This window comes from Haloarcula sp. H-hyl6, assembly GCF_056934455.1.
Genome location: NZ_JBRIIK010000004.1, coordinates 1 through 115,343, shown reverse-complemented (window position 1 = coordinate 115,343; position 115,343 = coordinate 1). Strand labels below are relative to the sequence as shown.

The 115,343-nt window shown below is 54.9% G+C and carries 94 protein-coding genes and 13 pseudogenes (1 of these 107 running past the window's edge); 59 read left to right on the top strand and 48 right to left on the bottom strand.

The annotated features are described in order from the left end of the window. On the top strand, positions 1 to 783 hold the 3' portion of the coding sequence (locus Hhyl6_RS21250; RefSeq protein WP_483741248.1) for a DUF3604 domain-containing protein. The gene continues 810 nt to the left of window position 1, outside the view; 783 of the gene's 1,593 nt are visible here — the last part of the coding sequence; the start codon falls outside the window, past its left edge; its stop codon occupies positions 781 to 783. 168 nt (positions 784 to 951) lie between these two features. Here Hhyl6_RS21250 and Hhyl6_RS21245 read toward each other — a convergent pair whose 3' ends face one another. After that, a complete protein-coding gene (locus Hhyl6_RS21245; protein ID WP_483741247.1) occupies positions 952 to 1,200 on the bottom strand; it encodes a hypothetical protein in 249 nt (82 codons plus the stop codon). A gap of 956 nt (positions 1,201 to 2,156) precedes the next feature. Continuing rightward, a complete protein-coding gene (locus Hhyl6_RS21240) occupies positions 2,157 to 2,402 on the bottom strand; it encodes a hypothetical protein (RefSeq protein ID WP_483741246.1) in 246 nt (81 codons plus the stop codon). Between the two features lie 853 nt (positions 2,403 to 3,255). Here Hhyl6_RS21240 and Hhyl6_RS21235 point away from each other — a divergent pair. Continuing rightward, positions 3,256 to 3,822 (top strand): sugar O-acetyltransferase, encoded by a 567-nt coding sequence (locus tag Hhyl6_RS21235; RefSeq protein WP_483741245.1) that lies wholly within the window; start codon positions 3,256 to 3,258, stop codon positions 3,820 to 3,822. 561 nt (positions 3,823 to 4,383) lie between these two features. On the opposite strand, the gene Hhyl6_RS21230 is transcribed toward Hhyl6_RS21235, so the two are convergent. From Hhyl6_RS21230 to Hhyl6_RS21215, 4 genes are all read right to left on the bottom strand, one after another. Then, positions 4,384 to 8,349 carry a DUF8128 domain-containing protein gene (locus Hhyl6_RS21230; RefSeq protein ID WP_483741244.1) on the bottom strand — a complete coding sequence of 1,322 codons (3,966 nt, stop codon included), beginning with the start codon at positions 8,347 to 8,349 and terminating at the stop codon, positions 4,384 to 4,386. Further along, positions 8,349 to 11,315, bottom strand: a complete 2,967-nt coding sequence (locus tag Hhyl6_RS21225; RefSeq protein WP_483741243.1) for a VirB4 family type IV secretion system protein — start codon at positions 11,313 to 11,315, stop codon at positions 8,349 to 8,351. Before Hhyl6_RS21225 ends, Hhyl6_RS21230 begins: the two co-directional genes overlap by 1 nt. Positions 11,316 to 11,402: 87 nt before the next feature. Then, on the bottom strand, positions 11,403 to 12,557 hold the full coding sequence (locus Hhyl6_RS21220) for a TrbL/VirB6 family protein (RefSeq protein WP_483741242.1): 1,155 nt from the start codon (positions 12,555 to 12,557) through the stop codon (positions 11,403 to 11,405). 117 nt (positions 12,558 to 12,674) lie between these two features. Then, on the bottom strand, positions 12,675 to 13,169 hold the full coding sequence (locus Hhyl6_RS21215) for a hypothetical protein (protein WP_483741241.1): 495 nt from the start codon (positions 13,167 to 13,169) through the stop codon (positions 12,675 to 12,677). A gap of 150 nt (positions 13,170 to 13,319) precedes the next feature. Between Hhyl6_RS21215 and Hhyl6_RS21210 the strand changes: the two genes are divergently transcribed. From Hhyl6_RS21210 to Hhyl6_RS21200, 3 genes are all read left to right on the top strand, one after another. Further along, entirely contained in the window at positions 13,320 to 13,559 is a 240-nt protein-coding gene (locus Hhyl6_RS21210) for a hypothetical protein (RefSeq protein ID WP_483741240.1), read from the top strand. Next, on the top strand, positions 13,560 to 13,751 hold the full coding sequence (locus Hhyl6_RS21205; RefSeq protein ID WP_483741239.1) for a hypothetical protein: 192 nt from the start codon (positions 13,560 to 13,562) through the stop codon (positions 13,749 to 13,751). It begins immediately after the preceding gene. 395 nt (positions 13,752 to 14,146) lie between these two features. Then, positions 14,147 to 14,401: a hypothetical protein gene (locus Hhyl6_RS21200; RefSeq protein ID WP_483741238.1), complete on the top strand. Its 255-nt coding sequence runs from the start codon at positions 14,147 to 14,149 to the stop codon at positions 14,399 to 14,401. Between the two features lie 210 nt (positions 14,402 to 14,611). Here the strand turns inward: Hhyl6_RS21200 and Hhyl6_RS21195 are convergent, their stop codons facing one another. Beyond that, on the bottom strand, positions 14,612 to 14,935 hold the full coding sequence (locus Hhyl6_RS21195; RefSeq protein WP_483741237.1) for a HalOD1 output domain-containing protein: 324 nt from the start codon (positions 14,933 to 14,935) through the stop codon (positions 14,612 to 14,614). A 134-nt stretch (positions 14,936 to 15,069) separates the two neighbouring features. On the opposite strand from Hhyl6_RS21195, the gene Hhyl6_RS21190 reads away from it, so the two are divergent. The 5 genes and pseudogenes from Hhyl6_RS21190 (at position 15,070) to Hhyl6_RS21170 (ending at position 18,912) form a co-directional block, all read left to right on the top strand. Next, positions 15,070 to 15,240 carry a hypothetical protein gene (locus Hhyl6_RS21190; RefSeq protein WP_483741236.1) on the top strand — a complete coding sequence of 57 codons (171 nt, stop codon included), beginning with the start codon at positions 15,070 to 15,072 and terminating at the stop codon, positions 15,238 to 15,240. A gap of 1,078 nt (positions 15,241 to 16,318) precedes the next feature. Next, positions 16,319 to 17,368: a single stranded DNA-binding domain-containing protein gene (locus Hhyl6_RS21185; protein WP_483741235.1), complete on the top strand. Its 1,050-nt coding sequence runs from the start codon at positions 16,319 to 16,321 to the stop codon at positions 17,366 to 17,368. 281 nt (positions 17,369 to 17,649) lie between these two features. Beyond that, positions 17,650 to 17,757 (top strand): annotated as a pseudogene (locus Hhyl6_RS21180) (DUF7558 family protein); the annotation flags it as partial. A gap of 49 nt (positions 17,758 to 17,806) precedes the next feature. After that, complete coding sequence (locus tag Hhyl6_RS21175) at positions 17,807 to 18,406, top strand: DUF7437 domain-containing protein (protein WP_483741234.1); 600 nt, start codon at positions 17,807 to 17,809, stop codon at positions 18,404 to 18,406. Further along, entirely contained in the window at positions 18,403 to 18,912 is a 510-nt protein-coding gene (locus tag Hhyl6_RS21170) for a PIN domain-containing protein (protein ID WP_483741233.1), read from the top strand. The genes Hhyl6_RS21175 and Hhyl6_RS21170 overlap by 4 nt, the downstream gene beginning before the upstream one ends. A gap of 2 nt (positions 18,913 to 18,914) precedes the next feature. On the opposite strand, the pseudogene Hhyl6_RS21165 reads toward Hhyl6_RS21170, so the two are convergent. Next, positions 18,915 to 18,995 (bottom strand): annotated as a pseudogene (locus Hhyl6_RS21165) (MarR family transcriptional regulator); the annotation flags it as partial. On the opposite strand from Hhyl6_RS21165, the pseudogene Hhyl6_RS21160 reads away from it, so the two are divergent. Both Hhyl6_RS21160 and Hhyl6_RS21155 read left to right on the top strand, forming a co-directional pair. Beyond that, positions 18,987 to 19,373, top strand: a pseudogene (locus Hhyl6_RS21160) (DUF6735 family protein); the annotation flags it as partial. The pseudogenes Hhyl6_RS21165 and Hhyl6_RS21160 sit on opposite strands and share 9 nt — an antisense overlap. Before the next feature lie 74 nt (positions 19,374 to 19,447). Continuing rightward, complete coding sequence (locus Hhyl6_RS21155; RefSeq protein ID WP_483741232.1) at positions 19,448 to 19,864, top strand: DUF8025 family protein; 417 nt, start codon at positions 19,448 to 19,450, stop codon at positions 19,862 to 19,864. Between the two features lie 86 nt (positions 19,865 to 19,950). Here the strand turns inward: Hhyl6_RS21155 and Hhyl6_RS21150 are convergent, their stop codons facing one another. From Hhyl6_RS21150 to Hhyl6_RS21135, 4 genes are all read right to left on the bottom strand, one after another. After that, a complete protein-coding gene (locus Hhyl6_RS21150) occupies positions 19,951 to 20,154 on the bottom strand; it encodes a hypothetical protein (protein ID WP_483741231.1) in 204 nt (67 codons plus the stop codon). Between the two features lie 266 nt (positions 20,155 to 20,420). Then, positions 20,421 to 22,382, bottom strand: coding sequence for an archaea-specific SMC-related protein (locus Hhyl6_RS21145; RefSeq protein ID WP_483741230.1), 1,962 nt, complete (start codon positions 22,380 to 22,382; stop codon positions 20,421 to 20,423). 100 nt (positions 22,383 to 22,482) lie between these two features. Then, positions 22,483 to 22,689 (bottom strand): putative PEP-binding protein, encoded by a 207-nt coding sequence (locus tag Hhyl6_RS21140; RefSeq protein WP_483741229.1) that lies wholly within the window; start codon positions 22,687 to 22,689, stop codon positions 22,483 to 22,485. A 262-nt stretch (positions 22,690 to 22,951) separates the two neighbouring features. Next, the gene (locus Hhyl6_RS21135; protein WP_483741228.1) at positions 22,952 to 24,115 is read right to left on the bottom strand and encodes an ABC transporter ATP-binding protein; all 1,164 of its coding nucleotides are present in this window, start codon (positions 24,113 to 24,115) and stop codon (positions 22,952 to 22,954) included. A gap of 529 nt (positions 24,116 to 24,644) precedes the next feature. On the opposite strand from Hhyl6_RS21135, the gene Hhyl6_RS21130 reads away from it, so the two are divergent. Beyond that, positions 24,645 to 25,466, top strand: a complete 822-nt coding sequence (locus Hhyl6_RS21130) for an IS5 family transposase (RefSeq protein ID WP_483741227.1) — start codon at positions 24,645 to 24,647, stop codon at positions 25,464 to 25,466. A 2-nt stretch (positions 25,467 to 25,468) separates the two neighbouring features. Here Hhyl6_RS21130 and Hhyl6_RS21125 read toward each other — a convergent pair. From Hhyl6_RS21125 to Hhyl6_RS21115, 3 genes and pseudogenes are all read right to left on the bottom strand, one after another. Continuing rightward, positions 25,469 to 25,828, bottom strand: a pseudogene (locus tag Hhyl6_RS21125) (IS5/IS1182 family transposase); the annotation flags it as partial. A gap of 45 nt (positions 25,829 to 25,873) precedes the next feature. Beyond that, positions 25,874 to 26,734, bottom strand: a complete 861-nt coding sequence (locus tag Hhyl6_RS21120; protein ID WP_483741226.1) for a carbohydrate ABC transporter permease — start codon at positions 26,732 to 26,734, stop codon at positions 25,874 to 25,876. After that, positions 26,731 to 27,723, bottom strand: coding sequence for a carbohydrate ABC transporter permease (locus Hhyl6_RS21115; protein WP_483741225.1), 993 nt, complete (start codon positions 27,721 to 27,723; stop codon positions 26,731 to 26,733). The genes Hhyl6_RS21120 and Hhyl6_RS21115 overlap by 4 nt, the downstream gene beginning before the upstream one ends. A gap of 338 nt (positions 27,724 to 28,061) precedes the next feature. Here Hhyl6_RS21115 and Hhyl6_RS21110 point away from each other — a divergent pair. Continuing rightward, positions 28,062 to 28,876 (top strand): annotated as a pseudogene (locus Hhyl6_RS21110) (IS5 family transposase). Between the two features lie 178 nt (positions 28,877 to 29,054). Here Hhyl6_RS21110 and Hhyl6_RS21105 read toward each other — a convergent pair. From Hhyl6_RS21105 to Hhyl6_RS21090, 4 genes are all read right to left on the bottom strand, one after another. Next, a complete protein-coding gene (locus Hhyl6_RS21105; protein WP_483741224.1) occupies positions 29,055 to 30,524 on the bottom strand; it encodes an ABC transporter substrate-binding protein in 1,470 nt (489 codons plus the stop codon). Positions 30,525 to 30,798: 274 nt separating this feature from the next. Further along, positions 30,799 to 31,857 (bottom strand): isocitrate/isopropylmalate dehydrogenase family protein, encoded by a 1,059-nt coding sequence (locus Hhyl6_RS21100; RefSeq protein ID WP_483741223.1) that lies wholly within the window; start codon positions 31,855 to 31,857, stop codon positions 30,799 to 30,801. A gap of 953 nt (positions 31,858 to 32,810) precedes the next feature. Continuing rightward, complete coding sequence (locus Hhyl6_RS21095) at positions 32,811 to 33,569, bottom strand: IclR family transcriptional regulator (RefSeq protein ID WP_483741222.1); 759 nt, start codon at positions 33,567 to 33,569, stop codon at positions 32,811 to 32,813. 418 nt (positions 33,570 to 33,987) lie between these two features. After that, positions 33,988 to 35,328, bottom strand: a complete 1,341-nt coding sequence (locus Hhyl6_RS21090) for a glycerate kinase type-2 family protein (RefSeq protein WP_483741221.1) — start codon at positions 35,326 to 35,328, stop codon at positions 33,988 to 33,990. A gap of 242 nt (positions 35,329 to 35,570) precedes the next feature. On the opposite strand from Hhyl6_RS21090, the pseudogene Hhyl6_RS21085 reads away from it, so the two are divergent. Beyond that, positions 35,571 to 36,382, top strand: a pseudogene (locus Hhyl6_RS21085) (transposase); the annotation flags it as partial. Positions 36,383 to 36,536: 154 nt separating this feature from the next. On the opposite strand, the gene Hhyl6_RS21080 reads toward Hhyl6_RS21085, so the two are convergent. Then, positions 36,537 to 38,354: a transposase gene (locus Hhyl6_RS21080; RefSeq protein ID WP_483741462.1), complete on the bottom strand. Its 1,818-nt coding sequence runs from the start codon at positions 38,352 to 38,354 to the stop codon at positions 36,537 to 36,539. A 178-nt stretch (positions 38,355 to 38,532) separates the two neighbouring features. Beyond that, positions 38,533 to 38,739: a hypothetical protein gene (locus tag Hhyl6_RS21075; RefSeq protein ID WP_483741220.1), complete on the bottom strand. Its 207-nt coding sequence runs from the start codon at positions 38,737 to 38,739 to the stop codon at positions 38,533 to 38,535. 553 nt (positions 38,740 to 39,292) lie between these two features. Between Hhyl6_RS21075 and Hhyl6_RS21070 the strand changes: the two genes are divergently transcribed. Further along, positions 39,293 to 40,588: a tyrosine-type recombinase/integrase gene (locus Hhyl6_RS21070; RefSeq protein ID WP_483741219.1), complete on the top strand. Its 1,296-nt coding sequence runs from the start codon at positions 39,293 to 39,295 to the stop codon at positions 40,586 to 40,588. A gap of 127 nt (positions 40,589 to 40,715) precedes the next feature. Here the strand turns inward: Hhyl6_RS21070 and Hhyl6_RS21065 are convergent, their stop codons facing one another. From Hhyl6_RS21065 to Hhyl6_RS21050, 4 genes are all read right to left on the bottom strand, one after another. Continuing rightward, positions 40,716 to 41,966: an RNA-guided endonuclease InsQ/TnpB family protein gene (locus Hhyl6_RS21065; protein ID WP_483741218.1), complete on the bottom strand. Its 1,251-nt coding sequence runs from the start codon at positions 41,964 to 41,966 to the stop codon at positions 40,716 to 40,718. Between the two features lie 268 nt (positions 41,967 to 42,234). Beyond that, positions 42,235 to 42,825: a DUF7342 family protein gene (locus Hhyl6_RS21060; protein WP_483741217.1), complete on the bottom strand. Its 591-nt coding sequence runs from the start codon at positions 42,823 to 42,825 to the stop codon at positions 42,235 to 42,237. 330 nt (positions 42,826 to 43,155) lie between these two features. After that, the gene (locus Hhyl6_RS21055; RefSeq protein WP_483741216.1) at positions 43,156 to 43,557 is read right to left on the bottom strand and encodes a DUF7970 domain-containing protein; all 402 of its coding nucleotides are present in this window, start codon (positions 43,555 to 43,557) and stop codon (positions 43,156 to 43,158) included. Further along, a complete protein-coding gene (locus Hhyl6_RS21050) occupies positions 43,554 to 44,393 on the bottom strand; it encodes a ParA family protein (protein ID WP_483741215.1) in 840 nt (279 codons plus the stop codon). The genes Hhyl6_RS21055 and Hhyl6_RS21050 overlap by 4 nt, the downstream gene beginning before the upstream one ends. A 1,141-nt stretch (positions 44,394 to 45,534) precedes the next feature. On the opposite strand from Hhyl6_RS21050, the pseudogene Hhyl6_RS21045 reads away from it, so the two are divergent. The 4 genes and pseudogenes from Hhyl6_RS21045 to Hhyl6_RS21030 form a co-directional block, all read left to right on the top strand. Beyond that, positions 45,535 to 45,696 (top strand): annotated as a pseudogene (locus Hhyl6_RS21045) (ATP-binding protein); the annotation flags it as partial. Positions 45,697 to 46,722: 1,026 nt separating this feature from the next. Beyond that, complete coding sequence (locus Hhyl6_RS21040) at positions 46,723 to 46,998, top strand: DUF8044 family membrane protein (RefSeq protein ID WP_483741214.1); 276 nt, start codon at positions 46,723 to 46,725, stop codon at positions 46,996 to 46,998. Then, positions 46,998 to 48,095, top strand: coding sequence for a DUF4350 domain-containing protein (locus Hhyl6_RS21035; RefSeq protein ID WP_483741213.1), 1,098 nt, complete (start codon positions 46,998 to 47,000; stop codon positions 48,093 to 48,095). The genes Hhyl6_RS21040 and Hhyl6_RS21035 overlap by 1 nt, the downstream gene beginning before the upstream one ends. After that, positions 48,088 to 49,095 (top strand): AAA family ATPase, encoded by a 1,008-nt coding sequence (locus Hhyl6_RS21030; RefSeq protein ID WP_483741212.1) that lies wholly within the window; start codon positions 48,088 to 48,090, stop codon positions 49,093 to 49,095. Before Hhyl6_RS21035 ends, Hhyl6_RS21030 begins: the two co-directional genes overlap by 8 nt. Positions 49,096 to 49,117: 22 nt before the next feature. Here Hhyl6_RS21030 and Hhyl6_RS21025 read toward each other — a convergent pair whose 3' ends face one another. From Hhyl6_RS21025 to Hhyl6_RS21015, 3 genes are read right to left on the bottom strand one after another with little or no spacing between them, the layout of a single operon-like run. Then, entirely contained in the window at positions 49,118 to 49,987 is an 870-nt protein-coding gene (locus tag Hhyl6_RS21025; protein ID WP_483741211.1) for a DUF7982 domain-containing protein, read from the bottom strand. Beyond that, positions 49,980 to 50,492 (bottom strand): DUF8163 family membrane protein, encoded by a 513-nt coding sequence (locus Hhyl6_RS21020; RefSeq protein WP_483741210.1) that lies wholly within the window; start codon positions 50,490 to 50,492, stop codon positions 49,980 to 49,982. The genes Hhyl6_RS21025 and Hhyl6_RS21020 overlap by 8 nt, the downstream gene beginning before the upstream one ends. Continuing rightward, positions 50,489 to 51,925, bottom strand: a complete 1,437-nt coding sequence (locus Hhyl6_RS21015) for a DUF58 domain-containing protein (protein WP_483741209.1) — start codon at positions 51,923 to 51,925, stop codon at positions 50,489 to 50,491. Before Hhyl6_RS21015 ends, Hhyl6_RS21020 begins: the two co-directional genes overlap by 4 nt. A gap of 308 nt (positions 51,926 to 52,233) precedes the next feature. Between Hhyl6_RS21015 and Hhyl6_RS21010 the strand changes: the two genes are divergently transcribed. From Hhyl6_RS21010 to Hhyl6_RS20995, 4 genes and pseudogenes are all read left to right on the top strand, one after another. Next, complete coding sequence (locus tag Hhyl6_RS21010) at positions 52,234 to 53,100, top strand: redoxin domain-containing protein (RefSeq protein ID WP_483741208.1); 867 nt, start codon at positions 52,234 to 52,236, stop codon at positions 53,098 to 53,100. Positions 53,101 to 53,374: 274 nt separating this feature from the next. Next, positions 53,375 to 53,557 (top strand): annotated as a pseudogene (locus tag Hhyl6_RS21005) (PAS domain S-box protein); the annotation flags it as partial. A 339-nt stretch (positions 53,558 to 53,896) separates the two neighbouring features. Then, on the top strand, positions 53,897 to 54,529 hold the full coding sequence (locus Hhyl6_RS21000) for a DUF7504 family protein (protein WP_483741207.1): 633 nt from the start codon (positions 53,897 to 53,899) through the stop codon (positions 54,527 to 54,529). Between the two features lie 65 nt (positions 54,530 to 54,594). After that, positions 54,595 to 54,958, top strand: a pseudogene (locus Hhyl6_RS20995) (transposase); the annotation flags it as partial. Between the two features lie 51 nt (positions 54,959 to 55,009). On the opposite strand, the gene Hhyl6_RS20990 reads toward Hhyl6_RS20995, so the two are convergent. Further along, on the bottom strand, positions 55,010 to 55,246 hold the full coding sequence (locus Hhyl6_RS20990) for a HalOD1 output domain-containing protein (RefSeq protein WP_483741461.1): 237 nt from the start codon (positions 55,244 to 55,246) through the stop codon (positions 55,010 to 55,012). A gap of 936 nt (positions 55,247 to 56,182) precedes the next feature. Here Hhyl6_RS20990 and Hhyl6_RS20985 point away from each other — a divergent pair. After that, positions 56,183 to 56,611 carry a DUF7522 family protein gene (locus Hhyl6_RS20985; protein ID WP_483741206.1) on the top strand — a complete coding sequence of 143 codons (429 nt, stop codon included), beginning with the start codon at positions 56,183 to 56,185 and terminating at the stop codon, positions 56,609 to 56,611. Positions 56,612 to 57,192: 581 nt separating this feature from the next. Beyond that, positions 57,193 to 57,438, top strand: a complete 246-nt coding sequence (locus Hhyl6_RS20980; protein WP_483741205.1) for a PRC-barrel domain-containing protein — start codon at positions 57,193 to 57,195, stop codon at positions 57,436 to 57,438. Positions 57,439 to 58,037: 599 nt separating this feature from the next. On the opposite strand, the gene Hhyl6_RS20975 is transcribed toward Hhyl6_RS20980, so the two are convergent. Continuing rightward, positions 58,038 to 58,271, bottom strand: coding sequence for a PGF-CTERM sorting domain-containing protein (locus Hhyl6_RS20975; protein WP_483741204.1), 234 nt, complete (start codon positions 58,269 to 58,271; stop codon positions 58,038 to 58,040). Next, positions 58,268 to 59,179 carry a hypothetical protein gene (locus tag Hhyl6_RS20970; protein WP_483741203.1) on the bottom strand — a complete coding sequence of 304 codons (912 nt, stop codon included), beginning with the start codon at positions 59,177 to 59,179 and terminating at the stop codon, positions 58,268 to 58,270. The genes Hhyl6_RS20975 and Hhyl6_RS20970 overlap by 4 nt, the downstream gene beginning before the upstream one ends. A 613-nt stretch (positions 59,180 to 59,792) precedes the next feature. Between Hhyl6_RS20970 and Hhyl6_RS20965 the strand changes: the two genes are divergently transcribed. From Hhyl6_RS20965 to Hhyl6_RS20900, 14 genes are all read left to right on the top strand, one after another. Beyond that, positions 59,793 to 60,677, top strand: coding sequence for an IS1595 family transposase (locus Hhyl6_RS20965; protein WP_483738666.1), 885 nt, complete (start codon positions 59,793 to 59,795; stop codon positions 60,675 to 60,677). Continuing rightward, positions 60,655 to 61,446: a hypothetical protein gene (locus Hhyl6_RS20960; protein ID WP_483741202.1), complete on the top strand. Its 792-nt coding sequence runs from the start codon at positions 60,655 to 60,657 to the stop codon at positions 61,444 to 61,446. The genes Hhyl6_RS20965 and Hhyl6_RS20960 overlap by 23 nt, the downstream gene beginning before the upstream one ends. Before the next feature lie 325 nt (positions 61,447 to 61,771). Further along, positions 61,772 to 63,622 (top strand): multicopper oxidase domain-containing protein, encoded by a 1,851-nt coding sequence (locus Hhyl6_RS20955; protein ID WP_483741201.1) that lies wholly within the window; start codon positions 61,772 to 61,774, stop codon positions 63,620 to 63,622. A gap of 41 nt (positions 63,623 to 63,663) precedes the next feature. Beyond that, positions 63,664 to 63,915, top strand: coding sequence for a MarR family transcriptional regulator (locus Hhyl6_RS20950; protein WP_483741200.1), 252 nt, complete (start codon positions 63,664 to 63,666; stop codon positions 63,913 to 63,915). A gap of 175 nt (positions 63,916 to 64,090) precedes the next feature. Next, positions 64,091 to 65,008, top strand: coding sequence for an NAD-dependent epimerase/dehydratase family protein (locus tag Hhyl6_RS20945; protein ID WP_483741199.1), 918 nt, complete (start codon positions 64,091 to 64,093; stop codon positions 65,006 to 65,008). A 390-nt stretch (positions 65,009 to 65,398) separates the two neighbouring features. Continuing rightward, the gene (locus Hhyl6_RS20940; protein ID WP_483741198.1) at positions 65,399 to 66,178 is read left to right on the top strand and encodes a hypothetical protein; all 780 of its coding nucleotides are present in this window, start codon (positions 65,399 to 65,401) and stop codon (positions 66,176 to 66,178) included. Positions 66,179 to 66,222: 44 nt separating this feature from the next. After that, positions 66,223 to 66,384: a hypothetical protein gene (locus tag Hhyl6_RS20935; protein WP_483741197.1), complete on the top strand. Its 162-nt coding sequence runs from the start codon at positions 66,223 to 66,225 to the stop codon at positions 66,382 to 66,384. 224 nt (positions 66,385 to 66,608) lie between these two features. Continuing rightward, entirely contained in the window at positions 66,609 to 68,927 is a 2,319-nt protein-coding gene (locus Hhyl6_RS20930; protein WP_483741196.1) for an MEDS domain-containing protein, read from the top strand. Positions 68,928 to 69,050: 123 nt separating this feature from the next. Continuing rightward, a complete protein-coding gene (locus Hhyl6_RS20925) occupies positions 69,051 to 69,638 on the top strand; it encodes a HalOD1 output domain-containing protein (protein WP_483741195.1) in 588 nt (195 codons plus the stop codon). Further along, positions 69,638 to 70,282 carry a response regulator gene (locus tag Hhyl6_RS20920; protein WP_483741194.1) on the top strand — a complete coding sequence of 215 codons (645 nt, stop codon included), beginning with the start codon at positions 69,638 to 69,640 and terminating at the stop codon, positions 70,280 to 70,282. The genes Hhyl6_RS20925 and Hhyl6_RS20920 overlap by 1 nt, the downstream gene beginning before the upstream one ends. Positions 70,283 to 70,291: 9 nt before the next feature. Beyond that, the gene (locus Hhyl6_RS20915) at positions 70,292 to 72,169 is read left to right on the top strand and encodes a PAS domain-containing protein (RefSeq protein ID WP_483741193.1); all 1,878 of its coding nucleotides are present in this window, start codon (positions 70,292 to 70,294) and stop codon (positions 72,167 to 72,169) included. Positions 72,170 to 72,247: 78 nt separating this feature from the next. Beyond that, complete coding sequence (locus Hhyl6_RS20910; RefSeq protein ID WP_483741192.1) at positions 72,248 to 72,760, top strand: HalX domain-containing protein; 513 nt, start codon at positions 72,248 to 72,250, stop codon at positions 72,758 to 72,760. Continuing rightward, a complete protein-coding gene (locus Hhyl6_RS20905) occupies positions 72,750 to 74,255 on the top strand; it encodes a PAS domain-containing protein (protein ID WP_483741191.1) in 1,506 nt (501 codons plus the stop codon). The genes Hhyl6_RS20910 and Hhyl6_RS20905 overlap by 11 nt, the downstream gene beginning before the upstream one ends. A 48-nt stretch (positions 74,256 to 74,303) precedes the next feature. Further along, the gene (locus Hhyl6_RS20900; RefSeq protein WP_483741190.1) at positions 74,304 to 76,142 is read left to right on the top strand and encodes a sensor histidine kinase; all 1,839 of its coding nucleotides are present in this window, start codon (positions 74,304 to 74,306) and stop codon (positions 76,140 to 76,142) included. Positions 76,143 to 76,204: 62 nt separating this feature from the next. On the opposite strand, the gene Hhyl6_RS20895 is transcribed toward Hhyl6_RS20900, so the two are convergent. Further along, positions 76,205 to 77,830, bottom strand: a complete 1,626-nt coding sequence (locus Hhyl6_RS20895) for a sensor histidine kinase (protein ID WP_483741189.1) — start codon at positions 77,828 to 77,830, stop codon at positions 76,205 to 76,207. A 493-nt stretch (positions 77,831 to 78,323) separates the two neighbouring features. Here Hhyl6_RS20895 and Hhyl6_RS20890 point away from each other — a divergent pair, with 493 nt between their 5' ends. From Hhyl6_RS20890 to Hhyl6_RS20880, 3 genes and pseudogenes are all read left to right on the top strand, one after another. Then, positions 78,324 to 78,734 carry a TRAM domain-containing protein gene (locus Hhyl6_RS20890; RefSeq protein WP_483741188.1) on the top strand — a complete coding sequence of 137 codons (411 nt, stop codon included), beginning with the start codon at positions 78,324 to 78,326 and terminating at the stop codon, positions 78,732 to 78,734. A gap of 272 nt (positions 78,735 to 79,006) precedes the next feature. Then, a pseudogene (locus Hhyl6_RS20885) lies at positions 79,007 to 79,511 on the top strand (DUF7342 family protein). After that, positions 79,511 to 80,020 carry a hypothetical protein gene (locus Hhyl6_RS20880; RefSeq protein WP_483741187.1) on the top strand — a complete coding sequence of 170 codons (510 nt, stop codon included), beginning with the start codon at positions 79,511 to 79,513 and terminating at the stop codon, positions 80,018 to 80,020. Before Hhyl6_RS20885 ends, Hhyl6_RS20880 begins: the two are co-directional and overlap by 1 nt. A gap of 576 nt (positions 80,021 to 80,596) precedes the next feature. On the opposite strand, the gene Hhyl6_RS20875 is transcribed toward Hhyl6_RS20880, so the two are convergent. Next, a complete protein-coding gene (locus tag Hhyl6_RS20875; protein WP_483741186.1) occupies positions 80,597 to 82,531 on the bottom strand; it encodes a PAS domain S-box protein in 1,935 nt (644 codons plus the stop codon). A 337-nt stretch (positions 82,532 to 82,868) separates the two neighbouring features. On the opposite strand from Hhyl6_RS20875, the gene Hhyl6_RS20870 reads away from it, so the two are divergent. Beyond that, the gene (locus Hhyl6_RS20870) at positions 82,869 to 83,036 is read left to right on the top strand and encodes a DUF1931 domain-containing protein (RefSeq protein ID WP_483741185.1); all 168 of its coding nucleotides are present in this window, start codon (positions 82,869 to 82,871) and stop codon (positions 83,034 to 83,036) included. Positions 83,037 to 83,752: 716 nt separating this feature from the next. Here the strand turns inward: Hhyl6_RS20870 and Hhyl6_RS20865 are convergent. Together Hhyl6_RS20865 and Hhyl6_RS20860 are read right to left on the bottom strand one after the other, a co-directional pair. Next, positions 83,753 to 85,006: an orc1/cdc6 family replication initiation protein gene (locus tag Hhyl6_RS20865; RefSeq protein ID WP_483741184.1), complete on the bottom strand. Its 1,254-nt coding sequence runs from the start codon at positions 85,004 to 85,006 to the stop codon at positions 83,753 to 83,755. Between the two features lie 722 nt (positions 85,007 to 85,728). Next, a pseudogene (locus tag Hhyl6_RS20860) lies at positions 85,729 to 86,085 on the bottom strand (zinc ribbon domain-containing protein); the annotation flags it as partial. 190 nt (positions 86,086 to 86,275) lie between these two features. On the opposite strand from Hhyl6_RS20860, the gene Hhyl6_RS20855 reads away from it, so the two are divergent. After that, the gene (locus Hhyl6_RS20855; protein ID WP_483741183.1) at positions 86,276 to 86,515 is read left to right on the top strand and encodes a hypothetical protein; all 240 of its coding nucleotides are present in this window, start codon (positions 86,276 to 86,278) and stop codon (positions 86,513 to 86,515) included. Between the two features lie 471 nt (positions 86,516 to 86,986). Here the strand turns inward: Hhyl6_RS20855 and Hhyl6_RS20850 are convergent, their stop codons facing one another. The 6 genes from Hhyl6_RS20850 to tnpA form a co-directional block, all read right to left on the bottom strand. Next, a complete protein-coding gene (locus Hhyl6_RS20850; protein ID WP_483741182.1) occupies positions 86,987 to 87,358 on the bottom strand; it encodes a hypothetical protein in 372 nt (123 codons plus the stop codon). 26 nt (positions 87,359 to 87,384) lie between these two features. Then, positions 87,385 to 87,660, bottom strand: a complete 276-nt coding sequence (locus tag Hhyl6_RS20845; protein WP_483741181.1) for an AbrB/MazE/SpoVT family DNA-binding domain-containing protein — start codon at positions 87,658 to 87,660, stop codon at positions 87,385 to 87,387. Between the two features lie 402 nt (positions 87,661 to 88,062). Beyond that, a complete protein-coding gene (locus tag Hhyl6_RS20840; RefSeq protein WP_483741180.1) occupies positions 88,063 to 88,587 on the bottom strand; it encodes an HVO_A0114 family putative DNA-binding protein in 525 nt (174 codons plus the stop codon). 6 nt (positions 88,588 to 88,593) lie between these two features. Then, positions 88,594 to 88,893 (bottom strand): toxin-antitoxin system TumE family protein, encoded by a 300-nt coding sequence (locus Hhyl6_RS20835; RefSeq protein ID WP_483741179.1) that lies wholly within the window; start codon positions 88,891 to 88,893, stop codon positions 88,594 to 88,596. Positions 88,894 to 89,683: 790 nt separating this feature from the next. Beyond that, entirely contained in the window at positions 89,684 to 90,940 is a 1,257-nt protein-coding gene (locus Hhyl6_RS20830; RefSeq protein ID WP_483741178.1) for an RNA-guided endonuclease InsQ/TnpB family protein, read from the bottom strand. Beyond that, positions 90,937 to 91,326 (bottom strand): IS200/IS605 family transposase, encoded by a 390-nt coding sequence (tnpA, locus tag Hhyl6_RS20825; protein ID WP_483741177.1) that lies wholly within the window; start codon positions 91,324 to 91,326, stop codon positions 90,937 to 90,939. The genes Hhyl6_RS20830 and tnpA overlap by 4 nt, the downstream gene beginning before the upstream one ends. 479 nt (positions 91,327 to 91,805) lie before the next feature. Here tnpA and Hhyl6_RS20820 point away from each other — a divergent pair, with 479 nt between their 5' ends. The 5 genes from Hhyl6_RS20820 (at position 91,806) to Hhyl6_RS20800 (ending at position 97,659) form a co-directional block, all read left to right on the top strand. Next, positions 91,806 to 92,018 carry a hypothetical protein gene (locus tag Hhyl6_RS20820; RefSeq protein ID WP_483741176.1) on the top strand — a complete coding sequence of 71 codons (213 nt, stop codon included), beginning with the start codon at positions 91,806 to 91,808 and terminating at the stop codon, positions 92,016 to 92,018. Positions 92,019 to 92,276: 258 nt separating this feature from the next. Further along, positions 92,277 to 93,158, top strand: coding sequence for a hypothetical protein (locus Hhyl6_RS20815; RefSeq protein ID WP_483741175.1), 882 nt, complete (start codon positions 92,277 to 92,279; stop codon positions 93,156 to 93,158). Positions 93,159 to 93,613: 455 nt separating this feature from the next. Continuing rightward, the gene (locus tag Hhyl6_RS20810) at positions 93,614 to 94,888 is read left to right on the top strand and encodes an IS4 family transposase (RefSeq protein ID WP_483741460.1); all 1,275 of its coding nucleotides are present in this window, start codon (positions 93,614 to 93,616) and stop codon (positions 94,886 to 94,888) included. Between the two features lie 1,548 nt (positions 94,889 to 96,436). Next, positions 96,437 to 96,994 carry a metal-dependent hydrolase gene (locus tag Hhyl6_RS20805; protein ID WP_483741174.1) on the top strand — a complete coding sequence of 186 codons (558 nt, stop codon included), beginning with the start codon at positions 96,437 to 96,439 and terminating at the stop codon, positions 96,992 to 96,994. Between the two features lie 230 nt (positions 96,995 to 97,224). Continuing rightward, positions 97,225 to 97,659, top strand: coding sequence for a type IV pilin domain-containing protein (locus Hhyl6_RS20800; RefSeq protein WP_483741459.1), 435 nt, complete (start codon positions 97,225 to 97,227; stop codon positions 97,657 to 97,659). 450 nt (positions 97,660 to 98,109) lie between these two features. Here Hhyl6_RS20800 and Hhyl6_RS20795 read toward each other — a convergent pair whose 3' ends face one another. Further along, positions 98,110 to 98,529 (bottom strand): DUF8059 family membrane protein, encoded by a 420-nt coding sequence (locus Hhyl6_RS20795; protein WP_483741173.1) that lies wholly within the window; start codon positions 98,527 to 98,529, stop codon positions 98,110 to 98,112. A 202-nt stretch (positions 98,530 to 98,731) separates the two neighbouring features. Between Hhyl6_RS20795 and Hhyl6_RS20790 the strand changes: the two genes are divergently transcribed. Beyond that, positions 98,732 to 100,084, top strand: a complete 1,353-nt coding sequence (locus tag Hhyl6_RS20790) for an FAD-dependent oxidoreductase (protein ID WP_483741172.1) — start codon at positions 98,732 to 98,734, stop codon at positions 100,082 to 100,084. 225 nt (positions 100,085 to 100,309) lie between these two features. Here Hhyl6_RS20790 and Hhyl6_RS20785 read toward each other — a convergent pair whose 3' ends face one another. Next, positions 100,310 to 100,777, bottom strand: a complete 468-nt coding sequence (locus Hhyl6_RS20785) for an ester cyclase (protein WP_483741171.1) — start codon at positions 100,775 to 100,777, stop codon at positions 100,310 to 100,312. Between the two features lie 125 nt (positions 100,778 to 100,902). Here Hhyl6_RS20785 and Hhyl6_RS20780 point away from each other — a divergent pair, with 125 nt between their 5' ends. After that, the gene (locus Hhyl6_RS20780; RefSeq protein WP_483741170.1) at positions 100,903 to 101,643 is read left to right on the top strand and encodes a cupin domain-containing protein; all 741 of its coding nucleotides are present in this window, start codon (positions 100,903 to 100,905) and stop codon (positions 101,641 to 101,643) included. Between the two features lie 11 nt (positions 101,644 to 101,654). Here Hhyl6_RS20780 and Hhyl6_RS20775 read toward each other — a convergent pair whose 3' ends face one another. After that, positions 101,655 to 102,167, bottom strand: coding sequence for a metal-dependent hydrolase (locus tag Hhyl6_RS20775; RefSeq protein ID WP_483741169.1), 513 nt, complete (start codon positions 102,165 to 102,167; stop codon positions 101,655 to 101,657). A gap of 1,149 nt (positions 102,168 to 103,316) precedes the next feature. On the opposite strand from Hhyl6_RS20775, the gene Hhyl6_RS20770 reads away from it, so the two are divergent. Further along, positions 103,317 to 103,688, top strand: coding sequence for an NUDIX hydrolase (locus Hhyl6_RS20770; protein ID WP_483741168.1), 372 nt, complete (start codon positions 103,317 to 103,319; stop codon positions 103,686 to 103,688). 548 nt (positions 103,689 to 104,236) lie between these two features. Then, complete coding sequence (gene glmU / locus Hhyl6_RS20765; RefSeq protein WP_483741167.1) at positions 104,237 to 105,427, top strand: bifunctional sugar-1-phosphate nucleotidylyltransferase/acetyltransferase; 1,191 nt, start codon at positions 104,237 to 104,239, stop codon at positions 105,425 to 105,427. A 179-nt stretch (positions 105,428 to 105,606) separates the two neighbouring features. Here the strand turns inward: glmU and Hhyl6_RS20760 are convergent. Then, positions 105,607 to 106,002 (bottom strand): annotated as a pseudogene (locus Hhyl6_RS20760) (NDP-sugar synthase); the annotation flags it as partial. Between the two features lie 218 nt (positions 106,003 to 106,220). Beyond that, positions 106,221 to 106,286: pseudogene (locus tag Hhyl6_RS20755) on the bottom strand (hypothetical protein); the annotation flags it as partial. Positions 106,287 to 106,766: 480 nt separating this feature from the next. Here Hhyl6_RS20755 and Hhyl6_RS20750 point away from each other — a divergent pair. Both Hhyl6_RS20750 and Hhyl6_RS20745 read left to right on the top strand, forming a co-directional pair. Next, positions 106,767 to 107,894: a glycosyltransferase family 4 protein gene (locus tag Hhyl6_RS20750; RefSeq protein ID WP_483741166.1), complete on the top strand. Its 1,128-nt coding sequence runs from the start codon at positions 106,767 to 106,769 to the stop codon at positions 107,892 to 107,894. 42 nt (positions 107,895 to 107,936) lie between these two features. Beyond that, complete coding sequence (locus Hhyl6_RS20745; RefSeq protein ID WP_483741165.1) at positions 107,937 to 109,013, top strand: glycosyltransferase family 4 protein; 1,077 nt, start codon at positions 107,937 to 107,939, stop codon at positions 109,011 to 109,013. A 572-nt stretch (positions 109,014 to 109,585) separates the two neighbouring features. On the opposite strand, the gene Hhyl6_RS20740 is transcribed toward Hhyl6_RS20745, so the two are convergent. Then, positions 109,586 to 110,290 carry a glycosyltransferase family 2 protein gene (locus Hhyl6_RS20740; RefSeq protein WP_483741164.1) on the bottom strand — a complete coding sequence of 235 codons (705 nt, stop codon included), beginning with the start codon at positions 110,288 to 110,290 and terminating at the stop codon, positions 109,586 to 109,588. Between the two features lie 90 nt (positions 110,291 to 110,380). Here Hhyl6_RS20740 and Hhyl6_RS20735 point away from each other — a divergent pair, with 90 nt between their 5' ends. Both Hhyl6_RS20735 and Hhyl6_RS20730 read left to right on the top strand, forming a co-directional pair. Next, positions 110,381 to 111,688, top strand: a complete 1,308-nt coding sequence (locus Hhyl6_RS20735; protein ID WP_483741163.1) for a sulfatase-like hydrolase/transferase — start codon at positions 110,381 to 110,383, stop codon at positions 111,686 to 111,688. A gap of 3 nt (positions 111,689 to 111,691) precedes the next feature. Beyond that, the gene (locus tag Hhyl6_RS20730) at positions 111,692 to 113,209 is read left to right on the top strand and encodes a flippase (RefSeq protein WP_483741162.1); all 1,518 of its coding nucleotides are present in this window, start codon (positions 111,692 to 111,694) and stop codon (positions 113,207 to 113,209) included. Between the two features lie 71 nt (positions 113,210 to 113,280). On the opposite strand, the gene Hhyl6_RS20725 is transcribed toward Hhyl6_RS20730, so the two are convergent. Next, positions 113,281 to 114,573: a hypothetical protein gene (locus Hhyl6_RS20725; protein WP_483741161.1), complete on the bottom strand. Its 1,293-nt coding sequence runs from the start codon at positions 114,571 to 114,573 to the stop codon at positions 113,281 to 113,283. Positions 114,574 to 115,036: 463 nt separating this feature from the next. Between Hhyl6_RS20725 and Hhyl6_RS20720 the strand changes: the two genes are divergently transcribed. Then, positions 115,037 to 115,343: transposase (locus Hhyl6_RS20720; RefSeq protein WP_483741458.1), on the top strand; the 307-nt coding region annotated here is incomplete at its 3' end.

The following is a 115,343-nucleotide window of genomic DNA, read 5'->3' as shown; positions in this document are numbered from 1 at the left end:
GACGGGACGCCGATGGGGTCGACACTCGAGGAGCCCGAAAGCCCCTCGGCGCACGTCAGTGTCGACTGCCCACGGTCCCTATATCGCGTCGAACTCGTCCGTGACGGCCACGTCGAGCGAACGTACACCCATCCGACAGCAGAACAGCCGACTGACGATGGGACGTTCCGGACGGCCCTTGAGTTCGGGTGGGGACCGTCCCCGGCGTACGGCGACTTCGAGGACCTGGTCCACGAGTGGTCCGGCACGCTACGGGCCAAGAACGGGACGATTCGGCGCGTCTGGCCCCGCTTCGTGAGCTTCGGACAGTCATACGAGCATCGTGATGGTGACTGTCACTTCGATCTCGTCACGTCACGCGACGGCGAACGCGAGGGATTCCTCCCGGAGGAGGAAGCGAGGTCATACCGACAAGGCCTCATCGTCGAGTACACTGGAGTACCCGACACTGAACTAATCGTCGACCTAGATGGTCATGACGACATCGCAGTGACTCATGAGTCACTCACCGATCGCACGCACCTCTTTCCGTTCGTCGACGAATCCTGGGAGCGGTTCGAGGCCGAATTCGACCTTAAGCGTGAGGACATCGAGAACGAGGACGTCGTCTACCACAACGCTCGCAAGGTGCGTCTCCACCGATCCCGGCCCCGCTCTGCGTGTCGGGCAAGTGTAGTGTTCGAGGATCTCCCAGTAGACGATGGCCCCAGCCACTACTACGTACGGGTCGCTCAGACCAACGGCCAGTGGGCCTGGTCGTCTCCCATCTGGATTGAGATATGAAACAACTCACAGATACCAGAGAAGATACTGTCTGTAGCTCGATTTGCTTCAGAGATATCCTTAAATGGCAGTGACACAGATCGTGTCGTCGTCGGTCAGTGATCCGGTTGACTCAGACGGACCAGCCGATTCGAGTATCTCAAACACCTCGTAGTCCTCATCCACCTATCAGTCTTCGTTATACTCAATGAGGCTTTGAAGGTCAGATATCCGTGAATTCAGCGTTTGGTGTTTCTCGCGGACCCGCTCGACTTCAGACTCGAGATGCTGGTGGTCGCCCATCACCGTCTCGGGCAACGCTATGAGATCGGCTTCGAGCTCACTCCAGTCCTGTTCGAGGGCGATTACACTCTCGGTTTGTGTCCCGGTTTGGCGATATATTGGGGCCCCTACTCGTGTATATAGCACTTCAGACATCAATTTTGCACTAATTCAGCCCTATATATACCAATACCTCTATCACTTCAAATATTTTATATCCTATTCCACCTTTTCGAAATATTTCTTCTGTGAGCTACTATTTCCCCCACCCATACAGTGCCACCAATAGATAGTCTATATCCCCAACACCGACTGATTTAACATAGGAACCATTCATTCTTTCCCCAATTCGTAGATTTAGACATTATGTTGGCAGGAACCATGAGTCGGGATTTCGATAACTCTCTTCGGCAGAACGGTATCGATATCGAATGTTAATGCAGCTCAGAATGAAATGTACGACCGATGAGCGTCAGCTGTGACGCCCCGGCCATGACTAGTGCCGTCAGTTCCAGCAGACGGTGTCCGTACGACAACCAACAGACCCGGGACGAAACACACCCGATCCCAAATGAAACCGAACTGTCTGTCACACTGGTTGGCACCTGTGCCACCATCCAAGAGAATTAGTGAGACAAGCAGAGTGGCAGTGTGACACCCCAGAGCAGTAAGAGACGGGCCGACCGACACTCACCACCGTAAGCACCACCCGTAGAAATCGAGCCACTAGACGACGTCACCGACTGCCGTGATCGAAGCCACACCGTACCGATACCCCGACCAGCGCTCGTCGCTGCCATCAAGACTACCGCCGAGACCAGCGCCAACCGGCGGCTGTCGCACCTGGGCGACACGTCGTCGCCCACTGTCACGATCCACCAGACACCCGGATTCGCTCCCCACCGCTGAGTAGCGACGCGCCATGGTCGACGGCGAGGAGGGCGTCGCCGACGCCGTCGACGGCCTCGCCAACGCGACGCCAGACACCTCGTTGGTCGCCAGTACGATCCGGACACCCCAAGGCTGTCACGACAGTCGGACACCCACCTATTCGGGACGAAGGACACCCCGCCGGCCGAGACGATGCTACCGTCGACGAGGAGAGCGATGCGTCAGTCGCCGGGAGTCCCGCCGGGGGAGTACCACACGGCAGCCTCGCCGGTCACGGACTGACGACACTCTTGGTCGGCCGGTGTCGACGGCGCCACACAGCGGCCGTTCCAGCCAGCCGTCCCGCTGAACAGATAGTGCAGTGACTCCTCGTGAGCTCCCTCGAACGTCGGAAGAACACCCGGATGGACATCAAGAATCTCCTGTGGGAGCACGTCGATTCCCACGCCGCCGAGGAATCGCCGCACTTCGTACGGTCACGCATCACTTCGGCGGCGTCACTCCTGGCACTGTCCCGAACCCTCTCGATGGCCGCTTGCGCTCGTACCACAGCCTCCCCCACGGGCCGAAGACAACGTCGCTGTCGTCGTGTCTGGAGCGCGTGCTCTCGTAGACGAGATTGTGACACACCCGACAGCGGAATCACCACTCGGTTACGCCCCCACCAGCGGGTCGATACAGCTTGCTGACGCAGTCGCCACAGTTGGGACAGCGGAACCACGGCCGACGCCCATCGAAGTGGCACGGCGTCGAGTCGAGAGTCACAGTCACATCCTCGCCAAGGTGCCAGCAGCAACGGGTCGGCGTCCCCCACTCGTCGGTCTCCCGAGAGCACTCAACACGCAACGGTTTCGCCGCCCCACTAGCGAAGTCATCGTCGGGATCGCCGGCGTACTTGCGTACACACCTCCCTCGGCGTCGGGATCGTCGAGGCAGTCGGCGTCGGAGTCGCACCCATCGGCAACATCGGCGATGAGGCCGTCGTACTTGTTCACTGATTCAGCGCCGCCACAAGAATGGAGAGAGTCGCCGTCGTTCACTGCCGTCACAGCGCCGCGAGTGGCACTCGGTCAGTCGGGGTACCCCGTCTGCAAACCCCAGTCCAAGGGGTCGCCAGTCCTGCGAGGTGGCTGCTGATGAGGCCAGTGGGGCCGTCGTCTCGACTGCGCTGCTCACTCGGTGCTACCGCTTCCGAGGAGCCGACATGCCACGGAGGCTAGTTTCACGGAGCGGCTGTCGGATGAGCCGTTCGTGAGAACCTGCGAGCGATCCAGAACGGGGTCCGGAAGACGTATTTGGAGCAGCCGGGCACCCGTAGCCATGGCCAGTGAAAAAGAGAAGATGCTGAACGGGGAATTGTACGACGCCGATGACCCCGAACTCGTGGCCGAACGGGACCATGCGCGTGCTCTGACGAGACACTATAATCAGACAGCACCGGATGGCGATGAGACGCGGCGAGAGCTGCTGGACGACTTGCTCGGATCACTGGGCGAGGAGTGTCACATAGAGCCGCCGTTTCGCTGTGACTACGGCTACAACATCCACGTGGGCGAGCATTTCTACGCGAATTTCGACTGTGTTATCTTGGACGTCTGTCGAGTAGATATTGGCCAGCACTGTCAGCTTGGACCAGGCGTCCACATTTACACGGCGACTCACCCGCTCGATGCGGACGAACGAATCAACGGCCCGGAGTACGGCAAACCCGTCAGGGTCGGCGAGAACGTCTGGATTGGTGGCCAAGCGGTTCTCAACCCCGGTGTAACGGTAGGTGACAACGCCGTTGTTGGGTCTGGTGCCGTTGTGACAGAGGACGTCCCTGCCGACGTCGTCGTTCAGGGGAACCCCGCGACGGTAGTCAAGGAACTCGACACAGACGAGTAGTCCGGTACTGTCCTCTCCACAGACTGTCTCCTGGACGCCGTTTTTGACAGGGATGGGTGTGTTTGAGTACGGTTCCGTTCTCTGCGTGCCTGTCTTGGGTGAACCGAGAACCTTCACGGTCGCGCCATCGCTTCGCCGACGTCGTTGCCGAGGCAGTCGTCTCGATGGACATCGTCTGTCGGCGGTCGGCGTCGTCGAGGCGGGTCGACGGGTTCTCGTCACCCCCCGTTATCGAGATGTATCCATTGTATTGGGTGTCCGAGCTGTCGGCACTCGCTCGGGTGTCCTCGATGTGTCACGCCACGGTCGGGTGTTCCCCCTGCTGTCAAGGCAAGTCCCCCCGGCGCAGGTGAGACACAGAGGGTCGAAGCTATTTCGCTCCGAGTCAGATGAATAACCGCCAGACTGCACGGGTTCGATGTGCTTCGAAGCGGCCTTCGAAGCGGCTTCAAAGCGGGATTTTGAGAAAGGCCGCCGACCCCGCTTCGAAGGTCGCATCGAACCGGGTCAATTGGGGTCGAATCTGGGACCAAGAGAATCAAACCGGATCGCGAACTATATCTAAGGAAACTGATACTCCTTTCCAGCGTCTTGGCGATAGTCTCCCTCGGCGAGCGCGCCAGCATCGGTCAGCTCGTCGATGCGCTTCGAGATCGTGCGTCGGGAAACGTCGAGACACTCCCGGCTGTCGGCGGCCGCCAGGTCGACGGCTTCGGAGATAGTGACAGCCTCGCCGTGGGCGAGGAGGCAGTCGTACAGCGCGCGAGCATCCTCGGAGACATTGAGGTTCTCGGGATCGGGGTGGTTGCCCCCGACAGTTGTCGTCCGGTCGCCACTGAGGGGCGTCAGTTCGCCGTCCGCTCGGCGTGCAAGGTCGGTCGCCAGCTCGTCGGGGTCGAGAACGACGAGGGCCCAGGCGTCGCGGTCGGGCGTCTCGCCGTCGAACAGTCGCTCGGGAAGGACCGGCTTTCTGACTTGTCGCCACTCGTCGGGGTCGGCGACGTCGGCCTCGGTCGCCGGGTAGGCGTTGGCGTCCTCAAATACGGCCTCGGCGTCGCCGAACGTCGCTAGTTCTCGGCCGTCGCTATCGGCGAGAATGTATGTCTCTCGCTCGGGGTCGAACCGCCACACGGTTTCCCGAGCGCCCGCTGGCCGAAGCATACGCTCGCCGTCGACCCACAGGTCTCGGCGGTTATAGAACGTGCGCGTCCCGTCCTCGTCGATATCGCGGACGAACGGTGGGTCAGTCAGCGCTCCTTCGACGCGCCGGGCGTCCTCGGGACGCGCGACTATGACGCACTTCTCGCCACTCTCGTGGGCTTTTGCGAGGTTCTTGATCGTCTGGCCGGGTTTGCCCGATGTCTCACACTCGGCCTCGACAGCGACTGTCTCGCCGCCCGTCAGCACATTGAGGATCGGATGCTGCTCGGCGAAGTTTTCGGCCACCACGCGCGTCTCAGCCAGCGATAGCGCCTCGACGTCGACGTCGCGTATGGGTTCAGGGGTGGCGCGTGCGTCGGGGAGGTCGTCGTCGCCGTCCTGCTGCACGATGTCGACGCACAGTCCGAGACGAGTCAGCGGGACGTAACTATCGCGAAGCAACTGCCGGTGTTCCAGGCCGCCGGCATTCTCGTCGTCTCCCGATGCGAACACCTCAGCCTGTCCGCGGTCGGTTGTTCGAAGGTGCGTCTCTCCGTCGCGATGCTCCCGGTCGAGGCGGTCCTCGGGAACTCTCTCGACGACGTCCCATACCTTCGCTATCCCGTCGCCGCCAGCATCGAGGTAGTCGCGTATCCGAGCCTCGACGTTACTTTTCGGGACGTAGCCACCCGTCTCGACATCGTCAGTGTAAATCGATTCGTCGAACACGGCTTTCAGTACAGCCCGCTCGTGACCCTGAGTATTGACCCGAGCATCGTGACTGTCGCCACCGCTAGCCCCGGCTTCGACATCACCGTTCTCATCCTCACCGTAGAAGTGACTCGCCTGTCGCTGCTGTGCGGGCGTCTCGGCCTCTTCGCCGTACCGCTCGACGCTCTCGTGTTTCAGTTCCTGGAGGGTGTCGTCGGACAACCCGGCGTCGCCGGATACTCGTGGTCTCGTCTCGCCGATCGGTGGGAAGGCATCGACCTTGTAGGAGTGGGTTAGTTCGTCGTCGGCATCGTGGGTTCGCATGTAGAAGCGATACTTCGAGAGGTTCGTCAGATCCGCTTGCTCGACGTCGCGGGAATGCTGGCCAGCAATCAGGCGCGCGTCGTCCCGTCCCCCGGGGTTGAACGAGATGAACGTCTCGCACTGGTTCTCGATGGCCTTCTGCACTCGTTCGGGGAGTTGATTCGAGGGGTTCTGACACGACAGCGTCAGGCAGAACTCGAAGGCCCGCGCTTCTGAGAGGATACTCGCGATATCCGTGCGTTCGGAGACGATACTGTCGAACTCGTCACACACAACGTAGAACGGCGGCGCGTCGGTGTTCTCGCGGGCCGCCACCCACGCCCGGCGAATCAGGGCCGTCGCGAACAGACGTTTCTCCGTCTCCCCCGATGACGGCGCGTTTCGCACGACAACGACCTTCCCCTCGCGTACGACCTCGCGGATGCTGACTGTCGACTCTCGGGCCGCAATCAGATCCCGAATCGCGTCGTTCTGAATCCACTGATCGAGCCGGCCGGCCAGCGGTTCGAGGTCGGCGTCGTCGAAGCCCTCGATCCGTTCGGCCGTTCGTTTGATGAACTGGAGCCGTTCGCGGTCCATCCACTCCGTGAATCGCGAGCGGTTCTCCTCGGCCGTACAGAGGGCCGCGAGGTCGAGCAGCGTACACGTTTTGCCCGACTTCGCCATCCCACGGATGAACGTCCGTACGACCCGATCCATGCGAGCACCCCAATAGTTGTCTTGCCCGCCGGCCAGTGCGATCATACTCGCGAGATCGTCACACAGCGCCTCGACGGTCGAGGCGAACTGCCGACTGTCGGGAGCGGCGTCACTCGGCACTTCGAGGAAGTTGAACCGGACCTGCTTATCGAACTCGTCGGTGAGATCGACGAACACGAAATCCTCGCGATCGCGGTCGTCGGGCCATTCCCGGACGAACTCGTCGGCGTCCTTCCCCTTCGGGTCGAAGATCAGCGCGCCGTGGCCACGCTGCATGACCTGGCTGGCGAAATTGACCAACCACGTCGTCTTTCCCTTCCCCGTTCCGCCGCCGACGAACTGGTGCGTCTCGAGGGTTTCGGGCGTCACGCCAGCTTCGACGCCGTGGCGACTGCCGAACCCGTACCAGTAGGGATCGCCCTCATCACTTTCGTCAAGCATCGCCACCTGTTGGGTGTCGCCGTCGACCCCAGCGACGTCGTGGGCCTGAAAGTCGAAACGCGGCGTCCCCGGTGGAATCCCCTCCCCCGGTCGGGACATCGACCACCGCATTTTGTTCGTAGCAACGTGGTCGGCCTCGGGGACGTTCAGCAGGCCGGCGACTTCTCGTTGGGCCTTGACGATCCCGTGGTCGGTCCACTCCCGGGAAGCGGCTTTCGCGGCGACGTCGCGTAGCTCTCTCCCATCGAGCGGGTCGGGGATGAACGTCTGCTCGGCGTTGTTCTCGTAGAAGTTCCGGAACATTCCGGCGGTGCTGCTGGCTCGCGAGACCGCGACATCGGGGTCGTCAGAGATCGCGAACACCCGGAGGCACAGCCGCCAGCCCTTCTCACCTTGCTGTTCTTCGAGGAGTTTTGCGACCTGTTTCTCGACCTTCGAGGGCGGATATTCGATCGTCTCCCGGGTGAAGAGTCGCCACTGTTTCTCATACGTCGGTTCCCGAAGGTTGAGCGCTAGGGACTTGATACTCGGGTCGCCGCGTACCCGTTCGTCGCTATCGTCGAGGACGCCGTGGCCGTTCCCGACGCCGTCTGTCCAGTCCCGCTTGGCGGGCTTGAACTGGATTTGGACGATCACGTCGGCGTCCGTAGCGTCCTCGGCCTGCTGGCCGACCATTTCCTTGAGGATACTCCCCATTGGGTCGGTGGTGAACCCCGGCAAGTCCACGTTCTTGATGGGGTACAGTGTATAGCGCCGCAGATGCAGTCGCGCCCCGGCGATGTGCCGGCCTTCGACGCCACTCCCGGAGAGTAACTCTGAGGAGGTTCGGGAGAGTTGCGAGTCGGGATACTGCGAGGTTAGCTGTCGTTCCAGTGGGCCGTCCATGCGATCGTCGCCAGCAATGTAGCGAAGCGACAGCACACGGTCGCCGCCATCGTTGGGTCGCGTATAGCGCACCTCGAACGAGTGAGCAGGGCTGATGTTCTCGTCACTCCCTCGAAGAAGTCCCGACGACGTCTCGACAGAGTGGAGTGACTCTAAGACGCTGTCCATCGCCTCGATCCCGCCGTTGTCGCGGTTTGGTCGCACCGAGATCGCCTCACGCTCGCCAGGCGTGGTCAGCGCCTTGGCGAGGTCGGCATCAACACGCGCGGTCTCATAGTCCGACGTCTCCGTGTCGGTCGTCGAGGCGAAGTGGTCGAGGAGCCCCATTACTCTCTCCCCCCATCCTCACCGGTCGCGTCAGCTGGCTGTGAGTGGTCACTCTCACCGCTCAAGTCGCCGCCCGTCCACGCCGTCATATACTCGATAAAGTCCTCTCTTGCCGATCTATGTCCTCCCGAGTCTCTGCGAGAGTAAGTGAGCACTCGATCTTCCAGCGGCGTGGCCTCGACGTAGCACGGAATCCACCCCTCGACGTCTTCGGCATCGATGAGGCACTCGGAGTACCCTCGGGCCTCTTTCCCGCGTACGGCCATGTCCTGCACGAACTCCTGCTGGGAGCTGTTGAGACCGAACTGGTCGAGGACATCAGCGGAAACACGGGGTGTACGGAAGAAATGAATCGTCGAACACTGGGCGCGTATCGTATCCCGAGCGTCGGTCTCGCCCTCCCCCGAGACGAAGTCCTTCGGTGACTGTGAGAGGAACCACAGTGAGGCGTCATACCGAGCGAACTCCCGGGCGGCCTTCTGTAACCAGTCGGCCGTCCGGTCGGCGTCGAGAAGCACGTGTGCCTCGTCGAACATACAGACCACCTCGCCGTCGGTTTGCTTAATTTTCTCTCGCACTTGCGAGAGCATCAACTGGAGGTTCGCCGATTTCTCGGCGTCATCACTGCCACCGACGGCGTGCAGGTCGAGATACGCCATGTCGACGCCGTCGTCGAGAAGTCCCAACTCGTCGGATCCAAGGAGACTCGCGTATTTCCCACCCTCCTGGAACGAGCGGAGTTTCGTCAGCAGTTCGCCGACCTGCTCGAGGTGCGTCTCGCCCTCGTGGCCCTCACCGTCGGCCATCGTGTAGTCCTCGGGATTCGAGGTCATGTCGGTGAGCGTCTCGAGGAGATCTGCGAGGTTCGGATTCCCCGCGTCGAAGGTTTCGGGCTGGCCCGGGTCGATGCCCGCGTTTGTGAGTGTTCGTTCGGCGGCCTGGGCTAGCAGCGGGGCGTATTCGCCGGCGTCGGCGACGTCGTCGGCCTGAAGCAAGCCGACCAAAAAGCCGACCGTCTCTTCGACGGTCATGCGAAACTCGTCGGCGCCCTCGGCGCGATGCACTGGTGAGGGCTCGATACGAAGGGGGTTGACTGACTGATTGCCGTCGACGACGATGTGCTCACCGTCGCAGAGTTGGGTCAACCCGTCGAACCCACGTTGCGTATCACACACGATGAGCGTCCGGTCGTCACGTTCGAGATACCACCGGAGCGCCGCTTTGCTCGCCGAGTAGGTCTTGCCCGACCGCGTCTGCCCGATCGTCAGCATGTGCGGCCCACCACCACGCTCGAACGGCGAGAGACGGAAGTGTGACCCATTCTCCTCGTTGCGCCCCCAGTCCATTCCCGTCTCCTCGCGAAGCGACGTCGCGGCGAACGGGAACATTGACCCGATGACAGCGCCGGGAACGAGGCGGTCCTTTGCTGCTGCCGTCTCGGCGTCCCACCGGTCACCCATCAGTGGTGAGGCGGCAAGGAAGGCACACTCTTGGGCGGCGCCGGGAGCAACGGGCGTCGTGTTCGCCGGCGCACCCGTCAGCGTATCGCGTACCGTCTCCCGGGCCGTCTGGAGAGCCCGCCGTTTCGCCCCCTCGATGTCCTCGAACGTCGCCAGTTCGTCAGTGGCGGCGTCGAGGGCGTCCCGATCGTCGGCCCGGACCACGACATAGGTCGAGAGTCGCCACGGTTGGGAGGGGGTCTGCCGAAACAATTCACGCATCTTCCGCGTGGCATCGCCGGCGGTCTCGGTGTCCATGGCCGTGACATCCCGTTCTTCAGCGCGTTCTTCGCCCTCGGAGCCAATATCGGCCGCCTTCGCCCCGGCCTCGTACACGCCGTCATCAAGCGGAACGGTGTCGGCATTCACCGTCACATCGACGTTGACGCCGCGAAGCGTGCAGAGGTCTTTCAACCACAAACTCGCTGTCTCGGTTGGGTACTCGGCTAGCCAAAGGGCCGTCGCGTACTGGTCGCCGACCTGTACCCACCCGTTGCGAGGGTCCCACGTCTCGGGTTCGAGGACACGGGTAAGACGATCGGCGAGGTCATCGTCATGGTCGGTGTCGAGAAGATCCTCAACGAGGTCTTCGGGGAGATCGTCGTCGCGCCCCCAATATCCCCGCGCCACGGTCAACGACTCACGAGGCGTCGGGGCGCGCGCCTCCACGCCTGTGACACTCCCGATAGCCGCCCGCACCGTCTCAACGCGGTCGGCGAGCGTCGCCTCAACTGCACTACTGGAGACTGCGTCGGCATCAGCCAGCGGGTTCAGCATATCGATGAACGACGGCTCCTCAACGCCCGTCACCGCACTCGCGTCGGCCTCGACGACAACGTAATGCCGCCACTCCCGAGCCTCCCAGTTCGGGGCGTCGGCCTCAATCAGCCAGTCGGCAACGTCGAGGAGGACCGACTGTTGCAGGGCGTCCGTCTCCGGGTCAAGAGCACGCCGTTCGTAGCGCTCGGCGACGTCGTCGACGTCGGATTCGCGGGTCGTCGAATAGAACCGAAACGGCATGTCGGTCAGCTGTTCGTCGATCGCCGACGACAGCGACGCCGCGAGGCTGTGCCGTTGATCGGCGTTGAGGAGTGCCGAGTTCCGGGGTTCGACTGGGATCGGCACGACGAATCGGCCATCGTCCATCACGAGGAATCCACGTTCGGTGACGCCACAGACGCCCGTTACGTCGGCGAGGATGTCATCGGGACTGTCGAGATACTGCCGCCGAAGGTGTGATGCCCACGCCGACACACGGTCGCGCGGCGACGTATAGGCCCGATCAGACACTCGGAGGTACGTGCCGGTGAGGCCGAACCCGAGGCCACCAGCGAGGCCGCCGACAGCGAGCGCTGTCGACGACGTCGCCATACCGACGCCACTCCCGAGAAGCGAGGCCACCGCTGGTGCGTAGGCCTTCATGTCGCTCCAGGTGTAGCCACCGAGTAGTGCCGGGTCAGTGTCCACGCGCGGCGGGACTACCTGACCGGGGTCTTTGCGTGTCTGGTCTGTCGTCTGAGAGGTGTTACTCATTGGCTTCTGAAAGTGAGGAGGTCAGTATCGCCCATCGAGGCCCTCGATACGTCGCTTTCTGGTTGTCGTGTTCGCAGTACTATTCGACGAGGCGTCGCTGTTATTCGCCGATGTCGAGGATGTTTGTCGGGCGCCAGGTTCCGGCGAGGGCGTGTAGTCGTCGGGGACTGACCGGGCAGCGCTGGCCTCCCCGCCGGTGCTGCCGCTTGACCACGTCGGAGACGGTATCGACGAAGGCGCGGCCGTCGCCGCTCGGGACCGAGCCGACGAGGCGTAGTCACTGGCTGTCCCGGCCGCGCTACCGGCCCGGTCCCTCGCGACCGAAGCCGAGGACTCAGCGACTTTCACACCCGGCGTCCCGAGGACGGTCATCACTTCGGGAACGAAGTTGCGGCCGATGACGACGGGGACGCCGACGAAGGCGACACCGAGACCGACTGCCGACCCCAGCAGCGAGAGGACGAGGTCACCAGCGCCGCCGGCCAGCGACCACTCGCTGTGAAAGACGAAAAAGACGATACAGGCCTGGACGACCTTCGCACCAGCGACGCCGACGTACATCGAGAGGCCGATTCCCGAAGCCGCGTTCGCAAACCCCGTGTCCGAGGGGCGAAGCGCCCACCAGATGGGCCACCCAGCGACAGCCGCGACGAGGATGACGTGTTCGACGAACACGATCAGGACTGCTGTCGCGACGAGACCGGACTGGGTAGTCAGCAATAGGCCGCCGACGAGTATCCCCAGCCCGAGTTTGCCGATTCCGTCGGGCGAGGCCAGCAGCGCCGATGCGTCCGGCGCAATAGCCATCGCAATCGAGTCGGCGAGGTGCAAGCCGCCGATCGCGACCGGCCACCCCGCGAGAATTAGTGCGACGCACTTCCCGATTTCGCCGAGTTTCGCTGTCGTCTCTCGCGAGGAAAGACTCCCCTGTGCACGCATTGCTTGGAAGGTGAGGAGTGCAAGCGCCAGCGGAACGAGCGTCCAATACAACGCCCACGCGCCTGACCACAGGCCAGCCTCCGGTGGCCCCCATGTTGAGACGTCGCCGGCACGTCCCGGAAGGTGGATCCCGAACACGAACCCATTGAACGCTTCCAGAAGTTTCGTCACGCCGTCGACGAACGACTCAACCGCCCACTCGACCACCGATTTCACCGTCTCTATCGGTGATGGCAACAGATCGTTACCCGCATTTCCTGCTGCCGCGGTCCCATTCGTCGCGTTCGTTGAGGGGGGCGTGGGCGTGTCTCCGGGCGATGGTGCAGAAGACGTGTCGGGCACGGGCAGTCTCTGTCAGACCGGGAGTGCGGCGATGCCCGCCATTATGACGCTCCACTGACTCGGCGACATACAGGAGACCGTCGAGATGCCGAGCACCTCGAACACGCCCGCGGCGACGGCCGGGATGAACGCCGCCGAGAAGGTCTTGGCCGAGCCGGCCATCGCCTCCTTCCCTTCGCGAGCCGACTGTTGTTTCGTCGACCCCATTTTGTCCATCGCCGTCATGGCCTTCGCGACGCCTTTCAACACGAAGTACAGCGATCCGGCGATGAATCCGAATCCGACGAGTTGTCCGACGCCGGAGCCACACATGGCGCTTCCCACTTCACTCACGCTCTGGGCGGCGGCAACGCCCGACGTCGTCGCGGCCGTCCCCAGCAGGATCGCGACCGAGCGTACCTGCTGGAAGGACAGCTGATTGAGGATCGTACGTTCGACCGCGTCGAGACGGTCGACTACCGCTGCTGCCGTGTCCCCGAGCCTCTCGGGGAGTGATAGCTCGAACATGGTGCGAGAGAGGGGGCGTACGTCATCGGTGTTCTAGCACCTCCTACGCCTATTCTAGGCAACACTCCCACTAGCAATAAATGTTTGGTCCTAATAAGACCTAATCGGTCCAAACAACTATGACTGTTCGGGGGAAATAGCGACCCACAAATGGCGGAGGATCACGACGGGACGCGACCGCACTATTACATCGAATACGCGCTGCATGGCGCAATCAAAGACGTCGCTGGTCGGCGAGATATCGAAGTATACGAGGCATACGAACTCGCTGCTCGCCTCCTCATCGCCCTCGATGACAGTACCGGGTACAATCCACGTCCAGTTGACGACGACCTTGCCGCCGTGTTCGACGATCTCCTTGAGGAACAAGCACACGGGGGCGAAGGCTGAATGTCCGTCGCCGACGTCGTTGAGGTCGCAACCCGAAGGATCGTGGGATTTCTGGTCTATCTGGGTATTGCCCTCATCGCGATCTCTATCCCGCTCTTGGCGTTTGAGTCCCCGGTCAGCCAGGCCGCTGGGTTGTTGGTCGCAATATATTTCGCGCGATGGGTTGGTCGCCGTCTCGTCGGTTTCAATTGACCGAACCGTACCCTTTTCAGTCGCGCTGTCTCACCTAGCGGTGGTCCGCGTTGCCTACTTGCGAGAGAGGGGGCGCAGACCACCTCGCCCCGTGTTCTAGCGCGGGGCGTCCTTTCACTCTCGATGCTGACCAGCACGACAGTCAGTCCCAGTCAGCGTTAGCGCGGGGAGACATCGTCGAGGAGGATACTGCGTCGTTACGGACGCAATCGAGGGCTTGTCGACCACCTGCCCACAGTGTGATTCGGAGCGGTTCGATCGCCTCGGTGTCGGATTCGGCGAATGCTGAGTGTCAAGAACACTAAGCCGGAGTGTTGCTAACCAACAACTCTCCTTCTGAATGTGGTCTGTTGGTTAGCCAGCTGTCTCCATCGATTTTGTGCCTCCCTCGGAGAGTGGAGGCATCTCCAGTGAGCAATCATCAAGACGTCAGCTTCGAGCAGTACGCGTTCGACGACGGCGACCGCGTTCGTGTCGACTGGTCTGAGGGCGTGGGTCCACTCGACGAGGTCGTCGGCACGGTGACCGGGATTTCGCTAAGCGCCGGCGACGTGATCGTCGCCGTTGAGGCCGACGCCGACCAGTATCCCGACGGATCGATCTATGGCGGCACTCACGACTGTGCGCCCGAGTGGGTCACGTCACTTTGAGTTGCGCTAGTTCGAGTGGACCCCATCCGTGGTTTCTGTGTTCCTGTGCGAGAAAATCTCTGCTAATGTACGTCTCGAAAGCCGATGTCTCTCTGTGATGGTCTGCAAACTTCCGATCCGTGCTCGTTAGATCTCGTTCACCCGCTGAAGGAGACAGTGACAGCAGAGATGGCCTTTCCAGCTCTCGGATAGCTGTCTGCGTCCAAGTGATTAGGCCATGGCAGCGTCGGATTCGGGACGGATGTAGAGTGTGCTCCCACACTCAATCGAGATACTGCAGCCACTGTATCTGAACGAGATGGTACCATCAGTGGTTGAGTTCGCGACCGCCTCAAGCGCCTCTGGATCGATGACAGCCCGAAGCGAATCGAGGGTGATCGGGTCTTTACCGACGACGGCCGCCACCGAACAAATAATCACCGTACTCAGTGGCTCGTCCGCATAGCGTCCCAGATTGACTGCGTACCGTCCATCAGCACGTTCTTTAAGTTCGATTCCAGCGTTCTGGTCTCGTACTGCGCCCTGTGCGCTCATTTTCGTTACAGTCGCCCGTATCACTGTCTGTCTTATAAGGCCACGCACACGTAGCTGGTAACTAACCAGAACCCACCACTGTGGGTAGTAACAAAGTGACTAACAAACAGTGCGACGTCTGTTTGATGTAGTCGATGGAAGACCAGACCCCTCCCATCGATCTCTCGCTCGAAATACAGGAATCCGAGGATATTGCCGAGGTGTTCATCGGGTACACAACAACGGACGGAGAAGACAATATTCTCGCCTCAGCAACACTGCCTGCCAGAGTAAATCTCCAGAGCAGCAGACTCCAGCCAGAATAGCTGGTGACACGAACTACCGCTGGGTTGCTTTCGACGTAGGTGGTGCCGATCCACACCGGCTTTCCGGTGAACGATGACATGGGCTGGCGGTCGGGCTTCACAACTCGATGAACGGCGTGCAGTTGGCGTGGGACTGACGAACCAAGCTCCGGAGAGGCTCGGCTGGTGTATCGCAGGCAGCGGTGTCAGCCGCCGCTGGGCGGCTGTGTTTCCCATACCGTAGCCGGGGGGTTCGATCGTCGGGTCGACAGAGATCCATCCGGCAGAAAAGTAGCGGGTACAGGTAGTCGTCAAAGAGGCACTACAACGAGGTAGAGTACTGAGATTACGACTAGACACTCATAGAGTGGGTTCGTTTGGAGCAGAAGTAGGCGCAGTGTTGCAGGGAGAATTGGCGTCACTAACAACGGTACATCTGAAATGACACCTGATTATGAAAGCTAGATCTCCACTACGACGGCGTCGACGTCGGCCCAGCACAGCTTGAAAGCCCCACGCCGCTGGCGGTCGCTCAGCGACATCTCCTCGCTACGCTCGGAGAAGGGTCGCTGACCCGACAACAGCATGCGCCAGCGCCGTGCCCCTTTCAGTCCCATCCGACCGCAACAGCAGAACCTCGGGACCGCCCTCCCTCGCCGGAACGAGGACGCTCACTGACTCACGGCTGCGCCGTTCGTCTCTCGCGGTCGCACGCGACCGCGCACCGTTCGCTGTGTTCCGGGCGCGGCCGGTGGCCGTGCCGGGCTTTCACCCATCCAGCACTCGGGCGGCCCCGCGGGATGCTCACGGAACCGCGACCGCACAAGATGTCCCCCGCCGTCGAAGGTATCCTACCAACTCGCATTTATATAATACTGTCGCCAAAATCTGAAGTCAGAAATACGCCTTCTAAGCCACTCTATCGCCATTCAATTCCACTTAAAGCAATCCTATTTAGTCGTTGGTTTTAAGTACTATGCACCCGTGGACTTATGTACGGAAAGACACGACACGCGGCGCTCACGAAGGCTGTTTCACGCCGCAGGAAATCGGGTGTTGTAGCACCCGACAAGTGTCTTCCCGTAGGCGCAAGAAGACAATGTACGCTAACGACTCCGGCAGTAAGAAAGCATCGTCCGATATCGACCAGCAGCTGCGACTCGGCGCGCACGTCGACGGCGGTCCCGAGCATCTTCTACAGGAAGTCGCCGAGACGGCGAACGGCGACGAACTCGACTACCGCCCCAACCGCGGCAGTGACTCGCGGGGCAACTACTACGCTCGCCAGAACGACTACGACTGGACTCGTTCGACCGATGTCGCACCGGATCGCCGCCACGGTGAGACGCTAGCTGCCCAAGAACAACGCCACGGTGAAAACGCCGAACAGGCCCGACACTCCAAGCAGGCCCGCGATGCCCACGCCGACGATATCGACCGCGAAGCCTCCGCTCGCCAGCTCACCACCAGCGAAACTGAACGACCAGACAACTTCGAAGCCGAACCCGACCCTCGTGAGGAGATGGACGCCGACGCGCTGGCCGCTGTCAACCAAGACGCCACCACGGTCAGCGACAAGACGGGTATCAGCACCGCCGCAGCAAGCCGCCTCGTCGCCACTCACACGACCGATAGTGACTCACGCTTCGATGGTGTCTTCGACGCACTCACGGCCGCCCGCGCCGCGATGAACGCGCCGGTGCCCGTCGCGGACATGAATCCACACGGCTACGAAGCCACCATCGAGGGAACGGTCACTCATCTCATCGAGGACCCCGCCGCCCCGAATCAGTATCAGGTCGCCTACGTCGAGGACGACGACGGCGACACGGTGAAGGTCACGGTCTGGGTCAAATCCGTCCACGGTGGCACGATGGTGCGCACCCTCCACGAAGGCGACCGCGTGCGTATCTGTGCTGGCAAGCCCGGCGAGTACAACGGGCTGAAGACGCTGGCTGTGACGAGCAAGACGACCATGTGCATCCTCGACCGCGGTGACGGTCCCGCTCCGACCGGCGACTGTCGCGCATCGTTTGGCTGTGCCGGTGACATCTCCCGACTCGCGCCGTGGGATGTGGAATCAGACACTCACGCGTGGGTCAACCAGATGGATATGGAGAAGGCTGTTGAGGTGACGCTGGCCGACTAATCCCGACTCGGTCGGCGGCTTTGCCGTCGAGGACGAGCAAGGCAGGGCGGAGCCACCTCGCGCACGCGGCCTCGTCGCCGCCCACCGGCAGGGCCGGGGCGGCGACGAGCCAACCACGCGCACGGATTGGGGCTGGGGCCGCAAACAGTGTCAAGGTGGGTCAGTCGGGACGGGTATCCAGAGTTATCGGGCTTCTGGTGGGACGCTCGCGTGGGCCAGCCAGCAGGGCAGGGAGAACTGTCTGCGAGTGTTTTCGACTGCGCGCGGTCCCACCTGTTGCACATCTCAAAAGCCAGTTGCGGCTGTGCGAGCGGTGTAACCCAGGTAGCTTGGTGACGTACTGGACGCGCGACCTTGAGGAACACCTCATCACAACGCCCGCAGAGTGACCCAAACACTCTTTATTGTTTCACTGTAATCTGTAATCAAGATCAACCCGTGTCACGCACCTCAAATCGCGCCGACGGCGACATCGTTCGGGATTTCCTCTCGGTCGCGGACTTGCTGGAGGACCCACAGCTGGCCCAGTTGTACGCGTATCTCGCTCGGGAGGGCGAGGCGACTGTCCAAGACGTGATAGACGACCTTGAGCTCGCCCAGGGGACGGCCTACAGCTACGTCAATCGGCTCGTCGACGCCGGCGTCGTCGAAGTTACGCAGGACGAGCAGCCCCGTCGGTACGACGCCCACGAGATCGACCTAACCGTGACGACGGCCGCCGGCGACCGCGAGTACACGATCACGCCGGCGCTGATCGACGCGGTCGGCCGCCGGGAGACCAACGCCGATATTGACACCTACATCGACCGCCACGGGGTCGCCGGGCTCGCGACGGCGCTCACCTACGCCGTCGCCCGCGAACGCGGCGAGGTAACTCACCGGCTGATGGCTGAGGACCTCGATATCTCCCCGCTAGCTGCGGAGATGATTCTGCAGGCGCTTCGGCCCGTGGTTCTCGAGCACTCCGATATCGTGGAGGCAGGGGCGTCGCTCGATGAGTTGGACATCGACGACGACGGCACCGCTGACGACGCGTGAGCGCGCTCCAGATCGCCGACACCGGCCTGTTCGTCGCGATGGGGCAGCCCTCGAACAGCCGGTACCAGGCTGTTCGCCGGTTCGCTCGCCGGAACGACATTACCTTGGTCCTGCCCGAGCGGGTGTATGAGGAACTGATCGTCGACGACCCCGACGTTGAGGGCCCGTCCATCGACGCTGCGGTCGACGAGAGGTGGGCAACAGTTGCGGCACCGCTCGAATTCTCCGAGCCGATCGTCTCGCGGGTGATGGACGGCGTCCAGCGGTACATCGCGAACGCCGACGACCGGCCCGCAGACGAGGTCGAACGGGCGGACGCGGCCCTCGCCGCCCTGGCTGCCCAACACCTTAGTACGGGGTCGGCGACCGAAGTGTACATCTACACGACCGATATCGCAGCCGGTGAGGGTGCCGAAACTGTGCTTGCTAGTGAGGGCTACGGGGATTCGATGACGTTCGTGAACGGCTTCCGGTTCATCGAGGACTTGGTCGCCGGAGACAGCTGACGCTATTCGGGTTCTAGGTCACGAGCGTCGGGGTCGCCGGCGAGATACTGCTCTTCCGTTCGCGTGATATCGTAGATGCCGTTGACGACCACCTCGACTACCTCTACCACGAGGCGTTTTTCGTGGTATCGACGACGTTCGAGGTGACCGCCTCTCGGACGCTGTGGTTCGGCCTGCAGTACGACTCAGAGACGGTCGAACAGGGCGAGATGGTCGGGAACGGCGCGCTCGCGACGGTGCGCTGGTACGACGGCGATCCGGTCGGCGACGGACACCTGTAGGGCCAGTTCGCGGCTCTCAAAGATGTCGTCGGCGACATGATCGACAAAGGCGTCTTCACGCCGTCGACGACGAGGCAGTATCTGAAACGGAAGCTCGCCGAACGGGTCGGAGACCGACAGGAGCTGTTCATTCCGACCGGAAAATCACCCTTCGAGAAGGCGATCCTGAACCACTCCTAGTTCAGTCTGCTTCGTGGCCGCTGCTGTGTTTCAGGGGCCAAAATGGGTGAGCCCCGTCATAGGCTCGTAATTTGATGACCTCAGACGACGACCAGTTTCACAACTGCGAGTTGAATCCCGAGACGATTCTCGAGACACACACGTTCGAAGACGTCCTGTTCACCGACGAGACGGAAACCCCGCTGAACGTGCTCACCGGCGACACGCCAGCACATTCGCGAGCGACCGTCGAGGAGGTAAAGGAGTTCGCTGCGAGTATTGACACTGACACACCCCAAATCGCGCTTCCTGCCTCGGTCGAGACACAGATCGAAACCCAGAGCAAGCCCTACACCGCAGCTGCGTTCTTCCACTTCAAGGTGACCGGATCGCTCGAGCGCCACCGCGCCTACCACGCCGCCCACGACTCGGACGCGTTCACCGTCGACTTCGAAGCGGACTACGAGTCCGGAACTCTAAACATCACTGTCGACCGAGCGGACGAATCCTGATACTCAACCGCCAGAGCAGGCTTTTCGAGCGCCGGCGATGGGTGCCGGCGCAGCCGGGAGAGCGAGCAACGATCCCCGTGCTCAGGTTAGGACTCCGAGTCAGTGATACGCAGTTCGCCCTCAACCTCGTAGAGCCAGCCGTAGTCGAGCAGTCGTTCAATAGCATACTCAATGTCTGCTTGCTCAGCTGGGAACTCCTCGTGCGCACGTAACAACGTCTGGGCCTGGTCACGCGAGAGCCCCTCCTTCGGTGACTCCGTTTCAGACTCGAGGATCTCGTAGGCTTCCATGATCCAGTCCGGGAGTGACCGTGAGTCATTTGACCACATGTGTATGCACTTGGGCTATCCGATGTCTATCGATTTGTGGGACAGCCAATTAAATTACTGCCCTCGGTGTCTGGACGGGAGATTCTGACGGACGACCATCAGTGCTCTCACCACCTTCCTACTGAACCCCCATGCTGGCAGGATATCTGTGCCTCCACAGCATTTGCCATCTGAGCGCGTATTTGCGAGACCGAGAACTGTGAAGGTGACGTTGAGAGTCGCGTCGCTCAGATAGCGGTGACGCGGTTCACGTCGTCGTCCAGCGCCTGTGCGTCCTCCGGGAGTAGTGCCACCACAAGGTACTCAGCGTACTCTTCGAAGTACTCGACGAGTTGGGCGATCCGGTCTGAGTCGATCGCTTCCAGTGAGTCCGCCAGCATGAACGGGACCGTCTCGTGGAGGTCGTGCACAAGGTAGCCAGCGAGCGCGAAGATCAGCCCCGTGACCTCACGCTCACTCTCACTGAGGTGCTCGATCGTATCCTCATAGGCCGCTCCGTTCTCTGTGGTCCGGACGATATGGAGATCGAACGCTGTCTGGTCGACTTTCCGTCGGCCCTCCCGCACGGTCTGTTCAACACGTTCGATCCAGATCCGGTCGAGATTCTCGTAGTCCAGAATCTCCAGCATCGCGTCCATGTGCTCGTTGAACTCGTCAACGGCGTCGGCTTCGATCTGGTCGATCTTCGTCCGTTCGTCGGTCAACTGTTCAACTAAGTCCTCGCGTTCTTCTCGGAGGTCGCCGCCACGGTCGAGCATAGCCTCGATCTCTTCGATTTCCTCGGTGACGTCCTCGAGATCAGACTCCAGACTGTCGATCTCGAACTCGAGTTGGTTGGCTTCTTTGTGGAGCGAGAGCACTTCCTCGAAGTCCTCAGATTCGAGGTCCTCAACGTCGGCTTCGAGCGTTTCGACGTCCTCGGTCAGCTCTTCGCGCTGGGATTTGAGTGAGTCGAGTTGGGCGTCGCGGCTCTCAACTTCGTCGTCGATGTCCGCGAGCTTGCGCTCGATCTCCTCACGCCGATTCTGTTGTTGTTTCGCCTCGCGCTGCTCGGCTTTCAAGTCTTCAAGCTTGGACTTGACGTCGTTGAGGTCCTGTATGAGGTCTTGCCGACGTTCTTGGAGACGCTCAACAGTGTCCTCGATCTGCTGTCGTTCGACCGTCGACCCACACGTCCAGCAGGTGACCGAATCATCGCCGTCAGCAAGTAGTTCGTCGGTCGGCGAGCCGCTCGATTCAGATTGGGTGGTCTCGTCGAGCGTCTCGAGCACCTCGTAGTCCTCATCCTCTAGTCGCTCTTCGTTGTACTGGATGAGGCTCTGGAGGTCGGAAATCTGGCTGTTCAGTGTTTGGCGTTTCTCGCGGAGCTGTTCGATCTCGGATTCGAGGTGCTGGTGATCGCCCATCGGCGTCTCGGGCAACTCCTCGAGATCAGCTTCCAGGTCACTTCGCTCCTGTTTGAGTGACGTGATACTCTCGTTTTGCGTCTCGATTTGGCGACGGGTCGATTCGAGGTCCGAGCGCGTCGAGCGAAGCTCGTCGAGCTTTGCTTCTAGCTCTTCCTGTTCCTCTCGGCTCGTCTCGATATCTTGATTGCTTTCGTCTATCTCTCCTTCTTTGTCCGCAAGCTTTTCCTTTTTCTCCTGTATCTGTTCCTGTATCTGCTTCTTACGTTGCTCGAGTTCGGGTAGGTCCGTTTTTCTACCTTCAATAGTAGCTAGTTCGTCATTTATCTCGTCTTTTTGGTCTTCTAATTCGCGTATTCTATTTTTAATGTCGTCGATATCGACGGGGCGCATGATAATCTCGCGAAGGTCGTCGCCACGGGCGACAGACTGACGCGCTTCATTGGTTTCGAGCAGGAATGCGAAGAGATCGGCGACCTCGGGATCGTCGAGGTAGCCGTCGCCATCGAAGGCGACTGCGTCACCCGCTCGGGTGAGCGTCCGTTCGTAGGTTTCACCGCCGAGGTCAAGCTGGACGCGTCCCTCGTCGGCATCGCCTTTGAGTGTCGCCTGATTGCTTCCCATAGCCGCCATGATAGATTGGAGGAATGACGTCCGGTTGGTTGCGTTCTTACCGGTCAGGACAATTACGCCGGGTGGAATCGAAACCTGGGTACTGTCGATACCACCGATGTTCTCGACGGTGAATTCAGCTGTCTGTGAAACCTGTTCTGAGGTGGGCATACATCACGGAATGAGTTCCATCTATTAAAATCCTGTATCGGGAACTGGAGTGTGGGGAGATAGAATCGCACCCAATAGTCTGGTAGACCGCTGAAGGGTGTCAGTCTCGAACGGATTCGAGAATGAGCCGTTCTTCGACGCACTTAGCTTCGCGCTGGGCGTCGTAGACGGCGTTGACGTTGACGCTGACGGAAGTAATACCCGTATCGATGAGTTCCTGAGTCATGCGAGGGTTCGACGGCGCTTGCCCACAGATACTCGTCTCAACGTCACTGTTACTAATCGCACTCAACCAGACTACTGGCATATTGGGGAGCTATGACTATATCGCCTATTTATATTAGCACTCTTGCGTAGTAGATTGGTGATAGCGAAAGCTTCGACTTTCAGCCACAGCTCTGGCCGTCAACAATCTACTTCACAAGAGCGTACAACATTTTCATCTAATTGAAAGACTTTGCTCGTGAAGCGAGAGCTCTTCGACATAGAGCATCGGCGGTTTCCTGCTTCATCTCCCAGTTCCATCGGTCGAAGGCGACGCCGCCCAGCGATTCACCAGAACCAGCAAATTACACTGTCGTTGACGTACTCGCGTCTTTACCGGAATGATCGATTTTTTGCCCCCCAGCGGTATGGACAATTATCTCTCCGGTGTCGGGATCGAATAGATGTGCCTTGTTCTTATCTAATGAGATGGAGATAGATGTCCCAACTACCAGATCCCGTTCCGAGCTGGTAACTGCGTCTACTGTGCCACCCCGGGCCATATCGACCGTCACTACCGTTCTCTCCCCAAACGTTTCGGTTAACGATATTTCGCCCTTAAATACACCTTCATTCGGATCATCGTGCACAGACGTGTTTTCGGGCCTGAAGCCCAATACCACGTTGGTTCCAGGCTGCAGGGACGCCGTCTCCTTAACCGGTAATTCAACCTCGTTCGTACCGTCAGTTAACGAAGCGTAGCTTTCACTGACTGAATCAACGTTTATATCCAGCAGACTCATACTGTATTCACCAATGAACTGCCCGACGAACATATTATTTGGACGGTGGAAAACTTCCTTTGGTGTTCCAATTTGCTCTATGCTGCCGTCGTTTATAATTGCAATACGATCACTCAACGTCATCGCTTCCGTCTGATCGTGCGTAACGTAAAACATGGGCTTCCCCATTTTCTTGTCCACCTTTTGTATCTCTTTCCTAGTTTCGACTTTTAATTTAGCGTCTAAGTCGGAGAGGGGCTCGTCCATGAGGAACGCTTTCGGTTCTTGGACAATAGTCCGTGCTAAAGCGACACGCTGCTGTTGCCCGCCACTTAGATCTCCCGGATGTTTGTCCAGCATTTCCCTTATCTGCATTATATCAGCCGCCTCTTCAACCGGTTCTTTTCGCTCTTCTTTTGGTACGCCATCTACCTTCAACGGGTACCCAATGTTTTCTCTCACAGACATGTGAGGATACAACGCAATTGATTGGAACATCATTGCAATGTTGCGCTTGTTAGGTGGTTTTTCAGTGATGTTCTCACCATCAAGGAAAATATCCCCACTTGTAGGAGTTTCCAATCCAGCGATACAACGCAAAGTGGTCGTTTTCCCACATCCAGACGGTCCAACTAGCGTCAAGAATTCGTCATCGGATACCGAGAAACTTACACCGTCAACTGCCGTTTCTTTTCCGTTTGGGGTATTGAATACCTTCTGCAAGTCTCTTACTTCTACTGTCGCCATAGTACCCCTTCACTACAGACCATTATAATACTTTTGTAGGTAGAACGGTATATTGTCAATTAGTTTGAAACAGAGTGGACCGGAAATAGAGTTGACAGCCCCGTCGGTATCTTGACTAGTCGTACGAGATATTATTTCTGATCGGCTATACGTTTCACCCAAAGAAGACCGCCGCTACCGTGTGCTCGCTCGCGATCGCAAAATGTTGGTAGACAAGCGGACGGACTTCAGCAACGAGGTGACCTCGTTGTTGGCTCAAAACGGTTTACCTACGATGGGTCGCTATGGAGCGACCAAAAGCGTGAGTTCCTCCGCGAACACACGCTCAATGGAGCTTTGGAACTGTGGTGGAACAGTGGTTCGAAGCGATTGACGAGATCACCAAGAGGATCAAGCGGATGTAGAGGCGGAGCGAAGTGCATTATAAAATGGATGTAGAATCAGGGTTAGAGTAGTTGGCTCTGTAGTTTCGCTAGACGCGACGGCTACGACTGCGTTATCTCCGTAGAAAGCGAAGAGACAGATCGGTGTGACATCCGAAATCCGTCTCTTCACTCGTGTTACGGTCGCTAAGGCTAAATCAGTTGTCGAGAACCCGGACGAACCCGCCGACCCCGAAGGGGGTGGCGGGTTCGCCGAATGGGCGATGCTCACGCTGCATGCACTCCGGATTGAGCTGGGCAAATCCTACCGCGTCGCGGTGGATTTGCTCAGCGAGATGCCCGGTGTCCTCGAAGAAATCGGACTTACGCGGTTGCCCCACTACACCGTCCTCCGCACGTGGTTTGCGCGGATTCCAACCAAGACGTGGCGTGCGTTTCTCGGCGCGTCAGCCGAGAAACGCACCGGCCACGTTGCGATCGATTCGACGGGCTTCGACCGCGACCAGCCCAGTCGCCACTACGCTAACCGCACGCACTACCGCGTTCGGGCGCTGAAAGTCACTGCCTTGGTGGATGTCGAAACGCTGTACATCACCGACATCCACTCGACTACCTCGAAGAAACACGACGCAAAGATCGGCCCGCAGGTCGCCCGACGAAACGTCGGCGACCTGCGGAGCCTCACCGCTGACCGCGGCTATGACGCGAAAGCCTTCCGCGACGAACTCCGTGAGAACGGCATCAGACCGCTGATCAAGCACAGGATCATGAATCCGCTCGATCACGCTCACAACGCCCGCATGGACGGTGATCGGTACAACCGTCGCTCAATGAACGAGACCGTCTCCTCATCAATCAAGCGCACGCTCGGCGCTGCCGTGCGTGCGCGTAGCTGGTGGCTGGAGTTCCGTGAGATGCTGCTGAAAGCGACCGTCTACAACCTTCGCCGGAGCGTGAGATATCCGTGAAATCAACCGCAGTGTGCCGAAACTACAGAGCCGAGTAGTTCTATGTTCGAGATGGCGAAGATGGGAACGATTTCACGGTACTGTCGATACCAACCGAGCGCTCGCACAGCATCGCTGAGCGAGCGGTTCGTTATCGAGTGCGACGTTTCGGCCATCTAAAGAGGAAAGTACCCTTCTGACCAGGTGAGCGTATTACGTTCTAGCGTCAACGGTCTCGACCCACGCTGTAAAATGAATGACTCGACACCGAGTGCGTAGAACTCGTGTTTCGTGATCCAGTTGTGGAAGACTTTGTCAGCTGCCACGGACAGCAGGTCGTCCGCGTTCCGGCGGACAACATTCGGCCGGGTATTTGTCTCGTACCCTCGTAGACCAACCCTGTGGAAATGATAGGCAGGCGGTATGAGTTAGACGCTGATGACTTCCCACTTATCACGAAGGATATAGAGGAAAATAAACGAGGGAATTAGGGCCATCGCAATCATTGCCATAATTTGCGGCCACTGGACACTGGATTGGGTGAGGAAGGCCTCAATGCCAACGGTTAGCGGCCACGCCTCGTATTTAACTAACAATATCTTCGGAATAGTATACGCTGTCCACGCGTGTGCGTAAGAGAATGTTGCGACTGCGACGATGCCTGGGCGTGCGACGGGAAGCGCGATCTCGTAGAACGCTCTGAATCGAGAGGCGCCTGCCATTCGTGCGTTCTCTTCTAACGATATAGGAACCGATTGAAAGAATTGCCACATAATCCAGATCGTCAGTGGGAGTCCCGTTGCTGACACGGCGATAATTGCTCCAAGGAGGCTGTTGATCAACCCGACCTCTGTCCAGATAATGTACATCGGAATCGCCAGCAAGATCGGAGGGAACATATATCCGAAGAGTATCGTACGTGCGAATAGCCGTTTATACGGGAGATCCAACCGCGTAAGGCCATACCCAGCCAAGGTCGACAACGTGGTAGTCAAACAGATAACGCCAACTGCAAGAATTATACTGTTGGCGTAGAACACTGGGAAGGAAGTCTCGGCTATCAGGACCTCGAGGTTCTGAAGCGTGAGATTGATTGGTAGAAATTGCGGTGGCGTGTTTAGAATTGACCCCACGTCGTGGAACGCAGAGTTGTAGATCCAGTACACCGGGAACAGGATGAAGAGAATGACGAGAACAGTAAGGAGGTTCTGTCCTTGTCGAAGGGCTGCGTACTTCGCCTTCGCATTTCCACCCACCGTTGCTAACACAGACAGAATTCGACCCGTCATTCTACTCGCACCTCCTGGGAGGGTTCCGCAACACTAAAGTAAATGATAGCGATGACAGAGAGGAATGCGAATAGGAAGACAGAGGCCGCTGCCGCCAAGCCAAGTTGCTGTAAACGGAAGGCCTTCATATACGCGTAAACGGGTACTGTAGTTGTCGCACTTCCTGGTCCGCCCTTGGTGAGAGTCCAGATAATATCGAACTTGTTGAAGTTCCACACACCACGTAGTAAGAGGGTGATGAACAGGACGTTTTTGATGTAAGGGAACGTGATATCCCTAAACTGTTGGTACATGGTCGCACCAGACATTTCGGCTGCCTCGTACATGTCGTCCGGGATGCTCTTTAGTCTGGCTAATACCAGGATCGTAACGAAGAACGCGAATTTCCAATTGTGAGCGAAGACCAGGGTCGTCATAGCCTTCATAGGGGTGTTGAACCAGGCAATGAGATTACCTTCATTAATGACTCCAAACATCAAGAGAGCCTGATTTAAAACTCCCCACTGCTGGTTTGTTATCCAGAGTGTGAAGTAGCTCACGAACACGGTCGGGATGAGGTAAGGCAGCAATCCAATCGGGAAAATATACTTCTTAAATTTGAAATCCCGATTGAGTAACAATGCGACCCCGACGCCCGTTATCGTATTGAGGAGGGTCGTACCGCCCGCAAAAATGAGGTTCGTGTGTATCGCCGAGAAAAATGCGGGATCGGACAGCAATGCCTGGAAGTTACTGAGACCCACGAATTCCCAGACTGGGCTATAGGCTGGAATTTCGTAAAACGCAGCAATGAACGCCCAGACTATCGGTCCGAGGACGATCAACGTAAACATCGTCGCTGCTGGGACTACTGTCAACAGCCCCATAACATATGTATTTGACAGGTAGTCCTCAACCCGTTCCCTTTTGTCGGTTATTCGTTCGTCATGAATCCATCTGCTCCAACGGTCTGTGTTTACGCCTCGCATGGAACCTATTGGGTTAATCATGATGTGGGTATATTAAATCTTTGGTGTCGGTCCCTCCTGCTCATTCGACGACGAACACCGTTCGGCGCCAAGAACAAAGGGGTATGTCTGTGGTTGTAGATATCGGTCGTTTAGCCGACCTTAGTGTACAGACACAGAGGCTTGAGGCGTTCTACCAGAAAGTGTAGAAGGAGTTGGCACGACACCATCGTGAGATACCTTGGTGAGATCGGGGTCGAACGGTGAAGTTCAGCCGGGGACGGAAACTAATCAACAATGGCTGATTCGGCTCTGTAGTTTCGCTAGACGGAGACGCCGCGACTGCGTTATTGCCGTAGAAAGCGAAGAGACAGAATGGTTTGGTATCGGAATTCCGTCTCCTCACGCGTGTTACGGTCGCTAAGGCTAAATCAGTTGTCGAGAGCCCGGACAAACCTGCCGACTCCGAAGGGGGTGGCGGGTTCGCCAAATGGGCGATGCTCACGCTGCATGCACTCCGGATCGAGCTGGGCAAATCCTACCGCGTCGCGGTGGATTTGCTCAGCGAGATGCCCGGTGTCCTCGAAGAGATCGGCCTCACGCGGTTGCCACACTACACCGTCCTCCGCACGTGGTTTGCGCGGATTCCAACCAAGACGTGGCGTGCGTTTCTCGGCGCGTCAGCCGAGAAACGCACTGGCCATGTCGCCATCGACTCGACCGGCTTCGACCGCGATCAACCCAGACGCCACTACGTCAACCGCACGCACTACCGCGTCCGGGCGCTGAAAGTCACGGCTCTCGTGGATGTCGAAACGCTGTACATCACCGACATCCACTCGACCACCTCGAAGAAACCGAAGATCGGCCCGCAGGTCGCCCGGCGAAACGCCGGCGACCTGCGGAGCCTCGCTGCCGACCGTGGATACGACGCGAAAGCCTTCCGCGACGAACTCGCGAAAACGGCATCAGACCGCTGATCAAGCACAGAATCATGAACCCGCTCGATTACGCCCACAACGCCCGCATGGACAGTGATCGGTACAACCGGCGCTCAATGAACGAGACCGTCTTCTCATCAATCAAGCGCACGCTCGGCGCTGCCGTGCGTGCGCGTAGCTGGTGGCTGGAGTTCCGTGAGATGCTGCTGAAAGCGACCGTCTACAACCTTCGCCGCAGCGTGAGATATCCGTGAAATCAACCGCAGTGTGCCGAAACTACAGAGCCGCTGATTCTATGCGTAGCATCGTCATACGCGATCTGTATTCATTGCGTGCCTCGGTTGTCGGAGTAATCTAGGGACAGAGAAAGAGGAGTACGAGTGTCAGACCCGGGGTAACGGTCCGAACGGAATATGCGGATGCTCTAGCTACCTAACTCTCTTGTGCATCAGACAGGATTTCTTGCATATCGCTACCGTATGTATCAAGAGCCTCGTCGATCGGCACATCACGTGCCATCACCGCATTGTTAAGTTCTGCAAGCTTATACGACGTTAGCAGTGTGCCCATGTGAGGGTTTGCTCGCTCTGCTTCGTAGGCACTCACGACCCCGTGCTGTGTCGCTTCCTGCGTATGGGACGCGATGTCCTCATCAGTCCAGTGATTCCCGACCGAATTGATCTTCTTCTGCCACGAATCGGACTCCCTGTGTCCGGGGAACGGTGGTAGGGCCTGGAAGGGTCCGTCGGCCCAACACAGTCCGGTCGCGTAGTACGGGTTGTTGAGCATGAACTTTACGAACCGTTTACCCAGTTCGGGATTTTTCGAGTTCTTGAAGACGATGTACGGTTCGACGTTGGTACGACCGTCACGTGTTCTCCCTTCCGGCATTCCACCGGCTCCGTGGACGGCTTTGGCGAAGGAACTGGCTTGCTCGTGGTGGCCAACGTGGTTCTTGGGACGGGAACCGGAGTAGAACGTCGATGCAGAGAGGCCGAACGAGATGCTGTGGAGTTGATCATTCCAAGTCGCACCTGTCGCGTCGGGTGAATACTGTTGCGCCTCTTTCAGGAACTCCAGCACTTCAACCATCCGCTCGCGGTTATCTCCTTTATCGAACGCGATCTCGAATTTGTCGCCGGTCCACTGGGCGATCTGGACTTCGTTCGTTCGCATCCAAGAGACCAACGTACCCTGCCCTGCCTCAGTGTTGCCCCCTGGAATATAGGTGCCGTGAAGGCCATCAACGTTTTCCTCTACCGCTTTCGAATATTCGAGGTACTTATCCCACGTGTCCGGGTGGAAGTCACTGCTGAGTCCCGCCTGCTCAAGGACGTCTTGGCGGAACCACATATTCGCGACTTCGACGTTCCACGGCGGCAGCCACTCTTCTCCGTCCGTTCGATACCGTGCGAAGTCTGCGGGCTCTCCCCATCGATCCGTTAGTTCCTCCATCAACTCCGTCATCGGTGCAAGCTGACCTGATTGTACCAAGCTCCCGGCGTATGACACCTGGCTGTTTGCTACTTCCGGAGGATTCCCAGCTTGCAGTTTCTGAACTATCCGTTTCCATCGGCTACCACCTGAGCCGGCATACTCAATATTCAGTGTAGCACCGGTTTCCTTCTTGAACTCCTGCTTGGCCTCATCAAGTAGTGTCTTCACCTGCTCATTGGTGTCTCCCTTGATGAAGAGCATTTCCTGGCCTTTGAACGGTTTCGTTTGCGTAGTACCGGTAGAACCACCGTTTTCACCGCCTGATCCGTCACCGGACCCACCACCATTTCCGTTACCACCCGAGCATCCGGCTAAACCAGCTGCAACTGTACTACCCATTATTTTCAACGCGTTTCGGCGGCTCTTATATCGGGAATTACCCGTACCAGTCGTTTCGTCTGTCATGGTACATCGTGTCATTCCCACCAACCCCATTTATAATTTTCCATGATTTAACTAATATTTTGGGACAGGCGCTATTCACCCCGTCGAATCAAGCCCATTTCAGCATGTCTGAGTTTCTCTCGAGATAACAGGGGATGAATCGCTATCTAATCACTCTCAAATACTGAAAATTAAATCGTGTTCCGGATTCGAGAAGGCCAATAATCGCCAAGACTATATTGACCACCCGAACGTTCTAATCAAGCGACAGTGAGTACTCTTGAAAAAGACTCTGTCAGAGCAGACGGTTCTCAAGATCCCCAGCGACATCCATTGTCGTTGCGTTACCTCCAAGGTCCGGGGTGCGGGGTGCGTTTGCGTCCGCAAATTGTTCCGATACTCCGTCCCAGAGTGCGTTTGCGATTTCGGCTTCTCCAAGATGTTCGAACATCAGGGACATCGATAGCACCATTCCAATTGGGTTCGCGATCCCGTCTCCCATGATATCGAACGCGCTTCCATGAACCGGCTCGAACATCGACGGATACTCTCTGTCGGGATTAATGTTCGTCGAGGGGGCGATTCCAAGGCTCCCGGAGATTATCCCGCCGATATCGGTAAGAATGTCGCCGAAGAGGTTCGATGCGACAACGACGTCGAACTCGTTGGGACGACGCACGAAGTCCATGCTAGCCGCGTCGACGAGCAGGCGCTCTACTGTCACCTCGGGATACTCTTTGCTGACTTCTGTGACAACCTCGTCCCAGAAGACCATTCCATATGCCTGTGCATTCGATTTCGTGACGTTCGTAACTTTACCACGGCGCTCTGTCGCCGCTTCGAAAGCAGCCCGAACGATTGCTTCTGTGCCCTCACGGGTGTAGACCGCCGACTGGACGGCAACTTCATTCTGGAAACCCTGGTGTTCGCGTCCTCCAACGTCAGCGTACTCGCCCTCGGTGTTCTGGCGGTAAACGACTAAATCGATGTCCCCCCCAGAGTACCCGCAAAGCGGACTCTCAACACCTTCAAAAAGGTAGGAAGGTCGCTTGCAGATGTGTTGATTGAACCCTTTCGTAATCGGCAAACGAAGGTTTCGCAACGTGACGTGGTCAGGAACTTCTGGATGACCAACGGCACCGAGCAGGATCGAGTCGAAGCTCTCGAGCGTGTCGAGACCATCGTCGGGCATGAGTGATCCCTCGTCTAGATAACGTTCACTCCCCCAATCGAACTCAGTCGTTCGGATATCTACTCCATGGGCATCTGCCAGGTGGATCATCAACGATTCTGTCGCGTCTACGACTTCGTTTCCGATACCATCGCCTGGAATCACTGCAACATCATACGACATTACCCCTGTTTTTTTCCTACCGTCATAAATATTTTATGGACCGTTGGAAGAGAGAGTTACTCGAGACGAAAGATAGAGCGGATAAGAGAATGTCTCGATGCGCATGCTTGACAGCAGTCACCATAGTGGTGTTTGTAACCGTTAGAGGGCCTGACTCGGCCGCTACCTTTCAGCATCGCATATTATGTTCCATAATACAGGACAGTCGGGATCGTATATAACAGATTTAGTTTCACTGTATGACTGATGGAATGTAGCTACGTTTCGCGAATTAGATTGTTGGTTGTAGAGGTGGAGAAATAAGACAGTGTTGTGAGCAAGGGGTGACGCGGCAGCTTAATCCAAACAGAATATTCTCCGTTTGAGTTGCTTAGCGACGAACGCCACGAACCTGTACCAGTGGGTTCGCTGGCATGATGGTCTCTGCCTGCCCTAAGTCTGTAATCAAACACGGTAGCTATCGGACATATCAGGAGTACTCCTGTTAGGGCCACGGCCGCACCACCACTCGAAGATGACGAGAATTACCAGAGAGAAGCAGTCATTCACCGTGAGGAAGTTATACGAGTGGATATTCTCATATGAACACCTTCGAGGGTCACACATCGCGTCGCAGCGGTTGCTCTTGCGGTATCAAGGATCTTTAAAAAATCAAGCTTGCGCTAATCTGAGAATATTTCAGCTTTGTCGCTGATGTTATGCAGCCATGTCGAAAAGCTGTCTGAGAGCGGGTCAAACCATCTTCTATCACACTAATGGCGCGCTTCTGAAGAGCGTTACTGCCTAGCAATTCCACCATCATGGGTGACAATTAATTAAGATTCCTCATTGCGGGATGACCACTAATCTGCTTACACTAATTTAGAATAATAGACGTGCTCCTATTATTAGAGGGAGTCTTGTTCTTGAGTGTGGAAGTTCAGTTCTGAAAAGTGGTTTTCTCGATACCCGACTCAAGCATATTTCATATTCAGCTCGACTTCGTTTACAACTCCCAGAAGTTTGTCTGGTAGTTCTTGTTGATAAAGCTCATTTTTGAACCGATTCAGTGGACCAGAGATCCCGATTGCGCCCAGAGGTTGACCGTTCGGCTTAACGACTGGAACGGATACAGATCGCAATCCGTCAATGTACTCCTGGTCGTTGTAGCTGACACCTGTCTCTCGTATTTCTTGAAGTTCATCAAAGAATGCTCCCTCGTCAGTGATGGTATTGTCAGTGATTTCTGGCAATCCGCGGCGTTCAATAATATTTGATATTTCCTCATCCGTCATTTCAGCAAGAATCGCTTTTCCCCCTGAGGTAGCATGAATCGGCATTTGTTTTCCGAGTTGTGTATTGGTCTGAACAGCGTGATCTCCGGTTTCACGGTGGATATAGACCATGTAATCATGCTCCTCAATCATGAACTGCGCTCGTTCCCCAGTCTCCGTAGCGAGATCTTTGATTCGTGGCTCGATATTAGCATATACTTTTTCACGATTGTGTACAGCGGTACCAACATAAAGAAATTGAGAGCCAACATAGTATATATCTCCAGCTTTCGTAACGTATTCCAAGTGTTCGAGTGTCTTGAGATGCCGATGGATCGTACTTTTTGGCAAATCCAGCGAAGTTTCCAATTCAGATATTCTTGCGCCGTTGCTCTCCCGCAACTCTTCAACGATTCTAAATAGTTTCTTCGTCGAATTCATCGGTATTCCATCGCTCATATCAACCGTTTTTCCCCCATCAAGTATAAAGTTTCGTATTGCGGGACGCGGACTGTTAAGAGGTATCATGGCAAGTGATACCTTATATTATACAATCAAAGGAATAACTGTTTGATAATCTCAAATGTCGAGATATAATGATTATACTTTGCCGGTGTCCGATTATTATTTGTTAAATATAGAACATTCGTTTACTACCTTCTGAAGTCAGTTCCGTTCTATTATTCAGTATCTTATATTGCTATAGGACTGAGGCTATTTTCAAAGATTTGATTCAGAAGAGATTTTCCAGCGAGACCCACGGTCAGAGTTAGAATTTGTAGTGAATTTCGAGAATGGATCCAACAAAATAATCGTATCATTAGTACTTGCAGATTCACTCAAATCAGCTCTTGCAAATTAACTCAACCAGGCCGTTTCACGAGTCCTTCTGTGGATTACCAACTACGATTATCCGAAGATCGTTTACATTGGTTCCAGTCGGACCCGTCCGGAGGAGTGCCTGAGACGCATCAAGGGTAGAATAAACATCGTTGTTATGTAACGCGTGTTGAGCAGAAACTCTGTCATCAACCGTGTCAGCATCAATAAGTGCACCAGCAGCATCGACATTACCGTCAATTCCATCCGTGTCAACACAGCTGACGACAGTTGCGGGAAGATTAAGTTCAAGTGCTGCACTCAACGCGAATTCTTGATTTGGCCCTCCATTACCATCGCCTTCGACAGTGACAGTGGTTTCGCCGCCGGAAATCAAAACAGCAGGTGGACTGACTGGATTTCCAGTAGCGACGATTTCCTCTGCGATGCCGACATGGGCTTTCGCCGCTTCGCTGGCCTCACCACGAATGTGTGAGGAAAGAATTACAGATTCATATCCTTCTTTCTGAGCAACATCCTTTGCGGCTGAGAGGGCTGTGAAATTATCTGCCAATACGTGGACGCTTACGTTGGTAAATGTATCACACTTCTCGTCAGGAGTTTCCTGAATCTTGCCGTTACTCCCCCGTAGTAGGTGGTCGTGTACAGCCGCGGAACTCTCGATGTCATACCGCTCAAGCACCTCCAAGGCATCGTCGTATGTTGTATTGTCTGGTGAGATGGGGCCACTGGCAACGGCACTAAGATCGTTACCAGTCACGTCGCTAAAAATAAGACCGGCAACATCTGCTGGTGAGGAGACGTCTGCAAGGTTTCCGCCTTTAATTTCAGATAGATGTTTTCGGACAGTATTGATTTCTGTTATCGTAGCACCAGCCCGTAGTAATTTCTCAGTTATTGTCTGCAGATCAGAAAGTCCGAGGGATTCGGCAGGTGCTGGTAGCAGTGCGCTTCCACCCCCAGTGACGATAGCTATGACAAGGTCGTCTTCGGTTGCGGTTGATGCTAATCGTAGTATTCGTCTGGTCCCATCTACTGCAGCCTCGCTAGGAATTGGATGATTCCCTTCGATACAGTCTACCGTTGATAAGGGAACTGGATCGTCGGTGACTACAACACCGTTATCAATTCGATTTCCTAAATATTCTTCGAGCGTGGCCGCTACTTGACCAGCCGCGTTTCCCCCTCCAAGAATGAAGACGCGATCGTAATCCTCAATGTTGTATTCTGCCCCATCGATTAGGACTGTCTCTCCATCAAGCGTGATTGTCTTTTCGATGACTGACCTCGGATGAGTGGCACTGATACCGGCACTCAAGCACTCAAGAGCGAGTTCATGTTCGGGACTCTTTGCGAGAGCTTCTTTATTCTCAAACATCAGAAGTAGATCTCTCCCAAGAAATCAAAAGTGTATTGGAGTGTTATTGTAGTTCCCGCCCCAAGCCCGAAACAACTTCGTGTGGACTCTACTGGGTTCCTATAGATATAACCCGGTCCAAAGAATATATGACTGCAATCTCGTACCAATATTACAGAACTACGTTCCGGGCGGGAATCACTACTCGGAAATTAAGTCTCAACAATCAACGCTCTCGTGTTATCAAACCCGCCCGGATTATCCGTCACCCAGTCGCAGTTGCGAGGGACATTACGACTCCCGTACTACAGCGAGGTTGCGGGAATGTCGATGTCAGCAGGGCTGCAGAGAATTAGAAGTGGCGTACAAATTCGCGACGTTGTCGATCATCGGCCAGAACATCCCGCTGGTGCTGGCTGTCGAACCAGTCCGGGAGAGTTCTGCATGGGATGAGAACCCACCGAATCAGATCCATCGAGTTGTTCGGCGACTCGTGACACGAGCGAAAGACCACGTGCCGATCGAGACCGTGCTGTGTGACCGCGAGTTCGATTCCATGCGCGTCTTTCAGACGCTGTCGAACCTCGACGTGAACTACCTCATTCCAAAGCGCATCACCAGCTCCGAACGCGAGGTGATAGAGCAGGTGGAAGCAGACGATCAGGAAGTTGCTGTTGAATCGGCGTCCGTCAACGTAGAGACTGGCTCACACCCGATGCGGTTTCTGTACGTCCCGTCGACGAGCGGAGAGGGGACAACCGTCTTCGCGACGAATCTCCGAGTCGGGCCGGATGAGGCCGAAACCTTCTGTCGGCGCTACAGCCGGCGTTGGCAGATCGAGAACGAGTACAAATCCATCAAGGGTGATTTCTTGGCGAAGACCTCCTCGAAGGATTACCGTGTTCGCCTCTTCTACTTCGTGTTCGCGGTGTTGCTCTACAATATCTGGCGGTTGACCGACTTCCTGTTGAAAGCTGGCGTCAGCGGACAGATGGAGTATGCGCCCGTACTGACTGCTGGTGAGTGTGTCGAACTGGTGTGTCTGAGGTCGGCTAGGTCGTCAAATAATCGGTAAGATGGGCCTTTCTTCTGCGCTCGGAGCTATCGTAGCAAACGGCTGAGGACTGGCTAAGGCCTATCACTTCAGAACAAATCTGAGATTGAGTGAAACGGGAGGGTGAGAGATAGTGCCGCCGCTCACGAATCAGCAGTCACAGAGTGGCTCTGGGTTAGTCGGGCGGGTCGAGTCCGTAGTATTTCTTCGCCACTGTGAGGAACTGATTCGCGTCAACACGCGGTTTGTACGCACTATTCTCGCCTTCGATAGCGAGCTTCACCAGTAAGTCAACCAACCGCCACACGTTGTACAGCACGCACGCGAACGCGAAGTTGAAGAAGCGATAGTTTCGCTCCTTCGAGGTCGTCCGCACCATAAAGTGCTTGAGCTTCTTGAAACCGTTCTCGATACCCCAGCGATGCCGATAACGACGTACCATCCGCTCGACCATGTGGATGAACGCTTTTCCATCCATCTGCTGGCCGTCGGCGTCTTGTGCTGTCACATACGGGTGGTTCGTCTCGAACACGACGATGCCGGGGTCTTCCCTCGCTTTCTCATCCTTGGTAGTCGCTCGGAGCTTGCGAGTTTCTTCTTCACGACGGATGTCCGCGAGGAGCCGAGCAAACGGGGATTCCGTTCCCTCATCCAAATCGTCGTTCTCGAAACCCCACTCGTCAAGCATCTCCTGACGCACATCTGAAACCTCCTCTTCCTCGGTCTCTGCTTCGTTCTCCTCCGAAACATCCTCGTCTGAGCCGGTTCGCTTTGGGAGGTAAATCTGCTTCCGAGAGGGCACTCCGTCTGGCGTGTCCTCCTCAGTGACGTGGAAGTATTCGTCGTTGCGGAGCATCCAGTCGATAGTGGCCGCCTCGTCACTCCCGTTAAAGATGCGCGTCGGATTGAGGTAGTGGACGGCATGAGTCTCACAGGTGTCCTTGACGCCTGCGCTGTCGAACTCCCGGTCCATCATTACGAGGTCGAGGTCGTCCACCATGTCTGTCGCGTGCGTCAGTAACTCGTCTACGATTTCATCTTTTGACTGCCCTCTTACGCGAGGAATGGCGTCAAGGACGAGTGGGATGTCGAAGCCGACGAGTTTGATGACCGCCCACTGGTAGTACGGTTTTCCATCCGAATACCCGAGAATCTCGTCCTCGTAGCCATCGAGGTCGCCCGTGAATTCGAAGCCTTTGGTCACGTCGATGGCCGCCCAGAGCTTGCCGACGAGTTCGGAGTTGTGCCGGGCACGGGCGATGAGCATCCGGGTCGTGTTCCGAAGCATCGAGCGGATTTCTTCGACGCTGAGCTTGCCTAGCTGGTAGCGGTGAGTTGAGCCGGTCGGCGTCTCATCGTAGGTGCGAGACGTATCGTGTATAAACGAACGATGGCCGCCGCGAGCGTACATATCCTCGCGCATCCCCATGTACGTATGCTGTTCCCAGAAGGCGTTCTCGTGAATCTGCCAGTTCTGGCCGCGCTTGAGACCGAAGCAGTCGGTCACGAACGGTTTCGCCTGTCTCCAGACCTCCTCGGTCTTCTCTGCGATGAGGCGAATTTCTGACCGCTCGCTGGTCGCGTCCGTCTCTTCGGGCTGGAATACAGCATCGGGAGCGGGGATGCCGTTATCCCGAGCGAGGCTGACCAACTCTTTGGCGACCAAGCGGCAGTAGTCTTTGGTGGTGTCTGGGAAGGACTCATGCCACAGTTCCCAGAGACGGGGCTGGTTTGGCGGGGTCGGGCGAATCCCCCCAAAATCAGTACGCTTGAAAAAGCCATATTCCGTGGCCATAAGCGGATTCTCCTCGAAGTAACGAGCGAGACGTGTCTCTTTCCAACCCATCGCCTCGCGGAGGATATGTGCTTTCAGCCACGGCGCAAGGCGTGTGTAGTTACGGTGCCACGTCGCCCGACTGTCTGGAACTTCACCGTCGAGGTAGAGGTCTCCGATGAGGTCGTGGATGCTCGGGTCGTCGCTCGCTGTCCGCATGTACCGCAGGCCGACCCGGAAGGGATGAGCATCCTCATCAACTGTGAGGTGCGAATCCCAACGGATGTCGTACTGCGGCTCAGAATATGCTATTGCCACTATCGAACGCTACGAAAAATGGTTTATATAACTGCTCGTATCTTGGAGCGACGAGCTTGGCGGGCCTGACTTCAGGTTATTATGCGGCGTTTCGTTCCTTTTGAGCCATATAGACCAAGAGGCCGAGTATTCCAAGAAAACCATATCCAATCCCACGAATCCTCGCGGATGGGAGTCCGCGTTTCTTTGCGTCCTGATATACGTAGTAGCCGACTGTGGGCCAGAAGATGAGCAAGTACAATCCGACTCGGAGGAGCAAGCCGTTGTATGCGGTGAGCCAATCCATACGTACAATTAGAGCGTAAAGTCACATATCCTTATCGACTAACACGTTCTCACGCCATCCAACCGATTATTCTTGACGTGCCCGACTTCAGGTGTGTTCGGCGTTGATTCCGGCCGACTAACCCCGGTAGAAATCGCTCGGCTAGCCGTTTGGGAGTGGTAACACTCTCGTAGAGAGGAGTTATCCGGGATTTTCCTGACAATCATCAAAGAATATCTGCAAATCGTTCCAACATTCTCGGCTGTCTGAGGGTATTTCGTCATACTGAGGTCGTAATTCACCAATTTATTTCCCATCCTCCGAAACTCTGCAACTACTCCTCGCAGGAATATGATATAGCGATATGCAGTTTATGAAAATTGGCGCCTTCACTGAGTCTATTTTCGGTGTTCACACAGACTCTCCGGGTCTGTGTGTCCCCAAAATATATACGTAAACTGTGAGAAACGCGCTACCACTAGAACATGCCGGACTTAGAATCGATACCACACACAGCGAGGCTTCTTCTCCCCGTTCTCAAGAGTGAACAGCAAACGCGCTGGAGGAACACTCAATGAGTGACACAACGGCATCAGCGACCGACCACGACTGGGAAGATGTCGACGACGTCTCCTGGACGCTCCTCGATCGAGCGGAACTCGTCGACGCGTACTGGGCTGTCGTCGCCCCGGTGATGGAAGCAGATGGACTCGACCCTGAACAGGAGAAGCCGACACATAGCTGGCTTCGCGACCACGATCTCCGCCCACTCCTGTACGCACTGCGGGAGTACCACAACCGCACGTTCACAGAGTTCTGGCGTGAAGATCTCGGACTGGATGTCGAGGAATCAGGCTACGAGTGGGCGACAGATCATGATCGAACTATCGAAGCGCTCGAATCGTTTCTCACTTCGCGCCGAGAACGGAAGGGACTCGCTGATTCATCGATTGATACGCTCCACTATCGCCTAAACCGCTACATCCAGTCCTACCGAAACGAAAACGAGTCCGACAACCTCGTGACGCCGGTCGCTCGCGACAGCGATACACCTCCCTACGAGGCGGTTGATGCATGCTGGGCGGCATTTGACCGCCTTCACGCAGAGCTCGACGGCGGGCAGACCAAACGCAGGATCCACCTCGCGGTCTCGAACTGGTACGCCCATCTGGTCCGGCGGAAATGGGCCGCCGTCAATCCCGCTGATGGCCTCGACGACGAGTTCGACTGGTCAAACGGGGGCGATGACGACGCCGACACACCGTGTCTCACCACCGAACACGTTCGTTTGCTCTACCAGACGGCGACCGATCAGGAAGAGCGCCTCCTCATCCTCGCGCTGTGTGCGTGGGGACTCCGTCCGAACGAGGTCGCCAGTCTCCGTGCACGTCAATTCGCTCTCGACGTTTCTGACGATGAGGTTCCGTACATCGACTTCGAAGAGCGAAAGAACGGCCCTGGAGAGGTCTCACTGCTCTATGGGCAGGACGTGCTCGAGGATCGTCTCGCTGCATTTGCTGATCACGACAAGTGGGACGGCTACCTCTTTCCGTCACCTCAGGGATCTGGTGGCCCAATCTCTCGTTGGACGGTCTGGAACAGGTTTACGCAGCTCGCCGACCGTGCGGGTCTGCCCGACGAAATCGACGGTGTGTCGCCAGCACCGAAGATGGGGCGACGATTCTGGTACGACGCCTATTCCGCCTCGCTTGACGTCGTCCTCAGTAGTCTCGATGAGATCGCGACCGAACAGGGTAGTGCCAGTGCTGACGTCGTCCTACAGAACTATCTCTCGGATTCGCGGGCCCGGAAGCTCCGACGAGAGTATATGCGTGACCGCCTGGCTGCTGCTTTTGATCCAAATAAGTAACTAGCGCGGGTACTGCAATGTCTCGGATCCACCACACGCAGAGAGTCCAAGAATGTGACTCTTTGGTGACATCCTCCTCGCCGTAAACGGCGAGGCTTCCCGTCCCGCAGGTGGGATATTTGCTGGTCTACGACACGACGTGTTCTCTCGTGCGAAACGTCCCGCTCTCGCGGTCGAACAACTGTGTCGATGGCTGTGCCACACAGCCGTTACTCCTATCCTCGCCGTGAGGACTCGGAGTTATCTTCTGACGCATATTCTCCGCCCCGTTGCAATCCGCATTCCCAACCAACTCGCACGACGAACACACGTAGAGGCCACGCTCGACACGATTATCTCTCGTGTCGTCACCACACCGTGAGCAGGTCTTCGAGGTATTCCACTCGTTTTCTTTCAGCACCTCGACGCCACGTATCTCGCCCTTGTATTCGAGGTACTGGTAGATGCGGTCGAACGCCCACGAGTGCAACTTCTTGTTGCCTGTCTTCCCCCAGTCAGACTCTCGCACATTCTCAGGCCAACTCACCGCGAGCGTGCCAACACCACGTTCGACACACTCTGAGATGATGGTGTCCGTAAGAACGTGGTGGAAGTGGGTTTCACGGTCTGCAAGTTTCCTGCGTGCCCACGTTGACTTCTCCGAGGGGCCGTTCTCGCCTTCCGTGACGTACTCGGCTCGCGTGAAGTAGTGCTTGTCCTGTTTCAATGAGTTGCCGGGATACAAGACGTATTCGTCGGGGAACGCGACCGTGACGAGGTTCTTGATGCCGAGGTCGATTCCTGCCACTTCGTCGCCTGCTGAGTCGTTGGTTTCGAGTTCGACTTTGCAGACGAAGTGCAGTTCCCACTCATCATCGTTCCAGACCGCACGAACGTTCTGCACCGAGCTGACTTCTGAGAGGTCAACGTCGGGGCGGGTCTGGTATTCACAGAGGATGAAGTCCGACCAGTTTTCTTTGAGGTTTGAGCCCTTCGAGAGTCGGACGCGGTCGTGGTCGGAATCGTGTTTGAACCCGTCTGCTTTGAACGTGACTGTACTTTTCGGGCGGGTGTCGCCGTGTTTGCGGTAGCCGGGCGGATTTGCCTTGTTATCTTTCTGTCGCAGGTCGAACCATGACTGGAAAGCATCGGAAAGTTCTTCGATGACTTTCTGACTGGATTGTGCATTCAAGTCTTTCCAGCACTCTTGGTTTTTCATGTACGATTTCAGCACGCCCTCGTCTGGGATTTCGCCGATTGTGTTCCAGATTCGGTCGGCTGTCCATCGTGCGACGTTCCAGATTTTGGAGGCGGAATCTCCGAGCGAGTTGAGGCCATCACAGACCTGTTGGTGGTTCTGGATGGAGCCAATGTAGGTGCGTGTGACCTCAATCGCCATACATAGCCTATGTAGATAAATTTACTTAATACTGTGGATTCGTGTTGAATATCTGGCCTGCCATCGACGGTAGATTGTGGAGAGGGTGTCGGATTCACTCCCGCCGTAAACGGCGGGATTCTTTCCTCGTAGGAAGATAGTCATCGAGTGATGGTGCTGCGAGCGGCTCTTCTTTCTCGATGACATCACGAATCGTGAGGGGCGCTGGCCGGTCGATTGGCCCTCGTAGCGAATGGATCTCGTCTGTCTCGTTGCGATCCATCATCAGTTAGACGGGAACACCATCGTCCGTTGTTCGTTTGTCACCGTCGACAAACCGCTCGGCGTTCGCAATCGATAGTGCAGCGTTCGCGAATGCGAGATTTCGACGTGTCGTTTGCCAGTTCTGGAGGGTTTCAGCGTTGATATCGAATCGTTCGGAGTCGGTCTCGGAAAGTGTTTGATTTGTCTGCTCGATCGTCACTTCCTCGGGTGAGTCGACGCCGTATTCCGCCCGGTAGTCGTTGAGCCGGTCACGCATCTCCGCGATGCGTGTGACGAGCTCATCGGTTGAGACGTGTTCGAGGATGTCTGCGGCCTGCTCAACGACGAGCGACTCCGGGGACCGCTGATAGTTCGTCCCACCGTGTTCCCCCGTTGTGGTAACGACGAATCCCTCGTCGGCGAGTGCATTCAGATGTTTCCGTGCCGTCTTCGGGGAAGTCCGTGCGTCTTCAGCGACAGCATCAGCTGACACGGGCGAGTATCTATGGGCGATAACGTGACGAACGCGCTCGTAGGGTGTTGTCTCCGACTCCCACTCGTCGCTGATCTCTTTGTTAATGTCCTCAAATTCGTCTGGCGGGATTTTGTCGGTCATACCTTCACCAAGGGTTGTAGTAATATAGTTCTTTGGTGAAGTAGTATTCTACTTCAGAGTTTGTAGCGCGCCGGTCGGAGCGTTTGAAGGTAGCCAATCAAACATAGAAGCGTATCCCACTCCCAGTAACGGCTACCTGGAATGGCCAACAGTCCACCACACCGAGACTGTGGGACATCCTGCGCCCGAAAGGTGTTTTTGCATAATCGCAAGACAGCAGCCGATTTCAACTCCTATAAACCACTTGCAGCTATATCGAAATCATATAGACTTTCGTTCCACAGTTTTGGAGGATAGGCCAGTTTCGGTAAACACGCTGAAGGCGTGTGCTCAGCTCTTCATCCCGTAGCCCCAGCGCTGAAGCACCGCCGCCGGCGACGATCCTTCGGCACCAGCGACGAGCATTGCCTCTACGACGTCGGTCTTGTAGACGGACTCATCGAACTTCGACTCAACCTCATCGAGTGTTTCCTCGATAAGTGTCTCAGTGGAGTCCTGCAGAAACATCGGTTGCTGCGTACGTCCCTCCTTGACACTGTCACGCCGATATTTATAGGGGAGTTCCGAGATTGTACTGTCATCCTGTTGTGGTTCAGGCTTGCTAGCTTTTTCTACCGATGCGTCGGAGGGTAGTGTGGTGCCAGCAGCGGATTCCGTGTCGTCGCCTTCGTTGACTGGCTCGTCGTCGGCCGAGTCATCTGCAAACGGGTCGTCGCCGGTGCCGGATTTCATGCTGTGGCCTCCACAGTAGTGTGCAGTTCTTTAGCGAGTCGCTGGAGTTTCTCCAGCGTCTCTAATTCATAATCACGTTCCCGGTCGCGATGCTCTTGGATATAGGTAAAGGCCGAACATTGCTGACGCCAACAGCCTTCGAATAGCGATCCTCGCTCATTCAAAACCACTGGCACGTCATAGCCCTTGCTCCGGATTTGGTCAAGCATATCGCGCTGGTCATTCGTTCCCGAGAAGTTGTTCGGGACGATCGAGAGGACGCCGACATTGATGCCGAGGTTCTCCTCAAGACCGGGTACCAGATCTTCGAGTCCGTCGACACTCTTGAATCCCTTCCCGCTGGGTTCGAAGGGGACGACAAGCGACCGTGTAGCATGAATCGCGTTATAGAGCTTAACGTCCGCCGTCGCTGGCGGGTCGATAATGAGTGTATCGTAGCGATCTTGGATATCGTGTTCACGGAGGACACGCAGAAGCTGGACGTTTCGGTTCCAGTTCTCACCGAAGTCGTTGGCTTCCTCCTCTCTACGCTGGAGGTGTTTGCCCAGCATCGAGAGGCTATTGTGAGCGGGGATCACGTCAACGCCTTCACTGGACTTGATTAGATCGTCAAAATCGCCACGCGGGCGCTCGACGAGGTGTCGAACGAGGGAGTCGGCTGAGCTGTCGTCACGGTCGTCGTCGACGTCAAGCAGGTACGAGAGCGAGGCTTCCTGCGGGTCAAGGTCGATAACAAGAACGTCTCGGCCATCACGGGCATCGGCGACGGCGAGATTCGCTGCCAGTGTTGATTTGCCGACGCCGCCGGCTTCGGAATACGTCGTAAATGCCAGCATACTCGTACCGTTACATCGACGCACTATAAAACTCAGTCAGACAATTTAGCGAGAGAGTATAGCTATACAGTATAGCTGACTTGATTGGCTGAATTGGCAGACTAAAGTGTACAGTCGGGTCAAAGAGTTGCGCCACCCCGCTACAAGAGTGTGCTGAGTGAGTTGTCTGCGTAGGTTAATTGGGTTGAGTAGCGCCACCGATCAAGTTGATTCGTCGGTTGGCGTAGGATCGCTCGGACATCACTAACCAACAACCATCGGATATTCCCTACTGTGAGTTAGCCACTTTCAATTCTGGAACCGACCGCATTGCAGCCGCACAGTTATTCGATATAGCTATACGATATAGCTGACTTTCCTTACAACATCATCGGAGTACTGCCTGATGATTGATGATGGTGTCAAGGGAGTACTCTTCTCCTGATCCTTGACCCCGAGGCGGTTCACACAAGAGCGGAAATCATATCGCACACGGAGGGTTTGGCTTGACGCAGTCGGCGAATTCACTTCGCACACGGGGTATGTGGTCCCCGGGATGACGGCAGTTTCGCCCTGTTCGACGAGAGTGACTGGCACTTGAACTGCCGTCCTCTCTTACTGCCAATAGAGTCGCAGCGTTTTTGTTTATCTCTTTGATAGTGATCGTGACTTTCGGCGGTACGTCGTCCGTGAGGCCATTAGTCTGCTCTTCAATATCTCCGTTCAATTTCTCCTCATATATTCAGGCAATAATTTAATTTAGAGATTTACATATAAATAGATTACAGTACTCTTTTTCCATCTACTGTGCTTAGACACCTACTCCATCACTGGGTAGTTTCCATTTAATGCCTAAAATCAGACTTTATCATCTAACCTCTCTTTATTAGATAGTGAATATAGATTTTAGAATACATTTCGTGTTAGATTGGGATTTGGAATTCATAAAGTTCGATATTGGAGTATAGGCTCATATTTGGAATCCTGAGAATACCTGGCCTACGGACTCACGCAAGTGACAACGAGAGTCTGCTGTACGAAGCCTGCCTCGAATTCGTTCGGAGTACAACAGAACCATCCGCCTCACCAAGTAACTATACAAAGATCTGAAATAGAAGCCGGAATAATCATTAGAGCTGATCAGAGTTGACTCAAGCAATTATTTGAGATCATTTTCCGGAATGCTATTGAGCATAGTGAGGGCAGTGTCACGGTCCATGTTGGTGCATTATCCGACCAAATGGGCATCAATATTGCTGATGATGGGCCTAGTATTCTGGAAGAAGAGCATAGTACAGTGTTTAACCTCGGTATTCGAACGTAGATTTTGGTACAGGGTTGGGAATAAGAATTGTCAGTGAGATTGTTGATGGACATGGATAGGATATCACGATAGTGGAGAGTGACCAAGGTGGTGCGCAGTTTAAGATTCGTGGTGTGGCCGTGGAAGCAGAGTTGAATCCATCCCACGCTTAGGACTGTTGGGTCCTGATACAGCACTAGTATTGTCTCGATAATCGCCACGGGCTCCAATCCAAGCTTGTGGCCAGTTTCGCCCGTAAGCAGTCACAGAGATGCCATGCCTCCACCTATTTTCCATTTTGCCCACGACAAAACCGTGACCTTCTTTCTGGCATCTGTGTGGAGTCCGCACGAATACTTTGATTACCGATTACAGAGAAACTGAGTCCATGGAAGGTGATGATTCTGACCCACCCTCAAACACTCGAAATACGAGGGCAGTAAACGATTTATTACAGTCAATCTCCGTGGCTAAAATGCACCTATCTGTAGTGAACGATATGCTAGATGAGGGATTTTCTGAGCCCTTACCGCGTGAGTTGGCGAATTCATACAGAGCACGGCACCACCTCATTTGGAGTCTCTATAGTCAAATCCAAGACTTGGAGATTTTTATCGAAGAGTGTAAACAACATAATGTGTTCGACCAAGACAGTATCACTCCCGAAATGGTCGCTAACGAGTGGATGCGCAGCCCAGAACAAGCAAGGCGTCAGTTTTTGACTGAGACCAATCGCTAGCTGTTTCTTTATGGTGTGGATAGGGAGAATTGATAGAGAATCTCTCGAATTCAGTGTATCCCATGGAAAATTTTTAGTATTGGCTTGTTCTATCATCAGGTGGCCGTTGCACTATAGTGCCGGCTATTGATTACCCACCCCAATCAATTGCCGCTGGTTGATGCACTGACCCCGCATCAACCATCTGCAAAAAAACATTACTGACCTGCGACAGGCTCCCTGCCTGTCCACTTCCCGCCTACATTATTCGACCAATCAAAATAGTACATTTCGGAACTTTGAGGTACGTAGGTCTCTCGCACTTATGTATGACGACGCGGCAACGGGAGCGATTTATTCACGGCCAATTGGCATGGATGCTGTCCTCCATTGTCGTGTTAGCACTCCTTGACGCGCTCTCGCTCGAGCTGTTTTTTGTGTTGTCACTCATTGGCTTCCTGGTGGCTGTCGAGATGACAGCACCAATTACTGTCTCTCCACGCTGGCGGAAACGTCTCAAATGGATTATCGCGCTCGGTCTCGTTGGCTTCACGTACATTGTCATTAAGCGTATCCTGGAGATACTTCCGAAAGGAGTGATTTGATGGGTACATCAGATGCGGCTGTCAACTCGTGGTCTGACCTCGTCTCGCCTAGGATGATACTTGTTTGCTATCTGACCGCTGTTATACTTGCGGTCATCTTTGCTGCAAGCACATCAACGATCGCGTTCAGTGCCTATAATTCACAATGGGACGGTGCAGACGATATACGAGCCCTTAGCGAAGATATTGGTACGGAAGTCACAGTCGCTGTGAATACAAGCTATTATGATCGGTCTCCCCCCGAAGAGACTATTGCGCTTGTTCTGTCCCCGGAAACAGGATATACTCAGTCAGAGCGGATGCGTGTTGCAGAATTTGTCCGTGATGGGGGGACACTGATCGTTGCTGAGGATTACAAATCACATACGAACCCCCTCTTGCGTAGCGTCGGTGCAAGTGCTCGAGTTAATGGGACACCACTCTATGATACACGAAATTACTACCGAACAAGTGCGTTTCCCAAAACCAAACCCACACAGCGACATCCTGCAGCCGACAATGTGACAACAGTCGTGTTCAATCATGGCACAGCAGTTGATCCAGGAAACAGCACGATTATCCTTCGTAGCTCTGCCTATTCATATTTGGATACAACCGATGACAACGAACTCAACCACAACGAAACTCTCCAGCGCTATCCTGTAGGCACAGTTGAAGAGGTTGGCAAAGGTCGTGTTTTTGTTCTGGGCGATCCGAGCTTATTTATCAATGCGATGTTAGAGCGTGGCGATAACGCCCAGTTCGTTTCTAACCTTCTTGCTGAGCATGAACGGCTACTGCTTGACTACTCACACAGCGACAGTATTCCCCTTTTGTCTCGAATAACCCTTACCCTGAATCACTCTCCGCAACTTCTCACTGTGATCGGGGGTGCTTTAATTGTCATTTTTGCTCTTCTTGATCGCCGTGTTGATATCGCTCTCAGAGACTGGTGGCAGGAACGGCAGTTACCACACTCGGCCCACGACCAGTTGGCAACAGAAAATGGAATCCGGCGGTATCTTCAAAAGGAACACCCAGACTGGGATCCAGAACGGTTGCAGCGGGTAACACAAGGGATTATGAAGCGTCGGTGGGATACTAGTGACGATGACTGATCCGGCGGATCTATATGAGTCGCTTCAGACAGAGGTGGAGACTGTATTGGTCGGCAACGAAGACACATTAAAACACCTCACAATTGCGTTGCTGACTGATGGTCATGTTCTCCTGGAGGGTGTTCCGGGTGTCGCAAAGACAACGATTGCGACGTTATTCAGCAAGGCTTCGGGACTTGGCCATTCTCGTATTCAAATGACACCGGACCTGCTGCCAGCAGACATTACTGGCACAACGGTCTATCGTGAATCGACTGGTGAGTTTGAAACGCAGAAAGGGCCAATATTTGTGAATCTCGTAATTGCTGACGAAATTAATCGAGCACCACCAAAGACCCAGAGTGCTTTGCTGGAGGCAATGCAGGAGCGGCAAGTCTCAATCGAAGGCTCGACGCTCCAGCTACCAGATCCGTTCATGGTTGTCGCAACAATGAACCCGATTGAGATGGAGGGGACGTTCGCTCTGCCGGAAGCCCAACGAGATCGCTTCCAGATGAAACTTCTTACTGAAATTCCGGACAATGAGGAAGAGCGAGCGATATTAGATCGCTTTGATCAGAGCCCAGACTTAGGTGCTGATAATATTTCGCAGACGATCTCCAAGTCAGAAATTCAGGAGGCTCGCCAAGCAGTAATTAAGACTCATATCGCGGATCGTGTCAAAGACTATATTGTGAATCTCGTGACGGCAACTAGAGACCATCCGGATGTGGGTCATGGCGCTTCTCCACGTGCCGCCATTGCTCTCCAGAATACTGCGAAAGGTCACGCGCAAATCGCTGGCCGCGACTATGTGATTCCAGACGATATCAAAAGCATGGTTGAACCAGTTCTCCGTCACCGTCTTATTCTAAATACCGATGCTGAGATCAGCGATATTGAACCAGTCGATATTATAGATGACGTCTGTCAGCAGGTATCAACTCCATCAACACAGGTTGAAACGACGGAAACATCTCCAGCGGTCAGTGATGGCGGGGTCCCTGATACGGATAGCTAGTCCAAGGCAGTGAAAAGACGAATCAATCCCAGCGTAGGGTGATCAAAGAGTCAGCTCGCTCGTTGCCGTCTTTGACAGCAACTGTGACAGGAGTGCTTAGACCAGCAGCCATTCCTGTTCCAAGAAATGAGGCAATCGGATGATCAATGGACGTTACTTCGCTGTGAGAGGGGTTGATTATTCCAACAGTCACCTGGTTACGTGAGTCATCCAGTTCGAGTCGCGTTCGGTCAGCGAGCTCAAATTGGTCAGTAAGTGCTTCTGTTAGTTGTAAGGCAATCTCATCTGGTTTTTCGGCGAGTGGCTGACGTTGACTTTGCTTGAACTCGCGATACAGCCGACCGCCAGTTGGTGGTAATGAAACCCCATATTCTGCTTCGCTTGCACCCGTTACAAACAGGCTGCGTAATTCATCAGTCTCTGGTATCTCATAGGCAACGTGCTGAGGAATGAACAGCCTGACTGGTGTAGCAGCTATCTCTGGTGTTGGTATATAGACATACTCTTCCTGTAAGTCTAATTCAGTAATAAGCCCAGACGTCAAGTCGGAATAGGCACCGTAGACACTCTCGCTGACCTGAGCCGAAACGAAGGTTTCAGGTGTTAAGTAGTACGTCGCAAGTCCAGTAAAAAGGCCAGTTCCACCTAATGCGACGAAGATCGTCTGTAGTGACGGGAATATTGCTGCCCCCATGAGCGAAATAGCCCCAATAAGTCCAAACCCGAGTGCCGCTCGACGATAGGTAGTTTGTTTCGCTAGAGCATACGACTTCCGCAACCGTTGGTTCTCTTCTCGAAGGATATCAATCTCGGCAGCTAAGACTTCGGTTTCTAATTGGTCTGTTTCAGTTGCTTGTTCCTGTTTATCCAGCGTCTTCTTTGAGTTACTCATTGGTACCAACCTCGGTGGATGACGCGTCAGGTGTAATTATCCTAAGGCGGACAAGCAGATATCGGTGAAGCAGATAACAGCTTACTCCGAATATCACACCGAACCAGACCGCACCCAGCCAGAGTGCTACATCGAGCGCGGTAACTGTATACCAAAATGCCCCTCCCAAGCCAATGGCAAGTGCGACCGTGACACCTCTCCCCACTTGTCTGTCGGCAAATGCTGTTTTCATCGCTAGTGACAGTAGAAAACCGCCTTCAACCAATGCAACGAACGGGATTGACATTGGTTCAACCGCAATGATGAGGAATTGACCGAAGCTGATAGCCAGTGCTGGAACAGTGAAGAGGTAGAGTAGCACCATTCCCCCAGCACCGATGTCGGTCCACAAAGGGCCCGCCATTGCAAGTATGATTGCTGCTACTGCTATTCCAGAGTCTCCGATAATATGTGCCGGTGGCCGTTGGGCCGACAACTTGGAAATAAAATTGAGGTCTCTACTCATACGGTGCCTCCAGATATCTGCTTTGTTCGCTTTTCTGAGAGAACGGCGGAGAGTCGGTCTGAAGGCGCGACTTCGTACGCAGTCACGTTCGGAATCATTGTAAGATCCTGCCGGAATTCTTCAAATTCCCGATAACGATTATACGCCGTTTCAAGATTACTCAGCCCATCTGGTTCAAACAGTACAGTTGGAGTAATGAAGATGATGATATCTAAACCAGCATGACGGGCAGTGGCCACAGTTGATTTGAGCTCGTGGGGATGCGTATCGTCAGTTAGAATCACGACTGTGCCAGACTCTGTGGCCTCACCCAATACTGCACGTAATCCAGTATACAGCTGTTGCTTCGTTGCTGATTTCGTTGGCCTCACCGAACGATACGAACTCAGTATCGATTTGAAAGCGTTTTCTGATACCTTGTCCCAGTCTGCGGTTGCCTGTGCGATCGTTTCCCTCTGCTGATTGAGGATATCCTCTTGAGTATTTGTTGTAGAAGGTTCAAGATCAGCAAGTTGGTGATAAACCAGTTCATATGTTCTAGGAGATGCAACAGGCTCAATCTGATTAGTAACACCACTATCATTTACACTGACAAAACCGAGGGGATCAGTCGCTGAAGAGGCTGTAGCTCTAAAAGCGGAGGCAATGCTTTTCGTATAATCGAGCTTTGTATCACCGGCCACGCCATCGGCCATTGAAGAGCGGTGATCAACCATTAGTAATAGCCGATGGTTTGTTTCGCCTTCGTAAGTTCGAACGTGGGGCTCATTGAGACGAGCTGTAGCCTTCCAATCAATCTGATTGGCTGCATCACCAGCGATGTATTTCCGAATCTCCTCAGGAACTAATCCACCTTCACGACCCCGGGCACGGTGTTCTCCGAAGCCTATCGACAAGCGGTCTCCACCTTGTCCGACATGGATGGGGTTCGGTTCATTCGGTTCAACCACTACTTCTACTGGTGAGCCGGCAGAGAATTTTTGTGTAAATAGCCCGGACGGGTCTTCAACTTGAATGGCCGGCGGACTGAATTCATGCTGACCGACGGTTTGCCAGACGAGTGAGGATGTCGTACTGGCTTCCGTCTCTTGTGGCGCCAGAGTCAACTCAGGGCCTGACTCACTCACATCGACTCCAAGTGGTATTATTGCGCTAACGGTCACTGAAACCGGCAACGGTTCTGGAAGTGAGGCAGAGAGCAAATATGATGCTTCTGACTCTAAGCGGACAGTAGTTCGAGAAAGCGCCTGTTCAACGGATAGCTGTTCCCGTAATTTTGTAACGCACCGAATAAATGCCAGCTGGGCCGCGAGCAACCACGCGCTCAGACCTATCGCCCCCACAACCAAGAGTGGTTCTGTCAGCACCACTCCTGTAACTCCAAGACACAGCCCCACCAACGAGAACAGCCAGAACCGTCGTGTCACCTCCATTATTAACATCCAGCGGATACAGGTAGTTGAATATACCGACAACATCCGACACCTCTGTGTCTGAGGGGAGATACAGATATAAAGCTATTTTACCCCTTTCACCTGAAGTATGTAATGCCGCTGACGCGGCGGACAGCGGTACTCACTGGCGATCACTGCAGCACCACGCTGCGTCCCAGTAACCATTCCCCTACCCCTTGCCAAATCTCACCCCTCACCCCAATCCGCCGTCTTCTGAAAAAGTGTGAATGTCAAAAACATTTATTAGCTGTCAAAATAGGTGATATACAAGCGAAGAAGATTATAGTATGTCCTCGCACTCGAAGGCTTTATTGAATTCACTACCAGCAGTAGTTGATAAGAGCATCACAGAAATTGATCTGAATTCATATATTGGTGAGGCACCAACCCTCCTTCTATTCTATCCTAGTAACTTCGGACCTAGAGTGGCCCACTCTATTTCGACACTCGAGGCGTGTAGCAGGCTCGCTGAAAGCATCGAGCCAGCGGCCCATGTATTTGGAATCTCAACTGAATCAGCATTGAGTCAGAAAAAATTTGCAATTAATTCATCGCTACAAATTTCCCTAATAAGCGATTTATCCGGCCACTTAGTACAGAGCTTTGATGTGGTTGGTCAGTCTTTTAGCGGGCAACAAATTCCACAGCTTTCCCTCTTTGTGATTAACTGCCAAGGGAACGTTATCTTCAGTTGGAGAGCGGACTGTCCGACAGACGAGCCACCACTGGATAAAGTTGAGGCGGTAATTACAGATATCTCCTCAGAAATTGCTGCAGCAGGGCAGTACCGAGTTGCTCACGCTCACTATGCAGAAGGACGTCGACATCTCTCGTGCGGACTCAGTGACTCTGAGAATCAAAACTGGGTTAGGGCCGCTACAGAGTTTACTGACGCCTCCACAGAATTTGAGGAGGCTACAGATATTTTCATAAAGTGTCAATCTGCAAATGGAGGCCGTGTCCACCAACTTGCTAATCGAGGTCGATTACGAGCGACAAAATTCTGGGAAGCGTCAGAATGGCTTGCTGGGTTTGCAACGGCAGCAAAAAATAATTGTGACGAGAGAAGACAGGTAACGAAACAAGAGGCTCATCAAGCTTTACTAGAAGCCAAAGATTTAGCACCGATTCTGGATCCGGACGAAGAATTTTAGCTGAAAGTAGGCGCTAAGCTCCCTTCCTCAGCGAGCGCCGACCGAAGGGAAGGCGCCAAGCAGGAACTACTCACCGTTTTAACAGACAGCAAGGAGTCGGTGAGGTCTTTGTATCCCGAGGCGGAAATCTACAGGCGGAGCAGGCCGAGTGCCTCGGGGCTGACCCCGAGGCGGTTCACGAACTAATTGAGAATGCCGTCAAACACTCCAATGCAGAGGTCCCCGCTGTCGAGATTGGCGTAGCGGCCAACGATACGACGATTCACATAACGGACCCGGAATACCAGAACACGAGCGACGTGTCATCCAAGATCGGACAGAAGACCCACTCACCCACAGTTCCGGCTTGGGTCTGTGGATTTCGAACTGGCTGATTACGTACGTTGGTGGAAATATCGAATTCCTAGATAGTGATAACGGAGCGACAGTTTCTCTGACGATTCCATACATGTCCTGACCCGTAACCCAGTCTTGAGGTGTTCTTTCAGTGTGTTTGATATCGACCAACAGTGTCGTCTTCAATTGGTAGGTTGTGCGGTTCGTTCTCTTCGTGAAGCAGGAGAATCATTTCCCACTTGAAACCCTCAATGGGTGCCTGGCCGTCGAAGCCTTGCTGATTATCGGATGCTACCGGTACGCCTGTTGACACCGGAAGTGGGTGCTGCACAGCGAGAACAGTTCGTATAGTAGATCAGCAAATATCCCACCTGCGGTCCGGGAAGCTTCGCCGTTCATTCCGGAGGGTGTCACAACAGATTATATGTATCTCGAAGCTAGAGATTGACGTGAATAGCCGATGGTCAGTCATTTAAAAAGAGCTGTAGATGAAGGAGATGCCGTTTTAGTCTTAGCTGAACGTTTTGATGAAAACGAGGCTGCTGTCTGTCGCTCTTTGTTACAATGTAGTTCTTCGAGTCAAAACAACCTGCTGTCCATCAGCGTTGCACAGCCAGCGAGGGCCCGACATGAGCAGTGGCATACTTCATTGGATGCAGAACCAGCGAATAGTTCTATAATTGATGTCCGTATCTCTGACCCACTAAATGAGCTTGAGTCGTCATCCTCACAGCTTGGGGTGGAAACAGTTAGAACATCAGCGGATTTGACCGAGCTTGCTATCCAAATTCAAGATTACATTGATGAATGGCCGACAGAGCCCGAGGAGTATCAAACAATAATCTGTTTTCATTCAATTACTTCTCTTCTTCAATACATTAATTCACGAGATACTTTCAAGTTTATTGATCATCTAACAAAGCAACTAAATGAAGTGGGTGCGATCATCCATTATCACATGGATCCGGGAGCACACAGCACTCAAACTGTTGAAAAATATGTCGGCCGTCTTGATGTAACGTGTAAATATGTCGATGGAGAGCTGAGCGTATTGACCGAAAAATTAAGCCAGTCATCCGTAGGAGATTTTTGATACTACTAGGCGGTGGTACGGAGTCGAAGAGGACACGGGCACCGAGTCAGCAGTGCCCGACACGACTGATTCCGCTGGCTGTGTTTGGCTCGGAATCGGGCGCAGCAGACCTGTTGCAGCAGGTTCGCTGGTGTGAAGGTTGACCTGTCCTCGCTGCCGTTCTGACTGCACGGTCAGAAACGGCAGCTGGAGGGCGTTTCAGCGGTATTTGTGTGAGAATTTCGACCGCACGTTCAACGACAAGACGGGCACGATTTTTCGCTCACTCAAAAGTTGCACTTCGCCGGGGGTTGTTCCCGATTTTCACGCTCCTCCGGTTTAACACGAGTCTCCGGTAATTACAGTGCAAAGTCGAGGTGGCACACAAGACGATCCACGAGCATCAAGCGCTTTGCCAGAACGCTCGATACGCCTTCTCTCGACATCATCTTTTAAGATCAACAACGTGCTACGCAAGAGTGTATTGGATTAAGCTCTGGTCTAATTCTGATCATCTATCAAGACACGCCCATCATGGTATAATGTAATCGCCACATCTTCCCACGTAAAGTATAAATGGCCTTCCTCCATCTGCGTCCCTTTATCACGATGTTGGCCAAGAACACGATTCATTATATCAGGATCAATATACTCGTAGAGTCGTGGCAATTGGCTTGGATTGACCCCTTTGTACTTCGCTGTCTGTTCAATAACGAAATCACATACGGACTTCTCCATCTCTGGTTCGTAGCGGATGTCTCTGCCGCTAGTCTGCATAGAAGACACTAGTGTTCTATTGGGTTGATAACATTAATGGTCTGCAAAAATCCAGGCCATTTTGTTAAGAGAAAAGATGAAGAATTGGAATTGACAGCACATATAAACAGATTCTCGGTTGGAGGATTGGAACGATATTAATACTGTATCAATAGTTGCTTGCTCGTCACCTACACACGAAATTATAGTGTGCTGATCAGCACTGGATTGCTCGCATTTGCTGTTGCAACAGAAACGAGGCCCCCAAGACTAATTGCCTAGCTTCTCAACCGTGACACAAATGGGAATTCGCACCATCATTTCTCGACTGCTGTAGACTGGTGAAACGGAGGTGATCTTCGAATGCAGACAATGTGGGAATACCGTTGGTTCTGAAACTGATGCCTGCCCGGAATGTGGGGCTACCAAGGTGTGTCGCTACGAAATACCCTAGCAGCAGTCAACTCCCCTGTCACGGTGGCGCGGGGAAGCCGCTTCGTAACTAGTTTGAACGCGATTCTATTTACCAACCCAAGCGTTTGTATACGACCTTTGTGTAGCACTTTGTGCGGGCAAAGTCGCCCGCACCTCTGACATCCAAAGCCGGCAGCCAGTCTATCCAACTGGCCGTCGGCCCATCGCTGGGGCAAATCATTCTATCAATATTCACTGGTGGATGAGTAGATGCCAACAGTATTATAAGATAGGAATATCTACCGGTCAATGCAGGTTGTCAGAGGCAACAAATCGGGCTGTCGAAACTCAGCCCTATCCCCCTTGACGTAGTAGGAGCAGGGGACAAGGCCCACCGAGACTCCAACTGAATCAGTGAGTATATCTTGTTTACAGCCTCAGTATGTCGCATGCTCACAACTTCTATTGGGAAGCTTTATCGATTCCTAACTAATACGAGAATACATGTCCGATGGGCTTGAGCAGCAACTGCAAGATGTTGATTCTGTTGACGCCGATGTAGAAGGGTTGGTAAAGATCCCGAGTGATGAAATTCCTGACGAGCATAGGAAATTCGCGGGGCTTCTGGTGGAGGAGTTGGGTGAAGACTTACGGCTTATATTTCATTTTGATCAGGACGGATCGGAACTCTGCTTTTTACGATATGACATGTACACTAAAGATCTATTGCCACGTGTTTCTGCATTGCGTGAGATGGTCCTGGATGATCTAACTTTTCAGGACACAGAACTAGCTGATATATATGGTCAGTTCCAGTCGTGTGTTCTGAACTGCGAAGACACAGCAATTCTGTGTTTCATAGAGCAGACAAAGGATAGGGGACTGATTGCAACTACGGATCAAGTTGGGGGACTGATCAATGTCCCGCGATGATCCTACAACTTGACAACGGTGCGGTCCCAGGCGTGAAGATTACCGGCAAATCGTACTGCTATTCAGTAGCTTGTAGGACGAATACCCGATCGACACTACCTTGCGAACCTCTTGTGCTAGTATTCGACCGTCGACCGGTCATATGAGGTTGAATGGTTCCCTTGTGAAATATTAAAAGTCACTGTCGAACACTGTGGTACCAATACTTAATACGTGGTGGAGTCATGCTGCGCATGGATTGCGGTCCAGTGCATGGATGGATACCTCAGCACATCCCGCAATCCCTGCCGTGGGAACCGTACCAAGAAAATTATTTGAATAACAGGACTGAAGTAGTGAATCGCCTCGGGGTCAAGCCCCGGGGCATTCTCCTAGACTGCTTGTAAACTTCGAAATTGGTCATCATCCACCTGATTCCGGGTTAGTCTCACTAGTATAGGGCCTATAGCACACTCAAAAAGCTGAACTAACTCGGAATCGGGCGTGTGTCTCTTTTTTCAACTGATGTTCCGACAACATATGGCGGACCTCCTAACGCCTTGTCCACTATACTTTTATCCATTCACAACAAGTCCTAAGATATGTCTCCAGTCCTCGCAAGCCAGCTCTCCAACAAACGAGTTCTCAGTACAGATGGACAGGATCTCGGCCACATGCACAGCCTGACGATGGACGCGAAGTCAGGCAGACTTGAGACGATCACGATCCAGACGGACCGTACCGCCGCCTTCGGCATTGAGGCCGGCCCAGACGGGCACCTTCGCTTACCGGCTGATGTACTCGCGACGGTGAGCGAGTACATCGTTGTTGAGCCGCCGACGCAATGACGACGGCGACCGTCGGCGGATCGCTCACGACAGCGGCGATAACTTGTACGACAGAGCCAGCCGCGCGTCAGTCGGCGTGGCTGGCTAGCTAACTACCGAACAAACGACAACTCCATGTACGAACGCTGTAGGGAATGTGGCCGATCAAACGCCCACACACGGCTGTGTACCATTGATGACGAACGACTTTGTGTCCACTGTGCCGCACCCGGTGAGTGTATAGACTGTGGACGAGACACCACGAATCTCACGCCGGACGATGAGTGGCGCTGCCGGCGCTGTCAGAAACGACGGGGCCATCGAGACCCCAGTCAGCGGCTCGATCATCCTGGACTGAGCCGGGAGGTTTGACCAGCTGTGTCGTGGACACGGTACACGAACCATGCAATCCCCTTACCGGCCAACGGGCGTCCAGTCCACGCCGAAAACCTCCGCTTCACAGAGTATCCCGCGTCTGCAGTCAGGAGTAGGGATTGGACGGACGTCACACCGGGTGGCTGCAAGCCACTATTCGAATGCGCGGTATGCAGGCTCGGCTACCGACCGGTTCAGGCGATCTCGACGAAAATGCCTTGGTAAGACGGAGCGAGGCGTGCCTTCTATTCGCTGCGGCCAGCGACACGCTGAGCGAGCCAGGCTGCACCGACCAACGCAATAACTGTGACAGTCAGGCCAAAGCCGGGTCCGTTCCCGCCAGTCGTCTCTTCAGCCGAGCCACCCGCACTGGTGTCGGTTGCCGTATCCTCGTTACCACTAGTCGTAGATGCTGTCTCCGTTTGCTCTTCGGACGTCGCTGTCGTCTGCGCTCCTTCAGCACTATCCGTAACGCTCACCAGTGCAGTACAGCAGCGAGTTCCGTGCCATTCGTTGAGTGGACAGCCACAGTGACCTCGGTATCGGAGGTAATCGTCGGATCGAGTGACAACATCAGATTCTCTTTCGTTGTCCCAGCTTCGAACGTTTGTGTCGTGTTGATCGTCCCCTGCTCAGTGTGCACATCGACATAGTACGAGGTCCCAGCACTCACTTGGTCCACGCTGATCGTGTACACTTCGTCGTGCTGGTCTAGTTCGCGGGTCTGATTGGCAAACTGGACATCAGCGGTCGTAACCGACGCTGTCTGTGCTGCCAGTTCCGTCCCGTTGGTTGCGTGGACAGCCACAGTGACTTCCGACGTGGATTTCAGCGTCGGATCAAGCGTGAGAGACAGATCCGTCTGCGCCGTTTCAGCTTCGAAGGTTTGCGTCGTGTTGATCGTCCCCTGCTCAGTGTGTACGTCAACGTAGTAGTCCTGTTTCGCAGCGACGTGATCGACAGTAATGGTGTGTACTTCTTCGTGCGTGTCGAGTTGGTGAACTTGGTCATCGAACGAGACCGACGGTGCGTCAACCGGGTCAACCGTGATGGTGTCGCTGGTGAGTTCCGTGCCGTTCGCTGCATGGATGGCCACGGTGACCTCGGTATCGGAGGTAATCGTTGGACCAAGGACAACTCCGAGGTTCTCTTTCACTGTCCCGGCCTCGAACGTGCGCGTCGTGTTGATCGTCCCATCGCCGGTGTGGAGATCGATATAGAAGACGGTGTTAGCAGTCGCCTTGTCGATGGTGAATGTGTGAATTTCACCGTGCTGGTCGAGAGGCTTAGTCTGGTTGTGAACCCTCAACCCATCGCCGTCGTCGTGTGCGATAGCCCCACCAGAGAAAAGAACTCCCCCGACAAGCGCCATCACTGCAAGGAACATCGCGATATGCAAACTATACTGCAGTACTCTGCGAGAGTCCATCAAATACATACCGACACTGTCAATTAGAAAAATAATCATGTGACATTTCTTTATCATTTTATCTGAGTGTCAAAATAACCTGTTTTATAAATTTTATATTTCACACTCGGCGATGACAAGAACACCTTCGTCACAGAAGTGCTCTTTTATGGATTTCAGGCCGTCTCGATATCGTGTCATACGTGAACTGCCTCGGAGCCCTGTGATTTGAGACGCCGACGACCCGGCATCACGAGCCAGCCTTCACTCTCTCAGATATTTCCGAGGGACTCCCCCTGCTTAACCTGTAGCGTTCTCTGGAGATGCCGCTCTAACGAACCCACACCAGAATCCGAATGGAATTGTCGCAAACTCATAACGATACCCCGAGCACTGACTTTTATTTATCAATTTTCAAGTAGTAAATGATAATTGCTGCCACCGAGGCCTATACTTATCAGACAACATAGTCAATTTTATAATCGTGCTGCCAACTTCTGGACATGTACGCTCTTGGGAAGTAGATTGTTGATAGCGAGAGCTGCGGCTAAAAGTCGAAGAGGGCAAGGGCACCGCGCCAGCGGTGCCCGATATGTTCCCAATGAGCCGATTCGTGTCGGAATCGGCTGCAGCGGACCTGCTGGAACAGGTTCGCTGGCGTGATGGCGTCGAATGCCCCCGCTGCCGTTCTGACCTGACGGTCAGAAACGGCAGCTATCGGGTGTATCAGCGGTATTTGTGTAAGAATTGCGGTCGGACGTTCAACGACAAAACCGACACGATCTTCGCTCACTCGAAGATGAAGCTCAAAGAGTGGTACTTCACGATCTACGTGTTCTTACGGTTTAACACGAGCATTCGACAGATTGAGGCGGAACTCAATCGTTCGTACAGAACGGTGAGACGGCGCGTCGAGCGCTTCGCCAGAGCGCTCGACGCGCCTTCGATCACGCTGTCTGGACCGGTCGAAATCGACGAGGTGTACGTCTCTGCTGGCCTCAAAGGCCGCGAGCGCGACCAGGAGTCGCGCTCGCGTGGCCTGTCCACGCGTGGACGAGGATCGTACGACGGTGACAAACCGCCGGTGTTCACGCTGGTCGACCGTGGCTCGGACGATCGGTACGTCGTGCCAGCGAAATCCGCCGACGAATCGACCATCCGACTCCTGCTCGCCGACCACGAGCAGGAGTCGCTGACCGTCTATACCGATGGATTTCGGGCCTATGATCCGTTAGAGGACGACGACGGGTTCAACCGCAAATACGTCGTCCACGGCGACGGAGAATACGCTGACGGCGATATCCACGTCAACACCTGCGAGAGCCACGCGTCGCTGACGCGACGGTGGCTCTCGCCCCACCGAGGAGTCTCAAAAGACAAGCTAACGCCGTATCTCAGAACGCTTCAGCTCCGTCGCGAACTCTACAGAAAACCAGGTGACGAAGCACTCAAACATGCTCTCGACGCCGTTCTCTGAAATCAACAACGTGCTTCACAAGAGCGGGACATGTATGTCTACTCCATCGCGACGACAGTTTTTGTGTAGTATTGGTGCAACGTCTCTAGCGTCGTCCGCTGGCTGTCTCGGCACCCTGACTGGTCAGAACGAACTCAAGACGCAACTCGAGTCGGTCCGGGAAGCAACGAAAAAGTACGAGGACCCGAAGCAAGCACTCGGGGACGGCTTCAAAATTGGTGGACCGTATGTACCGGGCATGGGGTGGCACTTTACCAACCCGAAGCGGCTCCAAGACGCAGCCAAAAACGGCCTCACCATCGAAAAACCACCGATGCTCACGTACGTAGAGTCTGCGGAAGGACTCAAGCTGGGATCGGTCGAATACGGCCTCCCAGCACAGGCTGCTGAGGAAACCCCTGACTTGTTCGCTGATGAGAGTGGTGACACAGGAACCGAAACGTGGCACACTCACAAGGCCGCAACACACGTCTTCGCCAAAGCTGACGGTGAGCAAAACACACCCAAAAATATCGCCTTCGAGGACTGGGTGACGAACGATTATTGGGCTGAGTTCCAACCTCCAAGCAAGAACCTGAAGGCAGGAGACGAAATTGCGTTGAACTGGGGGACGGCACACGGAAAGGAAGGGAGCAAAGAACAGCGCGTTGTCGATCTGGTGTCCAACCACCCGGGCCTTACGACGCTTCACGCATGGGTCCATATCGAGAATCCTGAGGGCGTCTTCAAACCGATAAATCCGGAGTATACAAAGAGCAATAATCAATAGAGTCGTTTGCCTAGACAGCCGGTATGGAAGCGTAATCACTCACGTAATGCATTCAACGAAAACCGCACGTCGGTTCATACTCGCTGCTAGTATCGCTGTAGCACTATGTCTTATTGCGAGCGCACCCGTTGCTGCTCATGGTGGCGATGACGAGAACAGTACGGGAGTAGCAAATACGACCTGTAATTTTGCTCATCCAGACTGGCGATCCGCACAGACAATTTCGAATGTTCGAATTCAAGAGGACCAGCATTGCCGTCCTGATAACCCCTATCGGGTAGCAACGTCGGTCAAAGGGACGAACAATGTCGGGATGCAGACACTGATGAAATCCGGGTTGAACCGGAATGCCGTCGTCAAAAAGAATGACCGCGATGGTGACGGAGACCCGGACGAAATACATCTCACCCTCGAAGTTACTGGTATCAATGAATACAACGCCACGACTACTGAGCAGATAGCGCCCGGTGTCTCTCCTGCGATGTGGACGTTCACCCCAAAGACCCGAGGTATGGTGGATGCCGGCTCGAAAGCTGACGCCAGTATCAGAACGATGAGTCCGACTATTCGGGCTGAAGAGGGTGACACCATCTACGTTACAGTTGAGAACACGCATTATATGCCCCACACCATCCACTTCCACGGCGTTGATCATCCATACGAGCGACAGGATGGTAGCGGAAATGATGGTGTGCCTCAGACAAGCGAACAACCGATTCAGCCCGGAGAAGCGCGGACATACACCTTCACGCCCCGAGAGGCCGGGACGATGTTCTACCACTGCCATGTTGTCCCGAACGTACACGTCGAAATGGGACTGAACGGCCAATTCATCATCGAACAGAACAGGTCGAACAACGCAGTCCAGACCTACAACTTCGGTGGTGGCAAAGTCCGGCATCCGTCGAAGGCCGTCCGTCAGAACTACTCGGCGGAGTACGACCTCCACTATCAAGCCCTCGATAAGACGCTCTCTGAAATACCGCAAGAGCACAACGATCCAGCTACGATCGCCCAGGAGATTAACCGCCAGTACGATGCAACCGATGAATCGGCGGATTACTTCCTGTTGAACGGGCGGTCATACCCGTACACGATACAGGAGTCACAGATTATCGTCGAGTCAGGCAAGAAGTACAAACTTCGTGTCTCGAACGCAGGTCCGGGAACGGTATCGCTTCACACCCATGGGCACAAAGTGAATATCACCGCGAAGGACGGTGTAACAGTCCCCGAACGTCAGCAAACGAAGCGGGATGTCGTGCAAATCTCGCCTGCACAACGGCTCACCTTGAGTCTGAACACGACTGATGACGGCGTGAACAGCTACGGGAAGGGAATCTGGTTCATGCACGATCACCGAGAAAAAGCCGTCACGACGGATGGAATCAGTCCCGGCGGGGGTATCACGATGATAACCTACGAGCCGTATCTGAACAAGGCCACCGGGATGCCCGAAGTGAACACGAACTTGACCCGGTACTTCAACACCTCCTACTACGACGGCGAGATCCCGTACTTCCACCAGAACGAGAAACTCAGCAACTCGTCACTGAAGACAGTTACTCCGGATGCAGTCCGGCACGGCGCTCACGTCGATCACGATGACACCATGGGGAATATGATGGCGATGGAGATGGTGCCGAATGGAACCATCGTCAACGAGAATACGGAGCAGCTTCCGGGGTACTGTTCGCGAATCAACGGGACAAAGCACATTACGATCAAAGCAGGCGAACAGTTCGCTGAAGACGGTGAAATGTTCGGCTTCAGCAAAGAAAAAATCATCGCGGAGCCGTGTACGAAGGTGACGGTTACATTAGAGAATCACGATGACGTGCGCCATCAGTGGATGATTCATGGCCTCCCAAAAGCGACATACCCAATGGGGATGTTCAACCTTGAGGCTCGTGCCAATGGCACGGTGACTGGCACGTTCATCACTCCCAGTTTGGACCAGTCGTTGCTGATGCACTGTTCGCTCCCCCAGCACGAGCAGAAAGGGATGCATGGACAGCTCATCGTCGGCTCGCCTTCGGAGAGTGAGCAAAGCACCTCGAATACAGCCAGTAGTGGTTCAGTAAACCCACTTTCCCCACTCGTGGCTGGTTCGATTGTTGTCTCTGGGATCGTACTTATTGGAATCTGTCTGGGTGTCTGGAAACGCCGGACCTGACTCCCATGTCTCTATCTCAGGAGTAACATGTGATATATTCGATGACGAAAACCAATCGACCACATAACGCGCTTGCAGAAGAAGTGCAGGATCTCTCCCCAAGTGCGAAATTAGTATTCAAAATTCTCGAATACAAGGGAGAGTTAACACAAACAGAGATATTGGAGGAAACGCGTCTCCCTCCCCGTACAATCCGCCGCGCGGTAACAACACTCGAAGAGCACGGGATTGTCACCGCTCAATCTTCTCTCACTGATGCTAGGCAGCGTATCTATTCTCTTGACAGGAACTGATAGCCTAGCAGTGTCGGCGATACCTGGGTAAATTTTGGTAGCCCGCTGAGGCCATCTGAGAGTATGATGGGGAATCCGAATTCTCGGTTTTTCAGGTGACTGTTGATTCTCCCGAATCTGTCCGTGAGACAAGCCAATCAACACAACTTTGTCACATCGACAGGACCCGTTGGGTATGGACGGACACCGCGTCTTAGTCACTGGTGGTGGCGGCTTCATCGGCTCGAATCTCGCGAATACGCTTGCTGTTGACAACGACGTCATCGTGGTCGACGACGGCTATCTCGGCACGCCCGCAAACGTCGACGATTCTGTCGAGTACGTCGAGCGGAGCGTCGTCGACGACGACCTGCCGACGGACGTCGACGTCGTCTTTCACCTCGCAGCACTGTCGTCATACGCGATGCACGAGGAGAACCCGACCCACGGCGCTCGGGTCAACGTCGAAGGGTTCGTCAACACGGTCGAACAGGCCCGCGACGACGGCTGTGACACCGTCGTCTATGCGTCGACGTCTTCGATCTACGGGAGCCAGACCGACCCTTCGCCCGAGGACATGGGCGTGACTGTCAACACGGGCTACGAGGCCTCGAAGATGGCCAGGGAAACGTATGCGGAGTACTTCCACAACCACTACGACATCTCGCTGGCCGGGATGCGCTTTTTCTCGGTGTACCAGGGCTATGGCGGCGCCGAAGAACACAAAGGCGAGTACGCGAACGTCATCGCCCAGTTCGCCGACGACATGGCCAACGGCGAGCCACCCGTACTGTACGGCGACGGCACCCAGACGCGGGACTTCACCCACGTCGAGGACATCGTCCGCGGGCTCGAACAGGCCGCCGACAACGACCTGCACGGGATCTACAACCTCGGGACCGGCGAGGCCTACGACTTCCTCACCGTCGTCGAGATGCTCAATGACGAACTCGGGACCGACATCGATCCGGAGTTCGTCGAGAACCCGATTCCCGACGACGTGTATGTGCATGATACCTGTGCCGACTACACGAAGATGCACGCCGCCACCGGCTGGGAACCACGGATCTCTTTCGAAGAAGGGATTCAGCAGGTTTGTGAGCCATACACCTGATTCTCAACATCGTCGGGAGATACGATCTTGGATGACACGGAGATTTGTCAGACCGCACTGCGAGAACTTCTCCAGTATGCTGCCGGGAGCGATGCCGGGCTGAGAAACCAATGAAGAACGCCAACCGATAACCAGATGGGAAAACCCTAGTTTCCATCTTTGATATTAAACCATAAATATGGAATATTGGGGACAAAAAGGAGAGTGTATGGGTACAAATTTACTTAATACGCACCTACATAGGGCTCCGACCTGCCTTCGAGCAATGATGATTACAAATTAGGGTGTGGTCGGTGCCTTGATGAGCCCCAATATCTATTTTGATAGACGAAGGCCTAGCTCTATATACTCAAACGATATGATTCAGTAATACAAACGCAAACGATAGTAATGGATTTCTTAGATAGCTATAGCGTCATTATTTTAGACGAATATACTGTTAGACAAGAATTGTTAGCCGGTTGGCTCTCTGGAGTGGAGACAAAGACGATTTCCGCCACACCCGAGCTCCCCGCTGCATTCGACGCAACAGTTACCGTGGCTTGTCTCTCCCACGCTGCACTCGACGATGAGAACGATTCGGTGCAAAAGTACATCCTCACCCGAAATCCATACTGCCAAATTGTCGGTATCCTCTCTCGTTCCTCATTTGTGAGTCCCTTTGAAGATCAATACGACGACATACTGCAGCGCCCGCTATTCAAAGACGAGTTTCAGGATACCATCGAATATCGATTTATTGCTGGTGTCTACAGCAATCTGCTGAACGAATTGTATAGTATCAACACGTCAGTCGTCGCACTACGGCAAGCCGATGCTGAAAATGTTGATCATAAGCAAGAAAAGATATTGCAAGCTCGGTCTCGGTATGAAGAACTCCATACGCAGTTAGATAGCCTCCAAGAGAAACTCTCACACGAGACAATTGTGGGTATCCTCCAAACGATTGAACGCCACAAACGGTATCTAAAACAGCCAGATGAGGAGGTAGAGGAAGGTCAGTCGACAAGCTATCGTCCACGACGGTGTCCCTCCTGCCAACTCCCGTGGGGGGTCAATCACCGGAACGACCTGAAGGATGGCTACAAAAAACTCGGGGCAGAGGTGTTTCAGTGTGCCAGGTGTGAAAAAATCGTACATGGCTTAGCTGGGGAACAGCGTATCTACTAAACCACGGGAAGCCTCGGCGCTTGACCCCGAGGCGGTTGACCGTGATGTGTGAGTGGTTCAACGAAGTCGGCTATAACGCTGACATCGACGCGCTTTCCGAGCAGTTCGGCTTTGAGTTCGACACCTTGAAGAGTACCTCCGCGACCACGGCTGGGATGACAAGGACGATGGCATCCGTCCCCGGGTGGGTCAAGGCCATGCAGTGACAAGGCGCAGGTTGACGAGGGTAGGAATTTCGACCGGCGAGATTCGATTCCAATATGGATCCGACGACGAGTGACGAAGAATGGGACTGGGAATTCTCGCTACGAAATAAAAGGTAATATTCTTCACCCAAGTTTTTGTTAGTCTCCAAGAGCAAGTTCCGTCACAAGTTACCCGGTTCAGTAACAAAGAGCGAGTCCCCTACGTATGCCCCAGTTACGATAACATGGATCACTGTCATTCACACGATCACTTCACACACATCTACGAGTCCTCTACCGACCTAGTTGACGCAACTGTTCCGTTCCTTGAACGCGGCTTCAATGCTGATATGAAATGTTTTGTCATTGGGACAGAGCACACGCAGACTGTAGTTCTGGATGCCTTGGAAGGGGCCAATCGTGAGGGCGAGGATGCACTTGAGGCAGCCGCAGTCACTTGCAAATTACCTGAAGACATATACCTCGCTGACGGCGGGTTGGATGCAGACAGGGTCATCTCTCGCTACGAGACCCTGATCGAAGACACTCTTTCTCAGGGGTATGCAGGTGTCTGTGTCGCCGCCGACACGACGTGGATACAACAATACGATGTCGATCGTGACGAATGGGAAGCGTACGAACGCCGAGTGAATGATCTCTATCACGAGCGCTCTATCATGGGCCTTTGTCTCTACGATCGGGCTCAGTACTCGTCGGACTATCTCTCGGACATGCTTTGCGCACATCCGAAGCTGACTGATGGCTCTGGTGACACCGCGAACATATATTATGAGGACCCTGCTGACGCTGGAACTCTGGATCCGGTTGACTACAAGTTACGGTCACTGTCACAATTTCGAGAGAAGCAGCGCACGCTCTCAAAGCGCGACCAACAACTGGATGCACTTAATCGCACGATTCAGGGGTTAGATCAGCCCGACAAAGAGACCGTGCTGCAGTTATCAGCAGAGACCGTCGCATCTGCAACGGATGCTTCGATGACCGCTATCTGGGTATTCGATGGGACGACCGGCGATCTCCAACTGCAAGCACACTCAGTCACCAGCACAGAGTTGGAGGCGGTCTCGCTGGATCCGATGCTCCTTGATGTAGCTTGGGATACGTTCACTGAAGGAACTCAGCAGACATTCGAAAACCAATCCGTTGAGTCAGCCTCAGACCCCACCGTGTCAGGGGTCGCTCTTCCCTTGGGGAATCACGGCGTATATCTCGCTGCGAGCCCTGAAAACGGGGCTGTGTCGGATGCTGATCTGCGCGTTCTGCAGACCGCAGCCGGAATCACGAAATCGGCGCTTGATCGCCAAGAGTTCGAACAGGCAATCGAAACCAAGGCTGAGCAGCTCCAGCGCCAGAAGGAGCAACGGTCCTATCACGAACGTATCAGCCGGGTATTCCAGCGGCTGAGTGAAGAAATCGTGGATTCAGACACCCAGGCGGAGGTTCAGCGGGCTGCCTGCGAAGCGATCGCCGACATCGATATCGTCCAATTCGCCTGGGTTGGGGCATTTACCGACACAACCGAGTCGCTGCAACACGTCCATACCGCTGGAGATCCGGATGGCTATCTCAGTGCTGTCGTAAACAATGGTGAGTGGACCCAGGGAGAGCCGACCCGTCTGGCGTCGGAAACGCGTGACTGGCAACTCGTGGAGAATACACGGACTGAAACAGCGACAGAGCGCTGGCAGCGAGAGGCACTGAAAGCAGGTATCCAGGCAGTCGGTAGTCTGCCGCTCGTGTATAATGGCGAGATGTATGGCGTCCTCAGTATTTACTTCCGACAGCCACGAGGCTTCGATAGCGAGGTTCGAGACGTCTTGGAACGCATCGTTGATCTCGTAGCGCACAGCATAAACAGAGCTGAGGCGAAACAAGCGCGCGGCAGTGACGAGGTCGTTGAACTCACATTGCGGTTGACGAGCCAGGAGCACGCCGTGATTCAACTGGTTTCAGAGCTAGACTGCGAGTTCGAATTAGAAGGATTTGTCCCGACGGCGGGGAGCTCGCACCGGCTATTTGCATCGATCGATGCACCACCGGGACAGATTCTCGCATTCAGCGAAGAGGCCCGATCCGTCGATGCGATGCACGTCGTGGCTGAGGGCGAGGACGAGTATCTCTACGAGTGTACGCTGAACGAGTCGTGCTTCCTCGATCTCCTTCTCGATCATAATATCGTCCCACAGTCGTTGACAGCGAGCGGCGAATCCGCATTTATCAGTCTCGAGGTGCCCGAGCAGAAAAACGTGAGTGAGTTCTTCGAACTATTCAAAACCCGATACCCGGAAACAGAGCTCGTCGCAAAGAACCGCCGCGAGAGACCAGTACAGACGCAAATCGAGTTCAAAACAGATGTCACGGAATCACTATCAGAGCGGCAACTAGAGACACTGAAAACCGCCTATCACGGCGGGTTCTTTGAATGGCCTCGAGAGAACTCGACACAGGACCTCGCAGAATTGCTTGACGTCACACACCCTACCGTGAGCAGGCATCTCCGTGAAGCTCAGCGGAAGCTCCTGGTAGAGCTTTTCGAGGAGTGACTAGACAGGACGAGTCAGAGATACTCCGTACCTATCCCGATTTACAAATGTAGAATGTCAATGAACCGAATATGTTCGAATGTACGCGGAAGCTTCCAGTGTGTCAATTTCTCTTGAAACACTATGGACAGTGCGCCGGCACCCCAAATATCGGCCGTCGGTGAGAAGGAAGCCTCTACGGCTGTTGTTCAAGCAATCGCTGACGCGGCGGGTACGGACCCTCTCGAGCTCCCGCCGCTCTACAATTATATCAGCCCGGATTCGCTGAACCATCTCTTCAGCTGGAAGGCAAACCAGACGCCCCAGGCACAGGGACACATCGTCTTCCGTATGGACCAGCATTGGGTGAGCGTCCAGGCGTCCGGGCAAATCACCGTGAGACCACGAGACGAATTGGCGACTCAGCCGACGCCACCACCCGCCACTCAGTGTCGCGTTCAGTACGATTGGGAAATTTGCTCAGATGTCTGTCCAGCACTCTTGGATGCGCTGAGGAATCACATACAACTGAACGTCGACGAGATGCGACCCCTGTTCGACGTGGTCGATCCCGATGCGCTCAACAGCATCTTCGAACCAATCGACACTTGCCGGCGCCGAGATACTGGCTGGGTGTCCTTCCCGGTCGTGGACCGGACACTCACCGTTGAGGCCTCCGGCCAAATCACCGTCGTTCCTGACTCACCGACAGCTCATCCTATGGTGGCCTAATGGCTCAAGACTCGCCAACCGTCCTCATAGTGGACGATACGCAAGATATTGTGGACCTCTATGCAACATGGCTCGAAGATGACTACGATGTCCATACCGCAACGACAGGTGAGGAAGCGCTCGAAAAAGTCGACAGCGCGGTTTCCGTCGTCTTGCTTGACCGTGCGATGCCCGGGTTAGCTGGGGATGATGTTCTTGAAGAGATTCGACATCGGGACCTGTCGTGTCGGATTGCGATGGTGACGGCCGTCGAACCGGATTTCGACGTTCTCGAACTCGGTTTCGACACTTACGTCACGAAGCCGTGCACGCATGATCGCCTTCACGAGACGGTAGACCGACTGCTCACCCGGGACAACTACGGCCGCGCAGTACAACGATTCTGTGCCCTTGCTTCGACAAAAGCGGTATTAGAAACTGAGAAGACCGCGGCCGAACTCAAAGGGAACAGCGAATACAGGCGTCTCCACGCGAAGTTAGCGGAGTGTCGCGAGCAGGTCGAGACGGTAAGCAAAGATCTTGATCCCGCTGACCACGACGCTTTGTTCCGAGATATTGGCTCCGAGAGTATGAATCGCCCCCGACAGGGGTTCTCCGGCTCGCGTTCTGCGAACTCGACCACCAGTAACGCACACACTGAATGACTCAACGCAATGGCTGACTCGAACCTCTCACGACTGAACACGCTGGTACCGGACATCGCGTCCGACGCGCGACTAGATCATGAACCGATAACTGTCCTCCACGTCGACGACGATCGAGATTTCGGGCAAATGACTGCCACGTTCCTCGAACGAGTGAACGACGCCTTCGACGTCATTGTGGAAACAACTGCTGATGATGCACTTGCCCGGTTAGACGAGGGTGACCCAGTCAACTGCATCGTGAGCGACTATCAGATGCCCGGGAAAAATGGCATCGAGTTTCTCGAAGCCGTCCGTGAGAACTATCCGAACCTCCCGTTCATCCTGTTTACCGGCAAGGGGAGCGAAGCGGTCGCCAGTGAGGCTGTTTCGGCAGGTGTGACCGACTACATGCAGAAAAGCAGTGGGACTGACCAGTACGAGATACTGGCGAATCGAATCGAGAACGTCGTCGACGGCTACCAATTTCAGCGTGCCTCGGCAAAGCGCGGACGGCGTTTGGAGACACTCATCAGCAATCTTCCTGGTATCGTCTACCGCTGTCAAAATGACCATCGATGGCCGATGGAGTACGTCGAAGGCGAGTGTGAATCACTCACTGGTTACGCCCCAGAGGCGATTGAAGACGACGATGTCTCGTTCGGCCGGGACGTAATTCATCCCGAAGATCAGGAGAAGGTCTGGGACACCGTCCAGGAGGCCCTCAAGACACGCGATCCGTTCGAGACAACGTACCGTATCGTCACCAAGGACGGCACCGTGAGGTGGGTCTGGGAACGCGGCCGGGGTATCTATACAGAACCCCATGAGCTGGAGGCACTCGAGGGATTCATTACGGACATCTCAGAGCAGATGGAGGACGACGATCCGTTGCCAGTCGACACAGATCGCCTCTCGACGCTGTTCAATAACGCGACAGATTGCATCGCCTACTGTGAGTTCCACGGTGACGATCCCGTGATCGTGGATGTCAATCCCGCCTTCGAGGAGACCTTCGGATACGCTGCGGAGGACATCGTCGGTGAAGAATTTGAAGAGGTTATAATCCCGCCAGATGAGCGTGACGAAGCTCGCCAAATTTCCCAACGGGTGAAAGACGGTGAGCAGGTCGAAACCGAGCTGCAATGTCAAACCACGGATGGCCTCCGTATGTTCAATCACCGAGCCATACCGATGGCTTCTGACGACCAGACCACGGAGACGTACGCCATCTTCACCGATATCACGGAACGGAAGCAAGACAAACAGCAGATTGACAGACTCGAACACTTCGCAGAACGACTCTCACACGACTTGCGCAACCCATTGAGTGTCGCACAGGGGAATCTGGAGCTGCTGCACGCGACGGGCGAAGACGAGCATTACGAGACAGCCAACAAAGCGCTCGCCCGGATCGATACCCTCATCTCAGATATTCTGACCCTGGCACAGACAGGGGAGCGGATCAGCCTGAGCGAATACGATAAAGTCGACTTAGCAGAGACGTCCCAGAGTGCCTGGGATTTACTCCGGACGGGGACTGCAACACTCGCCGTCGAGGAGACTACGACGATCGAGGCCGACGGAAGCCGTCTCCAGCAAGTGCTCGAGAACCTGTTTCGCAACGCGATCGAACACGGCCCGGACGATGTCACGGTTCGTGTCGGCCTGTTGTCCGATACCCAGGGGTTCTACGTCGCCGACGATGGCCCCGGTATCCCACCCGAGAAACGCGATGTCGTGTTCGAGCCTGAACACTCGACCAAACATGACGGAACTGGGTTCGGACTTGCAACGATCACACAGATCGTTGACGCGCATGACTGGACGGTCGAAATCACGGAGAGTGCGTCGGGCGGCGCCCGCTTCGAGATCTCCAGTATCGAGATGACCCAGCACGACGACTGATCCCGATTAGGAAACCAAAATAGCGAGAACACAACCATGCAGACTACCCCGCGGAGCTCGACAGTCCAAGCCCCCCACGTGGAGGGCGACACAGAGCTCTTAGAGACGACAGCAACGGTCCTGAAAGACGAGAGCGACTTCGACGTTGCGACGGAAACGCAAACCGAGACAGCGCTTGCTCGACTCCGCGAGGAGATCGACTGCATCGTGAGGGAGTCCGACCGGGCCGTCAAGCCTGCTCTCGATATCATCGAGATGGGATTCGACGAGACTCTCACGAAGTCGGTCAGTCGACCCGAGGTACGTCCCGTGGTCGGCCGCCTCGCTCTGCTTCAACAGCACGACGAACCCCTTCTGGAGTGGTTTGTACTCACGTCGAAGATTGCGGATCTTGAATCGAATCTTCCCAGAGAAAAACTCGATGATGACGCGTATACGCAGCTAGTCACACAACTTGAGGAGGGTACACAGGACGGCCTAGGTCACGTGGTGCAGCTATTGGAAGCGGTTACGGACGTGGAAGTGATTCACCAGAGCCTCTCCACTGGAGACTCGGCAACTGAAGGTGTGGAGGCTACCGATGACTGGTGACAACGTATCGGCGATTCGTGTTCTTCACGTTGAGGACGATCCCGATCTTGCGGATTTAACAGCTACCTTCCTCGAACGGGAAAGCGACCGTTTCGTCGTCGAGACAGCCTCCTGTGCTCCTGAAGGGATGGAGTGTCTTATCGAACACGACTACCACTGTGTGGTTTCTGACTACGATATGCCCGGAAAGACCGGTCTCGAATTCCTCGAAGATGTTCGGGAACTCTCCCCCAACCTCCCGTTTATTCTGTTCACGGGGAAGGGGAGTGAGGAAGTTGCAAGCCAAGCGATTTCGGCTGGCGTTACGGACTATCTGCAAAAGCAGAGCGGGACTGACCACTATACGCTGCTCGCAAACCGCATTCGTAATGCTGTTGAACTGGCGCAGGCAGATCGCGAGCGTCAACGCCATCTCGAAGCGATCGAAACTGCACAAGAAGGCATCAGCCTCCTTGATGAAGATGGCTGCTTCTCCTATGTGAACCAAGCGTACGCTGACCTCTATGGATACGAGCCTGACGAACTTCTTGGGCAACCGTGGGAGACCCTCTATCGTGACGGAGATACGACGCGCGTTCGCGAAGAGATACTCCCGCAGGTGCATGAAACGGGCTACTGGCACGGTGAGACAATCGGACTCCGCGTTGACGGGAGTACCTTCTCTGAAGACCACACGCTCGCTACGACCGCTGACGGAGGGCTCATCTGCACCGTTCGGGACGTCACCCATCAAAAGGAACAGGAGCGGCGCCTGAACACGCTCATCGACAACCTCCCGGGAATGGTGTACCGATGTACGAACGACCCGGGGTGGCCTATAGAGGCTGTGGGGGGCGAAGTAGCGGAACTGACGGGATATTCCGCACGGGAGATTGAGTCCCAGGACGGGTTCTTTGACACCGAGATCATCCACCCGGATGATCAGCGTCAAGTCCGGGATGATGTCCAGGCTGCCCTTGAATGTCGTGACTCATTCGAGATCACGTATCGCATCATCACGGACGATGACGAGACCAAGTGGGTTCAGGAGCGAGGCCGCGCTATCCGCACCGAAGATGGCGATATAAGTACATTAGAAGGCATTGTCTTGGATATTACACAGCGGAAGGAATCGGAGCAACGACTCCAAGAGGAGCGGGAGTTTCTTGAGACGACTCTCGACACGATTAGTGACATCTTCTATGTTCTCGATAGGGACGGCTCACTCCATCGGTGGAACGATCGACTCTTGGAGGTTACGGGATACACAGCCGACGAAGTGTCGACGATGGAGGCAGTGGAATTCTTCTCCGAAGATCACCGTGAACGAATCGCGAGTACGATCGAAAAGACATTCACGTCGGGGAATGCTGTCGTTGAAGCAGACATCCTCACTGCGGATGGAACTCGTCTCCCATACGAGTTCACAGGTGCACGTTTGACAGATGACGAAGGGAATGTGATTGGGCTGGTCGGTACTGGACGCAGGACTGAGGAATGTGAAGACCACGATTGAGTGATTCTACAAATGACTACGATTACACGAACCGGGCTGCTGAATGGCATGGCAATACTCGCACTAGGCGTCATCCTCACGAGCATCACGTTAAGTGACATTTACCACGATATCACAGTTTTGCGCTCTTCGGTTCTGCTAACGCTACTTGAGCACTCACTACCCCTCATTTTCAACGGTAGCATAGCTGTTGCCGGCTATCTGATTAGCAGCCAAGACAGAATCCAGATCGGTAATCCCTCTCTCATCTCACGATGGATGGTAATTGGCGCGATAGTACTGGGTCTCTCGGTGGGACTGGTATATTCTCTCCAGCTCAGTCAAGGCCAGGTCAAACCCCATATTGTCCTCGCGAACATCGTTACACTGGGTATCGTGGCCGGTCTTGCGATCGGCTTCTACGATGACAAACGGCGACAGCAACAGCAACAGATCGAGGCAGAGCACGCCAAAATATCGACGTTATTCGACAACAGCTCTGATTGTATCGCCGAGATCGAATTCCAAGATGGCGAACCGATCGTCCGCGACGTCAATCAGGCGTTCCAAGCGACATTTGGATACGGCACTACTGACATTGCCGGGCAGTCAATTGACGACGTTCTCGTGCCACCAACCAAACAGGACAAAGCTGCGAATATTAGCCAACGAGCAGAGGCTGGAGAACAGTTTACCGAAGAGGTTCTCAGGGAAACTGCAACTGGTGAGATGCGGGCGTTCCGGATGCAATCCATCCCGCTCGTCGAAAACGGATTTCTCATTGATGGGTTCGTCATTTATACAGACATCACTGAAGACCATAAGATGAAACAGCAGTTGACCGGACTTCATCGGGCGACCCGTGATCTCGTGTCGGCGGATTCATCCGACGGAATCGCTCAAATAATGGTTGATGCTGCTAAAGATATCCTTGATTTGGAATTGAGTGGCGTTCATCTCTATGACTCGGATCGCGATGTGCTATCGCCCGCCGCACAGACACACGCAATCGAAGAGCTCGTTACAGAGGTTCCGGAGTTCGGAGAGGGTGAGGCGATTGCGTGGACCGTGTACGAGACGGGGGAACCACAACGCATCGACGACTTGCGGGAACACGCAGACACGTACAACACCGACTCGGAACTTCGAAGCGAGATGGTGTTGCCACTCGGCGAGTATGGCGTGTTCATGATTGGGGCTCGAGCAGCAGCGGCATTCGACGAGTCGGAGTTTTTCCTCGCACAACTACTCGCGAAAAACGCTGAAACGGCACTTGCTCGTGTAGAAAGAGAGACCGAGCTGGCCGATCAAAATGCGCGTCTTGAACGGTTCGCAAGCATTGTTTCGCACGACCTTCGGAACCCATTGACGGTTGCTACCGGCTATCTCGATCTGGCCCGTGAAGGGGATGAGAATGCCTTAGATCGCGTCGAGACGGCGCTTGAGCGAATCGACCAAATGATCGACGATCTGCTCACAGTCACTCGCGCAGGTGAGTCTATCGGCGAAATCGAGCCGGTCGACATGGCGGACGTCGTCCACGAGGCATGGCACATGGTCGACACGAAGGAGGCCGTACTCGATGCACCCGAGTCCTACGAGATCGCTGCGAATGAGGAGGGATTGCAGCAGTTACTGGAGAATCTCTTCCGTAACGCGGTGGAACATACTGGAGAGGCCACCACGATTCGTGTGCTGCCATATGAGGACGGATTTGCAGTCGAAGACGATGGATCTGGAATCCCTGCAGACGAACGTGACGCGATTTTCGACGATGGATATACAACCAGTGAGAACGGGACCGGACTCGGCCTTACGATTGTCAAGGAGATCGCGGACGCACACGAGTGGGACGTCCGTGTGACCGAGGGGGCTGCTGGGGGTGCCCGATTCGAATTTATACGCTGAGCAGGCGCACTACTACGGCTTTCAGGCCAGAGAGGGATCAAAACTTCAGGCGCGGGAGGATGTCAATTCTCACGAACAGAGTCAATGCCCGTAATTTCGAACCGAGCGCCCCCAGCATCACTCTCGGTGACGGTAATATCCCAACTGTGCGCCTGGACAATTTCTGCAACTATGGCGAGTCCGAATCCGGTCCCACTAGAACGTGTCGTGTACCCGGGCTCGAATACCTGATCGCGCTCTGCTTCCGGGATTCCAGGCCCATCATCTTCAATATAGAAGCCGGTCCTATCGAGGGGCCCGACCGTCACAGTGACATCCGTCTCGGTGTGATCGATCGCGTTACGAAACAGGTTCTCGAAGAGCCGTTTCAGTCGCTCCGAATCGCCTTCGAATGTGAAGTCGTCCTTCACTGTGAGAGTGCTCTCATCCGTCGCAACCATCACCCAACAGTCCGATACGAGTGCCGAGAGCGAGATACGCGCAGTTTCTTCGACTGGTTTGCCATGCCGGGCGAGCGACAACACTTCGTCAATGAGATCGTCCATTCGTTCGAGTGCCTGATGAACAGCTGCCAGATTCTCATCCTCGCGCTCAAGTGTTTCATGGGCAAGTTCAAGCCGGCCCTGAGCGACGTTTAGTGGGTTACGGAGATCGTGACTCACCATACTGGCGAAGGTCTCAAGACGCTGATTCTGTCGTTCCAATTCCTCACGGTAGCGTTCGCGTTCCGTCACGTCCGCGAAGACAATCGTTCGACCGAATCCAGCTTTGGCGGTTCCGAATGGGCTTTCCGTGACGCGAAAATACCGCGTGTTGCCGTTCTGTTGTACTTCCAGGATTGAGTTGTCTCTTTGAAGCAGATTCGCGACCGACGGAAGCGTCGACTGGAATGCCTGGCCTCGTGCATCGTTTAGCGCGGGAAATAAGCTCCGTGCGGCCTGATTCGTGTCACGAACCCGCCCTTGTTTGTCGATGGCAATGATGGGAGTCTCACGTTCCGCAACAAGTCGAACCGCTTCGAATCGGTCCAGATGCACTACGGCAACGCCGAGGGCGAAGGCAGCGACACCAAGTGGTTCGTAGGTCATATCGATGAGGAATGGAGTAGCATACCCGACGATGTCGAAGACGACTGGAACTCCGGTGAGGCCGACGAGCAGACTGAGCGTTCGCGTGTCGTAATCGACTGCAGTGAACAGTTCGAAAAGCATGAAGAAGCCGACGAATGCGAGTGCATAGGAGAGTCCCATCGCGGCCCAGTGAAGCGGTCCAGTATGGATCGAAAGGTGTGGGAATGGAGCTGCGACGGACGTCGTCGTGAAGTATCCCTGATGGAGTGGATTCGTGATTTTGATTGAGACAACCACGATGAAGATGACCACGGCCAGCCGACGATATGCCGTATTGCGGTGATAACCACGGCCGGTATAGGCAGAGCAGAAGTATAGCCACGCACCCACAGCGGCAAATCCCAGGACGAGTCCGAGCACGTAGCTCACGAGTTTGAGGCGGGTCGTTGGTGCGATGAGGAAGCCAACCTGTGCAGCTGCCCATCCCCCACTTGTTCCCACGAGAGATAGTAGGCCCCTTTGAGTGTCACGGTCCCTGACCCCGCACAGTCGTGGAATACTTACGAAACACCCGAACGCGGCAGCTGTAAAAGCGAGCAGGTAGAGAAGATAGATCATATTTGTTGCCAACTTACCTCACCTACTATCGATTAGAGGGGGATTCAGTTAATAGTCTTGACTTTAATCCTATCTAATGAAATCGAAGATACGATATATAGACGAGGATATGATGACGATGCTGCTGAAGTGTACAAAACACTCCAGACCGGACTCTGGTGTACGATACCTACAGCCGCCAAGGCCGCTCAGTGGTTTCGAGACAGAAAGGAGCAGAAGTGACGACGTTGTGCGGTGCTATCCCACCTACTCGCCGCCTTCGGCGGCTCCTTGAGGATGGGGCGAGAGCTTACCGCCTGCATTCAGCTAACCGGCACTTGCTGGGCGCTCTTCAGTGTCACCCGCTGAAACGCCCACTGTGAGATAGCCGCACTCTTGGCACAGGAGTTCGACGCTCAGCTCACGGCTCATTTCGAGCGCTAAGGCCGATGTCCCTGGCAACAGACTCAAATAGACCCAGCCTGACACACGACCAAGAGGTTATCTTGCAGGGATGAATATTCCATCCGAACTTCGCAGCTTGTTTACTGCCAACATTGAGGAGACCGAAGAGTCGTTCGTCGTCGAGATTCCTGAAAGTGAGATCGACGCTGGCGCTTTGGAGGCTGGCCAGACATATCGGGTCACACTCATCCCAACAGAGCCGGCGACACAGCGGTCCGATAGCGTATCGCAGTCGGTTGAGCCTGCAGCCCCACAGCCACCCGTCGAGGAAGGTGAGACACGTCGCGTCGAAATCGAGACGCTTGGCGACCAGGGTGATGGGATTGCGAAAGTCGAGCGCGGGTACGTTATCATCGTCCCCGATACTGAAATCGGCGAACGTGTTGCCGTCGAGATCGAGTCGGTCACCCAGAACGCGGCCTTTGGCTCTGTCACTGAGCGACTCGATTTCTACGAGTAACCGTCACGATGATATCTCTGCGGCGCTGGTCAACTGCATCCACGTGTGGGAGAATATACGAGAGTCTTGTTCGACACGTCAAAAGCCGCCGGGGTACCACACCCGGCGGAACTGGGAATGGGTGAGACGTGGGGATGACGGACTCGCTGGGAGTGAGTGTTTCAGTGGTGTCCGCAGCGGACGCTATTGCTCTTTGAATATTTGAATGAAGTCAAATTATTTGCACTCCGAGGTGCAAGAGCTAGTACGATGACTGACGCGAATCCGGATTCGTGGACAGAGACTATGAGCGCGTCCGGCACGTCGTGGAGCTACTGGACAAGCCAACACCGGTGCAGGAGATCGCGGATCGCGCAGACGTCGCACGCGCGACGGCCGATGATGAACTCCAACGGCTGCAGAGTGACGACTGGGTCACTGAGACGACCGTCGATGGGACGAAGGCATACGATCTGAATCCCGTTCGGATGCTCTTCGATGAAGTGACGACCCCGATCGAAGCACACTCGCGTGACGAACTGGAGTGCCAGCTCACGGAGCTGAAGGCAGAACAGGAAGAGTTGGCGACGGAGTACGACGTCAGTTCGCTCGATGAGTTTCGGAACCAACTCGCTGGCGAGGAGCTGTCCGCAGAGGAACTTCGTGAGCGGCGCAACGTGATCGCTACGTGGGAGGCGATCACCACGGAACTCGGGCGTGAAGCACGCCCTACAATTGTATGATGACGTCATCGAACTCTCGTCACCGCGGAGTGACTCTTCTTCAACACTCGCCTAATGGTTGTCTTCCTCGCAAACCGGGCAAACTTGCAGAGCAAGTGGCTCCACGACCGCATTCACAACCGTCTCAACGCCGAGTTCGATAACGTTCACCGCCGGCGTGCTGAACCCCGCGAAGCTGGCCCATACCGTGTCGTTGGCGACGTGAACCCGCGGCAGTTCTTGGACGACGACGAGTACTCGGTGACGAATGCACGGGTTGAGATCAGGTTTCACCTGCAGACTGGTGAGGCGTACGAGTACTACTGGTTCAACTGGATCGAGCCAGAGCGGAATCTCCTGGTAGGCTGGCACCAGGACGATACGCACGACGACCTCGGGGCGGTGCATCTGCAGGTGAAGGCCGGCACGACAACCGTTGCTCACCAGTCCGCGCAGTTCATCGCCTCACATCCACTCGATGTCGTGGAACAACGACTCACCTCGCTTCCCGAGACAGTCTTCGCTGTTGAGTGGGAGCAAGGACGCCCTGTCGGACTCGATACGTCCGCGTCCGTCGTTGAGTAGGACACTCCCCCAGACGTTCTGCCCCTTTTCAGATTCTCACAGCGTGTGATGCACGGGCGGTACGAGGCGGATGCTACGGGGCATGACCTTGAGGCGGTTGACTGCTTCTCCGACTCACAAACTGAGTTGATGCAGAACCCTAATTGAAACGATACTAAAGAAAGAGTGTGAACTGCACTCATTGTGGCAAACAGTCGGGAGAGAAGAAACAGCGGCTGTTCTTTCAACGCTTTGAGAAAGAAGTCAGTCTGCTTCTTTGTGAGGATTGTTTGGATGATCTCCTCTCTGAGTCGGGAGTCCGATTGAGTGCTGATTAACTCGATCAATTCGCACGTCTACTGAGTGGCTGTTTCAGGCGATATCCTGAGCAATCAACGATGTTCTGAGAATAGTTCTATGACTAGCTAACCAACAACTGCTGAATACGCGGCGGTTGTTGGTTAGCTCTCTGTCGTCCGATACGGTTGCCGTCACGTGCTGGTACCGGCTTGCGACGGCGTCGGCAACGTCAACGAAAAGTGGGTGCTGGGTGAGTCGGTCGCAAGCGCTGTGGTCAGTTCAGAGGGGACGCAGTAGTCACTCGGCTTTTGGCAGCCGAACAGTAAACACGGCTCCCTCGGGTTCGTTATCCTCAATCGTCACAGAGCCATTGTACTGGTTGACTAACGTCTGGACGAGATACAGGCCGATCCCGCTGCCGGAACTCTCGATGCCTTTGTCTCCCTTGCCGAAAATCGACTCCTGCTGATCGTCGGGAATCCCCGGCCCGTTGTCCGCAATCTGTATGACGGCGTCTTCGTCGTCGATCTCACAGGAGACCGTCACGAGCGGGTCGTCCTTGTCGTTGTGCTGGACGGGGTTGTTCAGGAGATTCCTGAACACTGCCCCTAGCATTTGGTTAGCCATCACCTCTACATCAGGCACGTCGTCCACGAGCACAAATTCCGCATCGGGGAATGACTCGCGTCTCAGATCGAGTTCCGTTTCCAGTATCGACCGCAGCGGTGTGGGCGATACTGCGAGGTCGTCCTCGCTCGTCAGCGTCTCGATGTAGTCCCGCGCAATCTCTGTGAGTTCGACGACGTGTTTTCCGCTGTCGAGAATCCTCTGGAGGTATTCCTGTCCGTCTTCGTCCACGTGGCTGTCGAGCAACTCGGCCCACCCCAAGACGATACTCATGTCGTTTCGAATGTCGTGTCGGATGACCCGGTTCAACGCTTCGAGTTCCTCGGTTGTCTCCTCCAACCGCTCCTCGTAGCGCTTGCGCTCGGTCACGTCCCGGAAGATCTTGAGATCTGCTGGGTCGCCCTCGTACTGGATTGGGGCGGCGGTTATCTCCGTGATTCGAACCTCCCCATCACTGGTCTGGATGCGCGTCTCGTACTGTGACGTGGGCGATGCTGTGTCCGGATCAATCCGTCGCTCATGTCGATCACGCACGAGGGCTCTGTCGTCGGGAGCGATGATCTCGACGAGCGGTTTGCCGATGAGTTCGGACTTTTCGTACCCGAGGATGTCGAGACTCCGAGGATTGGCGAAGACAATTCTCCCATCTTGGATAATGGTGATTCCGTCGTGGCTTCGCTCGACGAGCGTCTCGTACTTGTTGCGTTCCTCAGTGAGTTCTCGTTCGCGCTCGACGCGGTCGAGTGCCGCCTCGACGTTCGCGGCCAATACGTTAGCGAGGGTCTCGTCAGTCGCGTCGAAATCATCGGTCGTCGTCGAGGCGACGATAATCACGCCGTGTTCGCCGAGTGGCAGATGTAACTCACTCCGGAAGGGTGTGTCCGTGTCGAAGATATTCTCCATCTCACGAACGTCTGCATAGAACTGAGCCGTTTCGTCCGCGTACGCCTGCCATGCGAGTCCTTCGTTGGCGGGAATCGGCGGTGGTGACCCACCCAAGACCGATGCAAGCGCCTCCGACCAGGCAACGGGAACGAGGGCGTCCGCAGCGGCGTCGTAGAGATGCACACCGATGAGTGGCAGATCGAGTATCTCTGTGGCCGTGTCGCAGGTAATCGACGCTATCTCGTCGGGACTCTGCGCTGCCAGCAGGTCGCGAGTGGTCGCGTGGAGTCGTTCGAGTGCTTGCTCGTGGGTCTTGCGCTCGGTGGTGTCCCGAACGATAACGAGAACGAGCGTCTGGTCGTCGACGACTGCTCGCCGCATACTCACTTCGACCCAAAAGTGATTCCCCTCGCTATCTTCTGCCTGCCAATCAAACATCTGCGGGTCGCCCTCAGCAGCCTTCTGCACGTAGTCAACGGCGGTGGCTTGGGTGTACGGTGGAACGCCCGAGCTGAGATCTTCGATAGACAGTTGCCGGGCTTCAGCCCGCGAGTAGCCGTACAGCTCACACATCGTCTCGTTCACATCGAGAATCTCGCCGGTCTCCGCATCGTGAACGAAAATCGCGTCATTGACCGCATGATAGAGTTCCTGAATCACTCCATCGGAAAGCGGCGATATCTGACGGGGTTCCTCTGCTGTATCTCTTGTACTACCCATACCGATTCGACTCTAACCTGACATTCGTCCCAATTTACTTGAATGATGGGGAAGCGAAGAAACCAGACTGCTCGAATACGCTACTGAGCGGCCGTTTCAGAATCGGTAATTGCGACTCGATAGAAAACACAAACAGACCCCGAACCCGATAGCATGGGGTGACGGCGAATAATTAACGGCGATCTGCTAACGGCTAGACGAACTCACTAACCAACAACCGACCGGATATGCACTGATTGTTGGTTAGCGTTCGTTGCCCTCCACCTCGCGGTAACAACAGACGCAATGGTTCCGGATTCGAGGGACTTAAGGCGTAATGAGCAGGTTATTGAGCCGTATGGCAGATCTGATCGTCAAATCCGGCGTGAAGGAATCGCTCGACCAGATGAATGTTGGTGCCGACTTCTACGAGGCGCTTGATGCGGAGGTCGCGGAGTTGCTCGAAGACGCTGCCCGTCGCGCCGAGGCCAACGACCGCAATACCGCCCAGCAGCGCGATCTGTAAGCGTAGCCGACTGTAGAGTGTGAAGGCTAACCAACAACCGGCCGGCCACGCACCGATTGTTGGTTAGTGCTGTCTCAGACTCACACCGTCGCCAACACGTGCTGATACCCGGCCTGCGATAGCGTCGTGAACACAGAAGTTCAAACGTTCAAGGGTCCGTCTGAAATCATGGCCCCTTCGGGGCAGATACAGTGTGAACGACTCGACGAGCACCTCACAGGGTGGGGAGATCGATCCCAAGCTGGTCGGCGAGGTGGACGATCCCTTTGGTTGCCGCCCTGTTTTGACCTCCTCCTGCGCCTGAACGGTGGAGGTCAAGCTTAATCCCCGGGCCTCCTTTCTTGGTCGGTGTTTTCTTAATCTGCTCCCCCACTGCTGGGCACCACCCCGACTGTCCAATGTATCTCCTCAATTTCACCCACTATAGCCATTCATGCGGCTGGTTCGGATTCACAGCAGAGTGTATCTCTTCGGATGGTGATGAAGGCACCCCGACTGTCGAGTGTATTCAGTTGGATGTTCACCTGAGCGATGTTTCAAACACCCCGGCTGTCGAATGTATCTGTCTGTTCAGGGGTTTTTCACGCCATCTAAACTATGTTTAGGTAATTGTTGGACCTCCAGTCTTCTGGATGAGTTGAGAGTGAAAGATTGGGCACGGATTGGGCGTTCTATGCACCCCGACTGTCGAATGTATCCCCCCGAACATTGAGGTTTCAGGGGCTGAAGTCGTGAAGCTCTGCAAACCGGCTGTCTTGCAAAATAACCTTTTGGACGACATTGGAGTCTTCCATTAGATAGTAGTAGTGTGTTACACCCTGCCCACGGCCACGTCCGACGCGATCTGTCCGTCCGAGTATATCAAGAAACACTTGCTCACTGAGCCGGTCGGCCATACGACGATGTGAGAGCGTGTCCATGCCGAGGACGTCTGTGAGTTGCTTGTACACATCGTAGATTTTCCGCGTGGAAAACTCGTCGTCGTCTTTGTGCTTGTCGGTGAGCACGGACAACGCGTAGACGGTAGCCTTAATCTGTGTGGGTTGCCCCTCGAGAAGTTGCGAGAACCGGTCGATATCAGCTTTTTCGCGAGCATCGCGTACGTGATCGTCACGAACCTGATTAGCACCTTCATCCTTTGCCAGCTCACCGGCATTTCGCAGGATGTCGAGCGCTTTCCGGGCATCCCCGTGTTCCTGGGCGGCAAAGGCTGCACTGAGCGGGATGACATCCTCAGTTAGGACACCATCTCGGAAGGCGTCGGCGCGATTCCGCATGATTGAGCGGAGTTGGTTCGCGTCGTACGGTGGAAAGATGAATTCGCGGTCTTGGAGGCTGCTGAGGATGCGCTCATCGAGGTTATTCTTAAATGAAATCTTGTTACTGATCGCGATAATCCCGACTTTGCAGTTTTTAACTTTCCCAGCTTCACCAGCGCGCGAGAGTTGCATTAGAATCTCGTGGTCCTGGAGTTTATCGATCTCATCCAGAATGATGACGACCACATCATAGAGTTCGTCGAGGATGGTCCAGAGCCGGTGATAGTAGACGTCTGTAGAGAGCCCAGTGACGGGGATTGAGATGTCGGTTGCTTCGGGGTTGTTGAGGTTACGGGCAAGGTTGACGACAACACGGGTTTCGGTGGTGGATTGGGTGCAGTCGATGTAGACTCGCCCCATCCTGGTGTCGTTCTTCTGAGCGTATTGTTGAGCACTCCGGGTGACGTGCTTTGCCACAAGGGATTTTCCTGTACCAGTTTTCCCGTAAAGGAGCGTGTTTCGCGGAGGCTTCCCGCGGACAGCCGGGTGAATGCTGGAGGCGACATCTTCAATTTCTTCGTCACGTCCGATGATCCGATCTTCGTCAGGGATGTGGTCAATGTCGAGAAGTTCCTTCCGGCTGAAGATCGAGTCCTGGCTAGCCCAGATCTCGTCAAGGGATTGTTGTGATGGAGTGTCGTCGCCGCCCATACCTTCGACATTTGGTCACTGGTATATAAATTAACGGGGTTATCCCACCCCAGGTGTCGAATGTAAATGCGGTGTAAATAGGCGCTTGAGTGGGGTCTCTGTCTAAAACTTTAAGACAGACGAAGTAACCAGGCGTCGAATGACTCTCACACCCCAGTCGTCCAATGTAACGAGCGGTTGATCAGATGAGGAGAATGGACAATCAGAGGGGACACCTACCACACACACACACCCCACCTGTCGAGTGTAAATACCCGAAATAGTCGGAGTAGACCGAGCAATGCAAGTGATACAAAATTGCCGGTGGCTTTCGTGGAAGTGGAGTCGCGGTGGAGTTTAGTGTGCATACTGCACACTCTATTATCTTAGTAGAGTACGGATTTGGTTTTAGCTATACCAACTTATAACTTTTGTATAGTAAATAACGGTTTCTTAGACGAACTACTTCAATTACCACCGCACTAGATCCCAGATCAGATGCCTTAGGAATCGAGTCCCGGTTTTTTGAGGGTTTACATTCGACGCATGGGGTGTGGGGGTTGCATTCACTTCCTTGACAGTATCGTCCCAATCGAAAGGAGGAGGAAGCAAATCTTCGAGGAATGGTCCATCCGACACACGTCAAAGTATTCTTGGGAAGCCTGTGGGCTGCTACTGGAAATCCAGTAGACTGACAAAAAGAGTGGTCTGTGGTGTCTGTCAACTACCACACCCTAAGCGTCTTAGGCGCTTTGAGGGTGGAGCTTGTCCGTGAACTCGGCCTCGACCCTGTTCCGGGTGGGCGGTAAATCCGCCGTTCGGCGTCACTGTTCTAGACCTGAGGGCGAGTTGACTGTCGCTCGTCCACCGAGATGACTGTTGGCCTTGACGGACGTACCAGATCCCGATGTTCTTCGCGGCGTTGTAGTCTGCGTTCGCTTCCGACTCGCACTTTACACACCGGAAAGCGTTGCGAGTCGGACGATTCTCGTCAGCCGTGAACCCACATTCGGCGCACCGTTTCGACGTGTACGCCGACCCACATACTTCACCGAGATCCCGTCTGCCTCGACTTTGTACTCCACCTGTTCGTAGAGCGTTCAGGCGTCGTACTGACTCGCGCCCGGGGTGACGACGGCGGCGGCTACGGTCCACACGGTGGCAGCGAGACTCCGAGCACGTTGCTCGGACCGACACACCATCCCTGATCGAGGCGATCCGCGAGGTGATCGTGGCCTCTATCGGGTAGAGTTAGTCGACGAACTCGTTGATCTCGGTGTGGAGTTCGTCATGCGTGCACCCAAAACGCCAGGAATCAAGCGCGTTCTTGCCGACCACGATGAAGAGCGATTCGTCACCGACTACGAGTTGGTGAGAAAGCGCTCACCGACGATGCGTGTGCCGGTGACGCTCGTCGTCGTCCCGCACCACTCGCGGGACGACGACTCGCTGTGTCTGATCACGAATCAGAAACGAAGGTGGATGAAGCGGTACCGCTCGCGCAAGCGTATCGGCGTCGGTGGGGGATAGAAACGTCTTACCGGAAGATCGGTGAGTTTCTGCCCCGGACCACGTCGCCAGTGTTTGCGGTGCGGTTGTTCTATTTTCTATTCGCTGTACATTCTCTGGATCGTGGTGTGTCTGCTGCTCTCTGAGCAACGGCGGGTGAAAACGCGTCCAGCGGTCTCAACGGCGACGTTTCGGTTCTTCCTCGGGTCAGTGACGTACGACTAACCGTCACCGGGACGGCAGACCCGGGCTGCGCCCGGGTCAGCACGCCCCTCCATACTGGCGAGACTCTCTGTCGGGGTGAATCACCCGTCTAGTCGGTCGCTCCTTGCTTAACTTCCCGCTCAAACGACCGACTCAAGCCGAATCTCTGCAACCTCGAAGTGTTCAGCGCCCTCTCTGAAAACTGAATCGGCAACTACTGTTGACCCCGAGACGGTTGACAAGGGCGCTACTCCGAACACATAGTGAGTATCGATAGCTGGAGCGATGTCAGTCCCAAATAATCGATTCAGACGCGAACTCACCGTCTTTCGAGATGATAGCGTCAGTCCCGCGCACTCGGTGGTTTGCGATCAAGAGTGCGTCGTGGAGCGAGTGATGGTCGATAAGGCTCCCGTAGACAGCGAGGTCCTGCTCATCGGCCGAGGCGATCTGGACGGGCCCGTCGTGAACGAGGCCGCGTAGGACCGCGTTCGGCGTCGTGTCCACCTCGACGCCGGCAATCTTCCGTTTGTTCACCGCCGTCCAGATTGCCTCACCCACAGCCACCGTTGGCACCTCGATCACGTCGACGCCCTGCTCGGCGCGCTCGAAAGCCTCGTCTGCTGCCGCCGGGAGCCGGTCAACGAGGTACCGTGCCATTGCCACGCCGTCGGCGGTGTAGCGTGTCATTCGGGCTGCCACTCTGAGCGACGCTTCTCCAGTATCTCTTCTTCCATCTCCTCAGCCATCTCTTCACGCTGTTCGTCGGAGACATCGTCGTCAATGAGCATCCCGCGTCCGGCCGAGCGAGTCGCCTTCCGGACCTGGATACCGTCCTCGGTTTTCTCCCAGCGGAGTTCGTCGCCCTCTTCGAGACCGAACTCCTCTCGCAGTTCTTTCGGGATAGTGGTCTGCCCTTTCCGCGTCACGCGTGTCGTTTTCTCCTCTGTGTCAGCGCTCATGTGGAGTACTACGTGCCGTAGTACCTAAGCGTTTGGGCCCCTCTCTTGAATCAGCGAGAGAATCCCGCCGTTCGCGGCGAGCGTGAATCGCGTTCACTCCGATGAGAAACCGCCGTGTTACTGCTGGTCGTGCGTCTCCACCGTTTCGAGTCGTGCTTCTAAGACGTAGGCTGAGGGAACTACAAAAGCCACGGGTCACCCGACCCGTGGTCGTTTACCACCTCTGTATAGGCTTCCGAGAGGTCCAAATCGTTCGCCCTCACGAAAGTCCCAATGAACAGCGCACAGACCCGAGTACCGTCCACCGTGACGGGAATTTGCCTCCGGGGAATCTTAGGCCGGCTGAGACTCCCACGGAGGAAACCGCGCCGTCACGGCGCGGACATAGCGATGTGCAGTAGCTCAGGCCGGCGCCGCGTCATCGGCTCCGTGCGGTGTCGAGATTTCGAGACTGACCTCGATGGAGTCGTAGGGAACGAACGGTCGCTTCGCTCGGCCGTCCTGCTCGAAGTGGACGATATCGTACTCAGCGAGGACCTGGAGGTCTTCGTGGACTGACTTGACGTCGCGTTCCAACCGCTCTGCGAGCTGGCGAATGCTGTCCGGTTTCTCGGCCATGATGCTCTGGAGGAGCTCGACACGGCGGTCGGTGAGTAGTGCCCGGAGATCGCTCGGATTCTGGAAGTTAATGACGTGTGGGACCTCCTCGCCAGCCTCCCAGCGATCGAGCCGGTCGAGTGCGTCTTGGCGGTGTGCTTCATCGGAATCGGACGTGATCCGAAGCACCGAGGGGTAGTCCTCGGGATCGCGATCCTCAAGGAAGCCTGCCTCGGCTTCGACGTCGTCCATCACGATCTCCTCGTCCTCAGAGTCGGTGCTGTTGACGTCGTCGGTGTCGTCGGGCGTGGTGTTGGGTTCGTCGGACATGGTGGGTCACCGTTCGCGGCGTTCGTCCATCTCGTTGTAGAACGTCTGGACGTGGTCTTTGAGGTCAGTGTATTCGATGTCGTCGTCGACGCCATCGGGCGTGTGGTAGTGGTGGTTGTCGACTCCCGGATGGTCAGGGAAGTTATCGAACCGCAGGAGGGTTCGACCGTCTTCGGCCATGTACTGGAATCGGTACTTGACTCCATCGGGGTAGTCGTCGCTTTTCGGGACGTCGGTCGCAATCATCTCGTACCGTGAGCCGTCGTCAAACTGGTCTGAATCTTCGTAGATGACCGTCGCTCCCATCTGTGCTACCTATGTTGGTGTTACGGGCCAACATATCATAAGAGTTTCCGTTGGTGTCTATGACCAACATATACACAGATCGTCTCAGGATGTCTGGGTGGTGTGGGTCGCTGTCAGATGGGTCGCGACGAGGGAGAAACCCAGCACGGGATTGAAACGGGATGACGATCATCCGGCGGCGCTCGTCGAGCCACTGTTGCGACGAGGGCGAAGCCAAGCCTAGGATTGGAATATCTTGATAATCGTGCCGCGTACCTATTAGCTGCAAACTGTCTAGACTGCCGCCATCACGGATAGAAACTCGGGCTAAGCCGTCGTCGGCCGGAGCGTCACCCCGGCTAACGCCGGTTCCCACAACGCGCCAGGCGGCACGCCCTCATCGTCCCGGAGCACGCCGTCGAGCGTTCAGAGATCGTACTGACTCGCCCCCAGCATGACGATGGGGACAACCATGTAGTGACGCCATCGCGTCACCCACATGAGGGTCGTCTGAAACTCCTCCAGATGCATCTACGACTTCCGCCAGCGAGTGCTTCAACTTCTCGAAGGTCCACCACACCCAGTATATCTGGTGGGTATAGCTGAAGAGTATAGTTGCTGCTAACCACACGATGGAGAGTCTGTAAGCAGTACCACTCGGAGTATAGCCGAGATATATAGCTGAAGGGTATAGCTACGATCATCCACCAAGGATTCGTCTGAACCCTACGTCCTTTGACCTCCTCCTCCGCGTGAACGCGGAGGAATCCCACCACGGGATTTCAGGCCGAGTGTCACAGGCCTGTTGGTTTCAAGACGCATACGTTCCACGCGTCTCCTGCTGGATTTCAGCATCGGCGTGGCTGTCTTGTGGCCCGGTCAAAGAGGCCCCATCCGTAGCCGAGTCATCGGCACCAACCTTCTGACCGGAGTCTCGGTCGCTTCGGCGGTGACTCTCTCCACTACGGTAGCGGTCTGCAATGTTTATCGCCCCGTTCACGTCGGCTTGGTACTCACCGAGCCAGCAGTCGTCGTTCGAGCAACGAAACGTCGCCTGTCGTGGCCGGGAGCCATGTTCACCGCACGCATGGCACTCCTTCGACGTGTTGCGCGGATTCACCGTCTCGACGGGGATGCCATTCTCGACGGCCTTGTACCGTATCTGCGCGTGCAGTTTGGCGAACCCCCATCCGTGGAGACGACGGTTCATATACTCGCCGTAGTCCATCGACTCCCGTATGTACGTCAGGTCTTCCAGCACCAGCACGGGATTCTCGATAGACTCGGCGTACTCTACGACTTCGCGGGTGACACGATGGAACACGTCGTCTATCTGGTTCCACAGGTCGTCGCCATAGGACTCGGCGATACACTCGCTTCCGCGCTTCTGGAGTCGGCGCTTGGTGGTGAAGTAGGTCTTACGGAGCCGACGAACGGTTTTCCCCTCGTCGGCCCACAGTTCGGGAGCGGTCGGGCAACCGTGGTCGTCGCGGTGACACACCGTGACGAGTGACGCTTCCCCAATATCGACACCGATGGGCGTCCGTTCGTCGGCGGTCGCCTCAGAACCGTCCTCCACGTCGCGGGTAGCGGTGACGTGGAGATACCACATCCCGTCGCGCTCGAATAGCCGACTCTCACCCATCTCAGCGTCACCAGCGTTCAACGCTTCGAGCCAACCCCGCTGTTCGGGGCTTGGCTGTGCTGGAATCCAGAGATTGTAGTCTCTGTGATGTGGGATTTTGACGTACCACTCGATAGCGTTCTCGGGCTTGTGGTCGATTCGTAGCCCTTCGTTGGTGAATCGAACAGGGTGGTCGTCATGGAGTTCGCCCGCGTTGTACGTTGTCGTCAACTGCGGGACGTACTGCTTGAGTGCGTTTTTCGCGTACCCACTCAGGTCGTAGTTGACCACTATGTCGTTCGTCTCGGTCTGAGTGGTACAACCAGCGTCAAAAGCATCCTGAAGCGCCTGCTGGTACGCCTCGACCGTCTCTCGGAGTTTCTGACGCTTGTGGGCGTTCGGCTGGACCAGTTTCAGTTCCAGCGTCTTCGTCAGTTCGGTCACGATTCACCCTCCTCGTGACGCTGGATGTAGTTCTGGACCGTTTCGCTGGAAACCTGTCCTGCGGTTCCTGCGTAGTAGCCTCTCGCCCAGCCGATTTTCTCGCCGTCGTGGTCGGCATAGCGGTGGTTGTACTTCCGCGAACTGATGCCTTTGAACCAATTGGCGAGAAGGGAGGGGGCGTGCTTCGGTGGGCTACTGACGAACAGGTGGATGTGGTCGGGTTGAACGGTGAGGTTGAGTATTTCGAGGCCTTTGTCGTCGGCAATTTCGTGGAGGATGGTTCGCACACGGTCGGCAACCTCACCCGTCAGTACCGAGTCACGGTACTGTGGTATCCACACTATGTGGTATTTGAGGTTGTAAGTCGCGTGCCGTGTGGTCTTCATCCGTTTTGCACACTATTCTCGCTGGTATCTTAATATCTTCGGTAGAGCGGTTGAAATCCAGCAATCTGACTGGCGTGGACTGTCGCACTATGCCTACCGCTCGACCTCCGCCTAAAGACGGAGGTATGCGCTATCGGTCTGTATCAGGCCCCGACGACCGACGGCTGTCAGAGGCACGGCAGTAATCGAGGCCGCAGCTGTGCGTCTCTCAGTCACACAGATAATCCTGTGGGTCGCCGTAAGATAGTCCGTCAGCTGACGGCCCCAGATCGCCGCCAGCAGACGGGACTACCCGTTGCCGTGAGTGCCTCTGACAGACTGAGTGCCGGCGGCTCGGTTGTCTCCCATGCAGAATATATGTGTTTTGGAATTAATAGATCACCGACGTTAGCGGTGCCGATCACGTCTCGGCTGCCGCGAGGCGTGGTGCGGTGGCGCCTGTCCGGTCAGTGGGGCCAGGTCGACGGGGGTGGTCGGTAATGGCCCAGACAGACCCCGCTGGTAGTACTGTATCTGAGGCAGCGCCTCAACAGCCCGTTCAGTGGCGGCTGCGCTATCAGGTCGGCGATCTCGTCCACTACACCGCATGGACGAGTGAGTTCGCCGCCGTCGAGAATCTCGCCGAGCAGTACCGCCGTGGTGCGTACGGCCACGACGTCATCATCGAACGCCGGACGGTGGTCGATCGATGACGGACTACAGATGGAGTGGGGCGGCAATCGCGACGCTGTCTGAAGTGACGACCCCCGCCACCAGCGACGCGTCCAGCCAGCGGCCATGCTGGCTTCCCGGGATCCCGGGCTTGGCACGCCGCACGTGTCCAGAATGGTGGCGGTGCCACAAACCAGATCGACGCGTCGTCTGCACCCAGCCGCTGCTGACCGCCAGCGACGCGTAGCCCGCGTGGTCGGGTACTCCGGTTCGATTCCGGGACGGGCCCTGTGGTCAGCATGCCACGAGCTATCGACGCCGACGGCAGCGACACCGACAGCACAGCCACGGATGACCACCTGGCCGCCCACCCCGAGATGGATCTCGGCGGTGACGCGCCTGACACCGAGGCGCTGCAGGAACTCGTCGGACAACTCGAGGGCGAGACTGCATCCCTCATTTCCAGTGTTCTCGAAGGGCTCCTCGCGACGGTCGACAGTCTCCAAGACCGCATTGCGGAGCTCGAATCCCAGCAGGAACAGACGCACGACATCGCGACGACGGCTGTGGGCACGGCCGCCGAAGCCGAGAGCCGCCTTGATGACGTCGAAGCCCAACAAGAACAGACCCACGAGGTTGCCAAGAGTGCCATCGCCAAAACCCAGCAACTCGAGGCCGACCCCGACCAACAGGAGGATGCTGAGACACTGCCCGAAGGGATCGAGCCGAGTTCCTCGCCACTGGATTTCTTCGCGAACTGCCGGCAGTCCAAAGTGAAGACCATGTTCGTCGAGCGTTCGAACCGCCAGAACACCTACCGCGCAATCTGCGTCGCCAAGCGATGGCCCGAGTTCGCGACCAAGCGGACCGATGGCAGTGGCGTCTTCTTCACGAAGGACGACGTCGAGACCGCCTTGACCGCCGAACTCGGGAAGGAGCCACACCGCCAGACGATCAAACGCGTCTGGGAGAAACTGATCGAGTTAGGCGGCGACGACCTCATCGAGAAAACGCAGCAGGTCGGTCGGGACCAGACCCAGACAGAGACCCTCGCGATGGATATGGAGACCGCCGACGGATTGGTGGTGCAACGCTATGTCGGTCTGGATCTCTTGGAGAATAGCGACCGGAAAGCAACGACGGGCGGCGTCACACCCGTTGTGGTGGACTCGTTACCCTAACCCTGTGACGAACACCGTCTGAGGAGGGAATCGGCACCGAACCGGCGTTGATGGACGCGGTGGCACGTGCCCTGCCGCCGCCGACGCTGCTGTCTGCTAGCTACAGGAACCGGGAGCGACCCCATTTGTGCAGGCGTGTAGTGAGTGATCGTAACACGAACGGAGCGACCAGTCCGAATTCTCTGTTCACAACGGGTGTGACGGACCGATGGGGCGTAGGGCAACAACTCGCCGCCCAGTCTCTAGTAGAGATTCAGGCTGCATTTTAAAAGTCCATTACTTCTTCAACGGAAAGATAGTCTCACCTCCTGGTAGAAACGACTTGCAATTCTTAGAGAATCATCCGTCTTTAGTTAGTCGAGGAATCGCGTGACAGCAGCAGCTTATCGAGGTTATTTTTCGAGAGGAATGAGGAGGCGGCAAGTGTGCACCAAGACGCCTCCCCATCGAGAATTATGCGTCGGCTCACTACACTGTTTCCCTCTGAGTTCCTCGAAGAGCACGCCGAGGAACTCGGCGTGGTCGAACGCAACCGTACGCTCCAGATCCCTGTCCTCGTGTGGGCGCTCGTGTTCGGCTTCGCCGCAGGCGAGAGCCGAACACTCGCTGGGTTCAGGCGGAGTTACAACGCCACAGCTGACGAGCCGATCTCGCCTGGCGGGTTCTATCAGCGGTTAACGCCGTCCCTCGCTACGTATCTCCGCGACCTCGTCGAGCGTGGTCTCGACGAGGTCGCTGTTCCAAACGCTGTGGACGCTGATATCGATCGGTTCAGGGATGTGATGATCGCTGATGGAACCGTGTTGCGGTTACATGAGTTCCTCTCTGAGGTGTACGAAGGCCGCCACGAGGAGCAGGCTGGAGCACGGCTCCACCTGCTCCACAATGCCACCGAGCAGATGATTGAACGGATCGACGTGACCGACGAGACAGCCCACGACAGCACGTTGTTCAAGACGGGTTCGTGGCTGCACGGACGGCTTATTTTGCTTGATCTGGCGTATTTCAAGTACCGCCGCTTCGCGTTGATCGACGAGAACGGCGGCTTCTTCGTGAGTCGGCTGAAACAGAACGCAAATCCGGTGATAACGGCAGAATTATGGGAATGGCGCGGGCGCGCCATTCCCTTGGAGGGCAACCAGATTCAAGATGTGATCGGTGATCTCTCTCGGACGTACATTGACGTGGAGGTCGAAGTCCAGTTCAAGCGCGGGCAGTACGAGGGAACCCGGTCGCTTGATACGAAGCGGTTCCGCGTCGTCGGAGTCCGCAACGAGGACGACGACGACTACCATCTGTACATCACGAATCTGCCGCGAGACGAGTTTCTACCGGCAGATCTGGCAACGCTGTATCGGTGTCGATGGGAGGTAGAAACGTTGTTCCGTGAGTTGAAGACACAGTACGAACTAGACGAGTTCGACACGAGAAACCCGGTTGTGGTAGAAATCTTGCTGTACGCGGCGTTGCTGTCGCTGGTAGTGAGTCGTGAACTGTTGGATCTGGTCACCGAACAGGCCGACGATGAGATCGTGTTTCCGCCGGAACGCTGGGCGGCGACCTTCCGGTCGCACGCCCAGTTCATCCTCCACGAACTCGGCGAGTACCTCGGCTACTCGCCACCGCCGTTGCTGGAACGGCTGATCGACGACGCACAGAAGATTCACCAGCAACGACCGATCTTACAACAGACGCTCGCTACCGCTACACAACCGAGGTGTGAGCGCTAACTAAAGACGAATGCTTAGAGAATCCATACGGCACCTCGCCACTTATTGTATCGAGAGTCGGTGATGAAGAGGGTAGTCCTCATTCAGGAGTGTGCTTTGGGTAATTTCGCCGCCTGAACATTGGCCGGAGTGTAACAGAACGATCATATCGTGGAGATGTCTCCAGCCCGACTACCATGTCGAGGACAAGGCCTTACGTGGTTGAACGGCCGTAGTCACAGGCCCACTGTCGCTCATAGTCCGGAGCACAAGGCCCGCACCGAGAGATTCAATCTCCCTGAGGACGAAACGCGCGGCAGCCCGGAAGACGTCAGTCTGACTGGGCACCTTTCTGCATGATATGCGCTTTCTATCTTGCACGGCGTCAGAGAGATAATCAAAGCTGACAATTGATCGCGGAGGATGTCATAACTCGTACTTTCAGACTCGAAGCTCCACTAGCGACGTGCCGTGAACTATCCCTGCCTCCTCACTTGTGGTGCTCGCTGCGTTGCTCCGTGTGGAAGGAGATTACCGGGTTCGATTATCTAATCTTCATCTGGTTTTAACTCCTCCCATCTGATCCCCATTCTAGAATACTTGGGATTAGATATCTAATATACAACCGACAAATATAGAATATGGGCATATATTAGAAGAAAATAATACATAGTAATACTATATTGCTAGAATTTGTATTATAACATGTTTGTGTGGGCGTTGCTGTAGTTCGATTACCAATGGTATTCGTGACGGGCGAATATTTCGATAGCGATTCGCTATCGCTCAGTCTTGGCTCGTCGGCTGGGTGTGGGGCCCCGATGAGTGCGCCCGCCAGATCCAGATGCTCGTTGGCCGTCGCTCGGTCGATGATCGACTGTCAGAGGTCGGCGTCGACGATGGTCACGTCGGGAAGATGACGGTGTGATCGAGATTGACGTTGAGGTCCTCGGCATCAGCGAGCACGTGCATGTTCTTGCCAAGCGTCGTGTTCTAGACCGTGGCTTCTTCGGCGACGATGCTCTGACCGTCGTACTACCGACAAGATGCGTCTCCAGCAGTTCACTCCACTTTCTGAGCCACAAATGTCAACTATACCTTACAATTTAGGCAACATGATTATCTATTCAATTGTAATATGCTACCACATGGTTCCTGCAGTGAACAATGCCCCGAATGGCGTTCTGAATGAGACCACGAACACAGTCCATAAGCACAGATTGGGCGCTACCGAGTTCAGGACGAAGTGTGGCCTCACGAATCACGTTGCGTCAGATCAGCTTCGGCGAATGCCACTCAAACAGGCCATCTCTAGTGAGGGTTCCTCTAAATGCGGTCGGTGCTTTCCCGAGGCGGGTGGCTACTGACACACCGAGCCACTCGGCAGCATGGCGAGTTGCTGCCGTGGTCTTTTGGACACTGGCAGTTATGTTAGACTCTAATGGAGTCGACAAAGCCATTCGTTTTCCTATAGTTTCGGTTTGTCTCGCTAAGCAGCAGGTGCACGCGAGCAGTTCGTGGCAACCGTATCAACATCCCTAACCGCTCCCGTTGCCAACAGCGCGTATAATGTGGCCATGGGGGCATCTCGCTGTGGGCTATTTCTGTTACCTGGGTGCCGTTCGGCTGCGGTCGACGAGCAGACTAGCACTGGGACCGTTGGTGGCCCTTGCGTTCGGGACCCAATTCCCAGATCTGGTGGATAAACCACTCGCATGGAGTCTGGCGGTCCTTCCCTCCGGGCGGTCGCTGGCCCACTCGCTGGTGGTTGCATCAGTCCTGCTCACCGCCCTCTATCGACTCTGTCGGCTGTACGATCGCGAGGACGTCGCCGTCGCTTTCGCTGTCGGCTACCTCTCACACAGTCTGAGCGACCTCGGGCCTGGTGTGGTCGGCGGCCTGCTCCAGGGTGACCTGAGCCAACTCACTTGGACGACGTATCTGGTCTGGCCGCTCCTGCCGGCGCCGCCGTACCCGATGGATTCGTCTTTCGCGAGTCACATTGCGGCGTTCGCCGTCGATCCGTATGTGCTGGCGCAATGTGCCCTGTTTCTCGCTGCGCTTGGGCATTGGGGCCTGCGCGGTCGACCCGGACTTCGGCCAGTTTTGCGCGCTCTCACGAGATAGTCCCCCACCTCGGAAGCCGTGGGTCGAGAGGCCGACGACGTCGCGTGAACCGAACCTGCGCGCTACCACTAGAACCAGTCACGAGTCATGAGGTATGTACCCACCACGGTCGTTTGTGTGTACGAGCCGGATTTATCAAGAGTGACTTGAACGCGTTATAGAGGACCTGAACATGTGAAATGTCGCTCCTAACTATACTGGTACAGATCTGGTATGTACTTGGATTGCACATGGATCTCAAAAACCTCATCAGAGATGAGGATGCAGTGTCGCCAGTCATCGGAGTCATTCTGATGGTTGCGATTACTGTCATCCTCGCGGCCGTCATCGCATCGTTCGTCCTCGGTCTTGGGGACCAGACCCAACAGACCCCGCAAGCGAGTTTCTCGTTTGAGTTCGATTCGTCGTCAGGACTCACGATAACTCACGACGGTGGGGATGCCATCCAAGCAAATGAACTGCACATTCGGGGCACTAATGGCGCCAGCAGCGTCGACAATACCTGGGGGAACTTTGGTAGCCCGGTGGGCTCATCTGAGGTTACGGCGGGCGACTCCGCGACGCTCGGAAGTGCGACGTCCAGCTACGACATCCGCGTCGTGTACGAAGCGCAGGAGGGCGATGCGTCTGCGACTATCGCACACGACAAAGGACCTGACGCATAATCGGGTTTCGGACTCATTTTTAGCAAGCTAAACCGCTAGTGTCCCCAATCCTGAAACGGGGTAGCTTGGGGTACGCAACCTCGTTCGCTAGTACACGATCTCTTTAACATCGGACGCGTCGTGATGACTAGCAACAGTTACGGTCAATTCCTGAGCGCCGCAAGACGAGTGTCGGGCTGGTAACCAGGTCACTCGGACAATAGCTGATCCGTCAACTCCTCCAATGGTCTGAGATGGAGCGCCAACCAGAACCACACGGCCGCAAACACCGCCCTCCACCGCGGGAGACCGACATCACGGCAGACGGAGTAACAGGTGCCGAGATCGTTTTGCTGTGGGCTCGTCCCGGACATGGCTTACTCCCGTCTTGTAGCCGATCTAATATAAATCCCAATTGCTGTTCTCGTATTGGAACACCACTAGTACTGTATCAGATAGCGCCGGTGCTTGCTAATCGTCAGTCGGCATTGTGCCAGCTGGGCCGCTCCCGGCTGTCTCACTCGGAGTAGTGACCGCTTTGTAAAACATGATGAGCATGGATGCGATAAGCGCGCCGCCCCAGAGGAAGCCCGTCGGCAGCAAAAATGTCAGACCGAATCCCTCTCCGAGCCAGACGATCCCAGGGATTCCCCACTGGCCAGCGATGAACAGGACGGTCACCGCCGTCCGGAGTCGGCCAGTCACACCGAGTGCAGGCACGGCGAACCCCATCACGATCGCAAGAATCGAAAGCACGCCGAGGTGTGCGTGCCCGCCGATCATCCATCCGGGGACACCTTGCCCACCAGACAGCAGGATGAACTGATACAGTCCCACGGTCATCATTGTCGCCAACCCGAGAAAACCCGATCCCTTGAGTGGTCGTGTCATTCCTTCACCAGCTAACATAATGGTGGATACAATAAATGTTGGTGATACGTGGAATCGCTACAGCTATCGAACTCATCCAGAAGCAGAGCTACTACTCACACGCTCCTGCGGTTAGTGCATACAGCTCATTTGACACTCATTGCGAGGCGCACCAAGACACATGATTTTTCCAGCTCTATCTATCGTAGTTTGAGACAACACAATGACCCTCACAACCACGCCGCAGTACGATCACACGAACATCGACAGAATCGGGCGGCAGGCAGTCGTGGCCGGTGGCGGGATGGCAGGACTCTTAGCAGCCCGCGTCCTCGCCGATGCGTTTGATTCCGTTACGGTCATTGATCAAGATCAGCTACCAGATACTCCGTCCACGAGGGAAGGAACACCCCAATCCCGGCACGTTCATGTCATTCAGGAGGCTGGACGGAAAACCCTAGAGTCGCTGTTTCCTGGGTTCAGTGACGAGCTCGCCTCCCGAGGCGCTCCAATCATCGATATGTCTGCAGATCTGGGGGTCTACGAGGAGGGAGACTTCACTGCTGAGTCGCCATCCACCCTGCCGCTGTATTGTGCGAGCCGCCCGCTGTTGGAATACGTCACTCGCAAGCGCTTAGCCGACCGTGATGGCGTCCAGATTCGCGATCAGTGCCAGTGTATCGAATATCTCACTGATGACGCTGCGACGACTGTTCTGGGCGTTCGGGTCCGAAATCAGTCGGGGGAGACAGAAAAGATCCCCTCCGACCTAGTCGTTGATGCCACCGGTCGGACGTCACGGACTGCGAACTGGTTGGAGGAGAATGGCTACCAGCGACCACCGACTGAAGAGGTGCAGATCGATTTGGCGTATAGCACGCTTCAGCTCTCCCGCCCTGAGTCGGCTCACCAGGCGTTCATGATTATGCCGTCGCCGCCTCGTACACGCGGTGCTGGACTGTTCCCTGTTGAAGGCAACCGCTGGGTGGTCACTGCCTATGGACTTCATGGCGATCATCCGCCCACAGACATCGATGAGCTGACTGAGTTTGTAGCGAGCCTCCCCATTGACGATATTGCGAGGGTCATCTCCGAGCAAGACATCCTGTCCGAAGACATCCCTCACTATCCGTTTCCCACAAACCTCAAGCGGAACTACTGGGAACTGGATCGGTTCCCTGATGGCATCGTCGTAATGGGCGATGGGATTGCGAGTTTTAACCCGGTCTACGGGCAGGGAATGTCGGTCGCGGCCCTCGAGGCACTCCACTTGCATCACACGCTCGCTGCAAATCCGCACACCGACGTGGCAGTACGGTTTTTCGAGAACGTTGCGCAAGTCGTCGAGGATGCGTGGGGCCTCGCCGTTGGCAGTGACTTTCAGTACGCCCAGACCAGCGGTCCGAAACCAACCGGCACCGATCTCCTGAACCGTTATGTAACTCGATGGACCCGACAAGCCCATACTGATGGCGTGGTGTCGGAAGCGTACTCCCGCGTCGCCATGATGGAACGGCGGCCGACATCTCTTTTCCATCCACGGATTCTGTGGCGAGTCCTCAACCCGATTTCCTGAAGCGCACACCGACAGGCGGACCAGGCCGAATACGCGGAATCGTTCGAGCACGCAGAACTCTCTCGCGATGCTGAGACGGCGTCGGCGTCTCGAACTTGCGCCCAAGATGGGTGGCACGCGTCGCAGACCGCTGTGGCCCACCTCGTATTCTAGCACTCTCTGACTCACTACGCACGCGTGGTTCACTATTCCCGAGATGGTCGCAGTGGGAATCTGGGTGTCTGGTCAACCCATCGATTGAGCTTTGGCCCACACCAATGTCGGGAGATGGCGCAGGACTGTCGGGAATGTGAGTCCGACCTGTTCAAAGAACAGCCGCTGGTCCCAGTAGTCCCGCCATCGAACGATATCACCATCTTCGACAGTGATGAGCGAGACGCCCGGAAGCGCGAACGATTCACCAGTCGGTGGGATCCCCTCGATCTCCGCTTGGAAGGTTCCCCGATACGTCCACTCGATCGTGGTCAGCTTGCCGTCTGCAGCAAATTGCTTGACCTCCATCCGCCCGTCGGGAAACGCCCTGAACAACTCCGTACAGTACTCTCGATGCTCTGTTTTTGAGAGTGCTTCGTCTTGTGCCGGGTCGTAAAACGTCGCCTCGTCAGCAAACTCTGCGATGAGGGCGTCGGTATCTCGGTCGTTGAAGGCTGCAAACGCCGCCGCGATGGGTGAAGGGAGTTCGCTGACTGACATGTAACTACCATTCGAAACGACTGCCTTCAAGGTTGGGCCGCCAGCGCTGACAGCCCATCAACCAGCCAATATCTGGCGCAAACAGTGTTACTGTTTCAAGTATCACGCGGATGAATCGTCCATGCATGACTGAGGACGTCCAAGATATCGCCGATTTGGCGCCTCACATCGTCAAGAAACGAGCCGAAGAGACGGGCGGTGAGTTCGTCAGATTCGAGAGTACGATGTACCCGTCGTCAGTCGATGCGCCAGCCGCACGTGACCTCGAACACGAGCCCTGGGGACTGGACAACGATTTCGAACACATCCATCCCGAACAGGAGGAACGATGGGAAGTCCGCTCGGGGACACTCCGTGTCACTGTCGACGGCGACGAGCAAACACTGACAGCGGGAGATGCCATCACGCTGCCAGCGGACGTCCCACACCGACACTGGAATCCCACCGACCGGCCTAGTCGCGTCATCTGGGAGCGTCGGCCTGCTGCCCAGACAGAGACATGGGCCGAGAGCGTATACGCCTTGGCACAGGCCGGCAAGACTGACGATGAAGGCGTCCCGAACCTGCTGCAGATAGCGATCTGGATTGATACGTTCCCGGTCGCGACAGCGTATCCGGCTCTCGTTCCCGTCTCTCTCCAGCAGACAGCAGCGTCACTCCTGGCTCCCCTCGGTCGAGCGGTCGGGTTTGAAGCCAGATATTCCAGCGAGACGTACGTCGTCGCCAGTAGCACTTACTTCGGGTCGTTCGACGAGCGGTCCGAACTGTGTGTGACCGATGCCGGCTGTCCTGGCCGTCCCACTCGATACGCCCTCGCTCAAGAGCCATGTCTCACCGACCTCGACTGCTGTCGGCGATACTCCTGACAGTGGCGCCCTCATCTGCCGACGTGGGCCTGGATATCCTCGAGAAGCAGGTACGCCACGATAGCGAGGACACTAACCGAGAAGATCGTCCAGAGATAGATGTTGATGGATCCCGGACCAGCCCAGTGTGGCACCCTAGGCCTCGCGACCGGCTGGCGGAACGGCCACAACAAGTCGGCGGGAACGTGTGGATTCGGCGGCTGCAGTGCCCGCCAGTTGTCGGCGAGCAGGTGCGACAGGTAGGCGACCACGAAAGCCACTCCCAGTCGCGATCGCCCAGTCTGCCGGCTATAGCCAAGCACGGCGACGGTAATGGGCAGCGCAAACGGCAGCGAATGCATGAAGACCCGCCCGGACGGCAGGACATAGAGTAGATGGGCGAGGGGCTTGTCGACGAGATCCGGGAACTGGCTCCCGACAAACGTGGTGCCGACGAGGCGCGCCGACGGGAGCTGTCGGTCACGACCGAGGAGGTACGCGCTGACCGGCAGCACGACGACGAGGAAGTGTTCGATCGGGAGCATCGTTTGTGACTCATAACGACGTGCCGGATACATACACCTGTGGGCGGTGCGACGCGTTCGGGCCGCCAGACGCGAGCCATTGAGTCGACGTCGCTCTCAGCTGTGTCGTCTCGACACCTGTACCGATCGTACCCACCCGACGTCGTACCGCTGTTCCTGGAGACACGGTAGATGGCTGTATCCGCATCTCCAGCGACTGCGACCGGCCGCTTCGTCACGCGTGTGGCGTGAATCCGCTCGGATAGGCGTGCGACGGGAGAACGGGAGGACCTTTGCGGTCTGATGGCCGTCACTCCCTCAAGCGTTGTTCCGGCCATCAGCCGCCACGATGGGCACTATCGATGCTTTATCTCAGAAACACAAAATTTGTATACCATTAGCACACCACATGCCACTGCGGGAGAAGACGTCCCGCAGTGTCTGGCATAGGCTCGTCCACGGGAGGTACTCTACCCCGCGACGGCAGATCAGCCCTGCCACCGGGCCTGCAACGGCGGCCCCCCACCGGTGGTTCAGCAAGCGATCGCTCACAGATGGTCTTTGTGGATGGCTCCTGACCCGGCCATCCCATTCCTTGCTGCCTGCACTATGAGTAGCCGTCGTCAACGATTTAACCGATCTGTGGTCCAATAACACTGGCTGCAGGCTCTCCTGTAGCTGCCCGTGCCGACATGTCCGCTGCTCCCACCACCTGTCGCGTCTGCGCCGGGTTGCCCCGGCGCCTTTGGGATTCCTCCTACGGATCGGAGTGCTGGTGCTGTGCTCCCTCTCCCGTACCGACACGTCCGACCGAGACTCACCGCTAGAAGGTACAAGAGAGGGGGGAGGGTTTGGTCCCGGCAAGGAAGGATGGGTGGGGTGGGATGAGAGCGTGTGAGTCTCACCGGATTGTGGACCAAGACCCATCTGGGATGTTTAGGCTGACACAAATAAGTTTTGGCCATTTCGATCACCCACCACTCCACGACCGCTAGACCGTTGGTGGGCTTCGGTAGCCACTGGATCGCCCGCCAGCTGGATCGATTGTGCCCACCAGAAGTATTATTAATCCTACTTGTAAAGTGACAATTCAGCGTGTCTGAACACCCAGCACCTGCACACGGTGAGACCCTCCCCACACGTCCGGCATCGGTCGACATCCGACAGGGTGTGAAAGCACTGATCGAGTCCGCAACAGCTGTCCTGCTGGTCAAAGAGCGCCATCGGACCGGCGAGCCGTTCTGGACACTGCCCGGTGGCGGTCTGTGTCAGGGCGAGTCCGCCCGGACGGGCCTGCGGCGGGAGGTGCGCGAAGAACTCCGGTGTCCGATAGCTATTGGGCAGGCCCTCGGGCGGTGGTGCTATGCACACCGGCCACCACGGCGAGCACTGTCGGTGTATCAGGTGTTCCGCGCGTCTGTCGTGGCAGCGCCGACGCCCAATCACGACGACGGCGTGGTGGCGACACGGTGGGCCGCCCCTGACGAGTTGCCAGCACGGACGCTTCCACAGGTCAGGCAGCTGATTCACTCTCGGTGCTGACCGTGTGCCCGACAGGGCGGCGGTGGACGCCGTCGCCATCGGCGTCGGCTGCGTGGTCCTGGCCCCATGTCGGTGAGCGGTCGAGTGGTGCGCTGAGCAGACACCCGACAGCGCGTGCAGGCCGACTGCTGTGGCCGTTCGCGAGTATGGTGTGTCGCTGTAGGGCCCGAGAAACGGGTGTGGGCCCGTGGTGCAGTCCGCTCCAGCGTACACCTGTTGGCCACCACGTCACCCGGGTCGAGAGGACAGCGACGCACGGTGAGTGCCTCGAGACCTGCTCCAGCGGTCGTTTTCTGTCGCTATGTGCGGGCCGACGGTTCGTCACTCCCCAATGCTTTTTCACATCGATGGTGGGGTGTGAGCCCCCGTCCTGCGATTGCTGGGCCACTGCAACTGGAACAGCTCTAGTCGTGTATCAGGGCCTCCGGCATCCGCAGAGCTAACCAACACTGGTCGATATTCCGGCGAGGTGTTGGTTAGTTACGCCCCACCGCTGTCAGGCGTGGTCCGTCCGACAGAGTAACAGTCCCGCCCTGACAGGCCCCTGTATGGACATCGGCACAGCCGTGGTTCTCGCGGCCGGGAAGGGCACCAGACTTCGGCCGCTGACGCGAAACCGGCCGAAGCCGATGCTCCCGGCCGGCAATCGGCCGATCCTGGCACATGTCTTCGACGCACTGGTGGCGGCCGGTATTGACCGACTGGTCACCGTCGTCGGCTACAAGCGTGCCCGGGTCCAGACCCACTTCGGGTCGACGTATCGCGGGGTTCCAATCACATACGTCACACAACACACCCAACTCGGGACCGGGCACGCGCTGCTCCAAGCTCGCTCGGTCGTCGACGGGCCGTCTCTGGTGGTGAACGGCGACCAACTCATCGACGCCGGGACCGTCGAGGCCGTCGCCGAGACGTTCTCCGAGACGGGCGATCCGGCGCTCGCCGTCGTCGAACAGCAGGACGCACAGCACTACGGCGCCGTCGAGGTATGCGATGGCGGTATCTCCAGCCTGGTCGAGAACCCTCAAGACGATGCCGGTCGCCTCATCAACGGCGGTGTCTACGCCTTCCCGGCGGACATCTTCACAGCCATCGACGCAACGCCGCGGCAGGCAGGTGAGCTGGCGCTCACCGATACCGTCACACGCCTCCTTGCACGGCGCTCAGTTCGCGCCGTCGACGTGGCTGGGCTGTGGGTTGACGCCACGTACCCGTGGGACCTGCTGGCGGTCGCACGCGAGGTGCTGGCCCGCGAGCGCATTGCCGAGCCCCTGCGGCGCGACCAGGTCTGGATCGCCGACTCCGCGCAGGTCCACACCGAGGCCATGTTGCAGGGACCGGTCGTCATCGGTCCGGACTGTACGATCGGTCCCGAAGCAATCGTTGGCCCCAACGTCGCGCTCGGGGCGAACGTCACTCTCGGCGCCAATACTGTCGTGCACGAGAGTGTGCTGGACGCCGACACACGTGCCGACCCGGGATCGACGCTCCTGGAGACCGTCACCGGACAGGACGTCCATCTCGGGGCCGGGACGGTCGTCACCGGTGGTCCTGGCGACGTGCAGATTGGGTCAGCGCTGGTCGCTGACCAGCGACTGGGCGCGGTTATCGCCGATCGAGTACGCGCCCACGGCGACGTGCGGTTCGAACCGGGGTCGGTGGTCGGGCCGAACGCGACGCTCAGCGCTGGCGTGACGGTTGCCGAGCCTGTCGCCGAAGGGGCGACCGTCACTCGGTAATGGGTGGTCGCAGTGGCTATGTCGGGACTGTGGACGAGCCACTAGAGTGGCGTCGTGGCGTTCGCAGCCGACGCTCCGAACTGGTGGCGAGCAGCGCACAGCCAGCGCTGGTCCATGCGATGGGGGATATCCCGCCGGGATGAGGGTGCGACACACGCCTTGTGGCACGCCGCTGGCGCTCAGTCGCCGTTCGTCAGCTGCGTCTGCGCCCCGATGAGCGCCCCGGCCAGATCCATGTGCTTGATCTCCGTCTCGCGGTCGATAATTGACCCTCGGAGGTCGGCGTCGACGATCGTCGCGTTCGGGAAGACGACGGTGTGATCGAGACTCGAGTTAATCACCTCCGCACCAGAGAGGACGTGGACGTTCTCGCCGAGGGTCGTGTTCCGGACGGTCGCGTCGTCGGCGACGATATTGTCCCCGTCGAGAGCCCAGGCAACCGCCTCAAGATAGTTCTCGGGGGTGCCGATATCGTACCACGCGCCGTCGAACGTGAACGCACGCACGGGCTCGTTTGCGACGAGCCACTGGATGAACCAGCCCGGCTCATCGGGATTGTTCCCGTCGGCGAGATATCCGGCCGTTTCGAGGTGGAACTGAATCGTTGCGATCGAGGTCGCATACCGGTCTGCGAGTGTCTGGACAGTACACCCTTCTTCGTACGCTTCGGTAAGTTCGGCTCCCCGATCCACTTATACCGTGGCCCGCCATTCCGCATGGCGACATCGTGATTCTGCTGACGGCTGTAGATTGGTTTTGTAGAGACATCGAATGCCTCCGCGATTTCACGGATTGATTGCCCTGATTCGTAGCGGTCGATAATCTCGTCGATGCGCTCGTCGAGCCATTCGTAGCGCATCTGCTATCGACCCCACAAGGATGGCTGGCGGTTGTGGTTCGCAATGCGTTCTGGGAGTTCGATCGAACCGGTAGCCACCGGATGGTCAACCAGAATTACGATCCGAATGATCGCGAAGAAACAGTCCTGCAGCTCTTCAAAGAGGGTCGGGATACCGGTGAGCCGTGGGGTCGCGTTAATCCACTATATCTTCGTGAACACTCAGAGTTGGACAAGGGGCAAGTCGAATACGCGCTCCGAAATCTGAAGCACGCGGGGTGGATCACGCAATTGAATCAGGGTGAACTATATGAACTGGTGGCTGATCCACGGGAGAAACATTAAATACTATGATCATATTACGACCATACACCGTTGAAGAGGAGTGTAGCATAGAACCGCTCAACACAATAATTTAAACATATTTAAATATGATAATGTATGCCGAAAGGTGATAGATATTAATACCCTCGAATATAGATTCGTTGATGAGAGAGCACAATGAAGATTTTATCTTGTACTGACTATTATCCTCCCCATATTGGTGGGGTTGAAGTTGCTGCGTCAAATCTCTATTATGAACTTGCTGAGCGTGGGCACAAAATTACGGTAATTACGCTTGGAGTTGGCGAGTCAAATCACGAAAATATCAGGGTGAAGAACTCATCACAGGTAAACATTACAAAATACCTTGGACTCCAAAGCTCTATCTCTTTACAATTCCCTAAGCAATTTTTATCTGTCGTTAGTAGAACTAACTTTGATTTGATCCATGTCCATAACCGGTTTTTCTTCACAAGCACAGTCGCTGCATTAACATCTCAGTTTATTGATGCTCCATTAGTGTTTTCTCTTCATACGAGTAACATTGATACTTATACCGGGCTTGGTGGACGTTTAGCAAAATTATACGAGTCAACGGTGAGTAAGCAGACTCTCAAACAGGCTTCTAGAATAATTTGCAACAGTGATGCAACCGCCGAAAAAGCAATTTCACTTGGTGCTGAAAGTGAGATTATATCCGTATACCCTCACGGAGTCGACACTAATCAGTTTTCTCCAGCTGTTGATGAAAAATCAGATAATCTTGCTATTGCTTATATCGGCAGATTGGTTAAAAACAAAGGAGTTCTACTGTTCCCTGACATTTTTCGAAAAGTGAATGACAGATACAATAATACGGAGTTGCATGTGGTAGGTGATGGTCCACTTAAAGAAGAACTTCAATCAAGATTTTCAGAATTCTCCGATCAGGTAACTCTCCACGGTTCACTCCCTCACCATGAGGTGTCAAATATATATGATTATTGTAATGTTTTTTGTTTACCTTCGAAATCGGAAGGGCTTTCGTTGACAACTCTAGAAGCAATGTCCAGTGGTTTACCGGTAGTAGTTTCGGATACAGGCGGCCTCCGTCAAATTGTTCAGGACGGTGTTACAGGATATCGAGTAGCACCAACCGATATAGAAAAGTTCTCAAAATCGATTATAGATCTCTGGGAAAATGAATCCAAACGTAAAATGATGGGAGAACATGCTAGAGACTACGTCCTTGCCAACCACACTTGGAAAGAACGAGCAGATTCGATTGAATCAATATTTCAGAGCCTTCTTGAAGAAAAGAGTTAAACATATGAGTCCTATCTTAGTAGTCAAGTCTGAAACAGAAGCATGAATATTGGAATAAATGGACGGACATTCTCAATTGATGAACCAGACGGAGCGGTACAAACTAGTGTTCAACTAACAGAAGGACTAGACCAGTTAGGAAACGATGTGACAGTATTCGGTAGTCGAAAAGTAAACCTCGTCTCTAATTCTATAAATTATAATTCAACGGGTTATCCAGTTCAGTCTCAAATCTATGGAACAATTTGGGAACGCACAATATTACCAGTTCTTCTAAACAAGCACTCATTCGACGTCTTTTATGCTCCAAACGGAAACGGACCTCTCCATAACATAGACACTCCAGTCGTTATGTGTATTCACGACGTTAACGCCCAGCTGGGGATGTCAAGCAATCTACATCAAATTTACAGAAAATCAACCGTTCCTCATGCAGCGAGAGCGGCCGATCTTATCACTACTGTTTCTGAATTCTCCAAAAGAGAGATTTGTGATGTGCTTTCTATCCCAGAGTCAAAAATCCGAGTCGTGTATAATGGTATAGATGAATTTTATCATAAAGAAGAGGGCAGTGAACCAATTGAAGTACCTGATCAGTACATATTGTTTATCGGGGCAATGAATCCGCGGAAGAATATCCGACGGTTAATTAAAGCATTCAAAAAATTCAAGTCAGATACGAACTATCAACATAAGCTTCTGATGGCTGGTCCAAAAAATAATCTAGTTTTCAAGGATTTAGATATCTCAGAAAATAATGATATAATACACTTAGGATATCTGGATAAACCCAATCTTAAATATGTCTATGAAAAATCAGATTGCTTCTTATATCCTTCACTTTATGAAGGCTTTGGGATTCCACCAATCGAAGCTATGGCCTGTGGTACTCCTGTAGTTGGATCAAACACTGGAGCTCTTCCAGAAATTCTTGATGATGCTGCTGAACTTCCTGATCCTACAGATGTGACCGCCATTTATAAATCCGTGTTAAAAATCATAGAGAACGAAGAGAGACGCAGTACACTAATAAAGGAGGGAAGAGATAGATCAGAACAGTTCACCTGGGAAAAATCGGTCAAAAGGCTTCACAATATATGCAAAGAAGTCTCAAATTAGTGTTCAAATAAAATCTTTTCGAGGTTGTGTAGACTCTCATTGGCGGGGTACAATTTGTGGCGAGTTGTTCGATTTTGTAAGGTAGTTCTGCCGGTTTCCTGGCAGAAACGGGAAAAAGACTCACCGAATGAAAGCTGGCTATCACCTGCCGTACATATTCACGAACATAAGTATGAAGAAATCCGGAGTCTTGATGTTGACAAGCAGAGTGAGTCCAGCCTCTTGAAGTTCATTAAGCATGTTGAACAGTCGATTGCAAAAATCAGCTTGAGCCGTTTCCGGCACGTTCCGTTGGACTCCGACCGGGTGAATCCCGCGGAAGGTAACAGAATTCGATCGGTGTATTTTCGCCGAACCCGGTCTTGACCCGAAAACGAATCGTTGTGTCGCTATTAAGGTTCTTTACACAGGAAGAAATTAATAACCGAAAAAGGACAAGATCGGCTCTCGTCCTCTAGTGTCACTACGAGATGCATTTATAGGTTATAATATCTGCTCAGATATTTACAAGTATAAAATAATAACTATTGATGGGTTATTACAATTCATCACTATTTTCTGTCACCATTATATTACTTATTTTCATATCGTATCCGGTTCACTTTATCTACTATCCCATACTTATGTAGTTTTCGATAAAGAATACTGACTAGAGAATCATTGAGTATCTCTTCGTACCGCTGAGGGTATTCTTTTTTTAACCTCATCTCGTTTTCCTGTATAAATGTTGCCCGGGCTCGTGTCGGATGTTCGACGCAGAGCTCCTTCGAGAACGCGCACTTACCGTCAGCGTCGCGCTCCATCCGCCAGCCAAACTCGGTATCCTCTCGCCATCGAAAGTACTTGCTACGGAAACCACCGATGGCAAGTGCCTCGGAGCGGTCAATAACAAGGTTTGACGTTAGATATCCACGATAGCCGGAGTAGTTTATTGCTCCAGTTACTCTTCCTTCAATACAGCAGTATTCTGATTCTGCCATTAGCTCGTATGCGTTTGAGAGCCAATCGTTCCGCGGCAAACAGTCGTCATCTGTGAGCGCCACGATATCTGCATTAGCCATTTTGATACCCACATTCCGTGCTTTGCAAGCATCTACTGTATCGTCGTTAATGATTACAATCTCAAATTCACCGCTGAAATCCTGTGCAAGAAGATGTTGTATCGTAGTTTCATGTTCACTAGTTGGAACAGTCGGAATGACAACTGAAATATCTGGGTCCGGAGCTCGGCGGTAGAAAGTGATTGACTGCGAAGATGGTTGCGGTGTCTCTGTCATTATGAAAGCATTAGCAGTCACCTCTAATATTACTTAAGGACCACTAATCAATCGATAGATTGACGTTACCTCCTCGGAGAAAACGGATATATGACTAATATCGCAGTTGTCGTTCTAGATACACTCCGATACGACTCGTTCAAGAAGCACTTTGAGTGGTTGGATGGGAGGCGATTCACGGATGCATATTCAACATCCCATTGGACGCTTCCCACTCATGCATCCCTCTATACAGGATATTACCCTAGTGAGATCGGCGTTCATGGAAAGAGTATGGATCTAAACTGCGACTTACCCGTCCTTGCGGAGCATTTTCAGTCAAAAAACTATACGACTCGATTACTCACGGCAAACCCGCAGATATATATGTGGGATGGCTGGCAGCGAGGATACGACACAGCCATCGGTCCAAGTAATCTTGACCCCGCTGATGAAGATTTAGTGGACTGGGCTGAGTTCTACGCTAAAAATCATGACTCGACCGTCCTCAAGTATCTTCGTGCACTCAAGTATTCTATCACGTCCGATAGTCCAACGCTACGGTCGATGTGGAAAGGGATTCGGAACCGTTCCACCAAGAGTAGTAGCACGTCAATCCTTGAACGAGTAAGAGAGATGGACGTAGGTTCGGATGAGTTCCTTTTTCTGAACATCATGGACACCCACACTCCCTATGATCCTCCGGAAGAATACACTGATTTAGAGACACCGTTGGATGTCGTCTCCGGAGACGCCTTTGCAGGAACAGTCAATAATCCAGACGAGCTCCGTCAGGTGTATGACGATACTGTACGGTACCTCTCTGACCAGTACCAAACTTTGTACGACGAACTACAGGCGGAATTCGATTATATCATCACAACCAGTGACCATGGAGAAATGTTGGGTGAGAATGGGATGTGGAACCACAGCTATGGACTCTATCCTGAACTCGTCCATGTTCCACTGGTAATCAGTGGGGAGGGGGTTGAGGATAGAACGGATAAGACCGTTGTTAACCATCTTGACGTTCACAAGACGATCTGTGATATTGCAGAAATTGAGGCTGATTCTCGAGGTCAGAATCTGCTGGATAAGCCGAAATCAAAGACACGTCTCTTCGAATATCACGGATTCCTTCACTGGCATCAAGACCAGTTTAAACGGAAAGGAGTAGATGAAGTATATGAAAAATATGACAAGAGTCTAGATGGCTTCGTCTCGGAGTCGGCCGACTATGTCTTCCAGAGCCACGATAGAGGGTTGGTCGTTGATAAGGGACTCACAACCACTGAGGCTGAGAGGCAATTAGAGCTCTTATTGGAAAGCATTGACAGACAGGAGATAACCTCCGGGGCAGACTCAGACCCCGTTTCAGATGAAGTTCGAGACCAGTTGGAAGATCTAGGCTACGCATAATAAATGCCCGACGCTGATGATGTCGCGACCCTCTTGTCAAGTGCAACACTCATAATCATTGGAACTGTCTTGAGTTCTGTTTCCGGTCTAGTAGAGAGGATAATCTTGGGACGCGTCTTAGGGCCGTCGCAGTACGGTGTGATCAGCATCTGTATCGCGGTGATGACACTTGCAGCCACTGCGTCTGGGTTTGGGTTAACGCAAGGTATCCCTCGATACATGTCTCGTTTCGATATTAGCGCAGAGCGGCGCGGTGTGTGGGTTAGTGGTATTATGGTCGCCGCGGTAGCCACGTTTCTCATCACCGGCGGGTTGTTGCTGTTCTCTGAGAGACTTTCCATTCTCCTCCTCAACAATGACTCCTATACGACGACATTACAAATATTCATTCTAACAATACCCTTTCTTACATTTTTTAAAATAACTATTAGCGGAATACGAGGCGAGGAGAATACCATATACCGCACGTATGCACAGGATTTACTTTACCCAATTCTTCGGATTAGCTTGCTCAGTGGACTTTTTGTACTGGGATTAGAAATTGTCGCACCAGCAGTTGCTTACCTGATAGGAGTATTATCTGCTACCATAGTTGCGCTCTATCTCCTAACCCGTCTCTTCTCGTTAACTGGATCCGTTAGCTGGCATATAAAGGAGCTCACACTTTTCTCCGCACCTCTCATAATATCGATGGTTATGTCAATTCTATTGACCAGAACGGATACAATCATGATTGGATATTTTCGCTCTTCAATGGAGGCGGGACTGTACAGTGCAGCATACCCAATTGCTGCCGGTCTCCAGTTAGTACTCACTTCATTCGGATTTATGTATCTCCCGATCGCCTCCCGTTTAGATGCAGAAAATAGCCGCGATGAAGTTTCGGAGGTATATCGATTAACTACTAAATGGATCTATATTATTACCTTTCCAGCATTTGTTGTATTCGTGTTTTTTTCCGAGGAAATCCTTGGGCTCTTCTGGGGTACACGCTTCGCACAAGCGGGCATTGCTTTGTCAATTCTCTCAATAGGATTCTTCAGTAGCGCCGCCGTTGGTCGGAATCGTGAGACGGTTTCTGCCTTTGGGTATACGAAGTACGTTATGTACGCAAACGTGCTTGGATTTGTCGCTAATCTCCTCTTGAATCTGTATCTAATCCCTAAGTATGGTTATGTTGGGGCCGCTGTCTCGTCAGCGGCTTCGTTTATTCTGCTTAACCTCTTTATATACATTATTTTGCTACAGAAATTCGGAATTACACCGTTCTCATCGTACTCAGTGAGAACAATACTTTCATTATCCTGTATTGTCTTACCATTGTTAGGGTTGTTAGAGCAAGCAGTTACTATATCTGGAATAGCTGCTCTTCTCTTCATTCCGCTCATTGGAATAGTATCGCTGGCTATTGTTGCAGTCGTAGGTGGACTCCAACCAGAGGACGAACTCGTCATATCGTTTCTAGAAGAAAAGCTATCGCTCAGAATACCATATGTGAGGCACTGGATCAGCGAACCGTAATTTGATGAAGATAACTCGAGTGCGACAGCAATCGCACCCAATTCCACCTACGCATTAGAATCTTCTGAGTGCTAAGTAGATGTTGTATTTCTTGGAATCACGAGTCTCACTTTACCGTTTGTATACGGTACGTTCGATCGGTTTATCCGTACTTCGTAGGCGGATCGAGAGATCGGTTTATGGTTAGACTTTAGGACGTATATACCATACTCTGCCATCCCCTCTGAGAGAATGACCGGACTATCGGTATATTGACTGAAATGAGTGTAGTTCTCTGTGTATAATACCGTTCGGACGCGGGTGTAGTTCTGGGGGGGCACTACATTAAAGTCGCCAGCAGCAGCCATTGGAGCTCCGTGTTTCAGATCTGTGACTACATCTTGATTAGTATGGGAACCTACCCAACGAGACCCCTCAGCAACGCCTGGCTCATATGATTGAATCTGAATAGCTGGTAGACCAGCTTGGAGTACGAAGGCGAAGAATACGAGCACTAGTAACGTTCCAGAGATGAGCGTTTGCGTCTGCACAGAGGTGCGCTCAAGCGCGATAGCTGCTCCAACTATCATCACCGGAAAGGCAAGAAGGTATGTTCGCCCGACAAGGAACGAACTGGACGTTGCGAGATATAGGACGCTCATACCCAAAACAGCGCTACCCCAGCAGACTGCGACTATCGTTACTGAGCGACTCTCTCGAAAGAATACTTCCCGGATGGCGATAAGCCCGCCAGCTAACGCTGTCGGAGCAAGTATCAAGAGTGGAAGCAATGAGTAGTAGTGAGGAGTATAAGCGGTTGGATATGACACTTGATTTGCGCCAGTGGGAAGTCCGAAATTCAATTCTGTCGCATTAACAATCGCCATCTTGAAATAATATAAATATGATGTGAGTGGAATTTCAATAACTAATAATCCGATAAGAATAGTAATTACAGTAAGCGAGAGAGAGAGAGTAAATCGATAGTTGAGAGCAAGTACCAAAAATCCTGTAATAACGATTATTCCGGCGATCTTTATGAAATGAGGCGGATACCAGAAGAAGGTACAAAGCATGATAGAAGCTATGAGTCCGCCAAACAGAGCCAAATCAGTATATGAACGATTGTACTTGTCTCTCCGTAAGTGAATAGCCAATAAACCGACTGTGAGGAAAACGAGACCACGGCCTAGTCCAGCTGGCGAAACAGTATATAAGACTGTGGCGGAAGCCGCTATGCCACCGGCAATGGAGAGTATGATCGGAGGAAGAACTTGGATACCTATACGAGAGGAGAGGACATAGAATCCACTGGCTGAAACAAGGAATGCAGGCATCAGCGTGTAAATGAGTGGGATCTCAACCGTAGTGACCTGCGTTATCATTACGAGGAAAAGGGGGAGTATAGGTAGATTAATTCGAGTCTCAATCTTTCCCCAATATTTAAAGTTTTCATGACCCGGAACTGTCGGAATAAACCCTGTCTCAATAATTCGATGTGCTACGTAGGAATCGGCGTAAAAAAACACGTCTCGGAAGTAGTTTGTCGGCGTGTAATGAGAGAGAGTGAAGTATACGATGGCGATTGAAAAGAAGAGTATACTTAGACCGAGCTTTAACTGTTGCCGACGCGAGAGCACTAACTATCAGTCAATGGTTGCTTCGATATATATTGTCTGGTTGTATTTCGTTTTAAATAGTATTACTGTACCGAGTTTGAAGTGATTAGTGGGATACAGAAAAAGTACTAAGAACATTAGCTTACTTTTACGCTCTTAGGTAACAGATTGTTGGTCAAGCCTCAGTCGTAGCGGGCAAGGGTGGCGCGAACGCGCCACCCGACGAAGCATAATTCCACTCAAGACGTTCGTCTCGGAGCGTCGGGCCGCGAATCTGCTGGCACAGATTCGCTGGCGTGACGGCGTCTATTGCCCGCGCTGCCGTTCCGAATCTGTGATTCGGTACGGCAGCTATCGGGTGTTTCAGCGGTACCTGTGTAAGAATTGCGACCGCACGTTCAACGATCAAACAGGCACCGTGTTTGAACACTCAGCTGTCGCGCTCAGAAAGTGGTTTTTCGCCGTCTACACGTATATCCGTTTCAACACGAGTGTCAGGCAGTTAGACGTAGAGATAGAGGTTTCGTACAAGTCGG

What these genes read in the sequence shown, in the direction of transcription:
- Hhyl6_RS20740 (WP_483741164.1), bottom strand. Translation starts at nt 110,290, where the DNA reads ATGACAGAGACACCGCAACCATCTTCGCAGTCAATCACTTTCTACCGC.
- Hhyl6_RS20890 (WP_483741188.1), top strand. Translation starts at nt 78,324, where the DNA reads ATGAATATTCCATCCGAACTTCGCAGCTTGTTTACTGCCAACATTGAG.
- Hhyl6_RS21105 (WP_483741224.1), bottom strand. Translation starts at nt 30,524, where the DNA reads ATGACAGACGAAACGACTGGTACGGGTAATTCCCGATATAAGAGCCGC.
- Hhyl6_RS21070 (WP_483741219.1), top strand. Translation starts at nt 39,293, where the DNA reads ATGAGTGACACAACGGCATCAGCGACCGACCACGACTGGGAAGATGTC.
- Hhyl6_RS20785 (WP_483741171.1), bottom strand. Translation starts at nt 100,777, where the DNA reads ATGTCAGTCAGCGAACTCCCTTCACCCATCGCGGCGGCGTTTGCAGCC.
- Hhyl6_RS20930 (WP_483741196.1), top strand. Translation starts at nt 66,609, where the DNA reads ATGGATCACTGTCATTCACACGATCACTTCACACACATCTACGAGTCC.
- Hhyl6_RS20980 (WP_483741205.1), top strand. Translation starts at nt 57,193, where the DNA reads ATGTCTCCAGTCCTCGCAAGCCAGCTCTCCAACAAACGAGTTCTCAGT.
- Hhyl6_RS21000 (WP_483741207.1), top strand. Translation starts at nt 53,897, where the DNA reads ATGGTCAGTCATTTAAAAAGAGCTGTAGATGAAGGAGATGCCGTTTTA.
- Hhyl6_RS21055 (WP_483741216.1), bottom strand. Translation starts at nt 43,557, where the DNA reads ATGAAATCCGGCACCGGCGACGACCCGTTTGCAGATGACTCGGCCGAC.
- Hhyl6_RS21205 (WP_483741239.1), top strand. Translation starts at nt 13,560, where the DNA reads ATGTCCGTCGCCGACGTCGTTGAGGTCGCAACCCGAAGGATCGTGGGA.
- Hhyl6_RS21040 (WP_483741214.1), top strand. Translation starts at nt 46,723, where the DNA reads ATGACGACGCGGCAACGGGAGCGATTTATTCACGGCCAATTGGCATGG.
- Hhyl6_RS20985 (WP_483741206.1), top strand. Translation starts at nt 56,183, where the DNA reads ATGTCCGATGGGCTTGAGCAGCAACTGCAAGATGTTGATTCTGTTGAC.
- Hhyl6_RS21150 (WP_483741231.1), bottom strand. Translation starts at nt 20,154, where the DNA reads ATGGAAGCCTACGAGATCCTCGAGTCTGAAACGGAGTCACCGAAGGAG.
- tnpA (WP_483741177.1), bottom strand. Translation starts at nt 91,326, where the DNA reads ATGAAGACCACACGGCACGCGACTTACAACCTCAAATACCACATAGTG.
- Hhyl6_RS21020 (WP_483741210.1), bottom strand. Translation starts at nt 50,492, where the DNA reads ATGAGTAGAGACCTCAATTTTATTTCCAAGTTGTCGGCCCAACGGCCA.
- Hhyl6_RS21140 (WP_483741229.1), bottom strand. Translation starts at nt 22,689, where the DNA reads ATGCCAGTAGTCTGGTTGAGTGCGATTAGTAACAGTGACGTTGAGACG.
- Hhyl6_RS21065 (WP_483741218.1), bottom strand. Translation starts at nt 41,966, where the DNA reads ATGGCGATTGAGGTCACACGCACCTACATTGGCTCCATCCAGAACCAC.
- Hhyl6_RS20750 (WP_483741166.1), top strand. Translation starts at nt 106,767, where the DNA reads ATGAAGATTTTATCTTGTACTGACTATTATCCTCCCCATATTGGTGGG.
- Hhyl6_RS21100 (WP_483741223.1), bottom strand. Translation starts at nt 31,857, where the DNA reads ATGTCGTATGATGTTGCAGTGATTCCAGGCGATGGTATCGGAAACGAA.
- Hhyl6_RS20920 (WP_483741194.1), top strand. Translation starts at nt 69,638, where the DNA reads ATGGCTCAAGACTCGCCAACCGTCCTCATAGTGGACGATACGCAAGAT.
- Hhyl6_RS20775 (WP_483741169.1), bottom strand. Translation starts at nt 102,167, where the DNA reads ATGCTCCCGATCGAACACTTCCTCGTCGTCGTGCTGCCGGTCAGCGCG.
- Hhyl6_RS20895 (WP_483741189.1), bottom strand. Translation starts at nt 77,830, where the DNA reads ATGATCTATCTTCTCTACCTGCTCGCTTTTACAGCTGCCGCGTTCGGG.
- Hhyl6_RS20850 (WP_483741182.1), bottom strand. Translation starts at nt 87,358, where the DNA reads ATGGCACGGTACCTCGTTGACCGGCTCCCGGCGGCAGCAGACGAGGCT.
- Hhyl6_RS21035 (WP_483741213.1), top strand. Translation starts at nt 46,998, where the DNA reads ATGGGTACATCAGATGCGGCTGTCAACTCGTGGTCTGACCTCGTCTCG.
- Hhyl6_RS20940 (WP_483741198.1), top strand. Translation starts at nt 65,399, where the DNA reads ATGGATTTCTTAGATAGCTATAGCGTCATTATTTTAGACGAATATACT.
- Hhyl6_RS20965 (WP_483738666.1), top strand. Translation starts at nt 59,793, where the DNA reads ATGTTCCCAATGAGCCGATTCGTGTCGGAATCGGCTGCAGCGGACCTG.
- Hhyl6_RS21095 (WP_483741222.1), bottom strand. Translation starts at nt 33,569, where the DNA reads ATGAGCGATGGAATACCGATGAATTCGACGAAGAAACTATTTAGAATC.
- Hhyl6_RS20905 (WP_483741191.1), top strand. Translation starts at nt 72,750, where the DNA reads ATGACTGGTGACAACGTATCGGCGATTCGTGTTCTTCACGTTGAGGAC.
- Hhyl6_RS20865 (WP_483741184.1), bottom strand. Translation starts at nt 85,006, where the DNA reads ATGGGCGGCGACGACACTCCATCACAACAATCCCTTGACGAGATCTGG.
- Hhyl6_RS20845 (WP_483741181.1), bottom strand. Translation starts at nt 87,660, where the DNA reads ATGAGCGCTGACACAGAGGAGAAAACGACACGCGTGACGCGGAAAGGG.
- Hhyl6_RS21060 (WP_483741217.1), bottom strand. Translation starts at nt 42,825, where the DNA reads ATGACCGACAAAATCCCGCCAGACGAATTTGAGGACATTAACAAAGAG.
- Hhyl6_RS21075 (WP_483741220.1), bottom strand. Translation starts at nt 38,739, where the DNA reads ATGGATTGGCTCACCGCATACAACGGCTTGCTCCTCCGAGTCGGATTG.
- Hhyl6_RS21135 (WP_483741228.1), bottom strand. Translation starts at nt 24,115, where the DNA reads ATGGCGACAGTAGAAGTAAGAGACTTGCAGAAGGTATTCAATACCCCA.
- Hhyl6_RS20950 (WP_483741200.1), top strand. Translation starts at nt 63,664, where the DNA reads ATGACGAAAACCAATCGACCACATAACGCGCTTGCAGAAGAAGTGCAG.
- Hhyl6_RS20745 (WP_483741165.1), top strand. Translation starts at nt 107,937, where the DNA reads ATGAATATTGGAATAAATGGACGGACATTCTCAATTGATGAACCAGAC.
- Hhyl6_RS20780 (WP_483741170.1), top strand. Translation starts at nt 100,903, where the DNA reads ATGACTGAGGACGTCCAAGATATCGCCGATTTGGCGCCTCACATCGTC.
- Hhyl6_RS21050 (WP_483741215.1), bottom strand. Translation starts at nt 44,393, where the DNA reads ATGCTGGCATTTACGACGTATTCCGAAGCCGGCGGCGTCGGCAAATCA.
- Hhyl6_RS21195 (WP_483741237.1), bottom strand. Translation starts at nt 14,935, where the DNA reads ATGAGCGCACAGGGCGCAGTACGAGACCAGAACGCTGGAATCGAACTT.
- Hhyl6_RS20840 (WP_483741180.1), bottom strand. Translation starts at nt 88,587, where the DNA reads ATGTCCGACGAACCCAACACCACGCCCGACGACACCGACGACGTCAAC.
- Hhyl6_RS21025 (WP_483741211.1), bottom strand. Translation starts at nt 49,987, where the DNA reads ATGAGTAACTCAAAGAAGACGCTGGATAAACAGGAACAAGCAACTGAA.
- Hhyl6_RS21010 (WP_483741208.1), top strand. Translation starts at nt 52,234, where the DNA reads ATGTCCTCGCACTCGAAGGCTTTATTGAATTCACTACCAGCAGTAGTT.
- Hhyl6_RS20945 (WP_483741199.1), top strand. Translation starts at nt 64,091, where the DNA reads ATGGACGGACACCGCGTCTTAGTCACTGGTGGTGGCGGCTTCATCGGC.
- Hhyl6_RS20955 (WP_483741201.1), top strand. Translation starts at nt 61,772, where the DNA reads ATGAAATCCGGGTTGAACCGGAATGCCGTCGTCAAAAAGAATGACCGC.
- Hhyl6_RS20855 (WP_483741183.1), top strand. Translation starts at nt 86,276, where the DNA reads ATGCGTGCACCCAAAACGCCAGGAATCAAGCGCGTTCTTGCCGACCAC.
- Hhyl6_RS20875 (WP_483741186.1), bottom strand. Translation starts at nt 82,531, where the DNA reads ATGGGTAGTACAAGAGATACAGCAGAGGAACCCCGTCAGATATCGCCG.
- Hhyl6_RS20805 (WP_483741174.1), top strand. Translation starts at nt 96,437, where the DNA reads ATGTGGCCATGGGGGCATCTCGCTGTGGGCTATTTCTGTTACCTGGGT.
- Hhyl6_RS20735 (WP_483741163.1), top strand. Translation starts at nt 110,381, where the DNA reads ATGACTAATATCGCAGTTGTCGTTCTAGATACACTCCGATACGACTCG.
- Hhyl6_RS21155 (WP_483741232.1), top strand. Translation starts at nt 19,448, where the DNA reads ATGACCTCAGACGACGACCAGTTTCACAACTGCGAGTTGAATCCCGAG.
- Hhyl6_RS21210 (WP_483741240.1), top strand. Translation starts at nt 13,320, where the DNA reads ATGGCGGAGGATCACGACGGGACGCGACCGCACTATTACATCGAATAC.
- Hhyl6_RS20795 (WP_483741173.1), bottom strand. Translation starts at nt 98,529, where the DNA reads ATGACACGACCACTCAAGGGATCGGGTTTTCTCGGGTTGGCGACAATG.
- Hhyl6_RS21215 (WP_483741241.1), bottom strand. Translation starts at nt 13,169, where the DNA reads ATGTTCGAGCTATCACTCCCCGAGAGGCTCGGGGACACGGCAGCAGCG.
- Hhyl6_RS21080 (WP_483741462.1), bottom strand. Translation starts at nt 38,354, where the DNA reads ATGCGGACAGCGAGCGACGACCCGAGCATCCACGACCTCATCGGAGAC.
- Hhyl6_RS21115 (WP_483741225.1), bottom strand. Translation starts at nt 27,723, where the DNA reads ATGATTAACCCAATAGGTTCCATGCGAGGCGTAAACACAGACCGTTGG.
- Hhyl6_RS20725 (WP_483741161.1), bottom strand. Translation starts at nt 114,573, where the DNA reads ATGATAACGCAGGTCACTACGGTTGAGATCCCACTCATTTACACGCTG.
- Hhyl6_RS20970 (WP_483741203.1), bottom strand. Translation starts at nt 59,179, where the DNA reads ATGTTCCTTGCAGTGATGGCGCTTGTCGGGGGAGTTCTTTTCTCTGGT.
- Hhyl6_RS20990 (WP_483741461.1), bottom strand. Translation starts at nt 55,246, where the DNA reads ATGGAGAAGTCCGTATGTGATTTCGTTATTGAACAGACAGCGAAGTAC.
- Hhyl6_RS20835 (WP_483741179.1), bottom strand. Translation starts at nt 88,893, where the DNA reads ATGGGAGCGACGGTCATCTACGAAGATTCAGACCAGTTTGACGACGGC.
- Hhyl6_RS20810 (WP_483741460.1), top strand. Translation starts at nt 93,614, where the DNA reads ATGCGTCGGCTCACTACACTGTTTCCCTCTGAGTTCCTCGAAGAGCAC.
- Hhyl6_RS20935 (WP_483741197.1), top strand. Translation starts at nt 66,223, where the DNA reads ATGTGTGAGTGGTTCAACGAAGTCGGCTATAACGCTGACATCGACGCG.
- Hhyl6_RS21230 (WP_483741244.1), bottom strand. Translation starts at nt 8,349, where the DNA reads ATGGGGCTCCTCGACCACTTCGCCTCGACGACCGACACGGAGACGTCG.
- Hhyl6_RS20820 (WP_483741176.1), top strand. Translation starts at nt 91,806, where the DNA reads ATGGCCCAGACAGACCCCGCTGGTAGTACTGTATCTGAGGCAGCGCCT.
- Hhyl6_RS21120 (WP_483741226.1), bottom strand. Translation starts at nt 26,734, where the DNA reads ATGACGGGTCGAATTCTGTCTGTGTTAGCAACGGTGGGTGGAAATGCG.
- Hhyl6_RS20925 (WP_483741195.1), top strand. Translation starts at nt 69,051, where the DNA reads ATGGACAGTGCGCCGGCACCCCAAATATCGGCCGTCGGTGAGAAGGAA.
- Hhyl6_RS21145 (WP_483741230.1), bottom strand. Translation starts at nt 22,382, where the DNA reads ATGCCCACCTCAGAACAGGTTTCACAGACAGCTGAATTCACCGTCGAG.
- Hhyl6_RS20900 (WP_483741190.1), top strand. Translation starts at nt 74,304, where the DNA reads ATGGCAATACTCGCACTAGGCGTCATCCTCACGAGCATCACGTTAAGT.
- Hhyl6_RS20730 (WP_483741162.1), top strand. Translation starts at nt 111,692, where the DNA reads ATGCCCGACGCTGATGATGTCGCGACCCTCTTGTCAAGTGCAACACTC.
- Hhyl6_RS21245 (WP_483741247.1), bottom strand. Translation starts at nt 1,200, where the DNA reads ATGTCTGAAGTGCTATATACACGAGTAGGGGCCCCAATATATCGCCAA.
- Hhyl6_RS20800 (WP_483741459.1), top strand. Translation starts at nt 97,225, where the DNA reads ATGGATCTCAAAAACCTCATCAGAGATGAGGATGCAGTGTCGCCAGTC.
- Hhyl6_RS21030 (WP_483741212.1), top strand. Translation starts at nt 48,088, where the DNA reads ATGACTGATCCGGCGGATCTATATGAGTCGCTTCAGACAGAGGTGGAG.
- Hhyl6_RS21235 (WP_483741245.1), top strand. Translation starts at nt 3,256, where the DNA reads ATGGCCAGTGAAAAAGAGAAGATGCTGAACGGGGAATTGTACGACGCC.
- Hhyl6_RS21015 (WP_483741209.1), bottom strand. Translation starts at nt 51,925, where the DNA reads ATGGAGGTGACACGACGGTTCTGGCTGTTCTCGTTGGTGGGGCTGTGT.
- Hhyl6_RS21185 (WP_483741235.1), top strand. Translation starts at nt 16,319, where the DNA reads ATGTACGCTAACGACTCCGGCAGTAAGAAAGCATCGTCCGATATCGAC.
- Hhyl6_RS20915 (WP_483741193.1), top strand. Translation starts at nt 70,292, where the DNA reads ATGGCTGACTCGAACCTCTCACGACTGAACACGCTGGTACCGGACATC.
- Hhyl6_RS20880 (WP_483741187.1), top strand. Translation starts at nt 79,511, where the DNA reads ATGGTTGTCTTCCTCGCAAACCGGGCAAACTTGCAGAGCAAGTGGCTC.
- Hhyl6_RS20960 (WP_483741202.1), top strand. Translation starts at nt 60,655, where the DNA reads ATGCTCTCGACGCCGTTCTCTGAAATCAACAACGTGCTTCACAAGAGC.
- Hhyl6_RS20870 (WP_483741185.1), top strand. Translation starts at nt 82,869, where the DNA reads ATGGCAGATCTGATCGTCAAATCCGGCGTGAAGGAATCGCTCGACCAG.
- Hhyl6_RS20815 (WP_483741175.1), top strand. Translation starts at nt 92,277, where the DNA reads ATGCCACGAGCTATCGACGCCGACGGCAGCGACACCGACAGCACAGCC.
- Hhyl6_RS21090 (WP_483741221.1), bottom strand. Translation starts at nt 35,328, where the DNA reads ATGTTTGAGAATAAAGAAGCTCTCGCAAAGAGTCCCGAACATGAACTC.
- Hhyl6_RS20790 (WP_483741172.1), top strand. Translation starts at nt 98,732, where the DNA reads ATGACCCTCACAACCACGCCGCAGTACGATCACACGAACATCGACAGA.
- glmU (WP_483741167.1), top strand. Translation starts at nt 104,237, where the DNA reads ATGGACATCGGCACAGCCGTGGTTCTCGCGGCCGGGAAGGGCACCAGA.
- Hhyl6_RS21190 (WP_483741236.1), top strand. Translation starts at nt 15,070, where the DNA reads ATGGAAGACCAGACCCCTCCCATCGATCTCTCGCTCGAAATACAGGAA.